The organism is Comamonas sp. wu1-DMT (assembly GCF_040187805.1).
In the GTDB taxonomy this organism is placed as follows: Bacteria; Pseudomonadota; Gammaproteobacteria; order Burkholderiales; family Burkholderiaceae_C; genus Comamonas; species Comamonas thiooxydans.
In genome coordinates this window covers 57103-172445 of sequence record NZ_JBANEM010000005.1, presented here as the reverse complement: position 1 = coordinate 172445, position 115343 = coordinate 57103, and the positions used below count along the sequence as shown (strand labels likewise).

99 protein-coding genes, 2 tRNA genes, 6 pseudogenes and 1 riboswitch (2 of these 108 only partly in view) are annotated in these 115343 nt (G+C 61.7%); of the genes and pseudogenes, 36 read left to right on the top strand and 71 right to left on the bottom strand.

Annotated features, from left to right (window positions below; genetic code table 11):
• Both V8Z78_RS09980 and V8Z78_RS09975 read left to right on the top strand, forming a co-directional pair.
• A protein-coding gene (locus V8Z78_RS09980) for a YhbY family RNA-binding protein (protein ID WP_003067342.1) crosses the window boundary here: on the top strand, window positions 1–148 show its 3' end. Its footprint begins 323 nt before the window's first position; 148 of the gene's 471 nt are visible here — the last part of the coding sequence; its start codon lies off the left edge, out of view; the stop codon is at window positions 146–148.
• A 62-nt stretch (window positions 149–210) separates the two neighbouring features.
• Window positions 211–969, top strand: coding sequence for a glycosyltransferase family protein (locus V8Z78_RS09975; RefSeq protein WP_012839116.1), 759 nt, complete (start codon window positions 211–213; stop codon window positions 967–969).
• Window positions 970–1053: 84 nt separating this feature from the next.
• Here the strand turns inward: V8Z78_RS09975 and kdoO are convergent, their stop codons facing one another.
• The 21 genes and pseudogenes from kdoO to rpsB form a co-directional block, all read right to left on the bottom strand.
• Window positions 1054–1938: a Kdo hydroxylase KdoO gene (kdoO, locus tag V8Z78_RS09970; RefSeq protein WP_003067346.1), complete on the bottom strand. Its 885-nt coding sequence runs from the start codon at window positions 1936–1938 to the stop codon at window positions 1054–1056.
• A gap of 46 nt (window positions 1939–1984) precedes the next feature.
• Window positions 1985–2404, bottom strand: coding sequence for a DUF4149 domain-containing protein (locus V8Z78_RS09965; RefSeq protein WP_046462537.1), 420 nt, complete (start codon window positions 2402–2404; stop codon window positions 1985–1987).
• A 128-nt stretch (window positions 2405–2532) separates the two neighbouring features.
• Window positions 2533–3009 (bottom strand): transcription elongation factor GreA, encoded by a 477-nt coding sequence (greA, locus tag V8Z78_RS09960; protein WP_003067350.1) that lies wholly within the window; start codon window positions 3007–3009, stop codon window positions 2533–2535.
• 220 nt (window positions 3010–3229) lie between these two features.
• A complete protein-coding gene (gene carB, locus V8Z78_RS09955; protein ID WP_349731304.1) occupies window positions 3230–6481 on the bottom strand; it encodes a carbamoyl-phosphate synthase large subunit in 3252 nt (1083 codons plus the stop codon).
• The gene (carA, locus tag V8Z78_RS09950; protein ID WP_057092722.1) at window positions 6474–7646 is read right to left on the bottom strand and encodes a glutamine-hydrolyzing carbamoyl-phosphate synthase small subunit; all 1173 of its coding nucleotides are present in this window, start codon (window positions 7644–7646) and stop codon (window positions 6474–6476) included. Before carA ends, carB begins: the two co-directional genes overlap by 8 nt.
• A 172-nt stretch (window positions 7647–7818) precedes the next feature.
• A complete protein-coding gene (locus V8Z78_RS09945) occupies window positions 7819–8610 on the bottom strand; it encodes a TrmH family RNA methyltransferase (protein ID WP_349731303.1) in 792 nt (263 codons plus the stop codon).
• 128 nt (window positions 8611–8738) lie between these two features.
• Window positions 8739–9470, bottom strand: coding sequence for a ribonuclease HII (rnhB, locus tag V8Z78_RS09940; protein ID WP_034362608.1), 732 nt, complete (start codon window positions 9468–9470; stop codon window positions 8739–8741).
• The gene (lpxB, locus tag V8Z78_RS09935) at window positions 9433–10629 is read right to left on the bottom strand and encodes a lipid-A-disaccharide synthase (protein WP_012839121.1); all 1197 of its coding nucleotides are present in this window, start codon (window positions 10627–10629) and stop codon (window positions 9433–9435) included. The genes rnhB and lpxB overlap by 38 nt, the downstream gene beginning before the upstream one ends.
• A 50-nt stretch (window positions 10630–10679) precedes the next feature.
• Window positions 10680–11468, bottom strand: coding sequence for an acyl-ACP--UDP-N-acetylglucosamine O-acyltransferase (gene lpxA, locus V8Z78_RS09930; protein ID WP_171832531.1), 789 nt, complete (start codon window positions 11466–11468; stop codon window positions 10680–10682).
• A 15-nt stretch (window positions 11469–11483) separates the two neighbouring features.
• Entirely contained in the window at window positions 11484–11924 is a 441-nt protein-coding gene (gene fabZ / locus V8Z78_RS09925; protein WP_003053425.1) for a 3-hydroxyacyl-ACP dehydratase FabZ, read from the bottom strand.
• Window positions 11924–12925, bottom strand: a complete 1002-nt coding sequence (gene lpxD, locus V8Z78_RS09920) for a UDP-3-O-(3-hydroxymyristoyl)glucosamine N-acyltransferase (RefSeq protein ID WP_034362610.1) — start codon at window positions 12923–12925, stop codon at window positions 11924–11926. The genes fabZ and lpxD overlap by 1 nt, the downstream gene beginning before the upstream one ends.
• Window positions 12926–12941: 16 nt before the next feature.
• Window positions 12942–13448 (bottom strand): OmpH/Skp family outer membrane protein, encoded by a 507-nt coding sequence (locus tag V8Z78_RS09915; protein WP_012839124.1) that lies wholly within the window; start codon window positions 13446–13448, stop codon window positions 12942–12944.
• The gene (gene bamA, locus V8Z78_RS09910; protein ID WP_349731302.1) at window positions 13448–15763 is read right to left on the bottom strand and encodes an outer membrane protein assembly factor BamA; all 2316 of its coding nucleotides are present in this window, start codon (window positions 15761–15763) and stop codon (window positions 13448–13450) included. Before bamA ends, V8Z78_RS09915 begins: the two co-directional genes overlap by 1 nt.
• Before the next feature lie 43 nt (window positions 15764–15806).
• The gene (gene rseP / locus V8Z78_RS09905) at window positions 15807–17177 is read right to left on the bottom strand and encodes an RIP metalloprotease RseP (RefSeq protein WP_349731301.1); all 1371 of its coding nucleotides are present in this window, start codon (window positions 17175–17177) and stop codon (window positions 15807–15809) included.
• Between the two features lie 91 nt (window positions 17178–17268).
• Window positions 17269–18447 (bottom strand): 1-deoxy-D-xylulose-5-phosphate reductoisomerase, encoded by a 1179-nt coding sequence (ispC, locus tag V8Z78_RS09900; RefSeq protein WP_349731300.1) that lies wholly within the window; start codon window positions 18445–18447, stop codon window positions 17269–17271.
• Window positions 18444–19301 (bottom strand): phosphatidate cytidylyltransferase, encoded by an 858-nt coding sequence (locus tag V8Z78_RS09895; RefSeq protein WP_349731299.1) that lies wholly within the window; start codon window positions 19299–19301, stop codon window positions 18444–18446. Before V8Z78_RS09895 ends, ispC begins: the two co-directional genes overlap by 4 nt.
• Window positions 19302–19315: 14 nt before the next feature.
• Window positions 19316–20006, bottom strand: a pseudogene (gene uppS, locus V8Z78_RS09890) (polyprenyl diphosphate synthase).
• A 71-nt stretch (window positions 20007–20077) separates the two neighbouring features.
• A complete protein-coding gene (gene frr / locus V8Z78_RS09885) occupies window positions 20078–20638 on the bottom strand; it encodes a ribosome recycling factor (protein ID WP_003067379.1) in 561 nt (186 codons plus the stop codon).
• A 37-nt stretch (window positions 20639–20675) separates the two neighbouring features.
• Window positions 20676–21398, bottom strand: coding sequence for a UMP kinase (gene pyrH / locus V8Z78_RS09880; RefSeq protein WP_003053409.1), 723 nt, complete (start codon window positions 21396–21398; stop codon window positions 20676–20678).
• A gap of 93 nt (window positions 21399–21491) precedes the next feature.
• On the bottom strand, window positions 21492–22385 hold the full coding sequence (tsf, locus tag V8Z78_RS09875; protein ID WP_012839129.1) for a translation elongation factor Ts: 894 nt from the start codon (window positions 22383–22385) through the stop codon (window positions 21492–21494).
• A 109-nt stretch (window positions 22386–22494) separates the two neighbouring features.
• On the bottom strand, window positions 22495–23247 hold the full coding sequence (gene rpsB, locus V8Z78_RS09870; RefSeq protein WP_003067383.1) for a 30S ribosomal protein S2: 753 nt from the start codon (window positions 23245–23247) through the stop codon (window positions 22495–22497).
• Window positions 23248–23473: 226 nt separating this feature from the next.
• Here rpsB and V8Z78_RS09865 point away from each other — a divergent pair, with 226 nt between their 5' ends.
• Both V8Z78_RS09865 and V8Z78_RS09860 read left to right on the top strand, forming a co-directional pair.
• Complete coding sequence (locus V8Z78_RS09865; RefSeq protein WP_349731298.1) at window positions 23474–24862, top strand: amidase; 1389 nt, start codon at window positions 23474–23476, stop codon at window positions 24860–24862.
• Window positions 24863–24959: 97 nt separating this feature from the next.
• Window positions 24960–26555 (top strand): NAD(P)H-hydrate dehydratase, encoded by a 1596-nt coding sequence (locus V8Z78_RS09860; RefSeq protein WP_349731297.1) that lies wholly within the window; start codon window positions 24960–24962, stop codon window positions 26553–26555.
• A 64-nt stretch (window positions 26556–26619) separates the two neighbouring features.
• Here V8Z78_RS09860 and rnr read toward each other — a convergent pair.
• Window positions 26620–29254, bottom strand: a pseudogene (gene rnr, locus V8Z78_RS09855) (ribonuclease R).
• A gap of 34 nt (window positions 29255–29288) precedes the next feature.
• Between rnr and V8Z78_RS09850 the strand changes: the two are divergent.
• Window positions 29289–29373 (top strand) — tRNA-Leu (locus tag V8Z78_RS09850).
• 145 nt (window positions 29374–29518) lie between these two features.
• Window positions 29519–29603 (top strand) — tRNA-Leu (locus V8Z78_RS09845).
• Window positions 29604–29749: 146 nt separating this feature from the next.
• Here the strand turns inward: V8Z78_RS09845 and V8Z78_RS09840 are convergent.
• Complete coding sequence (locus V8Z78_RS09840; RefSeq protein WP_349731296.1) at window positions 29750–32410, bottom strand: DUF349 domain-containing protein; 2661 nt, start codon at window positions 32408–32410, stop codon at window positions 29750–29752.
• A 215-nt stretch (window positions 32411–32625) separates the two neighbouring features.
• Window positions 32626–36524, bottom strand: a pseudogene (locus tag V8Z78_RS09835) (DUF748 domain-containing protein).
• An 870-nt stretch (window positions 36525–37394) separates the two neighbouring features.
• Between V8Z78_RS09835 and V8Z78_RS09830 the strand changes: the two are divergent.
• From V8Z78_RS09830 to nrdR, 3 genes are all read left to right on the top strand, one after another.
• On the top strand, window positions 37395–38228 hold the full coding sequence (locus tag V8Z78_RS09830) for a lytic transglycosylase domain-containing protein (RefSeq protein WP_039048810.1): 834 nt from the start codon (window positions 37395–37397) through the stop codon (window positions 38226–38228).
• A gap of 116 nt (window positions 38229–38344) precedes the next feature.
• Window positions 38345–38499, top strand: a riboswitch (ZMP/ZTP riboswitch).
• 35 nt (window positions 38500–38534) lie between these two features.
• The gene (gene glyA / locus V8Z78_RS09825) at window positions 38535–39782 is read left to right on the top strand and encodes a serine hydroxymethyltransferase (protein WP_003063740.1); all 1248 of its coding nucleotides are present in this window, start codon (window positions 38535–38537) and stop codon (window positions 39780–39782) included.
• A 21-nt stretch (window positions 39783–39803) separates the two neighbouring features.
• Window positions 39804–40280: a transcriptional regulator NrdR gene (gene nrdR, locus V8Z78_RS09820; RefSeq protein WP_003053388.1), complete on the top strand. Its 477-nt coding sequence runs from the start codon at window positions 39804–39806 to the stop codon at window positions 40278–40280.
• A gap of 139 nt (window positions 40281–40419) precedes the next feature.
• Here the strand turns inward: nrdR and V8Z78_RS09815 are convergent, their stop codons facing one another.
• Both V8Z78_RS09815 and aroC read right to left on the bottom strand, forming a co-directional pair.
• Entirely contained in the window at window positions 40420–42255 is a 1836-nt protein-coding gene (locus tag V8Z78_RS09815; protein WP_349731295.1) for a bifunctional metallophosphatase/5'-nucleotidase, read from the bottom strand.
• A gap of 50 nt (window positions 42256–42305) precedes the next feature.
• Window positions 42306–43403, bottom strand: coding sequence for a chorismate synthase (aroC, locus tag V8Z78_RS09810; RefSeq protein ID WP_003063745.1), 1098 nt, complete (start codon window positions 43401–43403; stop codon window positions 42306–42308).
• Window positions 43404–43470: 67 nt separating this feature from the next.
• Between aroC and V8Z78_RS09805 the strand changes: the two genes are divergently transcribed.
• Window positions 43471–43737 carry a hypothetical protein gene (locus tag V8Z78_RS09805; RefSeq protein WP_003063747.1) on the top strand — a complete coding sequence of 89 codons (267 nt, stop codon included), beginning with the start codon at window positions 43471–43473 and terminating at the stop codon, window positions 43735–43737.
• Between the two features lie 81 nt (window positions 43738–43818).
• Here the strand turns inward: V8Z78_RS09805 and V8Z78_RS09800 are convergent, their stop codons facing one another.
• Window positions 43819–44271 (bottom strand): CBS domain-containing protein, encoded by a 453-nt coding sequence (locus tag V8Z78_RS09800; RefSeq protein ID WP_003053381.1) that lies wholly within the window; start codon window positions 44269–44271, stop codon window positions 43819–43821.
• 253 nt (window positions 44272–44524) lie between these two features.
• Here V8Z78_RS09800 and V8Z78_RS09795 point away from each other — a divergent pair, with 253 nt between their 5' ends.
• The 6 genes and pseudogenes from V8Z78_RS09795 to V8Z78_RS09770 all read left to right on the top strand — a co-directional run.
• Window positions 44525–45823, top strand: coding sequence for an O-acetylhomoserine aminocarboxypropyltransferase (locus tag V8Z78_RS09795; protein ID WP_057092731.1), 1299 nt, complete (start codon window positions 44525–44527; stop codon window positions 45821–45823).
• A gap of 15 nt (window positions 45824–45838) precedes the next feature.
• Window positions 45839–47338, top strand: coding sequence for a DUF4303 domain-containing protein (locus V8Z78_RS09790; RefSeq protein WP_349731294.1), 1500 nt, complete (start codon window positions 45839–45841; stop codon window positions 47336–47338).
• 28 nt (window positions 47339–47366) lie between these two features.
• Window positions 47367–48176, top strand: coding sequence for an alpha/beta fold hydrolase (locus V8Z78_RS09785; RefSeq protein WP_179626568.1), 810 nt, complete (start codon window positions 47367–47369; stop codon window positions 48174–48176).
• Window positions 48177–48193: 17 nt separating this feature from the next.
• Complete coding sequence (locus V8Z78_RS09780; protein WP_349731293.1) at window positions 48194–48361, top strand: hypothetical protein; 168 nt, start codon at window positions 48194–48196, stop codon at window positions 48359–48361.
• Window positions 48300–48827: a hypothetical protein gene (locus V8Z78_RS09775; RefSeq protein WP_349731324.1), complete on the top strand. Its 528-nt coding sequence runs from the start codon at window positions 48300–48302 to the stop codon at window positions 48825–48827. The genes V8Z78_RS09780 and V8Z78_RS09775 overlap by 62 nt, the downstream gene beginning before the upstream one ends.
• Before the next feature lie 13 nt (window positions 48828–48840).
• Window positions 48841–48972 (top strand): annotated as a pseudogene (locus V8Z78_RS09770) (PoNe immunity protein domain-containing protein); the annotation flags it as partial.
• 95 nt (window positions 48973–49067) lie between these two features.
• Here the strand turns inward: V8Z78_RS09770 and V8Z78_RS09765 are convergent.
• Entirely contained in the window at window positions 49068–49880 is an 813-nt protein-coding gene (locus V8Z78_RS09765; RefSeq protein ID WP_057092735.1) for an alpha/beta fold hydrolase, read from the bottom strand.
• Between the two features lie 251 nt (window positions 49881–50131).
• On the opposite strand from V8Z78_RS09765, the gene V8Z78_RS09760 reads away from it, so the two are divergent.
• Window positions 50132–50488, top strand: coding sequence for an Mpo1-like protein (locus V8Z78_RS09760; RefSeq protein WP_046460350.1), 357 nt, complete (start codon window positions 50132–50134; stop codon window positions 50486–50488).
• Window positions 50489–50611: 123 nt separating this feature from the next.
• Here V8Z78_RS09760 and V8Z78_RS09755 read toward each other — a convergent pair whose 3' ends face one another.
• Complete coding sequence (locus V8Z78_RS09755; protein WP_223305608.1) at window positions 50612–51895, bottom strand: YihY family inner membrane protein; 1284 nt, start codon at window positions 51893–51895, stop codon at window positions 50612–50614.
• A gap of 551 nt (window positions 51896–52446) precedes the next feature.
• Here V8Z78_RS09755 and V8Z78_RS09750 point away from each other — a divergent pair.
• Window positions 52447–52962 (top strand): DUF2069 domain-containing protein, encoded by a 516-nt coding sequence (locus V8Z78_RS09750; RefSeq protein ID WP_003063757.1) that lies wholly within the window; start codon window positions 52447–52449, stop codon window positions 52960–52962.
• On the opposite strand, the gene V8Z78_RS09745 is transcribed toward V8Z78_RS09750, so the two are convergent.
• A complete protein-coding gene (locus V8Z78_RS09745; protein ID WP_349731292.1) occupies window positions 52949–53902 on the bottom strand; it encodes a LysR family transcriptional regulator in 954 nt (317 codons plus the stop codon). The two genes, V8Z78_RS09750 and V8Z78_RS09745, sit on opposite strands and share 14 nt — an antisense overlap.
• 143 nt (window positions 53903–54045) lie before the next feature.
• Between V8Z78_RS09745 and V8Z78_RS09740 the strand changes: the two genes are divergently transcribed.
• Window positions 54046–55476, top strand: coding sequence for an FAD-binding oxidoreductase (locus V8Z78_RS09740; RefSeq protein WP_003063759.1), 1431 nt, complete (start codon window positions 54046–54048; stop codon window positions 55474–55476).
• Between the two features lie 64 nt (window positions 55477–55540).
• Here the strand turns inward: V8Z78_RS09740 and V8Z78_RS09735 are convergent, their stop codons facing one another.
• Entirely contained in the window at window positions 55541–56167 is a 627-nt protein-coding gene (locus tag V8Z78_RS09735; RefSeq protein ID WP_349731291.1) for an Ivy family c-type lysozyme inhibitor, read from the bottom strand.
• Window positions 56168–56408: 241 nt separating this feature from the next.
• Here V8Z78_RS09735 and V8Z78_RS09730 point away from each other — a divergent pair, with 241 nt between their 5' ends.
• The 3 genes from V8Z78_RS09730 to V8Z78_RS09720 all read left to right on the top strand — a co-directional run bounded on the left by V8Z78_RS09730 (window position 56409) and on the right by V8Z78_RS09720 (window position 59142).
• On the top strand, window positions 56409–57239 hold the full coding sequence (locus tag V8Z78_RS09730; protein WP_349731290.1) for a thymidylate synthase: 831 nt from the start codon (window positions 56409–56411) through the stop codon (window positions 57237–57239).
• Window positions 57240–57362: 123 nt separating this feature from the next.
• Window positions 57363–57866, top strand: coding sequence for a dihydrofolate reductase (locus V8Z78_RS09725; RefSeq protein WP_034359311.1), 504 nt, complete (start codon window positions 57363–57365; stop codon window positions 57864–57866).
• Window positions 57867–58059: 193 nt separating this feature from the next.
• Window positions 58060–59142 carry a metallophosphoesterase gene (locus V8Z78_RS09720; protein ID WP_003063763.1) on the top strand — a complete coding sequence of 361 codons (1083 nt, stop codon included), beginning with the start codon at window positions 58060–58062 and terminating at the stop codon, window positions 59140–59142.
• Between the two features lie 95 nt (window positions 59143–59237).
• Here the strand turns inward: V8Z78_RS09720 and V8Z78_RS09715 are convergent, their stop codons facing one another.
• Together V8Z78_RS09715 and V8Z78_RS09710 are read right to left on the bottom strand one after the other, a co-directional pair.
• Window positions 59238–59444 (bottom strand): DUF333 domain-containing protein, encoded by a 207-nt coding sequence (locus V8Z78_RS09715; RefSeq protein WP_046460354.1) that lies wholly within the window; start codon window positions 59442–59444, stop codon window positions 59238–59240.
• 419 nt (window positions 59445–59863) lie between these two features.
• Window positions 59864–60850, bottom strand: coding sequence for a LysR family transcriptional regulator (locus V8Z78_RS09710; RefSeq protein ID WP_349731289.1), 987 nt, complete (start codon window positions 60848–60850; stop codon window positions 59864–59866).
• Window positions 60851–60957: 107 nt separating this feature from the next.
• Between V8Z78_RS09710 and V8Z78_RS09705 the strand changes: the two genes are divergently transcribed.
• The 4 genes and pseudogenes from V8Z78_RS09705 to xth all read left to right on the top strand — a co-directional run bounded on the left by V8Z78_RS09705 (window position 60958) and on the right by xth (window position 65797).
• Window positions 60958–61863, top strand: a complete 906-nt coding sequence (locus V8Z78_RS09705; RefSeq protein ID WP_080554119.1) for a Bug family tripartite tricarboxylate transporter substrate binding protein — start codon at window positions 60958–60960, stop codon at window positions 61861–61863.
• Window positions 61864–61873: 10 nt separating this feature from the next.
• Window positions 61874–63475 (top strand): sulfatase family protein, encoded by a 1602-nt coding sequence (locus V8Z78_RS09700; RefSeq protein WP_003063768.1) that lies wholly within the window; start codon window positions 61874–61876, stop codon window positions 63473–63475.
• A 42-nt stretch (window positions 63476–63517) separates the two neighbouring features.
• A pseudogene (locus V8Z78_RS09695) lies at window positions 63518–64613 on the top strand (porin).
• Between the two features lie 407 nt (window positions 64614–65020).
• Window positions 65021–65797 (top strand): exodeoxyribonuclease III, encoded by a 777-nt coding sequence (xth, locus tag V8Z78_RS09690; RefSeq protein ID WP_046460358.1) that lies wholly within the window; start codon window positions 65021–65023, stop codon window positions 65795–65797.
• Between the two features lie 13 nt (window positions 65798–65810).
• On the opposite strand, the gene V8Z78_RS09685 is transcribed toward xth, so the two are convergent.
• From V8Z78_RS09685 to surE, 32 genes are all read right to left on the bottom strand, one after another.
• Window positions 65811–66578: a hypothetical protein gene (locus V8Z78_RS09685; protein ID WP_223305606.1), complete on the bottom strand. Its 768-nt coding sequence runs from the start codon at window positions 66576–66578 to the stop codon at window positions 65811–65813.
• Window positions 66579–66778: 200 nt separating this feature from the next.
• Entirely contained in the window at window positions 66779–68329 is a 1551-nt protein-coding gene (gene ntrC / locus V8Z78_RS09680) for a nitrogen regulation protein NR(I) (protein WP_349731288.1), read from the bottom strand.
• A 46-nt stretch (window positions 68330–68375) separates the two neighbouring features.
• Complete coding sequence (gene glnL, locus V8Z78_RS09675) at window positions 68376–69485, bottom strand: nitrogen regulation protein NR(II) (protein WP_003063778.1); 1110 nt, start codon at window positions 69483–69485, stop codon at window positions 68376–68378.
• Window positions 69486–69521: 36 nt separating this feature from the next.
• Window positions 69522–70034 carry a hypothetical protein gene (locus V8Z78_RS09670; RefSeq protein ID WP_179626579.1) on the bottom strand — a complete coding sequence of 171 codons (513 nt, stop codon included), beginning with the start codon at window positions 70032–70034 and terminating at the stop codon, window positions 69522–69524.
• A 180-nt stretch (window positions 70035–70214) separates the two neighbouring features.
• Window positions 70215–71630, bottom strand: a complete 1416-nt coding sequence (glnA, locus tag V8Z78_RS09665) for a type I glutamate--ammonia ligase (protein WP_003063782.1) — start codon at window positions 71628–71630, stop codon at window positions 70215–70217.
• 322 nt (window positions 71631–71952) lie between these two features.
• Window positions 71953–72840, bottom strand: coding sequence for an EI24 domain-containing protein (locus V8Z78_RS09660; protein ID WP_003063784.1), 888 nt, complete (start codon window positions 72838–72840; stop codon window positions 71953–71955).
• A 14-nt stretch (window positions 72841–72854) separates the two neighbouring features.
• A complete protein-coding gene (locus V8Z78_RS09655) occupies window positions 72855–73835 on the bottom strand; it encodes a sterol desaturase family protein (RefSeq protein WP_012839165.1) in 981 nt (326 codons plus the stop codon).
• Between the two features lie 21 nt (window positions 73836–73856).
• Entirely contained in the window at window positions 73857–74684 is an 828-nt protein-coding gene (locus tag V8Z78_RS09650; RefSeq protein WP_080944375.1) for a polysaccharide deacetylase family protein, read from the bottom strand.
• 72 nt (window positions 74685–74756) lie between these two features.
• The gene (locus V8Z78_RS09645; RefSeq protein WP_003063790.1) at window positions 74757–75923 is read right to left on the bottom strand and encodes a YncE family protein; all 1167 of its coding nucleotides are present in this window, start codon (window positions 75921–75923) and stop codon (window positions 74757–74759) included.
• 279 nt (window positions 75924–76202) lie between these two features.
• A complete protein-coding gene (locus V8Z78_RS09640) occupies window positions 76203–76727 on the bottom strand; it encodes a phosphoribosyltransferase (RefSeq protein ID WP_003063794.1) in 525 nt (174 codons plus the stop codon).
• A gap of 40 nt (window positions 76728–76767) precedes the next feature.
• Entirely contained in the window at window positions 76768–78144 is a 1377-nt protein-coding gene (locus V8Z78_RS09635) for an adenylosuccinate synthase (RefSeq protein WP_003063796.1), read from the bottom strand.
• A gap of 37 nt (window positions 78145–78181) precedes the next feature.
• A complete protein-coding gene (locus tag V8Z78_RS09630; RefSeq protein WP_003063798.1) occupies window positions 78182–79330 on the bottom strand; it encodes an ATP phosphoribosyltransferase regulatory subunit in 1149 nt (382 codons plus the stop codon).
• Between the two features lie 93 nt (window positions 79331–79423).
• Window positions 79424–79612: a DUF2065 family protein gene (locus V8Z78_RS09625; RefSeq protein WP_046460363.1), complete on the bottom strand. Its 189-nt coding sequence runs from the start codon at window positions 79610–79612 to the stop codon at window positions 79424–79426.
• A gap of 147 nt (window positions 79613–79759) precedes the next feature.
• On the bottom strand, window positions 79760–80650 hold the full coding sequence (gene hflC / locus V8Z78_RS09620) for a protease modulator HflC (RefSeq protein ID WP_003063801.1): 891 nt from the start codon (window positions 80648–80650) through the stop codon (window positions 79760–79762).
• A gap of 11 nt (window positions 80651–80661) precedes the next feature.
• A complete protein-coding gene (gene hflK, locus V8Z78_RS09615) occupies window positions 80662–82053 on the bottom strand; it encodes an FtsH protease activity modulator HflK (RefSeq protein ID WP_003063802.1) in 1392 nt (463 codons plus the stop codon).
• A 71-nt stretch (window positions 82054–82124) separates the two neighbouring features.
• The gene (gene hflX / locus V8Z78_RS09610) at window positions 82125–83288 is read right to left on the bottom strand and encodes a GTPase HflX (RefSeq protein WP_003063804.1); all 1164 of its coding nucleotides are present in this window, start codon (window positions 83286–83288) and stop codon (window positions 82125–82127) included.
• Between the two features lie 101 nt (window positions 83289–83389).
• Entirely contained in the window at window positions 83390–83644 is a 255-nt protein-coding gene (hfq, locus tag V8Z78_RS09605) for an RNA chaperone Hfq (protein ID WP_012839170.1), read from the bottom strand.
• A gap of 104 nt (window positions 83645–83748) precedes the next feature.
• Complete coding sequence (der, locus tag V8Z78_RS09600) at window positions 83749–85089, bottom strand: ribosome biogenesis GTPase Der (RefSeq protein ID WP_003063809.1); 1341 nt, start codon at window positions 85087–85089, stop codon at window positions 83749–83751.
• A gap of 15 nt (window positions 85090–85104) precedes the next feature.
• Window positions 85105–86280: an outer membrane protein assembly factor BamB gene (gene bamB, locus V8Z78_RS09595; RefSeq protein WP_012839172.1), complete on the bottom strand. Its 1176-nt coding sequence runs from the start codon at window positions 86278–86280 to the stop codon at window positions 85105–85107.
• Between the two features lie 2 nt (window positions 86281–86282).
• On the bottom strand, window positions 86283–86960 hold the full coding sequence (locus tag V8Z78_RS09590; protein WP_003063813.1) for a YfgM family protein: 678 nt from the start codon (window positions 86958–86960) through the stop codon (window positions 86283–86285).
• A 49-nt stretch (window positions 86961–87009) separates the two neighbouring features.
• Window positions 87010–88326 (bottom strand): histidine--tRNA ligase, encoded by a 1317-nt coding sequence (gene hisS, locus V8Z78_RS09585; protein WP_012839174.1) that lies wholly within the window; start codon window positions 88324–88326, stop codon window positions 87010–87012.
• 199 nt (window positions 88327–88525) lie between these two features.
• Window positions 88526–89806, bottom strand: coding sequence for a flavodoxin-dependent (E)-4-hydroxy-3-methylbut-2-enyl-diphosphate synthase (gene ispG / locus V8Z78_RS09580; protein WP_012839175.1), 1281 nt, complete (start codon window positions 89804–89806; stop codon window positions 88526–88528).
• 19 nt (window positions 89807–89825) lie between these two features.
• Window positions 89826–90815 carry a RodZ domain-containing protein gene (locus V8Z78_RS09575; RefSeq protein ID WP_349731287.1) on the bottom strand — a complete coding sequence of 330 codons (990 nt, stop codon included), beginning with the start codon at window positions 90813–90815 and terminating at the stop codon, window positions 89826–89828.
• Complete coding sequence (gene pilW / locus V8Z78_RS09570; protein WP_223305607.1) at window positions 90808–91659, bottom strand: type IV pilus biogenesis/stability protein PilW; 852 nt, start codon at window positions 91657–91659, stop codon at window positions 90808–90810. Before pilW ends, V8Z78_RS09575 begins: the two co-directional genes overlap by 8 nt.
• 25 nt (window positions 91660–91684) lie before the next feature.
• Window positions 91685–92806, bottom strand: a complete 1122-nt coding sequence (gene rlmN / locus V8Z78_RS09565; RefSeq protein ID WP_034376389.1) for a dual-specificity RNA methyltransferase RlmN — start codon at window positions 92804–92806, stop codon at window positions 91685–91687.
• A 132-nt stretch (window positions 92807–92938) separates the two neighbouring features.
• The gene (ndk, locus tag V8Z78_RS09560; protein ID WP_003053316.1) at window positions 92939–93364 is read right to left on the bottom strand and encodes a nucleoside-diphosphate kinase; all 426 of its coding nucleotides are present in this window, start codon (window positions 93362–93364) and stop codon (window positions 92939–92941) included.
• Window positions 93365–93486: 122 nt separating this feature from the next.
• Window positions 93487–95082 carry a pseudouridine synthase gene (locus V8Z78_RS09555; RefSeq protein WP_349731286.1) on the bottom strand — a complete coding sequence of 532 codons (1596 nt, stop codon included), beginning with the start codon at window positions 95080–95082 and terminating at the stop codon, window positions 93487–93489.
• Window positions 95079–96251 carry an SMC-Scp complex subunit ScpB gene (scpB, locus tag V8Z78_RS09550; protein WP_349731285.1) on the bottom strand — a complete coding sequence of 391 codons (1173 nt, stop codon included), beginning with the start codon at window positions 96249–96251 and terminating at the stop codon, window positions 95079–95081. The genes V8Z78_RS09555 and scpB overlap by 4 nt, the downstream gene beginning before the upstream one ends.
• Window positions 96252–96350: 99 nt before the next feature.
• Window positions 96351–97409: an RluA family pseudouridine synthase gene (locus V8Z78_RS09545; RefSeq protein WP_039048788.1), complete on the bottom strand. Its 1059-nt coding sequence runs from the start codon at window positions 97407–97409 to the stop codon at window positions 96351–96353.
• A 2-nt stretch (window positions 97410–97411) separates the two neighbouring features.
• Complete coding sequence (locus tag V8Z78_RS09540) at window positions 97412–98272, bottom strand: peptidoglycan DD-metalloendopeptidase family protein (RefSeq protein ID WP_003063839.1); 861 nt, start codon at window positions 98270–98272, stop codon at window positions 97412–97414.
• Between the two features lie 13 nt (window positions 98273–98285).
• Complete coding sequence (locus V8Z78_RS09535) at window positions 98286–99071, bottom strand: protein-L-isoaspartate(D-aspartate) O-methyltransferase (protein WP_034361763.1); 786 nt, start codon at window positions 99069–99071, stop codon at window positions 98286–98288.
• Window positions 99068–99853 carry a 5'/3'-nucleotidase SurE gene (gene surE, locus V8Z78_RS09530; RefSeq protein ID WP_349731284.1) on the bottom strand — a complete coding sequence of 262 codons (786 nt, stop codon included), beginning with the start codon at window positions 99851–99853 and terminating at the stop codon, window positions 99068–99070. The genes V8Z78_RS09535 and surE overlap by 4 nt, the downstream gene beginning before the upstream one ends.
• Window positions 99854–99975: 122 nt before the next feature.
• Here surE and V8Z78_RS09525 point away from each other — a divergent pair, with 122 nt between their 5' ends.
• The 3 genes from V8Z78_RS09525 (at window position 99976) to V8Z78_RS09515 (ending at window position 104340) form a co-directional block, all read left to right on the top strand.
• The gene (locus V8Z78_RS09525; protein ID WP_280041133.1) at window positions 99976–100953 is read left to right on the top strand and encodes an NADPH:quinone oxidoreductase family protein; all 978 of its coding nucleotides are present in this window, start codon (window positions 99976–99978) and stop codon (window positions 100951–100953) included.
• A gap of 86 nt (window positions 100954–101039) precedes the next feature.
• Window positions 101040–102647, top strand: coding sequence for an alkaline phosphatase D family protein (locus tag V8Z78_RS09520; protein WP_046461977.1), 1608 nt, complete (start codon window positions 101040–101042; stop codon window positions 102645–102647).
• A gap of 22 nt (window positions 102648–102669) precedes the next feature.
• Window positions 102670–104340 carry a phospholipase D family protein gene (locus V8Z78_RS09515; RefSeq protein WP_046461978.1) on the top strand — a complete coding sequence of 557 codons (1671 nt, stop codon included), beginning with the start codon at window positions 102670–102672 and terminating at the stop codon, window positions 104338–104340.
• Window position 104341: 1 nt separating this feature from the next.
• On the opposite strand, the gene V8Z78_RS09510 is transcribed toward V8Z78_RS09515, so the two are convergent.
• Window positions 104342–105721 carry an NAD(P)/FAD-dependent oxidoreductase gene (locus tag V8Z78_RS09510; protein ID WP_349731283.1) on the bottom strand — a complete coding sequence of 460 codons (1380 nt, stop codon included), beginning with the start codon at window positions 105719–105721 and terminating at the stop codon, window positions 104342–104344.
• Between the two features lie 386 nt (window positions 105722–106107).
• Here V8Z78_RS09510 and V8Z78_RS09505 point away from each other — a divergent pair, with 386 nt between their 5' ends.
• From V8Z78_RS09505 to V8Z78_RS09495, 3 genes are all read left to right on the top strand, one after another.
• Window positions 106108–106371 carry a ParD-like family protein gene (locus tag V8Z78_RS09505; protein ID WP_349731282.1) on the top strand — a complete coding sequence of 88 codons (264 nt, stop codon included), beginning with the start codon at window positions 106108–106110 and terminating at the stop codon, window positions 106369–106371.
• Entirely contained in the window at window positions 106368–107174 is an 807-nt protein-coding gene (gene map / locus V8Z78_RS09500) for a type I methionyl aminopeptidase (RefSeq protein ID WP_349731281.1), read from the top strand. Before V8Z78_RS09505 ends, map begins: the two co-directional genes overlap by 4 nt.
• Window positions 107175–107314: 140 nt before the next feature.
• Window positions 107315–107647, top strand: a complete 333-nt coding sequence (locus tag V8Z78_RS09495; protein ID WP_003063858.1) for an SMR family transporter — start codon at window positions 107315–107317, stop codon at window positions 107645–107647.
• On the opposite strand, the gene V8Z78_RS09490 is transcribed toward V8Z78_RS09495, so the two are convergent.
• The 5 genes from V8Z78_RS09490 to V8Z78_RS09470 all read right to left on the bottom strand — a co-directional run bounded on the left by V8Z78_RS09490 (window position 107641) and on the right by V8Z78_RS09470 (window position 110781).
• Window positions 107641–108333, bottom strand: a complete 693-nt coding sequence (locus V8Z78_RS09490) for an alpha/beta hydrolase (RefSeq protein ID WP_012839187.1) — start codon at window positions 108331–108333, stop codon at window positions 107641–107643. The two genes, V8Z78_RS09495 and V8Z78_RS09490, sit on opposite strands and share 7 nt — an antisense overlap.
• Window positions 108334–108528: 195 nt before the next feature.
• Window positions 108529–108939, bottom strand: a complete 411-nt coding sequence (arfB, locus tag V8Z78_RS09485) for an alternative ribosome rescue aminoacyl-tRNA hydrolase ArfB (RefSeq protein WP_349731280.1) — start codon at window positions 108937–108939, stop codon at window positions 108529–108531.
• The gene (locus V8Z78_RS09480) at window positions 108936–109874 is read right to left on the bottom strand and encodes an alpha/beta fold hydrolase (RefSeq protein ID WP_349731279.1); all 939 of its coding nucleotides are present in this window, start codon (window positions 109872–109874) and stop codon (window positions 108936–108938) included. Before V8Z78_RS09480 ends, arfB begins: the two co-directional genes overlap by 4 nt.
• Window positions 109868–110311 (bottom strand): type II 3-dehydroquinate dehydratase, encoded by a 444-nt coding sequence (gene aroQ, locus V8Z78_RS09475; protein WP_003063863.1) that lies wholly within the window; start codon window positions 110309–110311, stop codon window positions 109868–109870. Before aroQ ends, V8Z78_RS09480 begins: the two co-directional genes overlap by 7 nt.
• Before the next feature lie 134 nt (window positions 110312–110445).
• Window positions 110446–110781, bottom strand: a complete 336-nt coding sequence (locus tag V8Z78_RS09470; RefSeq protein ID WP_057092766.1) for a hypothetical protein — start codon at window positions 110779–110781, stop codon at window positions 110446–110448.
• A gap of 226 nt (window positions 110782–111007) precedes the next feature.
• Here V8Z78_RS09470 and V8Z78_RS09465 point away from each other — a divergent pair.
• The 4 genes and pseudogenes from V8Z78_RS09465 to V8Z78_RS09450 all read left to right on the top strand — a co-directional run.
• A pseudogene (locus tag V8Z78_RS09465) lies at window positions 111008–112826 on the top strand (glutamine--tRNA ligase/YqeY domain fusion protein).
• 309 nt (window positions 112827–113135) lie between these two features.
• Window positions 113136–114557: a YdgA family protein gene (locus tag V8Z78_RS09460; RefSeq protein ID WP_349731278.1), complete on the top strand. Its 1422-nt coding sequence runs from the start codon at window positions 113136–113138 to the stop codon at window positions 114555–114557.
• A gap of 59 nt (window positions 114558–114616) precedes the next feature.
• Window positions 114617–114826, top strand: a complete 210-nt coding sequence (locus V8Z78_RS09455) for a hypothetical protein (RefSeq protein ID WP_280031705.1) — start codon at window positions 114617–114619, stop codon at window positions 114824–114826.
• A gap of 54 nt (window positions 114827–114880) precedes the next feature.
• Window positions 114881–115343, top strand: partial view of a DUF3300 domain-containing protein gene (locus V8Z78_RS09450; protein ID WP_349731277.1) — the start only. Its footprint extends 1661 nt past the window's final position; only the first 463 of its 2124 coding nucleotides appear in the window; it begins with the start codon at window positions 114881–114883; its stop codon lies beyond the right edge, outside the window.

The window sequence follows — 115343 nt, the reverse complement described above, 5'->3', positions numbered from 1 at the left end:
CGTCAAGGTGCTCAAGTTCGGCCGCGCCGGCCAGAAGCCCGAAGTCAAGCAGCTGCGCGTGCTCGGCAACCAGCGCCTGACCGCCGGCGGCACCATCAAGCGCGCCAAGCCCAAGCAGAAGTCGGTCAAGAAAGGCCGTCAGGACTGATCTGCCGATCCGCCCTGTCTGCCCGCCCCATTGCCTTATTTCCTCGCCGAGACCGCCAACCCATGGTTCAGACCACACAGCAGCAACGCCACATTCTTTGCATGAAATGGGGCACCAAATACGGCCCGGAGTACGTCAACCGACTCTATGCCATGGTGCGCCGCCATCTCAGCGGAGATTTTCGCTTTGTCTGCCTGACCGACAGCACAGAGGGGATTCGCTCCGAAGTGGAGTGCTTCCCCATCCCCGACCTGAACATCCATCTGGCGCCCGGCCAGCGTGACGGCGCCTGGAAGAAGCTCACCACCTTCGAGCGCGACCTGCATGGCCTCAAGGGTCAGGCGCTGTTCCTGGACCTGGACGTGGTGATTGTGGGCAGCCTCGACGAGTTCTTCACGCTGCCCGGCGACTTCCGCATCATTCACGACTATCCGCGTTTCTGGCGCTTTGGCGAACGCATTGTCGGCAACTCCTCGGTCTACCGCTTCGAGCTGGGTGCCCATGCCGATGTGCTGGAGCATTTCCGCGCGCACACCGAAGAGATGCGCGGCAAGTACCGCAACGAGCAGGAGTATCTGTCGCACTTTCTGCACAAGCAGGGCAAGCTGGACTACTGGCCTGCCGCCTGGTGCCCCAGCTTCAAGTACTACTGCATTCCGACCTGGCCCAGCAACTACTGGAAGGAGCCGGTGCCGCCGGCCGATGCGCGCATCGTGATCTTCCACGGCGAAGTGAACCCGCCCGACGCGCTGGAAGGCCGTCGCAACAAGCGCTTTCGCCATATCGAGCCCGCCAGGTGGATCGAGAAGGCCTGGGGCTGAAGGACGGCTGCAGTTGCAGCCTCAAAAACAAAAGGCGTTGACCGCGAGGTTCAACGCCTTTTTTGTGCTCGCCTGACCGATAGATCAGCGATATTTGGCATCGACCAGCGGATGCCCCTTCATGCGCGAGAGAATGGACAGCGGGCTGGCCGCCGGGTTGTATTCGCTGCCTGGCGGCAGGAACAAGGTCTGCTCCAGCATGTACTGCCCCGACATGACGGCATGCACTGCCTGATCGGAGAAACACACCCAGGTGGAACCTGCCGCGAAAGGCACGGTTTCCTGGGGAGCATTTTTCTGATAGTCGGGATCGCCCTTCATGCCGTCATGCAGCTGCAGCATCAAATGGTCGTATTCGCTGCGATAGGACTTGGTCACATGCAGCAGCTCCAGCGCCTTGGCCTGCCAGGCGCTGTAGGGCTTGGCACGCGGCACAAAACGCTTGGCCACATCGGTGAAGGGCTCGCCCACTCGCCAGACCCGGGGCTGGCCATCCGGGTTGACATTGGTGAAGACGCGCAGAATGCGCTCACCATAGTTGGGCCGCGAAGGAAAGGCATCCACATGCATGCGCTTGTCGTCGGCACGCCAGGACTGCGCCCGCGTTTCCACCTGCGAAGGTCGGTAGCTGGTGGGTGCCATGCGCACCACCGGCATATAGGCGGGAAACAGGCCGGCGATCAGCGCCGTGGCCTGGTCGCGAAAGCGCCTGACCATGCCCGCCACCTGGGCCTGCGTGGCCTCGTCGCCTGCCACACCCTTGATCGAACCATCCACATTGAGGCTGATATTGCGCGTCTTGGGATCGCGCACATCGGGGCGCAGCAGCGCTTTTTCCTGCTCGGTCAGCTGAAAGCTCAGTTGCGGAAAGTACAGCACCTTGCCGGCTTCGACGGCAGCAGTCCATTCATCGCGCCCCTGGACCTGGCTCCAGTCGGTCGCGTCGATTTTTACGATTTGAGATTCCATGGCTTCGGCAGTGTACTCCCCACAGCTGGCGCGGGCTTGCACTGGATCAAGCCGGCTTGCGCGTGCCCGCCACACGCCACAGCACGATGGCGGCGCACAGCCACTGCAGCGCATACATGCCGGTGCCTACGCTGTGCCAGAGCCTGAGGTTCTCGCGCGCCACGATCTTGGGCGACACGCCGTACTGCACCAGCAGCGCCAGCAACATGCCGGCGATAACAAAACCGATAGCTGCTTGCGCCCATTGCTCAATCTTTTCAGCATGTTTTCGCTTTGAAAACACCAGCAGAAGAGCGCAACATGCTATGGAAATCCAGGTCTGCGCGGCGAACAGCTTGGCCGCCATAAAGCCCGCCAGAGCCGGCGTGGGCAGATGGGCAAACAGCATCGGCACGGCCACAAAGCCAATGGAGCACAGACTGCCCCACCATAAAGCGGCCAGGAAAACAGGCAAACGCTCGTACATAGTCACGAATCCTTGAACGCGGCGCAGCGCCCAGGCCAGAAACATCAAGCAAGGGCAGCCCCGCAGCGAAGATGTTGCCCCCTCCGCGAGGCAGAGAGGGGGAAGGCGCGCAGCGCCTCAGGGGGTGCTTACACGTACTTTACGCCCACGATTTCATAGCGACGCTCGCCGCCCGGTGCCTGCACCACGGCAGTATCGCCCTCTTCCTTGCCGATCAGGGCACGGGCAATGGGGCTGGACACATTGATCAGGCCGTGCTTGAGATCGGCCTCGTCCTCGCCCACGATCTGGTAGGTCACGGGCGAGCCGCTGTCTTCATCTTCCAGGTCCACGGTCGCGCCGAACACCACGCGACCGCCGGCATCCAGCTCGGTCGGGTCGATGACCTGCGCGGCAGACAGCTTGCCCTCGACCTCGAGGATGCGGCCTTCGATGAAGCCCTGCTGCTCCTTCGCGGATTCATATTCGGCGTTTTCGCTCAGGTCACCCTGAGCACGGGCCTCTGCAATGGCTTGAATGACCGCGGGACGATCCACAGTCTTCAGGCGTTGCAGTTCCACTTTGAGCTTTTCTGCTCCGCGCTTGGTGATTGGGATGGTGGCCATGATCGAGTCTCCAAATTCAGCAAACGCCGCGCCAAGCGCGGCACCTCTCGCACAGTCCTGAGTGACAACGTCAAACAGGGGCCTGTGCCCCAAAAGCAAACCGCCGCACGATGCCGCGCGGCGGTTCAAATACATTACCGCAGATTATGCCGTGTTTGCCGCGGCACAAGTGCGGTAAAAACCCGGCAGCCCTTGCGGGCTGCTTCGGGCGTCAGGCTTTTCAGGCCTTGGTCAACATGGCATGCAGCTCTTGCACCGAGTGCACGTCCACATTGCCGCGCATGGCCTTCATGCCTTCCACGGCCGCTTCCGCGCCGAAGATGGTGGTGAAGGTGGTCACACGTGCCAGCAGCGCGCTGGTACGGATCTGGCGCGAGTCGGCGATGGCGTTGCGACGCTCTTCCACGGTGTTGATGACCAGGGCAATTTCGCCGTTCTTGATCATGTCCACGATGTGAGGACGGCCTTCAGTCACCTTGTTGACCGCCTGCACTTCCAGGCCAGCCTCAGCAATCGCTGCAGCTGTACCGCGTGTAGCGCACAGGCTGTAGCCCATGGCAACCAGTTCCTTGGCCACGGCCACGGCACGGGTCTTGTCGTTGTTCTTCACCGACAGGAAGACCTTGCCTTCGGCGGGCAGGTGCACGCCGGCACCCATCTGGCTCTTCACAAAGGCTTCGCCAAAGGTCTTGCCCACGCCCATGACTTCACCGGTGGACTTCATCTCGGGGCCGAGAATGGTGTCCACACCAGGGAACTTCACGAACGGGAACACGGCTTCCTTGACGCTGAAGTAAGGCGGTGTGACTTCCTTGGTGATGCCCTGCTCGGCCAGCGTGTCGCCGGCCATGCAGCGTGCAGCCACCTTGGCCAGTTGCACGCCGGTGGCCTTGGAGACGAAGGGCACGGTGCGCGAGGCACGAGGGTTCACTTCCAGCACGTAGATCACGTCCTGACCGTCCGCTTCCTTGATGGCGAACTGCACATTCATCAGGCCCACCACATGCAGGCCTTCGGCCATGGCTGCGGTCTGGCGCTTGATCTCAGCGACGGTTTCGGCCTTCAGGTAGTAAGGGGGCAGCGAGCAGGCGGAGTCACCGGAGTGAACGCCGGCTTGCTCGATGTGCTCCATCACGCCGCCGATGTACACGGCACCGGTCTTGTCGCGCACGCAGTCCACGTCGCACTCGATGGCGTTGGACAGGAAGTGGTCCAGCAGCACGGGAGAGTCGTTGGAGACCTTCACGGCTTCGCGCATGTAGCGCTCGAGGTCACGCTGCTCGTGCACGATTTCCATCGCACGGCCGCCCAGCACATAGGAAGGACGCACCACCAGGGGGTACCCCAGGCCGGCAGCCTTTTCCAGGGCTTCGGCTTCGGTACGTGCAGTGGCATTGGGAGGCTGACGCAGACCCAGTTCGTTGAGCAACTTCTGGAAGCGCTCGCGGTCCTCGGCGGCGTCGATCATGTCGGGCGTGGTGCCGATGATCTTCACGCCTTCGCGCTCCAGGCCCAGGGCCAGCTTCAGAGGCGTCTGGCCGCCGTACTGCACGATCACGCCTTCGGGCTGCTCCACGTCCACGATTTCCAGCACGTCTTCCAGCGTCAGGGGCTCGAAGTACAGGCGATCGGAAGTGTCGTAGTCGGTGGACACGGTCTCGGGGTTGCAGTTGACCATGATGGTTTCGTAACCATCTTCGCGCATGGCCATGGCGGCGTGCACGCAGCAATAGTCGAACTCGATGCCCTGGCCGATACGGTTCGGGCCACCGCCCAGCACCATGATCTTCTTCTTGTCCGTGGGAGCGGCTTCGCACTCTTCGTCATACGTGGAGTACATGTATGCGGTGTTGGAAGCGAACTCTGCCGCGCAGGTGTCCACGCGCTTGAACACGGGACGCACCTTCAGCGCCTTGCGCGCTTCGCGCACGGCCTTGTCGCTGGTGTGCAGCAGCTTGGCCAGACGGCGGTCGGAAAAGCCCTTTTGCTTGAGGGTGCGCAGAGTCTGGGCATCCAGAGCCGCCAGAGCGCCTTCACCCTTGGCTTCGTAGAGCTTGTCCAGGTCGAGTTCGATCTTGACGATCTCCTCGATCTGCACCAGGAACCACTTGTCGATCTTGGTGATGTTGTGCACCTCGTCCAGCGACCAGCCGGCAGCGAAAGCGTCACCCACATACCAGATGCGGTCGGGACCGGGCTCGCCCAGTTCCTTTTCCAGGATTTCGCGGTCCTGGGTCTTTTCGTTCATGCCGTCCACGCCCACTTCCAGGCCGCGCAAGGCCTTCTGGAAGGATTCCTGGAAGGTACGGCCGATGGCCATCACTTCGCCCACGGACTTCATCTGCGTGGTCAGGCGGTTGTCGGCAGCAGGGAACTTCTCGAAGGCGAAACGCGGGATCTTGGTGACTACGTAGTCGATCGAGGGCTCGAACGAAGCGGGGGTCTTGCCACCGGTGATTTCGTTCTTGAGCTCATCCAGCGTGAAGCCCACGGCCAGCTTGGCCGCGATCTTGGCGATGGGGAAGCCCGTGGCCTTGGAAGCCAGTGCCGAGGAACGCGAGACGCGGGGGTTCATCTCGATGACGATCATGCGACCGTCCTTGGGATTCACCGAGAACTGCACGTTGGAGCCGCCCGTGTCCACACCGATCTCGCGCAGAACGGCCAGAGATGCATTACGCATGATCTGGTATTCCTTGTCGGTCAGTGTCTGGGCCGGCGCCACGGTGATGGAGTCACCGGTGTGCACGCCCATGGGATCCAGGTTTTCGATGGAGCAGACGATGATGCAGTTGTCCGCGGTGTCGCGCACCACCTCCATCTCGTACTCTTTCCAGCCCAGCAGGGATTCTTCGATCAGCAGCTCGTTGGTGGGCGAAGCCTCCAGACCGCGCTTGCAGATGGTTTCGAATTCCTCGGGGTTGTAGGCAATGCCGCCGCCGGTGCCGCCCAGCGTGAAGCTGGGGCGGATGACGGTGGGGAAGCCCATCTGCTTTTGCACGGCCCAGGCTTCGTCCATGGAGTGGGCGATGCCGGAGCGCGCGGAGCCCAGACCGATCTTGGTCATGGCGTCCTTGAACTTCAGACGGTCTTCGGCCTTGTCGATGGCTTCGGGCTTGGCGCCGATCAGCTCGACCTTGTACTTGTCCAGCACGCCGTTCTTCCACAGGTCCAGCGCGCAGTTCAGCGCGGTCTGGCCGCCCATGGTTGGCAGGATGGCATCGGGGCGTTCCTTGGCGATGATCTTCTCGACCGTCTGCCAAGTGATGGGCTCGATGTAGGTGACGTCGGCGGTGGCCGGGTCGGTCATGATCGTGGCAGGGTTGCTGTTGATCAGGATGACCTTGTAACCCTCTTCACGCAGGGCCTTGCAGGCCTGCACGCCGGAGTAGTCGAACTCGCAGGCCTGACCGATCACGATGGGACCGGCGCCAATGATCAGAATGCTTTTTAGGTCGTTGCGCTTAGGCATTTTTGTGTTTCTCCATCAGCGCTGTGAAGCGGTCAAACAGATAGCCGATATCGTTGGGGCCGGGCGATGCTTCGGGGTGACCCTGGAAGCAGAAGGCAGGCACATCGGTGCGCTCCAGACCTTGCAGCGTGCCGTCAAACAGGCTGATGTGCGTGGCGCGGGCATTGGCGGGCAGCGACTCCAGCTCCACCGCAAAGCCGTGGTTCTGGCTGGTGATGCTGACGTGGCCGGTGTCCAGGTCCTTGACGGGGTGGTTGGCACCGTGATGGCTGTTCTGCATCTTGAAGGTCTTGGCACCGGAGGCCAGAGCCATGATCTGGTGGCCCAGGCAGATACCGAACACCGGCATCTTGGCTGCCATGATCTCTTGCACAGCGGCAATGGCGTAGTCGCAAGGCTCTGGGTCGCCGGGGCCGTTGGACAGGAACACGCCGTCGGGGTTCAGGGCCAACACATCCTTGGCTGGAGTCTGGGCGGGCACGACGGTCACGTCGCAACCGCGCTCGGCCAGCATGCGCAGAATGTTCTTCTTCACGCCGAAGTCATAGGCCACAACCTTGAACTTGGGCGATTCGAGCTTGCCGTAGCCTTCGCCCAGCGTCCACTCGGCCTCGGTCCATGGGTAGGACTTGTCGGTGGACACGACCTTGGCCAGATCCAGCCCCTTCATGCTGGGGGCAGCCTTGGCGGCGGCGATGGCCTCGTCGATCCTGGCCTGGGTGACTTCTTCACCAGCGGCCAGACCCACGATTGCGCCGTTCTGCGCGCCTTGGTCACGCAGCAGTCGCGTGAGCTTGCGGGTGTCGATGTTGGCGATGGCGACGGTCTTACCTTCGGTCAGGTACTCGGACAGCGTCTGGGTGCTTCGGAAGTTGCTGGCCAGCAGGGGCAGGTTCTTGATGATGAGACCTGCGGCATGGATCTTGTCAGCTTCGACGTCTTCAGGATTGACACCGTAGTTGCCGATGTGCGGATACGTGAGCGTCACGATCTGCTGGCAATAGCTGGGGTCGGTGAGGATTTCCTGGTAGCCGGTCAGCGAGGTGTTGAAAACGACTTCGCCAACAGTGGTGCCTTGCGCACCAATCGAGTTGCCAATAAAGACCGTGCCGTCTGCGAGCGCCAGAATGGCGGATGGGAAATTTCCCTTGAGAGACAAAAGCACTGGGTTCTCCGGTTTTTTAATTACGGTTACGCCCAACGAAGCCCCGGCGTGTGCGCTGGGACATTTGTGTCTGCAGGGAATGGCGAGGAAGCGTCGCTAGGCGTATGAAGGAATGCTTGAAAGCCGCCCATTATAGGCTCTGTCCGCTTCACCCCTTTGAAGCGCCCCGGGATTACCCTCTACGGCGTAGCATGCTTACGCTGCTCGCATGCAGGCAGATCGCGGCCGCAGCAGCCACATTGAGTGACTCCTCACCTCCGGGCTGCGCAATGCTGATGCGGTGCCGCGCCATCTCCATCAGCGCATCGCCCACACCCTGCCCTTCATGACCCATGGCCCAGGCACAGGGCCATGGCAGATCTGCCTCATGGATCAATGTCCCCTGATGGGAGCTGGTCACTACCAGGGGCACTTGCAGGCCTTGCACATCATCGACCGAGGCCGCCTCGACCAGATGCAGGCCGAAGTGAGCACCCATGCCGGCACGCAGCACCTTCTGACTCCACAGTGCGGCCGTGCCCTTGAGCGCCAGGATCTGGGTGAAGCCGAAGGCCGACGCGCTGCGCAGGATGCTGCCCACATTGCCGGCATCCTGGACGCGGTCCAGCACCACGGTGGCAACGCCCGGCTGCACCTGCACACCCGCATCCCAGTCCATCACATAGCCCATGCGGGCAGGAGATTCCAGAGCGCTGATCTCGTCGAACAAGGCATCTGCCAGCACCACGACCTTGCCGGCAGCCTGCACCCATTCCTCGGGCGCCTGAGGCCAGAAAGACTGCGCAAAAACGGCAAGCTTTGGTTTCAGGCCCCGCACCAGGGCCGCACGGCAAAGATGATCGCCTTCAAGCCAGACCTGCCCCTGTTTGCGATAGGCCGTGCTGTCCTGGGACAGACGGCGCAGTTCTTTGACGAAAGCGTTGTCGCGCGAATGAATGTCCGTGACCTGGGGGCGTGCAGCCATGTCGACCTCTGAGAAAAAACAAAAACCCGGCATGCAAGCGCCTGGCCGGGCTTGAAACAAGAAGATAGAACGCCCGAGGCGGCCCTGCGCCGCACTCGGGAATGCAGACAATGTCGATCAGGCGCGCATCAGACGTAGAGCGATGCCTGCGACATCAGCAGGCTGGACGTCACACCCGACAGCCCGGTCTCGCACAGCACAGGCTGCGCCATGCCGCCTGCACACACCTGGCCGGCTTGCAGCACCTGGGCCACGGGCGCAAAGGAGCGCCTGTGCTCTGCCGTCGCACCATGGGCGCGCAAGGCCTGCAGATGCGCGGCCGTGCCATAGCCCTTGTGTCCGGCAAAGCCGTACTGCGGGTACTGGGCATCCAGGCGTTCGCACCAGCGGTCACGAGTGACCTTGGCCAGGATCGAAGCTGCGGAAATGGCCTGCACCAGCGAGTCCCCCTTGACGATGGCCTCGGCCTGCACATCGATCTGCGGCAGCTGGTTGCCATCCACCAGCACCAGCACGGGCTTGAGACGCAGGCCCATCACCGCACGACGCATGGCCAGCAGCGTGGCCTTGAGGATGTTGATCTCGTCGATCTCCTGCACCGAAGCCTGAGCTATGCAAAAGCACAGCGCCTTGGCGCGGATCTCGTCGTAGAGCACCTCGCGGCGGTTGGCCGTGAGCTTCTTGGAGTCGTTAAGCCCGGCAATGGGCTTCAGATCGTCCAGGATGACGGCGGCAGCCACCACCGGACCGGCCAGCGGGCCGCGCCCTGCCTCATCCACCCCGGCAACCAGCCCGGGCGGATGCCAGGGCAGGCAGCCTTGCTCAAGCAGCGGGGGTGGCAATGATTTTTTGGATCGCATGGGCAGCCAGTTCGGCGGTATCGCGGCGCAGTTCGTGATGTAGCGCGGTGAAGCGCTCAACCAGCGCTTCAATGGTGGCAGGAGAATCCTGGCTGGCTCTGAGCCAGCCCAGTGCGGCCTGGGCCAGCGCCTCGGGTGTTGCCGCATCCTGCAGCAGCTCGGGCACGACAAAATCGCCGCACAGAATATTGGGCAGGCCCACCCAGGGCTGCAGCTGTTTGCGCTTCATCAGGCGCCAGCTCCAGGGATGCATGCTGTAGCTGATGACCATGGGGCGCTTGTAGAGCGCCGCCTCCAGCGTGGCGGTGCCGCTGGCAATCAGCGTGCAGTCGCAGGCTGCCAGCACATCGTGGGACTGGCCCTTGACGATGAGACATTTGCCCTGCATGCCGGCCTCGGCCGCAATGCGCTGCACCTCTTCGTACAGCGAAGGCACGGCCGGCACCACGATCCGGGTCTGAGGCAACGCCTTCTGGACCAGCGCCGCCGCCTTGAAAAAGCCTGAGGCAATGTAGCGCACCTCGGAGCGGCGGCTGCCGGGCAGCAAGGCCAGCACCAGACCCTCTTCGGCCAGGCCCAGGCGCGCACGCGCGGCCGCTCTATCGGGGTGCAGCGGAATCACCTGCGCCAGCGGATGACCGACGTAGGTGGCTTCGATGCCATGCTGGGCCAGCAGTTCGGGCTCGAACGGGAAGATGCACAGCACATGGTCGGCGGCGCGACGGATTTTCTCCACGCGATCGGCACGCCAGGCCCAGATCGACGGACAGACAAAGTGCACGGTCTTGATGCCGGCTTCACGCAAGCCGGTTTCCAGCCCCAGGTTGAAGTCGGGGGCATCCACACCGACGAAGACCGAGGGCGGATGCGCAATCAGGCGTTGACGCAGCTTTTTGCGAATACCGAGCAACTCGGCCACTCGCGCCAGCACTTCCCAGCTGTAACCGTGCACGGCCAGGCGCTCTGACTGCCACCAGGCGTCAAAGCCGCGCTCCTGCATTCTGTCGCCGCCTATGCCCATGGAGCTCGCATCGGGCCAGCGCTGACGCAGACCGTCGAGCAACAGCGAAGCCAGCAGATCGCCCGAGGCCTCGCCTGCCACCATGGCAATGCTGGGCGCTATGGAATCTGGAGCAGCTTGCGCCTGCTTATTAGTCATTTCAGAGCTATTCACGTCTCAAACTCAGATAGGGACAACGCGAGCCGCTATCAACGTGTAATGCCGTTGCTTGCTGATGCCAGAAAGGACTGCATGAAGTCCACGTCCTGCACGGCTTCAGGCGTTGCCGACTTGATCGCATCCATGGCCGCAATGGCATGTTCCAGCGTCAGCCCCTGGCGGTACAGCAGCTTGTGCATTTCACGCACGGCGGCAATGCGTGCATCCGAGAAGCCACGACGCTTGAGACCGATCAGATTCACGCTGCGAGCGGCCAGCGGATTGCCATCCACCGTCATGAAGGGCGGCACATCCTTGTTCACATGGGCCTGAAAGCCCACCATGGCATGTGCACCTATGCGCATGCGCTGCAGCACACCGGTCAGGCCACCAATCGTCACCCAGTCGCCGACATGCACATGGCCTGCCAGCGTGGTGTTGTTCGCCAGTGTGGTCTGGTTGCCAATGATGCAGTCATGCGCGATATGCACATAGGCCATGATCCAGTTGTCATTGCCGATGGTCGTCTCGCCACGATCCTGCGTGGTCCCCGTATTGAAGGTACAGAACTCGCGCACCGTGTTGCGATCGCCGATCACCAGACGTGTGGGCTCGCCCGCGTACTTCTTGTCCTGGGGCTGCGCACCCAGCGATGCAAACTGGAAGATGTGGTTGCCTTCACCAATGGTGGTGTCGCCTTCGATCACGCAATGCGCCCCCACCTTGCTGCCGGCGCCAATGCGCACCCTGGGGCCGATGACGGCATACGGCCCCACCGACACCGAGGTGTCAAGCTGGGCCGCTGGGTCCACCACGGCGGTGGGATGAATCAAGCTCACAGCCGCCATCAACGCTTATCCCACGTGACGCATGGTGCACATCAGCTGAGCTTCAGCGGCCACTTCGCCATCCACGCTGGCGACGGCGTTGAACTTCCAGATGCCGCCACGCACGCGGTCGATGGTGATCTCCAGGGCCAGCTGGTCTCCCGGCACCACGGGACGCTTGAAGCGTGCCGAGTCGATACCCACGAAGTAGTAGATATTGTTTTCATCGGGCACCTGGCCCATGGCATCGAAGGCCAGCAGGCCGGCAGCCTGGGCCAGGGCTTCAAGAATCAGCACGCCGGGCATGACCGGACGACCGGGGAAATGCCCGGTGAAGAACGGCTCGTTGAAGGTGACGTTCTTGATCGCCTTGATGCGCGTGTTGCGCTCAAGCTCCAGCACCCGGTCCACCAGAAGAAAGGGATAGCGGTGAGGCAGTTGCTTGAGAATTTCTTGAATATCCATCATCAATTTCCGTTGTTGCTTTGCCGGCCCTCAGCCAGCGCTTGTTCAAGCTTCTTGACCCGCTCCCGGAGCGTGTACAACTGCCTGAAGGTTGCAGCGTTCTTTTCCCATTGCTCGTTCTCTTGCAACGGAAAGATGCCTGTATAAAAACCTGCCTTGGGCAAGGAGCGAGTGACCATGGAGGTCGGCGAAATCACCGTGCCATCCGCAATCGTCAAATGCCCCAGAATATTGGCAGCTCCACCAATCTGGCAGCGCTTGCCGATGCGCGCACTGCCGGCAATACCGGTATTGCCGGCAATCACCGTATGCGCACCAATGTGCACATTGTGGGCAATCTGCACCAGATTATCGATCTTGACGCCATCTTCAATGACTGTGTCATCAAGTGCCCCACGATCCACGCAGGTGTTGGCGCCGATTTCCACATCGTTGCCGATGCGCACGGCCCCCAGCTGCTCTATCTTTTCCCATTGGCCCGCCGAAGGCGCGAAGCCGAAGCCGTCGGCACCGATGACCACACCGGGATGCAGAATGCAACGCTCGCCCAGCACACAGCCCTGGCTGATGGTGACACGGGATTTCAGCACCGTATCGGCACCGATGACCGCGCCGGCCTCCACCACACACTGCGGCCCCACATAAGCACTTTCATGCACCTGGGCCGTGGCATCCACCACTGCGCTGGCATGAATGCCGCGCGGCCTGCCGCCCTGCTGGTGCGCCTTCCACCACTGGGTGGCACGCGCGAAATAGGCATAAGGATCGGCCGTGACAATGCAGGCACCACGCTGCGCCGCTTCATCGCGCATCATCGGCGCCACAATGACACAGGCCGCCTGTGAGGCGGCCAGTTGCTGGCGATAGCGGGGATTGCTTAAAAAGCTCAGATCACCGTGGCCCGCAGAGTCCAGTGGAGCGATGCGCGAGATAGGCATCTCGCGCTCGCCACCTACCAGTTCTCCACCGAGCGCATCGAGAATCTGTCCCAATAGAACGCTCACAAAAGTATCCTTGGGATTACTTTGTGCCGTTCAGGGCCTTGATGACCTTGTCGGTGATATCAAACTTGGGGTTGATATACACGGCCTCTTGCAGGATGACGTCGTACTTTTCAGTCTCGGCCACTTGCTTGACAACCTTGTTAGCACGATCCAGCACGGTGGCCAGCTCTTCATTCTTGCGAGCGTTCAGGTCTTCCTGAAATTCACGGCGCTTGCGCTGGAATTCACGATCCTGATCCACCAGCTGACGCTGGCGCGAAGCACGCTGGCTCTCGGACATGGTGGTAGCTTCACGCTCGAACTTGTCCGAGGCGTTCTTCAAGGAATTGCCCTGATCGACCAAATCCTTTTCACGCTTAGAAAACTCCTGCTCAAGCTTGGCTTGGGCAGCCTTGGCAGCGGATGCCTCACGGAAGATGCGATCCGTGTTCACAAAGCCGGCCTTGAATTCCTGTGCATGCGCAGAGACGGCCATGGCGCCAAGCAGCACAGCCAAAGAAAGATGGCTAGAGAGAGATTTCATTAGAAAGATGTTCCGATTTGGAATTGCAGTTTCTGGATTCTATCGCCGGTTTCCTTACGGATTGGCTGAGCATACGCCAAACGCAGAGGGCCCAGCGGCGAAATCCAACTAATACCGATACCGGTGGAAGCACGCAAGGTTCCCAGATCCATGCTTTCACCTTCCGCCCACACATTACCCACGTCCACAAAGCCAAACAGACGCAGTGTTCTGTCATTACCGGCACCCGGGAACGGGACCATGAATTCGCCATTCAAGGTCAGCTTGCGCGTACCGCCCAAGGCCAGATTGGTGTTCACCGTGTCACGACGCCCCAGAGAGCCCTGCTCGAAGCCACGCACCGAACCCAGACCACCCGAGTAGAAATTCTTGAAGATGGGATAGGGATTGCCGCCCAGGCCCTTGCCCCAGCCCATCTCGCCGTTCAGGGCAATCGTGTACTTCTTGTTCAGCGGAATATATTGCTGAATCTGGTAGTTGGCCTTCGCATAGCGCATATCGCTCATGAACGAGGCCTCCAGATTCACACGCTGATAGCGGCCGGCATTGGGTGCCAGGGCACTGTCGCGGTTATCACGAGACCATCCCAGAGTCAGAGGGATACCGGTCTTGGAGCAGCCTATGTTCTGGCCAGGCAGACCACCGCAATACTCGTTGTAGACCGCCGGCATATAGGTGCCAGGCTTGATCTCATTGCCTTCAACACCGGCACCGAAGAAGATGGTGTCCACTTCGCTGAAGGGCACACCGAAGCGCACGCTGGCACCCTTGGTGATGATCTTGTAGGCGCCATCGTCATAGTAGGGACGGATGGTGCGGTAGTACAGGTCATAGGTGCGCGAGATACCGGTATCCGTGAAGTACGGATTGGTTGTCGACACCACCATGGTGCGGTTGTACTTGCTGGTGTTGACATCCAGACCCAGGTAGTTGCCCGAGCCGAACACGTTTTCCTGCTTGATACCAAAGGACAGCGAGACCTTTTCAGCGCTGGAAAAACCTGCGCCCAGCTGGATCGAGCCTGTGGGCTTCTCAACCACATTGATCATCAGATCGACCTGATCGGGAGAGCCGGGCACTTCCTGGGTTTCAATATCGACTTGGGTAAAGAAGCCCAGACGGTCCACACGGTCGCGCGACAGCTTGATCTTCTGGCCGTCATACCAGGAGGCCTCGAACTGGCGGAACTCGCGGCGAATCACTTCGTCGCGGGTCTTGTTGTTGCCGCTGACGCTGATGCGACGGATGTAGGCGCGACGCGAAGGCTGTGCTTGCAACACGATGGCCACGCGATTGTTGGCGCGATCGATCTCGGGCACGGCTTCCACCTTGGCGAAGGCAAAACCGAAATTGCTGTAATAGTCGGTAAAAGCCTTGACGGTCTCGGAAACCTGGTCGGCGTTATAGGGCTCACCGGGCTTGATCTTGACCAGCGACTTGAACTCGTCGTCACGATCCAGATAGTTGCCTTCGAGCTTCACGCCAGAGACCACATACTGATTGCCTTCGTGAATATTCACGGTCAGGCCGATATTTTGCTTGTCCGGAGAGATGGCGACCTGGGTGGACTCCACACGGAACTCCAGATAGCCGCGCTGCAGATAGTAGGAGCGCAGCGACTCCAGATCGGCATTGAGCTTGTTGCGAGCGTAGCGGTCGGACTTGGTGTACCAGCTCATCCAGTTGCCTGTGTCCTGGTCGAACAGGTCCTTGAGCGTCGATTCCTTGAAGGCCTTGTTGCCCACAATGTGGATTTCGTTGATCTTGGCCGGCTCACCTTCGGAGACGGTGAAGGTCAGGTTCACTCGGTTGCGCTCGATAGGCGTCACCGTGGTCACCACTTCAGCGCCATACAGACTGCGGTTGATGTACTGGCGCTTGAGCTCCTGCTCGGCGCGATCAGCCAACGCCTTGTCGAAAGGGCGGCCATCGGCCAGGCCCACGTCACGCATGGCCTTGAGCAGAGTGTCCTTGTCGAACTCCTTGGTGCCGGCAAAGTTCACCTCGGCAATGGTGGGGCGCTCTTCCACAACCACCACCAGCACATTGCCATTGGCTTCGAGACGCACGTCCTTGAACAGACCCAGAGCAAACAACGAACGAATGGCAGCCGCGCCCTTTTCGTCGTTGTAGTCATCGCCCACGCGCAAAGGCATGGAGGCGAACACCGTACCGGGCTCCACTCGCTGCAAACCCTCGACGCGGATATCTTGAACTTTGAAGGGCTCCAATGCCCATGCCGCTTGCGCAGCTAAAACCATAGCAGCCAGGGCAGTTGCAGAGCGCACGCCCAAGCGATTGAAATGTTTTTTCATGAGTGGAAATCGCCGCGAATGCGGCCTACCGTAGCGGTAAAAATTAGCCCCAGAGCCGGTTGATATCGTTGAAAAAGGCGACTGACATCATCAGCAATATGACTGCGACGCCTGCACGCTGCAGTCTTTCAGCCCAGACATCAGAGACACTGCGCCCCGTCAAACCTTCCCAAAGATAATACATCAGGTGCCCACCATCCAGAACGGGCAATGGTAGCAGGTTGAGAACGCCCAGGCTGATGCTGATCAGCGCGAGGAACGACAGGTATTGCACCAGCCCCATGCTGGCGGACTTGCCTGCATAGTCTGCGATCGTCAAAGGACCGCTGATATTCTTGAGCGAGGCCTGACCGATCAGCATGCGCCCCATCATGCGCAGCGTCATGGAGGACAGCTCCCAGGTCTTGTGCACACCGGCGCTCAAGCCATCCCAAAAGCCATGGCGCACCAGCACCATCTCGGGCTGGCTGCCAATAAAGGCGTTCACACGTGCAGTTGCTGCTTGTCCATCCTTGCCAGGTACTATTTCCGGCTGCACCCGCAGGTTCAGACGCCGGCCCGCACGCTCCACAGCCCAGGCCTGCGGCTCGACTCGACCGGATGCACCCGAGGCACGAATCGCGGCACGCGCCTGAGCACCATCCTGAGCTGCCTGGCCATCGATGCTGAGCAGCACATCGCCTTTTTGCAGACCCGCCTTTTCCGCCGGGCCACCTGCAACAACCTCTTCTATGACCGGACGACTCCAGGCACCCTGCAGCCCGACCTTGTCAAAGAAAGCTGCATCCGGTTCCTTTTGTTGCAAAGAAGCGAGATCGAGCGGCACGACACGCGCTGCGCCATGTTCTTGTACCGCCACCTCCAGCTGCAAGGTTTCACCTTCAATGGCAGCTGTCGTCACCAGCCAGCGCAAATCACCCAGGGCACGCACAGGCTGCCATTCCTTGCCACCCACAGAGGCACGCTGCACCCAGTCGCCGCTTTGAATACCGGCCTGATGCAGCAACGTGCCTTCCGGAGGAGCCGCAAGCCGGGCTGCAGGCTCGTTGGTGCCCACCCAGTTGACCACCGCCAGCAGCGCCACGGCCAGCAACAGATTGGCCGCAGGTCCCGCCGCAACAATCGCTGCACGTGAGCGCAGGGGCTGATTGTTGAAGGCCAGGTGTTTTTCCTCGGGTCTGACCTCGCCCTCGCGTTCGTCAAGCATGCGCACATAGCCGCCCAGAGGCAGCGCCGCGATCACATATTCGGTGCCCGACTTCTTGCCGACCCAGCGCAACAGCGGCTTGCCAAAGCCCACGGAGTAGCGCAGCACCTTGACGCCACAGGCCACGGCAACGCGATAGTGGCCCCACTCATGCACCGCAATCAGAACGCCGAGCGCCACGATGAAAGCCACAACCGTCAGCAACACCTGAAACTCCTTAATGCCAATCAATGCTTGGAGCGTGCAGCAGGCCGCAAGTTCAACCGCAAGCCCTCAAGCCACCAAACTCGGTGCCAGATCAGCGCGCCCACAGCCTGACTATGTCAGCCGCACGCTCGCGCGCTCGCTCATCGAGCGCCATCAACTCTTCCAGACTGCCCACGACACCGGGTTGCACGGATTCCAGCGTCTGCAGATTGACGGCATGAATGCGGTCAAACGACAGGCGACGCTCCAGAAATGCGGCGACAGCCACTTCGTTCGCTGCGTTGAGCACCGTGGTCGTACCCTCGGGCGCGCGCAGCGCCTGCCAGGACAGATGCAGGCCCGGAAAGCGACGCGCATCCGCCTCCTCGAAGGTCAGCGCCGCCAGCTTGGCGAAATCCAGCACAGGTGCGCCGCTCTCGATGCGCTCTGGCCAGGCCAGACCGCAGGCAATCGGCACACGCATATCGGGCGTTCCCAGCTGGGCGAGCACGGACGCATCCTTGAACTGCACCATGGAATGCACGATCTGCTGCGGATGGATCACCACCTTGATCTTCTCGGGCGCCATATCGAACAGCCAGCGCGCCTCGATCACCTCCAGCGCCTTGTTCATCATGGTGGCCGAGTCCACCGAGATCTTGCGCCCCATGGAAAAATTGGGATGCGAGCAAGCCTGCTCGGGCGTGATTTCGGACAGTGTCGCCGGGTCGCGTTGGCGGAACGGTCCGCCCGATGCCGTCAACAGCAAGGAGTCGACGCGATCAGCCCAGGTGCTGCTGTCTTCGGGCAAGCACTGGAAGATGGCCGAGTGCTCGCTGTCGATGGGCAGCAAGGTGGCACCATGGCGCTTGACCGTATCCATGAACAGCGCGCCGCCCACCACCAGGGCCTCCTTGTTGGCCAGCAGCAGACGCTTGCCGGCCCTGGCGGCTGCCAAACAGGGCGCCAGACCGGCCGCTCCGACAATCGCCCCCATGACCGCATCCACATCGGGATGCGACGCAATCACTTCAAGAGCATCCCGCTCCTGGAGAACCTGTGTCTGAAGCCCGTTTTGCTTGATTGCCTCAGCCAGTTGACGAGCATGAGGCGCACTGGCCATCACAGCGAACTGCGGCTTGAACTGCGCGCATTGCCTGAGCATCAGATCCACCTGCGTGGCTGCGCTCAGCGCGAAGATTTCGTATTGTTCAGGGTGGCGCACCACCACATCCAGGGTATTGGTTCCGATGGAACCGGTAGAACCCAGAACCGTGATTTTCTGCTTCATGGATGCACAAAGGATGAGAGCATCATCGCCAACGGCAGTGTGGGCAGGAGGGCATCAATGCGATCCAGGACACCACCATGGCCGGGCAGCAAGCCGCTGCTGTCCTTGACACCGACGCTGCGCTTGATGAGGGATTCGACCAGGTCGCCCACCACACTCATCGCAGCCATAAACACCGCAGCCAGCAGCAGGAACCAAAGTCCGCGCGACTGCAGCACCGAATAGAAACTGGGAACACCGGCGCCGTAGTGACGATCTGCCCAGCTCCAGACCAGAGCCAGCACAACCACCCCCAGCATGCCGCCCCAGACACCTTCCCAGCTCTTGCCGGGACTGATGGAAGGAGCCAGCTTGTTCCTGGTGAACTTCAGGCCGAAAGTGCGGCCTGCAAAATAGGCAAAGACATCAGCCACCCAGACCAGCACCAGCACCGACAGCAGGAAGTTGATGCCGATATTACGCGCCTGCACCACGGCCAGCCAGGCCAGCCACAATGCCAGCACGCCGCCGACCAGACGCACTGCTGCCGGAATATGCGGCCAGCCCGCCACGCCAGCGCGCAGCAGCAAAACGCCCCCCAGCACCCAGAGGGAACCTGCAATCAGCCACACCGTGGGCAGAGGCTGATCCACCCAACCGGCCCACCAGGAGCCGGCGCACAGCGCTGTACAAACAGCCCCCAGGCCCAGTGAGCCTGCCTGTCCAAAACCATTGAGTCGCCCCCACTCCCAGGCACCAGCCGCCATGAACAACAGCATCAGTGCGGCAAAGGGCACGGTGCTGGCCGTATAAAACAGTGCCGGCAGCAAAATGGCCAGCAAAATCAAGGCGGTAATGACGCGCTGCTTGAGCATGGCACCTCTTATGGTTAAGCCGTCAAGGTGACGGTGGATGATGGTTGAATCTGCTCGGAAGTCTGGCCGAAGCGGCGCTCACGGCCGCCAAACACGGCAATGGCCTCGTCAAGAGCCGCCTCGTCGAAATCAGGCCACAGGGCATTGCTGAAAAAAAAGCTCTGTATAAGCAGCCTGCCAGAGCAGGAAATTGCTGATGCGAGTTTCACCGCCGGTGCGGATCATGAGATCAGGATCCGGCACATGGGCCAAGGCCATGGCCCTGTCCAGATTCTCGGGAGTCAGCTCCAGCCCCTGGGCCACCAGCTTCTGTGCAGCCTGGGCTATATCCCAGCGGCCACCGTAGTTGAAGCAGACGTTGAGAACCAGACGTGTGTTGTGAGCGGTGATGCGCTCGGCCTCTGCCAGGCCCTCCCGAACCTTGTCGCTCAGCCCCTGGCGGTCGCCGACAAAGTACAGGCGCACGCCGTCGCGGCTGAGTTGAGCGACTTCCTTGGCCAAGGCATTGGCCAGCAGGCTCATGAGCCCCGAGACCTCTTCCTGAGGTCTGTTCCAGTTCTCGGAGGAAAACGCAAACACCGTGAGCACCTGCACACCACGCTCGACGCAGGCGCGAGCGCAGCGGCGCAGGGACTCCACTCCCTGCTTGTGACCGGCAAGACGTGGAAGCAGACGGCGCTTGGCCCACCGTCCGTTGCCGTCCATGATGACGGCGATATGGCGCGGAACCGCGCCGTTTTTCTTGGATGTCAAAAGTGCAAGTCCTTTGGAAAGACTCAGACCGCCATGATGTCCTGTTCCTTGGCCGCTACCAGCGTATCGACCTCGGCAATATGCTTGTCGGTGATCTTCTGGATTTCGGCTTCGGAGCGCTTCTGATCGTCTTCAGAGGCTTCCTTGTCCTTGACCAGCTTCTTCACGCCTTCATTGGCATCGCGACGCAGGTTGCGAACGGCAATCTTGGCGTTCTCGCCTTCGTTGCGCGCCAGCTTGGTCATTTCCTTGCGGCGCTCTTCGCTCATGGGAGGCATGGGCACGCGGATCAGGTCGCCCATGGAAGCGGGATTCAGACCCAGATCGCTCTCGCGAATGGCCTTTTCCACCTTGGCGGCCATGTTCTTTTCCCAGGGCTGCACGCTGATGGTGCGGGAATCCAGCAAAGACACATTGGCCACCTGGGACAGAGGCACCATGGAGCCGTAGTACTCGACATGGATGGCATCCAGCAGCGCGGGATTCGCCCGGCCGGTACGCACGCGAGCCAGGTTGTTCTTCAGAGCCTCGATGGACTGACCCATCTTGGTTTCGGTGTTCTTTTTGATTTCAGCGATCGTCATGTTCTTGTTCCTTTGCGGGCATGTGGCGGCAAAACGCTCAAGCGTACACCAGAGTGCCTTCGTCTTCACCCATGACCACGCGCTTGAGTGCGCCGGGCTTGACGATGGAGAACACGCGAATCGGCAGCTTCTGATCGCGGCACAGCGCGAAAGCGGTGGCATCCATGATGCCCAGATTGCGCGAGATGGCCTCATCGAAAGCCAGCTTGTCGTAACGCGTGGCCGAAGGATCCTTGACCGGGTCGGCCGTGTAGACGCCATCCACCTTGGTGGCCTTGAGCACGACTTCGGCGCCGATTTCAGCACCACGCAGCGCAGCGGCCGTGTCGGTGGTGAAGAAGGGATTGCCCGTACCGGCAGCGAACACCACGACCTTGCCCTCTTCCAGGTACTGCAGCGCCTTGGGACGCACATAGGGCTCGACCACCTGCTCGATACCGATAGCCGACATCACGCGCGCCGTCAGGCCCTGCTTGTCCATGGCATCTGCCAGAGCCAGGGCATTCATCACCGTGGCCAGCATGCCCATATAGTCGGCAGTCGCACGGTCCATGCCGACCGAGCCACCTGCCACGCCGCGGAAGATGTTGCCGCCGCCGATCACCACGGCAACCTGCACACCCACCTTGGTCACTTCCACGATCTCAGCCACCATGCGCTCGATGGTTGCACGGTTGATGCCGAACTGGTCATCTCCCATTAACGCCTCCCCCGACAGCTTGAGCAAGATGCGCTTGTGGGCTGGAATGGCGTTGGACATGGTGTTTCTCCGATGGAAGTTGAATGAGTATGAAAACGGGAGGGGAATAAATCAATCGCGGCTCTAGGCCGCGATTGTTGCTAAGGCTTAGGTTTAAGCACCAGCCTTGGCTGCTGCCACCTGGGCAGCCACTTCAGCGGCGAAGTCATCAGTCTTCTTCTCAATGCCTTCACCCACGACATACATCGTGAACGCCTTCACATTGGTGTTGGCAGCCTTGAGCATCTGAGCCACGGTTTGCTTGCCGTCAGCAGCCTTCACGAAGACCTGGTCAGCCAGGGACACTTCCTTCAGGTACTTCTGCACGGAGCCTTCCACCATCTTGGAGACGATGTCGGCGGGCTTGCCGGATTCGGCTGCCTTGCCTTCGGCCACAGCGCGCTCCTTGGCGATCAGGTCAGCAGGCACGTCAGCGGAAGTCAGAGCCACGGGCTTCATGGCGGCCACGTGCATTGCCACGTCCTTGGCAGCAGAAGCGTCGCCGTCGAACTCGACCACCACGCCAATGCGGGTGCCGTGCACGTAGGCAGCCAGGCCAGCGCCGCTGAAAGCCTTGAAGCGACGGAAGGACATGTTTTCGCCGATCTTGCCGATCAGACCCTTGCGCACGTCTTCCAGAGTGGGGCCGTAGCCGTCTTGTTCGTAGGCCAGAGCGCCCAGAGCGTCCAGGTCAGCGGGATTATGCTCGGCGACCAGCTTGGCAGCGGCATTGGCCATGGCCAGGAAGCTGTCGTTCTTGGACACGAAGTCGGTTTCGCTGTTCACTTCGATCAGGCCGCCCTTGCCGCCGTCGATGAAAGCAGCCACAACGCCTTCAGCAGTCACGCGGGAAGCGGCCTTGCCAGCCTTGGTACCCAGCTTGACGCGCAGCAGCTCTTCAGCCTTGGCCATATCGCCATCAGCTTCGGTCAGAGCCTTCTTGCATTCCATCATGGGGGCGTCGGTCTTGGCGCGCAGTTCGGCGACCATGCTTGCAGTAATTGCCATCGTATTTCTCCAGTATCAGTTCGATTCGTTACAGGATTCCGGCTAAAAAAAACGGGGCTACCTAGAGCCCCGCTTTTTCTCGCGATGCGGTCGCGCAGCCGGACTTCGCTTAGGCGGCGGATTCTTCCACTTCCACGAACTCGTCGCCGTTCTCACCGGCAGCAGCCTTCACCACGTCGTTCAGACGGGCTTCGCGGCCTTCCAGGATAGCGTCGGCGATGCCTTGGGCGTACAGCTGCACGGCCTTGGCGGAGTCATCGTTACCAGGGATCACGTAGTCGATGCCATCGGGATTGTGGTTGGTGTCAACCACGCCGATCAGAGGAATGCCCAGCTTCTTGGCTTCAGCGATAGCGATCTTGTGGAAGCCCACGTCGATCACGAAAATGGCGTCAGGCAGGCCGTTCATGTCCTGAATGCCGCCGATGTCCTTTTCCAGCTTTTCCAGTTCGCGAACGAACATCAGCTGTTCCTTCTTGGACATGGATTCCAGACCAGCTTCTTGCTGAGCCTTCATGTCCTTCAGACGCTTGATGGAGGTCTTGACGGTCTTGAAGTTGGTCAGCATGCCGCCCAGCCAGCGCTGGTCGACGAAGGGCACGCCAGCGCGCTTGGCTTCTTCGGCCACCAGCTCACGGGCTTGACGCTTTGTACCCACCATCAGGATGGTGCCGCCGTTAGCAGTCAGCTGCTTGGCGAACTTCTGGGCTTCCTGGAACATCGGCAGGGACTTTTCCAGGTTGATGATGTGGATCTTGTTACGGGCACCGAAGATGAACGGAGCCATCTTGGGATTCCAGAAACGAGTTTGGTGACCGAAGTGGACGCCGGCTTCCAGCATCTCGCGCATTGTTACTGCCATGTTAATTACCTCAAAGGTTGGGTCTAAAATCCGGCCCAACGATTGCAGCCGCCTTGAAAAAGCGATCGCAACACCTTGGATAGGCCGGTTTGCTATTTGCCTTGCCGACTTGAAAGCAGGTGCTGCAAGGTGCAAAAACGCCATCGCATCAACCACTTTCAGAGCTTTTCAAGTCAATCCTCACGGACTAACCCTTAGCAAAGCCGCAAAATTTTAGCACATCGCCATGCAACTCGACCTCAGTCACCTCACTCTTGAGATACGCGAAGGCCGCCAGAGCGCCGCAAACCTCATGCAAATGAGCATTGCTGCCGCGCAAAGTCCCTTGTGCGCCAACGTTTTCAGCCAGACTTTCTTTGACGAGGCACGCTGGGCCGCTGCAGAAACACCAACGACTGCCCCCCTGGCCGGCCTGGCCATCTCGGTCAAGGATCTGTTTGACACCCAAGGTGCGCGCAGTGCTGCCAGTTCCCTGGTGCTGCAAGATGCTCCCGTCGCGCAGGCAGACGCCACGGCCGTCGCCCGCCTGCGCGCGGCAGGTGCCGCCATCATCGGCCGCACCCATATGGTCGAGTTCGCTTTTTCCGGCGTGGGTGTGAACCCGCATTTCGGCACCCCTGCCGCGCTGGATGCCCGCCACCCCGCCAATCCTCAGCTGGCGCCCACATGGCCGGCCCGCATTCCCGGCGGCTCCTCGTCAGGAGCAGCCGTATCCGTTGCCAGCGGCGCCGCCTGGGCGGCTCTGGGCTCGGACACCGGGGGCTCCATCCGCATTCCCGCTGCGCTCAATGGACTGGTGGGCTTCAAAAGCACGGCCAGGCTGGTGCCCACCGAAGGAACCGTGCCACTCTCGCCCACACTGGACACCGCCTGCGCCATTACCCGAAGCGTGCGCGATGCCGTGCTGCTGCACGAGATTCTGGCCGAGCGCAAAGTCGTCAAGGACGAACGCAGCCTGAGCCAGTGGCGTCTGGCAGTGCCCCGTCCCCTGTTTTTCGAACAGATCGAACCCGCCGTGCGCAGCGCCTTCGAACGCAGCATCGCCAAGCTGCAAGCCGGCGGCGCGCAGATCGAATGGATTGACCTGCCAGAGCTGGAAGAGCTGGACGGCATCAACACCATCGGCGGCTTCTCCCCCACCGAAAGCTATGCCTGGCACCGGCGCCATCTGCAGGATCCCGCCAAAGCCGCGCTCTACGATCCCCGGGTGCGCTCGCGCATAGAGCGCGGCGCGAGCATGAGCGCTGCCGACTATCTGGATCTGCTGGCCGCGCGCAAGCGCTGGATTGCCAAGATGGAGAGCGCCATTGCTGGCTATGACGCCCTGCTCTCGCCCACCACGCCGATCACGGCACCCACGATTGCCTCCGTCGCTCCGGCCAACGGCTTCGATGCTGCAGCCGACCTCAGGCGTGACGAAGAATTTTTCCGCGTCAACGGCCTGCTGCTGCGCAATACCAGCGTGGTCAATATGCTGGACGGCTGCGCCCTGTCACTGCCGTGCCACAACCCGAACGAGCTCCCCATGGGCCTGATGATCTGGCATGCCGCCCTGCACGACGATGCCATCCTGAATATCAGCGCGGACATCGAAGCCATACTCAATCGCGACTGACTTCCATTTTTGTAGCTATAACCGCTTATGGTTATTGAATCACAAGGCAAAAATCATCAAAACCCACAAATGCGCAGCCGGAGGCTATCCTCGGACCATGCTGCGCATTTCTCCCTCCGACAACCCGCCCGCCTCCATTTCCGCTGGTCAAGGCTGGCCGCTGTTCAGCACCACTGCCACGCGTCAGATTGAGAAGGCTTGCGCCGAGCGCCTGCCGCCTCACAGGCTGATGGAACGCGCAGGCCTTGCCATCGCCAGGCTGGCAACGGCAATAGCCCCGCACGCGCAACGCATCTGGATTGCCTGCGGCCCGGGCAACAACGGCGGCGACGGCTTTGAGGCGGCAGCTCAGCTCCGGGCCATGCTGCCCCATGCGCGAATCATGGTCAGCGAAGTGCGCGCACCTGCCGAACTTCCGTCCGACGCGCAGACTTCCCGGGACAAGGCCTTGCAGGCTGGCGTGCAGTGGCTCGATGACGCCCCCGTCGATCTGGAACCACAAGACCTGTGCGTCGATGCACTGCTGGGCATAGGACTGAGCTCGCGCACTTCCGGCAAGACCTCGGCTGCCGATCAGCGCCTGCTGCAGTTGCTGGCCCAGGTTCAGCACTGCACCTGCAACGTACTCTGTGTAGACGTTGCTTCAGGCCTCGATGCCGATACCGGTCAATATCTGAGGGAGTTCGTGCCTGGCCATATCGCCACCGACCAACGACGCCACACGCTTGCCTTGCTGACCTTGCAGCCCGGCCTGTTCACCGGTCAGGGCCGCGATGCCTGCGGACAAATCTGGTGGGACGACCTGAGCTGCGGCATTGCCAGTGCTCCCGACGTACCGAGCTCGCCCACCCTAGCCGCTGTAGCACAGCCCACGGCACATCTGAGCAGCCCAGGCCTTGCCTCCTCAAGAGCACGCCCGCACGCCAGTCACAAAGGCAGCTTTGGCGATGTGGCCGTGCTCGGTGGCGAAGGCCTGGGCATGCGCGGCTTGTCGATGACGGGCGCTGCCTGGCTGGCGGCACTGGCGGCACTGCACGCAGGAGCCGGCCGCGTCATGCTGGCCTTGCTGGACGAGCAATCACCGCAAGGCATTGCGCCCTGGCCGGAAATCATGTTGCGCCGGCCCGCCGCGCAGGACTGGAGCCAGGCCACCGCGGTCTGCGGCTGCGGTGGCGGCGAAGCCGTGCAGGCCTGGTTGCCTCACATACTGGCACAAGCTCCGCAACTGGTGCTGGATGCAGACGCACTCAACGCCGTTGCGGCCAGCCCGGCACTGGCACAACAGCTGAGCCAGCGCGCCGCACGCCAGCAGACCACGGTCTTGACCCCCCACCCGCTGGAGGCCGCGCGCCTGCTGCAGACCAGCACTGCTCAAATACAAGCCAACCGCCTTCAATCCTGCCTGCAGCTTGCCAGCAAATTTCAGTGCACGGTGCTGCTCAAGGGCTCGGGCACGGTCGTTGCCAATCCACAGCAGCAAGTCTGGATCAATGCCAGCGGCAATGCCCGCCTGGCCACGGGCGGCACGGGCGATGTGCTGGCCGGATTGATAGCGGCGCTATGGGCACAGAGTCAAAGTGCCGATATGGCAGCGACTCAGGCAGCCTTCCGCCATGGCCACATTGCAGATTGCTGGCCAGCAGATCTCCCATTCAGCGCCAGTGCACTGGCTCTGCGTCTGGGCAATCGATAAACTGCAAAAAACAAAGGCCTTGCCATTATCGGGCAAGGCCTTTCAGCTCTTGATAGGAGAGCAATCAGCGCTCGGTCTTGCGCTTGCTGGTTTTGCTTGCCGGTGCAGCCTTGGTACCCGCCGCAGGCTTGGCAGCAGCCTTTACGGCTTTGGGAGCCGACTTCGCCACAGACTTCGTTGAGACCTTGGTTGCGGGCTTTGCGACCGACCTTGATTCAGGCTTGACCGCAGCCTTGACAACAGAGACGGCCGGAGCATCAGGCGCAAGCAGAGCTGCAACCTTTTTCCTGCCTGCCGCCTTGCGAGGCTTGGCTTGTTGCACCTCGATGACGGACTCCATCACAGGCTCAGGCTTGGGCGCGGCTTGCTCTTGTGCGTACTCTGCTTCCAGTGCGGCCAGATTCACGCTTTTCAGCATGGCTTTCTTGGCTGCCTTTCGCCCCTGCTTGGCGCGATCGGGCTCAGGTGCAGAAGCAGGGCCCGTAGCAGCATTGCGCTGCGCGCGATTGGCCTTGGCATCGCGACGACTCCACTTGTCGGCATAGCCGCCCGCACTGCGCTCGTCACGCGACTCGCGACGGCCACGCCCCTCATCCTTGGCTTGGCCACGACCGCTGCGTGGTGTTTGTACCAAGCCGTCCTCGCCATCGCGAACCAGGCGGAAGTCGATGCGACGTCCGTCCAGATCCACGCGACTGACCTGCACCCGCACTCGTGCGCCGATGCCATAGCGAACACCCGAGCGCTCGCCACGCAGCTCCTGCCGGGCTTCGTCGAAGCGGAAGTAGTCGCCGCCCAGCTCGGTGATATGCACCAGCCCTTCCACATACATGGCATCCAGCGTCACAAAGACTCCGAAGGTCGTGACCGAGGAAACCGTGCCCGCGAACTCCTCACCCAGATGCTCGCGCATGTATTTGCATTTGAGCCAGGCCTCCACATCGCGGCTGGCCTCGTCGGCACGGCGCTCGTTGGCACTGCAGTGCAGGCCGGCAGCCTCCCAGGCCTGGAATTCCTTGGCCGCCGAGCGCTTGCGCGGCTTTTGCCCCGGCTCGACCACACGCGAAGAGAGGCGCTTGGCCATCTTGGCTTCGGCTTCACCCGGCGTGGGCAGGCTGGGCAGCTTGTAGTGTGTGCCGTTCAGCTCAGCCTTGATCACGCGGTGCACCAGCAAGTCTGGATAACGACGAATCGGGCTGGTGAAATGGGTATAGGCCTCAAAGGCCAGACCGAAGTGCCCCGAGCCTTCCGGCGTATAGAAAGCCTGCATCATGGAGCGCAACAGCATGGTGTGAATCTGCTGCGAGTCAGGACGGTCCTTGGTGGCATTGGCAATCTGCTGAAACTCCTTGGTCGAAGGGTTTTCGCTGATGCTCATGCTCACACCCATGGCCTTGAGGTAATTGCGCAGAATTTCCTGCTTTTCCAGCGAAGGCTTGTCGTGCACGCGGAACAGGCCAAGCTGCCCGCTTTGGTCGATGAAGTCTGCGCTGCAGACATTCGCCGCCAGCATGGCTTCTTCAATCAACTTGTGCGCATCATTGCGAGTGCGCGGCACGATTTTTTTCGATGCGTCCGTTGTCGTCGCAGACGATTTGCGTCTCGGTCGTCTCAAAGTCCACGGCACCGCGCGCCTCACGAGCCTTGAGCAGGGACTGGAAGACGCCATACAGATTCAGCAAATCCTGCACGCGCTCCTTGCGCTTGGCTGCTTCAGGACCGCGCGTATTGGCCAGGATTGCAGCCACCTCGGTATAGGTGAAGCGCGCATGGCTATGCATTACCGCTGGGTAGAACTGATAGGCGTGAATCTCACCTTGCGCCGTGATCAGCATGTCGCAGACCATGCACAGCCGATCGACGTCGGGGTTCAAGGAGCACAGCCCGTTGCTGAGCTTTTCCGGCAGCATGGGAATCACTCGGCGCGGGAAGTACACGCTGGTGGCGCGGTCGTAAGCATCCACATCAATGGCGCTGCCTGTGGTCACATAGTGACTCACGTCGGCAATCGCAACAAGCAGGCGCCAGCCCTTGCTGCGCCCCACCTTGGCGGGCTCGCAATACACGGCATCGTCAAAGTCGCGCGCATCTTCGCCGTCAATGGTGACCAGAGGAATATCGGTCAGATCAATGCGGTGCTTGTAGTCTGCGGGTCGGACTTTTTCGGGCAGCGCCTTGGCTTGCTCGAGACAGGCGTCGGAGAAGATATGCGGCACGCCATACTTGCGCACCGCAATCTCGATTTCCATGCCTGGGTCATCCACCTCACCCAGCACTTCGGTGATGCGGCCCACAGGCTGGCCGAACAGCGCCGGCGCCTCGGTCAATTCGACCACCACCACCTGCCCCGGCTTGGCCGCACCTGTGGCGTTGGAAGGAATCAGAACATCCTGGCCGTAGCGCTTGTCTTCAGGGGCCACAAGCCACACACCGCTTTCTTGCAGAAAGCGACCAATGATGGGCTGGTCTGGACGCTCCACGATTTCCACCACACGGCCTTCGGGGCGACCGCGATGGTCATGACGGGCGATACGCACCTGGACCTTGTCCTTGTGCAGCACCGCTCGCATTTCATTGGGGGGAAGGTAGATGTCACGCTCACCATCGTCACGGACGACAAAGCCGTGTCCGTCGCGGTGGCCCTGCACAGTGCCCAAAATTTCTTCGTTCATATCGGCAACTTTTGCGCGAGGGTTCATTTTCTTGATATACAATCTATGTCTTTCCTGAGATGCCCAGGTGGCGGAATTGGTAGACGCACTAGTTTCAGGTACTAGCGGGTAACTCCGTGGAGGTTCGAGTCCTCTCCTGGGCACCAAGTTTAACGACAACCTGCAAGGGTTGAAACAAACTTGGGAAACATTCCTCAAGGGAATGTTCGCAAGCCAGACGGCATCTTAGAAAATTTGAAGATTCGGATTGAATGCAGAAAAAATGCATTACAATACGAAGATTCCCTGAAAGCCCAGGTGGCGGAATTGGTAGACGCACTAGTTTCAGGTACTAGCGGGTAACTCCGTGGAGGTTCGAGTCCTCTCCTGGGCACCAAACACGACAAGCCGTTGCATGCAAATGCAGCGGCTTTTTCGTTGGCGCCCCCGACTCCCTCTGACAGTACGCAGCACATACGAAAAAAGGGAGCCCAACGGCTCCCTTTTTCTTGAGCAACGCCTCCCATCGGGGCGATATGTCGCTTACTTGCGCAGCAATTGCTTGAGTGCGGTCTGCAGGCGACGGGCAGATGCCTCATCGCTGGCACTGCCCAGCACAGTGGCCACGTCCTGACCCCAGGTCTGCTGGGGCGAAGGATCGTTGCGGCGGGTCAGCATCTGCAGCTGCAACGCACGGCGTGCCGCCAGTTGATCGGCAGGAGTGTGCACATCGGCAGCCATTTCCAGGCGCAGCAGGGCCTCTGCAGCATTGCCCTTGGGCGCAGCAGCCACAGCACCGGACCAGGAAGAGCGCACAGGCGCCGTCACCTTGCTGCCCAGTTGCTGAGCCGATGGCAGCTGCGCAGCATCACGAGCCTGCCAGGCACCGAGTAGTTGAGTCAGCGCCTCGCCGTGCGCCTGGGCTGCCAGCTTGCGCAGAGCCTCCTGGGCATGCTCCACGGCATCACGCTGGGCACGGAAGGCTGGATCGGCCAGACGCGGTCCGCGCTCCTCGCGCGTGAACTCGCGACGGCCACGGCCGGCATCGCGGCTGTCGCGACCATCACGACCACCGCGCTCGCCACGCGCTGCATCGCGGCCACGGCCGCCATCCTTGCGATCGCCAGGACGACCACCTGCAGCAGTTGCCGCTTCCTTCCTCATTCCAGGGCGGTCATCGCCACGCACGGCCACCACGGGGCGTGCCGGCTTGGCCACTGCAGCGGCTTCGCTCGCTTGCGCCTCAACAGCTTCAGACGCTTGCTCTGTCTGGCCCTGGGGCTGGTTTTCATCAGCCTTGGCGGGCTGAGCCTTGATGGCTGCTTCGAGCTCGGCCAGCGCTGCATGGATCTTTTGCGCATCGCCGCTGGCATTGGCCGCCTCGACCGCCCTGGACGCATCCAGCACGCGGCGATCATGCTCGGACAACTCAACCGCCACCTGGCTGCGACCACCACGCTCCACGCTCTTGCGATTGAAGGCATCGTCCAGCGGCTTGCGGAATGCATCCCAGAGCTTTTGCTCGTGCTTGCGATCCAGCGGCACCACCTGGGCTTCGGCCTGCCAGCGCTGCTGCAGCGCCTTCACGGCGTCGATGCGCAGGCTGGGGGCTGCCCCCAGGGCCGTGGCTTCGTCGATCATGGCATGGCGACGCTCCAAGCTGGCCTTTTGTGCAGCCTGCAGGGGCGCTTCGGCAGCAGCCATGGCCTGCTTGAACAGGGGCTGCAGTTCGGCAAACAGCTTTTCGCCGATATGGCCGCTTTCACGCCAGCGCTCGCCGAACTGGCGCAGCGCGCGCAACATGTTCTTCCAGTCCTGGCTGGCCGCATTGCTTGCAGCCCAGGCCTTGATTTCTTCGATCAGCGCCAGACGCTGGGCCTTGGCCTGCGTGCTGTCCTGACGAATCTTGTCGTGCCAGGACTCGACCACCTTGTAGGCTGCGTTGCAGGCCTCGTCAAACTTCTTCCACAGCGCATGATTGGCCATGGCACCTTGGTCGGCCTGCTTCCATTGTTCGCGCAGGCTGCGCAGGGTTTCCTGGATCTTGCGACCACCCAGTGCCTGGCCTTCGGGACGGTTGAGCAAGGCTTCGGCCTTGGCCACCAGGTCTTCGCGCAGTTTCTCGGCCAGTTGACGCTGCCAACCCTCGGCCTCACCGGCGGCCAACAGGGCTTCATGCACTTCGCCCACCAGCGCTTCGTCCACAAAGCGTCCATGGGCCTTGATGGCTGCGCGCATGGCTTGCACGGCCTCGGAGCCGGCCTGGCTGTTGCCAGCTGCAGTTTCTGCCTTCAGCGCCTGCAGAGCCTGGCCCAGGCCAGCCTTGGCTGCTTCCACCTGCTCGGGCGTGGGCTTGCCACGGCCAGCGGCGGTTGCGCGCGGTGCGGCGGGCTTGGCCACTTCCACAGCAGCGGCTTCGGGAGGCAGACCACGGGCCACGCGGATTTCGTCGGCCCAGACGGGGACCGTGGGCAACGGCGCTGCCTCGTCGGCGGCAGCAGCCTCGGTCTGTGCCAGTGCAGACTGGAAAGCATCCCAAACCAGCGCCAGTTGTGCAGAGGCTGCTTCCAGCTGAGGCGGGAAACGGCCGTCCACGCTGCCCCAGCTGGCGTCACCGGTCAGCTCCTTGGCCTGCTCCTGCCAACGCGCAACATCGACTCCCAGGGCTTCCAGCACCGCCTTGGCATCCTTCCAGGACTTGGTGGACAGCACTTCGATGCGCTGCGCCAGCAGCAGCGCCACTTCGCGCTGCACCTGGGTGCGATGCTGCAGGTCCTCCACGGCCTTCACGCGCTCGCCCAATCGGGCCTTGAACTGCGACAGAGGCTCGCGCGACAGCGCGGCACCGGCCTTGGCGGCATCACGCTGCCAGGCAGCCGCAGCCGCCGCATCGAAGGGCTCTGCTGCCAGCAGTGCCTGAGCCTTCTCGGCCCATTCCACGGAGATTTTTTCCTGATTCGCGGTGCGACGGATCTCGTCAAGGCGTTCGCGCACGGCACGGGCAGCACTCTTGTCGCCCTTGCTCAGTTCCTTGTGAACGTCCTGGAGTTGCTCGACCGTGGGCTGAGTCGCCAACCAGTCGCGAATGCGCGCGGCGCGATCACCCGACGTCTCGGCGGAGAAAGCACCACCCGTCAATGCATCCAGCGGATGTTGCTCAGTATTCTTGGCAGAGGCCGGGTTCACTTCAGATGCATCAGACATGGTGCTGCTAGGAGAAATAGATGTCATGTAAGGGTCAGAAAATGCTTGGCAGCCAGCGCAGTCAACGCTGCAACCGGCCAGTGCCAGCCCACATGAGGGCAGACTTTCCAAGCGCAAGCCCAGGCACATGAGCACCTGGGCAAACCGGTATTTTCGCCTTTATTTAAAGGCAAGCCAAAAAATGCGAAATCGCAAGGTGTTTCGCAGCACTTTCCTCACTGCGCAGACAGGCTCAACTGGGCACGTGGCGTCCAGTCCTTGTCCTGCACATCCAGCTTGGGAGCGCCCAGGAACAGGCGTTCCAGCGGCAGCTGTTGCGTGGCCAAATAGTCCCTCACAGCCACACCGCGCGCCAGCGCCAGCTCGCGCATGGCATCGTCAGGCACCTTGATGCTGGCCACCAGCAGCGCCGTCATCTGGTCTGCAGGCAGATCCTTGGCCATTCCGACCATGTTGCGGGGCTTTTTGATGTCGGCACGACCGTAAACGGCCTTGAGCAGAGCCGGACGCTCGGCATCGCTGAACTCCATCACCTCGTCGCCACTCTTGCCTTCGCGAATCACGTTGCGGCGCTTTTGGGCCAGCAGCAGACGATCCAGCTCTTCAGTCTTCCAGGCCTCCTTGTCTTCGGCCTCACGCGACTCCCCCACCACCGTCATCTTGAGTGCGGGGCGGTCGTTGAGTGCCTTGACGATCTTGGTCAGTTGCTCCCTGGCCTTGCCGTCGAGCTTGGCGCTGCCCGGCGCAAAGTTGACTGCGCCCGACTCGTCGCCACCCGAGAACGCTCCCGACAACAGCGCAAACGGCGCGGTCACGGCCTTCATGATGATGTTGCCGATCACCTTGAAGATGATGGGCGCCAGACGGAACTGCGGGTCGTTGAGCGAGCCGCTCAGAGGCACATCGAGATCGATCACGCCGTTGCGGTCGGACAGCAGGGCCACCGCCAGCTTGACAGGCAGCGATGCGGGTGCGCCCTCCACCTTGTCGCCAAAGGTCAATTGGCGCAGCACCAGCTTGTTCGATGCCGTGAGCTGCCCATCAGGCTGCACCTTGTAGTTCACATCCATATAGAGCTTACCGCGCTCTATGCCATAGCCCGCGTACTTGATGGAATATGGCGACAGCGGCGACAGCTCCAGGTCATTCATCTGGGCACGCACATCCAGTGCCAGAGGCTTGGCCAGCGGGTTGACCTTGCCGCTGATATCGAGCTTCGCCGTACCCTGGGCCTTGCCCTTGATTTCAAGATCGGCCATTTGCGGCTCGACCTGGCCTGCAGGAGCCTGCGAAGAGAAGGCGCTCAGACGGCCGTTCAGCTCACTCAGATCGGCCGAGTAGTTGGGCTGAATGAAATAGTCGGAAAACTGCACCTTGCCGCCCGTCAGCACAATGGGCCCGACCTTGATGATGGGCGCGGGGCCGACATCTTCGGGCTTTGCGGGCTCAGCCACGGGTCTGCTGAGCTCGGGCTTCTCGCCAGCAGCCGCCTGGGCGTTCGCCTCTTCGTTCTGTGCGACGGACTGCTCGGACCTTTCGGTCTTCACGATGTCCTGCAGATTGATGCGGCCGTTGCGCTGCACGATGACGCGCGCAAAAAAAGTCGCTCAGCGCGGTTTCGCGCACACTCACCCGCAGCGGCTGAGCCGGTTGCATATTCAGGTCCAGGCCGCGCACCACCAGTGTTTTCCAGGCCAGCAAATCATCGCCAAGACCCAGGCCTGTGCGCGCAGCCAGTGCCTTGGCACGGTCTGCCGTGGAGTCATTGAGCACCGCCGTCAGCGCACCCTTGGCAGTACTGGGCTTGCCCACTTCCTCCTGCACAGGAGCCGCAAGCGTGGAGCGCACGCGCAGGTCGTTGAGCTCCACATCACCCGACACAGACAGCTGCGGCCCCTTGGCATGGGCCAGATAGTTAAGCTTGCCCCGGAAGTTGCCGTCGGCACGCACCAGATCCACATTGAGCTTGTGACCGAAATACGGCTCCAGCGCATGCAAGGGCACGGCACGGGCCTGCAACTGCCCCTGAGCCGAAACAGGGGTCAGACCCAGCTGCCCCTTGAACTGAATATGACCAGCCTGCACACGGCGACTGGCAGCTAGCTGAGCCGAGACCTCCAGCGGAGTCGGCGCTGCCTTGGCCGCCAGAGGCTCGAAAGCACCCATGCGTATGCGCAAGGCGCTCACATCCAGCTGCACGGGCCGTGCATTCCCGCCTTGCACAGGTGCTGCATCGCGAAACTGCAGCGCACCGCCATCCACGGCAATCGCTGCCAGCTTGACCGACCAGGGCTTGCCCGGCTCCGCCTTGCTGCCCTGCGTTGCCGGCTTGGCTGCAGGCGCTGCCACGGGCAACCAACGCTCGTACATCCAGTGCCCTTGTGCGTCACGCAGAGCCGCGAGCTGCGGCTTCTGCACGGCAATGGCCTCCACCTGCACCTGCCGGGCAGCAAGATCGACCTGAACGCCGCTGACCTTGATCTGTTCGATATTGACAGGGGCCTGCTTGTCCTGCAGCTGCAGCTTGTCGGCAGTCAGCTCGGCCACCTCTGCCACGACTCCGCCCTCACCCCAGGAAATCCGGGCATCGGTATTGAGCATGGCGCTGAGCTGCGGCTTGAAATGCGCTTGCATATAGGGCTGCACCCATTGCAGCGGCATCTGCTCGAGCTTGAGATTGAGATTGCCCGCCTTGTCCGTGGCTTCTCCATCCAAAGCCAGCCTGGCTGCCCCCTCCACCCGGGCCTGCTCAGCCGCTTGCAAACCTGCAGTGGCCGTCAGTTGCAAAGGCGCATTCATGGGCCAGGCCAGATTCTTGGCCTGCAGCACCAAAGGAGCCAGGGTCAGCGCCGCAGGCGCCGCGCCTGTTGCGGCATCCCGCCAATGCACGATGCCGCCTTCAATATCGAACTGCTGCACGCCGACGACCAGGGGCTTGCCAGGCTTTTCGGCCTTCGCATCTGCCTGGGCCGGAGTGCTGGCCTCGGCGGAGGCGGGCTCAGGCACGGCCTTCTCGAGCGGCGCTGCGGGGGCACCGGCCGGCGCATTCAAACCCAACCAGTTGATCACGCCCTGCGCATTGCGGCTGGCATGAACCTCGGGCTTGACCCAGCGCACCGATTCGAGCGCAACCTGGTTCTGCAGAGGCTGAACATTCTTGAGCTGCACCTCCAGCGCATCAAAGTTCAGCAGCGGCGCGCTCTGGCGGTCCTGCACCGCGACATTGCTCAAGGCCAGCTTGCCGCTGATGCTGACCACAGGCTGATCTTTTTGCTCGAAGCTGATCTGCAGATCCGTGTCCAGCACGCCAGACAGAGGCTGCACGGGAACGCTGGCAGGCACATAGCCCAGATAAGGGGCCAGATCGATGTGCTCCCATTTGAGTTGCATCGCCGTCTGGCGGGTGTCGGTGAACGGCGTGCTCTCGCCCGATGTGTCGAACTTGCTGCCGTTGAGATCGAAAGCCAGATGCGGCAGCACCTTGATCTCGCGCTTGGAGGCCAGATTGCTGATGAAAGGAATGCTCAGTTGCAAGTCCTTGAGCTCGTGCTTGCGCTGCACAAACTCGTCATTGAGCTCGATACGGCCGTCGCGCACTGCAATGTTGTAGAGCGCAAAGCTCAAGGGCTTGGACGGCTCTTCGTCCTCAGGCTCGGAGAGCCTGGCAATCACATCGTCGATATCGAGCTTGCCCAGTGAATGCTGGGTCAGTCGCACCACCGGCGCATCGACCTCGATCGCATCCAGCACAGGAGCGAGCCTGAACAAGGACTGCGCGCTGGCATTGATGAAGATGCGCTTGATCTGCAGCTGTGGCTCAGCGGCAGACTTCAGATATTTCTGAGCCGCCGAGCCCTCTGGATGCGCAGTTTCAGCTACTTTTTTTTATATCCTTATCGATCACCAGTTCGTGCAAGGTGATGGACATGGCCCAGGGCGCAAACTCGATCTTGCCCACATGGACGCCGCGCCCCAGCTTCTCGGCGGCCCGTTTTTCCAGCTGGCTTTTGGCCACCCAGGGCACTACCGCCCACAGCAACAGCCATAACAGCAAAAGAGCAAGAACAGACCAGATCAGCCGACGAAGCCAGCGATTCGATGTGAGCAAGGACATGGGCAATTGTTATTGATGCAGAGATTGAAAGCCTTCTAAGACTCTCAGGGGCGGGACCCGCCGCGCGCCCGGAACACCACTGTACCTTGAGCGCACCTGGTGTATCTAGATTGCGCTCTATATATAGATAGAGGCAAGAGGCGTTTCCAGGGAGAAGTTTGCGCCATAGGAATGCCGACCAGAGGCAGATGCGCGCGAAAAATGCAAACAATGCGCTACAGGAAAAAGACAACGCTGGAAATGACAAAGCCCGGAAGTGGCGAAACCGACTTCCGGGCTTTACGGCCGGTACCAGACCGGGCCGTTTTTCGCGGATCAAGGAGGGTGTGGTCCTTGCCGCTGGAAGCAACGATTGCTCCCTTTTGTGCCTCAAGCGAAGATAAAGAGCAAGTGCCAACAACCCATGGAATCAAAGGCCTCGGCGGAGTTTGCTTTTCCTTTCCTTTGGCAAGCACCTGCAACGTGCAGGCAGATTCACTATATCTGTGCTCGCGTAGGGCTACCAGGCTTTTTGCACTTTATTTCGCCTTGATGACAAATAAAACGATGTGAGCGTATACACCTCTTGAATCCGTGATTTTTTGCTGTAATTTTTTGAGCAAGCTGTACATTCATACAGTTTTTATATAATTTTAAAATCTAAAAAGTATTTTTGTTAGTGTTGACTGAATATTTAGAGCGCTTCTAGAATCCGCCAGCGCTCGAAATGAGCGTTTTTTTGTTTCCGCTGCCTCACGACTGAGCAGACCGATCGGCGCCCCAAGGGGCGCTTTTAATCGGCCCGCAGCAAACCTCATCGGCCAGTTGTCCTGGTTGCACTGCGAGATTGATCCGGTGCGACCTCGGGCGATAGCCAAGAAAGGACAAGCTATGCCAGCGTCAGGAAAATTAATCGCCTCTGCGCGAACGTTGGGCCATAAGACGGCCCACGGTTTTCTTGCTCTTACTCACAACGGTTTCGCCCTGCTGGGCTTGGCCGTGGCCATTTCGGCCCTGATTCTGATCTCTCGTCCGGACCTGCGTCTGGCCGGTGCAACCGAGCTGCGCGAGTGGCTCGACACACGCCTGCCCGCCAGCACCGTGGTGGCTACCGCCGAAGTGGAGGAAGCCCCTGCTTCCGCCAACATCGTCGTCGCCAGCGACCGCGCCACGGCCGTCAACCCCAAGAACCTGCCCAAGGAGCAGGCGGCTGTGGCCTACTGGCTCAGCAAAAAATACCGGGTGGCGCCCGAGCCGATTGCAGCCCTGGTCAGCGAAGCCTATGTCCAGGGCAAAGCCAACAAGCTGGATCCGACGCTGATTCTGGCCATCATGGCCATTGAATCGAGCTTCAACCCGTTTGCCCAAAGTTCGGTCGGTGCCCAGGGCCTGATGCAGGTGATGACTTCCGTGCACACCGACAAGTACGAAAGCTTTGGCGGCCAGCACGCGGCCTTCGACCCAGTGACCAATCTCAAGGTCGGCGTCAAGGTGCTCAAGGAATGCATTGCCCGCGCCGGCTCCATCGAGGGTGGCCTGCGCTACTACGTGGGTGCAGCCAATCTTCCTTCGGACGGCGGCTATGCTGCCAAGGTGCTTGCCGAACACCAGCGCCTGCGCCAGGGCGTGGGCCTGCAGGCCAGCCCGCTGATGACGGCCAAGTCCGACGAAGCCACCAAGGTCTCTCACGCTCAGCAAGTGGCACTGGCCAATTCCAACCTCTAAGCGACAGACCCCTGCATTTTTCAAGCTGGCTCCGGCCAGCTTTTTTTTATGCCCCGGCCAGGTCCTGCGGGAAAAACGGGCATAGGTTCTTCAGCCATGCCAGCTCAGCTACACTAGCGGGTGTACGCAACTGGCGATAGGCGCAGAATTTTCTGCCGCTGACGTGGAATCCGGCAGACTGCAAGGTCTGTGAACCACCGGGGAGCGTACCGCCCAGAGCCGCAGCGACTGCAGCCTGCAAGCGTTTCAGCCGTTCGCCTGGGCAGCCCTTGGCCTCAAGGGAATTTCTAAGTTCACAGGACTGCCATGTTTCAACGCACCGATACCGTCGCGAAAGTCGACCCCGAACTGTTTGCAGCTATTGAAGCTGAAAACCATCGCCAGCAAGAGCACATCGAGCTGATTGCCAGCGAGAACTACTGCTCGCCCGCCGTGATGGAAGCCCAGGGCTCCCAGCTGACCAACAAGTACGCCGAAGGCTACCCCGGCAAGCGCTACTACGGTGGCTGCGAGCATGTGGACGTGGTCGAGCAGCTGGCCATTGACCGCATCAAGCAGATCTTTGGCGCCGAAGCCGCCAATGTGCAACCCAATTCCGGCTCTCAGGCCAACCAGGCTGTGCTGATGGCTTTCGCCAAGCCAGGCGACACCATTCTGGGCATGAGCCTGGCCGAAGGCGGTCACCTGACCCACGGCATGGCGCTGAACATGTCCGGCAAATGGTTCAAGGCCGTCTCCTATGGCCTGAACGCCGACGAAGCCATCGACTACGACAAGCTCGAAGAGCTGGCCCGCGAGCACAAGCCCCGCATCATCGTGGCTGGTGCTTCCGCCTATGCCCTGCGCATCGACTTCGAGCGCTTCGCAAGAATTGCCAAGGAAGTCGGCGCCATCTTCTGGGTGGACATGGCCCACTATGCCGGCCTGATCGCCGCAGGCGTGTACCCCAACCCCGTGCCCCACGCCGACGTGGTCACCACCACCACCCACAAGAGCCTGCGCGGCCCCCGTGGCGGCGTGATCCTGATGAAGGCCGAGCACGAGAAGGCCATCAACAGCGCCATCTTCCCCGGCCTGCAAGGCGGCCCCCTGATGCATGTCATCGCAGGCAAGGCCGTGGCCTTCAAGGAAGCCCTGACTCCCGAGTTCAAGGCCTACCAGGAACAGGTCGTGAACAACGCCAAGGTGTTTGCCGAAACGCTGACCGAGCGCGGTCTGCGCATCGTCTCCGGCCGCACCGAAAGCCACGTGATGCTGGTGGACCTGCGCGCCAAGGGCATTACCGGCAAGGCTGCCGAAGCGGCCCTGGGTCTGGCTCACATCACCGTGAACAAGAACGCCATCCCCAACGACCCCGAGAAGCCTTTCGTGACCAGCGGCATCCGTATCGGCACGCCCGCCATGACCACCCGTGGTTTCGGCGAGGAAGAAGCCCGCATCACTGCCAATCTGGTGGCTGACGTGCTGGACAAGCCCGAAGACGAAGCCAATCTGGCCGCCGTGCGCGCCAAGGTGGCCGCGCTGACCGCCAAGTTCCCTGTCTACAGCAAGTAATTCCTGCTGCGCTGAGCTGTCATGAAGTGCCCCTTCTGCAACCATCCGGACACGCAAGTGGTTGAAACCCGCGAGTCCGAGGACGGGGGCTTCATTCGCCGCCGCCGCCGCTGCGGCGGCTGCGACAAGCGCTTCACGACCTACGAACGCCCCGAGGTCAGCTTTCCGACCGTGGTCAAGAGAGACGGCCGCCGTATCGAATACGAGCGCGCCAAGCTGCAAGGCTCTTTTCAGATCGCGCTGCGCAAGCGCCCCGTGAGCACCGAACTCATAGATGCCGCCATAGAGCGCATCGAGGACAGGTTGCTCAATCTGGGCCAGCGTGAAATCGATTCCAGCCGCCTCGGCGAGCTGGTGATGGATGAACTCAAGGGCCTGGACAAGGTCGGCTATATCCGCTTTGCCAGCGTCTACCGCAGCTTCGAGGATGTGGACGACTTCAAGAACATCATGGATGAGGTTCGCAGCCCCAAGGCCAAGGCCGCCAAAAAGCCCTAGGCCTGCCTGCCGTACCATGCCAAAAGCCACCCTCGGGTGGCTTTTGTTTTGCGCGCTTGACGGCAGGCGTTTGCTATGAACTCATGAGCATTTAGCGCAGTAATTCAAAAGAAATCAGATAGATTTTTATCTGATTTCCTTAATGAACGCGCGTAATTCGCTCCTTTAAAGGTAGCGCCATCGCGCCGCTGCGGCTTTGCTCGCGTACATGCTCGGCCAGGGCATCCAGATCCGGCATGCCGCCCACCACATCGATGCCTTGCGTGAAGGTGCTGAAATTGTCGCCGCCGCCGCCCAGATAGCTCTGCAGCCCCACGCGGTAGCGCCGCGACATCTCGAGCAGCCGACCGTTCAGGCGCAGCTCGCTCACGCGGCGGCCCGCAGGCTGGCGGCGGTCAAAGCGGTAGCTGAAGCCCTCGGACACCTGCAGAATGCGCGGCGCATTCACGGTGTTGCTGCCGCTGTCGAACTGCTGCTCCAGCGCCTGGCGAATCTGCTCGCCCGTCAGGCTCATCACCATCAAAGTATTGCCGAACGGCTGAACGCTGAACAACTGTCCATAGCTCACGCTGCCGTCGGCCGCAGGCAGCAGGTCGGCGCGCACACCGCCGGGGTTCACAAAGGCCAGTTGTGCCCCACCCGCTGAGGCATCGCGCGTGGCCGCGAGTATGGCGTCGGCCACGATGCGCCCCATCACGCTTTCGCCATTGGCTTGCGGCATGCGGCTGACAGGTCCGGCCAGCCGCCCTGCAACGGCCTCGGCCAGCGGCCGGGCCGCAGCCTTGTAACGAGCAACCAGCGCCGCCACTTCGGCATCGGCATCAAAGACTACAAACTCGGGCTGCAAGCTCACCATGCCGCCAACGCTGCGATAGCCCTCGCCCTGCACGATGGTCTGGTGCGCCGATTTGCGGCTCACGCGGCCGGTGCGCGCATCCACCGAGAGCCGGATTTCGGTCAGCAGCGTGCCGTACTGGCCGGCGCTGGTCAGCAAAAAGGGCTTGCGGGGATTCACCCTGGCGTAATCGCAGATATAGGAGCGATGGGTGTGACCGGAAATCACCACATCGATCTCGCTGGAGAGCTGCTCCAGAATCGGCACGATGGCACCGGACAGACCTTGGCAGCTATCGTCCTGCAGGCCCGAAGTGGTGGCCCCGCCCTCATGGATCAGCAGCACGATCACATCGGCGCCCTGCGCACGCAGCTGTGGAATCAGCGCATTGGCCGTCTGTGCCTCGTCGGCGAATGTCAGCCCCCTGACCCCGCTGGGCCGCACCATATGCGGCGTGTTCCTGAGCGTCATGCCGATGAAGCCCACGCCTATGCGCAGACCGTCCTGCTCGAAGAACTTCACCCCGGTCGCCGGGAACAGCGGCCGGCCGTCTTCACGTAGCGTATTGGCCGCGAGAAACGGGAACTCCGCCCCCTTGAAGGGCTGGCTGATCTGGCATGGCTGCTTGCTGGTGAACTTCTCGCAGCCACCGTTTTGCATGCGCAGCAGCTCGGCCACGCCCTGGTCGTATTCGTGATTGCCGGTGGCCGCGAAGTCCACCCTCATGAGGTTGAGCACCTCTATCGTCGGCTCATCGAGAAACAGCGCGGAGACCATGGGCGAGGCCCCGATCATGTCCCCGGCCGTGACCAGCGCCACATGGCGGCTGGCCTGGCGGCGCTGGGCGATGGCCCGGGCCATGTAGGCCACGCCGCCAGCGGGCACGGCAATGTTCTGTCCCTGCGCGTTCTGGGCCGTCACGGCCAGTCCGGGCGGCTCCAGATGGCCGTGCAGGTCATTGAAGCCCAGCACGGTGATCTCCATGCTGGCAGGCCTGAGCGCACCGCCACCGCAAGCACTCAAAACCAGCACGAACAGCCCAGCGTACATGGGGCGGAAGGCATTGCGAAAAGCACAACGCCAGCCTGGCGACAGGGCGCGAGACTGGCGTTGATCCGGTTTTTTGTCAGTTGCAACCATCAGACTCTCCTGAGTCAGAGGTTTTAACGCACAAAAAGGTCTAGGTGATGTCAGCTGGCCGAGGCCGGAATCGGAGCCAGGCCGGAATCCACATCGGCATTCTGCGCGCGGTGGCGCAGCGCATGGTCCATCACCACCAGCGCCAGCAGCGCCTCGGCGATCGGCGCGGCACGAATGCCCACGCAGGGGTCATGGCGCCCCTTGGTGATGACTTCGGTGCTCTGGCCGTGCACGTCTATGGACTCACGCGGCGTGATGATGGAGCTGGTGGGCTTGATGCCGATACGCACTTCCAGATCCTGGCCGGTGCTGATGCCGCCCACGATGCCGCCCGCGTTATTGCTGCGGAAACCCTCGGGGCTCAGCGAATCGCCGTGCGTGGTGCCGCGCTGGGCCACGCTGTCAAAGCCCGCGCCGATCTCCACGGCCTTGACGGCGTTCAGACCCATCATGGCGTAGGCGATGTCGGCGTCCAGGCGGTCATACAGGGGCTGGCCCAGGCCGACCGGCATATTGCTGGCGTTCACACGCAGCGCCGCGCCGCAGGAATCGCCGCTCTTGCGCAGCTGCTCCATGTATTCCTCGAAGCGGCTCACATCGGCCACGGGCGCGAAAAAGGGGTTGTTCGGCACATGCTCCCAGCTCTCGAAACCTATGGGCAGCTCGCCGATCTGGGTCATGCAGGCGCGGAACTCGGTGCCGAACTTTTCCTTGAGCCATTTCTTGGCCACGGCACCCGCAGCCACGGTGGGCGCCGTCAGGCGTGCCGAGGAGCGACCGCCGCCGCGCGGATCACGGATGCCGTACTTCTGGAAATAGGCATAGTCGGCATGACCGGGACGAAAGCTCTGCGCGATATTGGAGTAATCCTTGCTGCGCTGGTCGGTGTTGCGGATCAGCAGCGCAATCGGCGTGCCCGTGGTCTTGCCTTCGTAGACGCCGGAGAGAATCTCCACGGCATCGGGCTCGTTGCGCTGCGTGACGAACTTGCTGGTGCCGGGGCGGCGTCGATCCAGATCATGCTGGATGTCCGCCTCGCTCAAGGCCATGCCCGGAGGGCAGCCGTCAATCACACAGCCAATGGCCGGACCGTGGGACTCACCGAAATTGGTGACCGTGAAAATTGTGCCGAAGGTATTGCCGCTCATAGGCTGCCGATTATCGTTGAAGTGATGATTGACGGCTGCACACTGTCCTGCCTAAAGTCTTTTCACCATGCTCAAACTTGCGTTTATTCTGGCCTCGGCCCTGGTGTCCGTGGTGATCGGCGGCGTCGGCGGTCTGCTGTTCTTCGAATTTGCACCGTCGCGCTGCGCGGGCCAGTATGCCTGCGGCTACGGCAAGGCCGTGATCGGCATGATGGTGGGCCTGGGTGTCGCCTTGTTGTGCTTTGTGGGGCTTCTGCTCAAGGGTCTGCGCAAGGCAAAGCCGCCAACGACTGTATTGCAGAGCCCGCACAGCCCAGCCGACCGACAGCCATAAGGCAGCGCTGCGTCGCCTGCAGAGCACATCAGGCTGGACATGAAAAACCCCGCCTCGGCGGGGTCTGCAGCAAAGGCTGGCTTATTCGGCGCCCTGGCGCTCGCCTTCGGGCCAGTCGCGGATATAGGCCTTGAGCATGCGGTTCTCGAAGTTCTGGCTGTCCACCACGGCCTTGGCCACGTCATACAGCGAGATCACGCCCATCAGCATGCGCTTGTCCATCACGGGCATGTAGCGCGCATGGCGGTCCAGCATCATGCGGCGCACCTCGTCCATATCGGTTTCCATGGTGCAGGTCATGGGCGCGTCGTCCATGGCGCCACGCACGGAGATGTTCTCCACGCCGCCGGTCTTCACAAAACCCTGGATCACTTCGCGGAAGGTGAGCATGCCCACCACATCGCCGTGATCCATCACGACCAGCGAGCCAATGTCCTTCTCCGACATCACCTGCACCGCCGCGGCCAGGCTTTCGTCGGGCGACACCGTGTACAGGGTATTGCCTTTGACGCGCAGGATGTCACTAACTTTCATTGCTGTTCTCCGAATCTGTTTGGCACGCTGTGGCAGCTTTTGTCCTGCATGTGTCAGCACATGCGGCATCGCTTTGCACAGAATGCAGGTGCGTGCACAAATATAGCCCACAATGGCTTGCATTGAGAAAAACTAAATCAATGACGAAACATATGAATTCCCACATATTCATTCGTCTATCCGACCAAATCGATATTTGATTGCGTGCTCGATCACACATTGCGTCGATCAAAACCAGCCATGGAGACAAAACATGCCCGGCTACTCTGACCCCGGCTTTGACACCCTGAGCCTGCATGCAGGCGCCCAGCCCGACCCCGCCACCGGCGCACGTGCCGTACCCATCCACCTGACCACGTCCTTTGTCTTCGAATCCAGCGACCACGCGGCAAGCCTGTTCAATCTGGAGCGCCCCGGCCACGTCTACAGCCGCATCTCCAACCCCACCAATGCAGTGCTCGAGCAACGCGTCTCGGCCCTGGAAGGCGGCGTGGGCGCGATTGCCGTGGCCAGCGGCCAGGCGGCGCTGCACCTATCGATTGCCACGCTGATGGGCGCGGGCAGCCATATCGTGGCCAGCACGGCCCTGTATGGCGGCTCGCAGAACCTGCTGCACTACACGCTGGCGCGCTTCGGCATAGAGACCACCTTCGTCAAGCCCGGCGACATCGACGGCTGGAAGGCTGCCGTGCGCCCCAACACCAAACTGTTCTTCGGCGAAACCGTGGGCAACCCCGGCCTCGATGTGCTGGACATTCCCACCGTCAGCCAGATCGCCCACGAAGCCGGTGTGCCGCTGCTGGTGGACTCGACCCTGACTTCGCCCTGGCTGATCAAGCCTTTCGAGCATGGCGCGGACATCGTCTACCACTCGGCCACCAAGTTCCTGTCCGGCCACGGCACGGTGATCGGCGGCATCGTCGTCGATGGCGGCAGCTTCGACTGGGAAAAATCGGGGCGCTTTCCCGAGCTGACCCAGCCCTATGACGGCTTTCACAACATGGTGTTCAGCGAGGAGTCCACCACCGGCGCCTTCTTGCTGCGCGCCCGCCGCGAAGGCCTGCGTGACTTCGGCGCCTGCATGAGCCCGCACAGTGCCTGGCTGATCCTGCAGGGCATCGAAACCCTGCCGCTGCGCATGGAGCGCCATATGCGCAACACCGAAAAAGTGGTGCAGTTCCTCGCCAGCCACCCGCTGGTCAGCCGCGTGGGTCACCCCATGCTGGAGACCCACCCCTCGCACACTCTGGCCAGAAAACTGCTGCCGCGCGGCGCCGGCTCGGTGTTCAGCTTTGACATTGCCGGCAACCGCAACCAGGGCAAGAAGTTCATCGAAACGCTGAAGGTCTTCAGCCATCTGGCCAATGTGGGCGACTGCCGCTCGCTGGTGATCCACCCCGCCAGCACCACGCATTTCCGCATGAGCGACGAGGCTCTGGCCCAGGCCGGCATCGGCCAGGGAACGATCCGCCTGTCGATCGGCCTGGAAGACGCCGACGACCTGATCGACGACCTCAAGCGTGCGCTGAAGGCGGCCGAGAAAGCAGCCTGAAAGCCCTGAACAAACATGGTTGCCACAACTTCTGCATCGCTGGACTGGAAGCAGTTTGAACAGACTTTATTCAGCATCTACTGGCAAGATGCTCAGGCGTTCCTTGCCGCGAACCCTCAAGAACGCATCTACGCACTGGCACTGAACGGCCTGTACCGTGAGCAGGACGGCCCCATTTACCTGCCCACGCTGTCGGCCAATAGCGAGCAGGCCTATTCACAAATGGTGAATGCCCCCGGGCCGCAGGGTCGTTTGTCCGAATTCGACCTGAATACCGGCCAGTTGGGCAGTCTGCGCTGGAACCCGCCGGATTGGGAATGGGAAGAGCTGGATTCGACCTCGGACTCTCAGGAGTTGCTGCAACTGGAGCAAGCCTTGCTGGCCGAAGCCAATAAAAGCACGCCTGCCCACTGGTTGCGTACCGAGGCGCACCTGATCAAGGCGCTGACCCGCATCTGCAAGCAGCTGACCAAAGCCTGTCAAAAATCGCCCTGGGCCAGCCAGCTCACTCCAGAGTTTGCGGTGCTGATCCATGTGGAAGACACTCAGGAATGCGAAGCCCTGGCGCGCCAGAGCATGGGGGAGGCGCGCTTTGTTGCATTGTTTCCCTGCCATGACCAGGACGCGCAAAGACGCGCCAGAGTTGCTGCGCTCTCCGCCGCTCAACAGCTGCAATACCATCTGAGCTGCCTGGAAGGTATCGGGTGCCCGGAACTGGGACTGAGCCGCAAAGAGGCGCAATTGCTGGGCGAAGAGGCCGAGACTGCGCTGCTTGCCATGGATCACAGCCAGGTGGCTCATGCGCTGCTGCCCATGCTGACTCGGCTTGGCAAACAGTGGCGTGCGGCCATGTTGCTGGCCCAGATGGCTTACCGGGACGAACAGGTACTGACTGCACTGCGTCAGCAGGTACAAGCCCCCATCCACAGCCCCAGGGAAGAAAGCGAGCGAGGCTGGTGCGCCAGTGCCTTGGGGTCGTTAGGCGACCAGGAGTGGCTGCAGCAGCAAATAGGTACCACGGCCGTGCCTGTGGACAGGATCGCGCAAGGCATTGCCTACCCCTACCGCGCCTGGAACAGCAAGCCGGGAACCACGGCCCTGCACCTTGACTACGCGCCACTGGAGCGGGCGCTCGACCTCAAGCACCCGGCCTTGTCCCAGGCGCTGAATGAAGAGCTATCACCCGGAACCGGTTATTGCAGCCTTCGGGTTGAGGATTTGGAGCAAGCCCTCTTCGCTCTGCAGTCCGTTCACGCTCTGGTGCGCGTGCATGCTGCATGCATCATGGGAGAGCGAAGCCTTGGTGCTGCCGCTGGCAGGCGCATCACCCCTGTACTGGCACAAGCCCTGAGTCACGACAGCAACGAAGGCGTACGTTATCAGGCCATGCTGAGCCTGCGGTATTGGAAAAAAGCCGGCACAGCGCAGCGAGCTGTGATTGAGCATGCCGCCAAACACGATGCCAGTGACCACATACGCGAACTGGCTCAGCAATGGCTGAATGAACACTGCTGAGTCACAAAGAACAGAACCGGAGACAAACATGCAAATCAATGTGCAAGGCGCAGACATCTACGCCTACACCGGCGGCAAGGCTTTCGACGCGGCCAAGCCCACGGCCATTTTCATCCACGGCGTGCTCTGCGATCACAGCGTCTGGGCGCTGCAAAGCCGCTACATGGCCAATCACGGCTGGAACGTCCTGGCCATCGATTTGCCTGGCCATTGCAAAAGCGGCGGCCAAGCACCGGAATCCGTCGAGGAGGCTGCAGGCTTCATAGGTGCGCTGATGGATGCGGCAAACCTGCAGCAAGCTGCGCTGATCGGCCATAGCTGGGGCAGCCTGATTGCCATGGAGACTGCGGCCAGGCTAAATAACCGCATCAGCCATCTGGTACTGGTGGGTACGGCCTTTCCCATGAAGGTCTCGCCCGCGCTGCTGGAGTCGGCGCTGAATACGCCCGAGAAAGCCATCCAGATGGTCAACACCTTCTCGCGCGCCACGCTGGCACCGCCCAATGGTGCAGGCAGCTGGGTGTTTGGCGCCGGTATGGCTCTGGGCCGCCGCGTGCTGGCCAGCAATACGGGCACAAATCTGCTGCATGCAGGCTTCAAGGCCTGTGACAGCTATGCGGGTGGCGAAGCGGCCATGACGCAGGTCAGCTGCCCGCTTCTGTTTGTGCTGGGCGAGCAAGACCAGATGACCCCGCCCAAGGCAGCCAAGGGACTGATCGATGCGGCCAAAGGCGCGGGCAAAGCAGTGAAGGTGCAGGTGATTCCCAACGGCCACAACCAGATGACGGAGTCGCCCGACGCGACGCTGTTTGCGATTCGGGATTTTCTCGCTGCATGAGCCATTAAGCTTGGGCCATGAGCCAAACCTTCCAGCACCACGGCCAACTGGCTGCCGCCTGCGCCGAATGGGCCAAAATTTCACTGACCGGTTTGCAGCCCCGGCGCAATCTCAATCTGAGCGATAAAAAAAACCGACTGGAAGGAAGCACTGAGCGCGCTCAAGCGCTTTGCCAACAGCGATAGCTATAAAGCTCACCAGGATTTCCAGGCACATGCCGCGCTGGAGAACTACTGGAAATGGAAGGAAGTGGGCGAGCAGGCGCGCTGGCTGCTGATCTATGGCATCGATCTGGGCCTCTGCGGCGATGTGCTGCGCCCCATCTACCAGGAAGTCGTCGCACTGTGGATTGATGCCGCCTCGGTGGCCGAGCATGCGCGCGCCAGCATGGCGCAGGAGACTGGCGAGGACTATGGCGTAGGTGCGCCCATCAACACGCGCGCTGACGACTACGCTGTTGCCGTGACCCTGCTGTCGCTGGCCACGCTGCTGGATGCACAGGATGACGTACCGGCGATTGATGAGCATGTGCTGGCCTTCGATACGGACCAGTTGCTGGATTATCTGTGCGCAGGCGGTCTGCAGCTGCAGCAGGTCAGCGAGGAGCTTTTCCACAAACGCCCTTACGGCGCCATGAAGCCTTTTTTTTGAACAGCTCGAAGCCCTGCCTGACCCGCTGCTGCCCTATCTGCAAACCCAGTACCAGGAGTTTCTCAAGCTCTCGCCCAAGCAGCAGAAGAAAGGCAGTCCATGGCTGGGCACGGGCTACTGGGCGCTGGAGGTGGCCGCCCTGGCCGTGCTCTATGACTGGGATGACAGCGCTTTGCGCAGCAGCCCGCACTACCCGGCCGATCTGGTCGACTACGCCCGCGGGCGCTGGCTCAAACAGAGTCAGGCGATTTTTGACAGAAAACCGGCGATGCGGCTGCTGATGCGCTCGGGCAGCTCGCGGTGCGGCACATGGCCGCCGCCAGCAATGATTTCCGCTTCGCAAGGGCCCTGCGCCCAGGTGCAGATGTTCTCCGGATGCACGAGGGAGCCGAATTCATCGAGCTCGCCGTGAATCGCCAGCACCGGGCAATGCACCTGTCTCAAGGCCGCATCCAGCCGGTAATGCGCGAAATGCGGGCTCAGCCAGGTGTCCACCCAGGCTGACAGCACCCAGGCTGCCTTGTCGCCATGGTAGCGGGCAAGCCGCTCCAGTTGGCCGGGCTGGGCAAAGTTGTCTCGCGCCGCCCTGATGCCCTGCAAGGTGCGGTCTTCGACAAAGCTCTGGGCCGATTCGGTAATCAACGCCTGGCATTGCCGTCCATACGCAGCTGCCACCATGGCCGCCATGCCGCCGCCCACGCTGTGTCCCAGCATCACGAAATCGCCCAGGCCCAGCGCCTGATGCAGCGGCGTGAAGCCGGCCTCGACCTCGCTTTCCACAAAACTGGGTTGAAGCCGATGCGGATTGGGGTCCGAATGACCGAAGCCCAGGCGGTCATAGGCAATGACTTCACGCCCGGTGGCCGCGGCCAGCTGCGCGGGAAATTCGCGCCACAGATCGACACTGCCCAGCGAGTCGTGCATCAGCACCAGCGGCGCCTTGGCCGCCCCGCCCTGCGCTTGCCAGCGTTTGACATGGAGCTGCCCGTCGGGCGTCTGAACACGGGTTTCACTGGAGCTGATCACAACAGGCGGCATGGTGTCGTCAAACATGGGCAGGGTCTGGGTTGAAGGCGATGAGATGTGCTGCCACCTTAGCAAGAGAGCGCTCATGGCAGCTCGGCCAGAATCTGGAGTGGCCTCAAAGATGGCGAATCTGGCCGATTTTGAGCAGTCTTGCCGTATATAGCCTGTCGTTCAGGTGACGAAGACCTCCGACCGCAACCTGCCAGCACTCGCTAACCCGCTGGTCTGACCATGCTGTCGGCAGTATAAAAACAGCATCACCTTCACCGGGGGTTGCCATGTCACAGACCACGACCTCAGAGCCGGACGGCGCTGTCAAGGCCAGCGTGGATCCGCGCCAGTTCAAGAGCTTTGCCGAGTTCTATCCCTTCTACCTGGGCGAGCACAGCAACCTCACCTGCAGACGGCTGCACTTCATCGGCACCAGCCTGTCGCTGCTGTTCTTGCTGACGCTGTTTTTGACAGGCGACTGGTGGTACTTGCTCGCAGGCCTGATCTGCGGCTATGCCTTTGCCTGGGTCGGGCATTTCGGCTTTGAGAAAAACAAGCCCGCCAGCTTCAAGCGACCGCTCTACAGCTTTCTGGGCGACTGGATGATGTGGCGCGACATCTTGCTGGGTCGCATCAAGATGTAGCGCCGCGCACCTCCGCCGGCCTGCTTTCTGCGCAGCAAATCGCCGCCCATGGCCCCATGCGAGGCCTGCCATCGGCAGGCCCGGACTTCAGAGCAGATATTCATAGATATCCGCCTTCAGAGATCAAACTCTATGAATATTTCCGTCAGGAGCAGCAATCAGTTCGGCCACGGTCATGGCATCGAGCTGGGCACGCTGCCACAGCGGTCGCACCGCCTCGGACGGCTCAAGCAACAGGCTCTGCACCAGAGGCTCGACCCGCGTGGCCTGCGGATCGACCAGCAGCACATAGCGCGGCTCGGTGCTCTCAAGCGACACATAGGCATCGGGCGGCTGTACGGCCCCTACCCAGTCCAGCTTGGCCAGCGCCTGCAGCACGGGTTGAATCTGGGAGGCTTCCACACGCAGGCGCCGCGAAAGCTGGTGCACATACAGGCCCTTGTGCGGCAGCTCGCGCTCCTTGGCCAGGCATTGCAGCACCTCGACGGCCAGCTCGAACTGCCAGCCACGGTGTCCTGTCAGCCGTTCCACCCCGGCAAGCACCGTGGGCAGATAGGCCGTGACCAGAGCCCCCAGCAGCACAATGCTCCAGGCCACATACATCCAGATCAGCAAGATGGGCAGCGTGGCAAACGCGCCGTAGATCACCGAGTAGGTCGGCACGGACGACAGATACAGGCCCAGCACCTTCTTGGCCACTTCCATGAACACGGCCACAAACACGCCCCCCACCAAGGCATGGCGCCAGCGCACAGGCGTGTTGGGCACATAGTGGTAGAGCCCGGCCATGCCGGCGGCCAGCACCACGAACTCTATGGAATCAAAGACAAAGCGCAGGCTGCCGGGCAGCGCATTGACCATGCCCTTGGAGGCCGACATCACATAGGACGACAGCACCAGGCTCAGGCCCAGCAGCAGCGGCCCCAGCGTGATGGCGGCCCAGTAGATCAACACGCGCTGGCCCAGCGGCCTGAGCTGGCGCACGCGCCAGATGTTGTTGAGCGTGCGGTCTATGGTCAGGATCAGCGCAATGGCCGTGACCATCAGTATGGAAAAGCCGACCAGGCCCAGCTGGCTGGCCTTGGAGGCAAACTGCGTGAGATAGCCCAGCACCTGGCGCGCAATGGTCTCGGGAATCAAGCTGTCCATCAGCCAGCGCTCCAGCACCTTCTGCGCCTTGCCAAAGATCGGGAAAGCCGTGAACAAGGCCAGCGCCACGGTAAAAAATGGCACCAGCGCCAGCAGCGATGTAAAAGTAAGACTGCTGGCCGTCACGCCCAGGCGGTCTTCCTTGAAGCGCGCCAGCAGCACCTGGGCCGTGTTGTGCCAGGGGAAGGTACGCAGGCGCTGCTGCGCACGGCGGCTCCTGCGGCGCAAGGCAGTCTTGAGCTCCTGCTGGCTGGGCATCTGGGGCTTGGGGATACGCCCGGCCAGATCCTTGCAGCTAGCTGCCAGCGCCCTGGCCTTGTCGAGTTTGCGGCTGCGCGGGCTCTCGGCAACGCGCTCCGAGCCGCCGTCGGGACTGTCGATCACTCCTGAAACGCAAGCATGCACTGCTTTCTGGTCCTGGGCTGGCGTCGTATTCGGCGTGGAATAGCTGGTCCAGCCCTGAGCTGCCGTGCTGAATGCCGCCGCAGGCGTCGCGGCAGGAGCTGGCACGGGTTCGGGCCGAGCCAGGTCGTTGCCAAGATCGGGCATGGGTTCGAACACTGGCTCCAGCGGCAGGCCCGGACCATCGAGGCTGGGTTCCTGACGCTGCTCGACCTGTCTGGGCTCGGCGGCAACGTTCGCTGCATGCGCTGCAGCAGGTGCGGCTGTCGACGCCGGCGATACCACACGGTCCCGATCTTCCGTCACCGGCCTGGCTTGCTGCGTCTTGCCTTCCAACGCAGCCCAAAAGCCGGCACGCTCGTTTTTCTTCATGACGGCACTCCTTCACGAACGCAAAAGGAGGACGGGTGCTGCGCAACATCAAGCGCAGAACGCAAAACAAAACGACCGGATTCAAACAGAGCTGGCATGACCGATATGATGCCACTGCTATGACCGACGCCCTCTCGCCCCAAGCCGCCGAAAACACTTCTTCACCAATCCAGCAGCCCGGCTCCGATGTGGCCGCCACGCGCTGGCTGGCCGTGGGCAGCCTGCTGGCACTGATGCTGCTGTGCGTGGCCTGGGAGTTGTGGCTGGCACCGCTGCGCGAGGGCGGCACCTGGCTGTTTCTCAAGGCCCTGCCGCTGGCGTTCGCCGTGATCGGCCTGCTCAAGCGCCGCATGTACACCTATCGCTGGCTCAGTCTGCTGGTCTGGCTGTACTTCACCGAAGGCGTGGTGCGGGCCTGGAGCGATGCCGCGCCCAGCCGCTGGCTGGCGCTGGCAGAGGTGGCGCTGTGCGTGCTGCTCTTCATCGCCTGCGCAGCCCATGTGCGCCTGCGCCAACGTGCCGTCAAGGCGGCCCGGCTCAATCAGGCGTGATGCCTTCGAACTGCGCCAGCGTCCGCACCTGCGCCGCCAGCGCATCGAACAGCAGTTGCGCGGCCGGTGACAGCGCACGGCGCGGGCGCTGAATCAGCAGCGTGCGGCGCAGAATGCGCGGCTCGTCCAGCAGGCGAAAGCCCAGATCGCCCTGCAGACCCAGTGAAGGGTGGCGCGCCGTCAGCGCCGGAACGATGCTGACGCCCAGGCCCAGACTCACGGCCTCGAACAGCAATTGCGGATTGGACAGGCGCAGCGGTGTCTGCAGCAGGTTCTGCGGCATGCCCGGTGCCGAAGCCAGCAGTTGGCTGATGGCGGTATCGGTGGTCAGGCCCACAAAAGCCAGATGGGGCAGCCGGGCCAAATCGGCCGCCGTCAGCCGCCTGGCCTGCAGCAAGGGCTCATCGAGCCTGGCCACCAGCCCCATGGCATCGCTGATCAGCGGCTGGGTCAGCAAATCGCCGCCGGCCGGATGTGCCGCTCCCACGCCGAAATCCACGCTGCCGGCCTGCACGCGCTGGGCAATGCCTTCAGCGCTGTCCTCAATCAGATCCACCTCGATGCCCGGATGCCGGACCCTCAAGGCCGGCAGCACCGGCAGCAGCAGCACGGCCAGCACCGACGGAGCGGCAGCAATGCGCACCTTGCCGCGGCGCAGTGCGGCCAGATCGCCCAGGTTCTGAAAGCCCTGCTCCAGCATCTCGAAGGCCTGGCGCACATCGAGCAAAAAGGCCTGACCGGCGGCCGTCAACCCCACGGTTCGCGTGGTGCGGTCAAACAGTCGCAGGCCCAGGGCATCTTCTAGCTGGCGAATGGATTCGGACAGGGCCGACTGCGTCAGGCACAGCTCGCGGGCTGCCGGGGCAAACGCGCCCTGGCGCGCCACCTCGTCAAAGGCGCGCAACTGGCGCAGGCTGATATTGTTCGGAAAAACTGGCATAACCAAGCAATTTATTTCGATTGCCCCGTAGTCTGCCATGCTCTACGCTTGCGGCTTCATGGTTTTCCTGCAGCCGCCCTGTGCGTGGCTTAGGATTTCCGTCTGTCTCCCCTCTCTGCCGCCGCTGCTGCGGCCTGCTTGTCATGACTTCCACCGCTTTGCTTGAATCCCTGCGCCAGATTGTGGGCGCTCCCCATGTGCTGACCGATGGCGACCTCAGCGCCTACGAACAGGACTGGCGCAAGCGCGTGCACGGCAAGTCCCTGGCCGTGGTGCGCCCCGGAAACACGGCCGAAGTGGCCGGCGTGGTCAAGGCCTGCGCCGCAGCCGGCGTGCAGATCGTGCCCCAGGGCGGCAATACCGGGCTTTCCGTAGGCTCCACCCCCGACGACAGCGGCCGGCAGGTCGTGCTCAGCCTGACGCGCCTGAACGCCGTGCGCCATATCGACAAGGACAATCTGACCTTCACCGTCGAAGCCGGCTGCATTTTGCAGAACCTGCAGGAGCTGGCCGACCAGCAAGGCCTGCTGTTCCCCCTGTCGCTGGCCGCCGAAGGCAGCTGCACGATCGGCGGCAATCTGGGCACCAACGCGGGCGGCACACAGGTGGTGCGCTATGGCAACACCCGCGATCTGTGCCTGGGCCTGGAAGTGGTGACGCCCCAGGGCGAAATCTGGGACGGCCTCAAGGGCCTGCGCAAGGACAACACCGGCTATGACCTGCGCGATCTGTTCATCGGCAGCGAAGGCACGCTGGGCATCATCACCGCCGCCACCATGAAGCTGTTCCCGCAGCCGGCCGCCCAGCTCACGGCCTTTGCCGCCGTGCCCTCCATGGAGGCCGCCGTACGCCTGCTGGGCCTCGCGCACCAGCACCTGGGTGCGGGACTGACGGGATTTGAAGTCATGGGCCAGTTCGCACTGAGCCTGGTCGTCAAGCACATGCCGCAGCTGCGCGTGCCCTTTGCCGACATGGGCGACGAAGCCCCTTATTGCGTGCTGCTGGAGAACAGCGACAGCGAGTCCGAGCAGCATGCGCGCCTGCGCTTCGAGCACTTGCTGGAGCTGGCCTTTGAGGACGGCTGCGTGGTCAACGCCGTGGTGGCGGAGAGCCTGACCCAGGCCCATGACCTCTGGCATATCCGCGAGAGCATTCCTCTGGCCCAGGCCGAGGAAGGCCTCAACATCAAGCACGATATCTCGGTCGCAGCCTCGCGCATTCCGGCATTTGTCGAGCATGCCGACGCCGTGCTCAAGCGCGAGATTCCCGGCGTGCGTCTGGTCAACTTCGGCCATCTGGGCGACGGGAATCTGCACTACAACGTGCAGGTTCCCGAGGGCGAGGACGGCAAGGCCTTTCTGCGCGACAAGGAGGCCCTGGTCAACCACCTGGTCTACGAGGCCGTGGACGCCTTCGGCGGCTCGTTCTCGGCCGAACACGGCGTGGGCGCACTCAAGACGGACAAGCTCGAAAAATACCAGTCCCCCGTTGCGCTGCAGATGATGCGCGCCATCAAGAATGCGCTGGACCCCCAGGGCCTCATGAACCCCGGCGTGGTGCTGACGCGCGGCTGATCCTGGCATCGCCGACAAAAAAGCCCTGCATTGCTGTGCAGGGCTTTTTGCATTGACCGGGGCTTTAGCGAGAGGCAACGATATTGCGCAGCATGTTCTCAACCGCGCTGGGCCAGGGGATGTCTGCGCCATCCACATCGGTGAACACGGTCTGCCTGCCCTCGCTGAGCAACCAGACACGCAAGCCGTTGCGCACGGGATCAATCACCACGGCGGCCATTTCCTCGCCCCCTTGGTGCTGGCGATTTCCCATCACATAGAGCAGCCCTGCAGAGGGCTCCAGCGGGCCCAGGGCCTGCAGATTCTTGAGCAGCGTCTCGTACTGACTGCCGCCCATCAGCGTCTTCAGCCGCAGGGCCAGCACGCCGTCCTTCACATAGTCCACGCCGTCCCAGCGGTACTTGCCCTGCAGCGGCTTGAGGCTGTCCAGGCTTGGCTCGCCGTCCTTGGCCACATGGGGAACGCGCACTTCCTCGATGGAGAGCGTGGCCGCCTCCTCGATCTGCGCCGTGGCAGCGGGCTCTTGGGTCTGGGGCATGGCATCGGGCGGGGCGGCTGCAGCCGCAGCAGCCGCTGCCCGGGCATCCGCTGCAGCGGCGGTGGGAGATGGTGCCTTGGTCTTGTCGCAGGCAGCCATCAAGGCCGCAATCGCCAGCGCAACAGCCGCAGTGCTCACAAAATTGCGTGACATGAACTCACTCTCCTTGTTCGGCTCGGTTGTTTTCCATGACATTGTGAAGCCAGCTGCGGCAGATTTGAGACTGACAGGGCCGCAGGATGGGTCATTGACAGCGGGCAACTCGGCATGCTCCGGCCCGTGGCACACTTCGGCTATCGCGGCCCTCGGGGCCCACCCTCTTCAAGAGCTGCGGCACCTTGTGTACGCTGCCAGCACAGCCAGTCTTTGCCAGTCTTTGACCGCTTTTTGCACCATGAACTCCAGCACCTGCACCCTGCGCCCCGTGCGCTGCCAGTACGAAACCTTTATGCGCCATGTGTACGAGCACGGCGCGTCCAAGACCGACCGCACGGGCACGGGCACGCGCAGCGTTTTCGGCTATCAGATGCGCTTCAACCTCAATGAAGGCTTCCCCCTGGTCACCACCAAGAAGGTGCACCTGAAATCCATCATTCTGGAGCTGCTGTGGTTTCTGCGCGGCGACAGCAATGTGAAGTGGCTGCAGGAACGCGGCTGCACCATCTGGGACGAGTGGGCCGACAAGCAAACCGGCGACCTGGGCCCGGTGTATGGCGTGCAATGGCGCAGCTGGCCCAAGGCCGACGGCACGCATGTCGACCAGATTGCCGAAGTCGTCAAGCAGCTCAAGAGCAATCCCGACAGCCGCCGCATCATCGTCAGCGCCTGGAACGTGGCCGAGCTGGACCAGATGGCGCTCATGCCCTGCCACTCCTTCTTCCAGTTCTATGTGGCCGACGGCAAGCTCAGTTGCCAGCTCTACCAGCGCAGCGCCGACATCTTCCTGGGCGTGCCCTTCAACATCGCCAGCTATGCGCTGCTGACCCATATGCTGGCCCAGCAATGCGGCCTGGAAGTGGGCGACTTCATCTGGACCGGCGGCGATTGCCATATCTACAACAACCACTTCGAGCAGGTGCAGACCCAGCTGTCGCGCCAGCCCTTCGCCTATCCGACGCTGAACATCAAGCGCAAGCCCGTATCTATCTTCGACTACGAGTACGAAGACTTCGAAGTGCTGGACTATCAGCACCATGCCGGCATCAAGGCGCCTGTGGCGGTCTGAGCAGCACTCCTGCGGATCACTGTAAAAATCAAAGCTGCTTGCGCTTGCCATCCTGCGATTTCAAATACTTTCATATCTGAAGTCCATGAATAGCAAGCGCCAGCAGCTTCTTTATTGATAGCTATGGCCATTCAACTCATTTACGCCCGCGCAGCCAACGGCGTCATCGGCAAGGACAACACCATGCCCTGGCATCTGCCCGAAGACATGGCGCATTTCAAGGAACTGACCCGGGGCTGCGCCGTCATCATGGGCCGCAAGACCTGGGACTCGCTGCCGCCGCGCTTTCGTCCCCTGCCGGGCCGCAGCAATATCGTCGTCACCCGCCAGGCCGACTGGCAAGCCGAACCGGCGTCCGATCAGGTCCTGCGCGCCGCCAGCCTGCCAGAAGCGCTGGAACTGGGCCACAAGCTCTCGCAAGACGTCTGGGTCATCGGCGGCGCGCAGATCTATGCCCAGGCTCTGCCGCTGGCCGATGCCGTGGAAGTGACCGAAATCGGCCGCGACTTCGAAGGCGATGCCTTTGCCCCCGAACTGGGCGAGCAGTGGCAAGCCGTGAGCCGCAGCGAGCATGTCTCCGCCAATGGCCTTCCCTACTGCTTTGTGCGCTTCGAGCGCCGGGGCTGACCCTTGTCTCGTGCCGTGCGGGATCGTATCGGCACGGGGCGGCCAGCAGTCCGGCAAGAGACAAAACTCTCTTGCCTTAGCGGTGTTGCGTTGCAACAATTGTCAGCTTCATTGCATGACTGCCGTATGACAATGGCAAGGCAGCCTGCTGCAGCCTGAGCCCTCAAAACCCGCAAGCCTATCGCCCTTCATCATGAGCCTAGTCCAGCCCCTGCCTCCTGGCGCCCTCGATATCGTTGGCGATATCCACGGCGAATACGCCGCGCTGGTGCAATTGCTGGGCCATCTGGGCTACGACCTGCAGGGCAATCACCCCGAAGGACGGCGACTGGTGTTTGTCGGCGACTTCTGCGACCGCGGACCGGACAGCCCTTCCGTGCTCGCGCTGGTCGGCGCCATGCTGGCCTCGGGCACGGCCCATGCGGTGCTGGGCAACCACGAAATCAATCTGCTGCGCGAAGATGCCAAGGATGGCTCGGGCTGGTTCTTCGACAGCCGCATCGACTCCGACCAGCCCAAGTACGCGCCTTTTGCACGCATGCCGGCCGAGCAGACTCCCGCCATGCTCGAGCGGCTCGGCCAATTGCCGATCGCACTGGAGCGTGAGGATCTGCGCATTGTTCACGCCGCCTGGAGGCCCGAACAGATCGCCATGATTCGCCAGCTGCCCAGCGGCAGCGCACGCGCCGCCTACGACCACTTCGAGACAATTGCCGAAGAGCAGTCCGTTGCCCAGTGCGTGGCCGAACGCATGCGCCAGGAAGAACTGAGCTGGCCCTACAGCCTGGAAGACTATCGCCACGAGCCCCCCTTTTTGCAAGCGCACAGCGAAAACGAACTCAACAAGGCCATGGTCAATCCTTTGAAGGTGCTGACGGCCGGCGTGGAGCGCGAATGTCGCAACCCCTTTTACGCAGGCGGCAAATGGCGTTTTGTCGAACGCGTGGGCTGGTGGAATGAATATGAAGAAGCGCCCGCCGTCATCGTCGGCCACTACTGGCGCCGCCTGCGCCCGGCCGACGCACCGGCGCATGGCTCGCAGTTTGAAAACCTGTTTGGCGGCACGCCCCCGCTGTCATGGCACGGCCTGCGCGGCAATGTGTTCTGCGTGGACTATTCGGTGGGTGCCCGCTGGCTAGACCGCCTGCGCGGCGACAACCCCGTGCAGCGCAGCAAGCTTGCCGCCATGCGCTGGCCCGAGCGCGTACTGGTCTTTGACGACGGCACACAGGCCATATCGGAAAATTTCGAGCACTCCGTGGTGCTGCGCGATTGAAGCCATCTTCCACGCCTGCCAGCCCTCGCGGCATCAAGACAGCTCTGGCCTGAGCAGCGTCCTGCCACTGCCTGAAGCCAGGTCTGGGCCTCGACCTATTTCGCGGACGGCTGCCGCGCGTGCTGCACCCACTCCTCAAAAGCAGAGCCGTCAGGCAGCACGCAGGTATTTCGATCAGCATCCGCCCCCTTCTCGGTGCGCAGCACGCCGCCTTGCTTTTTGCAGTTGGCTTCCGAGGGGTTGCCAAAATTGACCGAGACCGACTGCGCGCAGCCACCGGCTGCCGCCACGACGATCATCATCCCTGCCAGGCTTGAAGCATGTTTCATGGGCTCAATGTAGCAAAGACCTGCACACCCGCTTGTGAGCAATTTGCTTTTCGAAGGCATCAAGAAAGACCATGTCCCTCCAGAAAGTCCAGCCTCTCGAAGCCCTGAATGGGATCGCTGCAGACAACCTTGTCTGCACCAGATCTTGATCTGCTGCCAGCCCACAGGCTGAACCAGATTTGGATCGTCAAAGCCCCCGTGGACAGCTGGCAGGCTCGCCTGTCGGGTGGTTGGAGAGGTGTCCAACTCGCGTGAGTTTCGCAGCGAGGAAACATGCCCGAACTCACCATTTGCGTGCACAGCATTGATGCGCCAGGTGCCTATTCTGGTGTACTCCCACTCCTGCATCTGCAGCCCTCGCTATCGACCAGGGCCCTTCTATCCTTAGTCTTTTAGCTGTGAAAGAACTGCTTGAGCCTTTCATAGAGGAAATCATTGAGCAACTTGATGCGCCGGGGGGTGTGTTCGCGCTGGGGAATGAAAACATGCACGTCCAGACGAGGGCCGCTGTAGCCGAGGGGGAGCTCTACCAGCGCTCCGCTGGCTATGAGAGGTCGCGCAAAGTAATCTGTCAGTTGGCCGATGCCTGCCCCCTGCAGCACGAGCTGCCGCTGTACGGCAGGGTCCTGCGTGATGAAGGAGAACGGCGGCTCCAGCATCGTCTGCCGGCGGGCCGATTGAAAGGTCCAGGGCCAGATGCGGTTGGTGCGTGGGTGCCTCAGGCCGATGCAGCAGTGCTGCAGCAGTTCCTGCGGGCTCTTGGGTGTCCCCTTGGCGGCCAGATAAGCAGGCGCGGCGCAGAGCATGTGAGTGAAGCGCCCGACTCTGCGCGCGACCAGCGATACGTTGAGCAGTGGTCCGCCGATCACACCGATGTCCATGCCCAGGTCCACCGTGTCGGGCCAGGGGTTCTGTGTCACGAGTTCGATGCGGATATCGGGATAGCTTTCATTGAACTGTGCCAGCAGTGGCGCCACCAGCAATTGCCCGAGACTCAGGCTTGAGGCCACCTTGATCGAGCCGGTGATGCCGCTTGCGCGGTCGCGCAATTCGCGCTCGCCCTGGTCGATCGACTGAAGACCGACGCGGCAACGCTCATAGAACACACGACCGTCTTCCGTCAATGCCATGCGGCGCGTGGAGCGGTGGAACAGGCGCACGCCCAACCACGATTCGAGCTGTGATATTTGCAGACTCACAGCCTGTGGCGTCAGGTGCAGCGATTGCGCGGCACGGCTGAAATTCTCTGCCTCAGCCACGTTCATGAATGTGGTGATGAGTCTAAGCCTGTCCATGGATTTACAAATTCTGCTTGAAGCTGTTTCAATCTTGCACCCACTGTGACAGCACGCGAGCGCTAAGTAAAGTTCGGCAAACATTCAAAATCGCCGGAGACACACAGATGCCCCACCTGCTTGGACAACTATTACTCCCCCTTTGCCTCGGCCTCGGCGGGGCAGCTTGGGGCGCGGCCGCGCAAACCGGCATGCCCACACATCCGGACAGGCCCATTACCTTGGTCGTCTCGTTCCCGCCAGGAGGGGCTCCCGACCAGATAGCACGCCTGTTGGCGCCCCAGCTTCAAGCGCGCTGGAAGAATCCCGTCATCGTGGTGAACAGGGCGGGAGCGTCGGGCAACCTGGGCAACGACTCCGTAGCCCGCGCCGAGGCCGACGGCCACACCCTGCTGGTGACACCGAATACCTTCACCATGGTCCCTCACGTGCTGCCGGCGGGCGGGCAGCATGCCGATGTCGTCAAGGACTACACTCCGATCGCTCTGCTCTCATCAGCCTCCATGCTGATGCTCGCCAACCCCAGACTCGGTGCAAAAACGGCGGGCGATGTGGCCCGGATGGCGAAGACACAGCCCGACCTGGGCTACGCCACCTCGGGCAATGGGTCTCCCATGCATATCGTGGGCGAGCTGTTCAACAAGGTAGCTCGCGTGCAATTGCGCCATGTGCCCTACAAAGGCACGACACCGGCGATCAACGACGTGCTGGGCAGCCACGTGATGCTGACCTTCCTCGGCATGCCTGTTGCCAAGCCCCTGATCGATGCGGGGCGCCTGGTACCGCTGGCCGTGGCAGACAAGGCCCGCAGCTCTTTTCTGCCCAGCTTGCCAACCATGCAGGAACAAGGCTTTGCAGGGGTGGAGGTCGACATTTCCTTCGGCGTCTATGGCCCCCGCAACATGGACCCCGCGCTGGCTGACGACATCAACAAGACCTTGCGCGAGATTCTGGCCAAACCCGAGGTCGCAGCCCAGTTCAAAAACCTGTACCAGAGCGTGGAAAACCAGTCACGCAGCGCTTTCGCCGAAAAGACCCGCGCCGACTACAAGCGCTACGGCAAGCTTGTGAAAGAACTTGGCATCACTGCCGACTGAAAGCCGGCCCATGACGAACAAGACTCCCAACGTGCTGCTGATCGTCACCGACCAGCAGCGTGCCGACCACCTGGGCTGCGCGGGCAACGCGCTGCTGCAGACACCAAACATTGACCGCCTGGCCCGCACCGGCGTACGCGCCAGTAACTTTCACGCTGCCAGCACCACCTGCATGTCCAATCGCGCCACGCTGATGACCGGACGGCTGCCGTCGCTGCATGGCGTGGTGCACAACGGCATCAGCCTCTCGCGCGATCACACTACCTTTGTGGAACTGCTGCGTGCAGGAGGCTATGCCACGGCACTCATAGGCAAGTCTCACCTGCAGTCTTTTGGCTATGACGGCCCGGCTCGCCGTCGCTGGAGCCATGCTGACCAAGGTGTCGCGCCGCCGCTCGAGCTACTGGACGCACGAAAGCGCCAGCGTGACGGCGACGGGTATTTGAACGAATGGACGCCCGATTGGCGCAGTGGCAAGCGCATGGCGGTGACCACCCCTTACTACGGCTTCGAACATGTGGAGCTGGCTACGTTCCACGGCGACCAGGTCGACGGTGACTATGCCCGCTGGCTGGCCCAACGCCACCCCGCACCCGACAGTCTGCGCGGCCGCGCCAACGCCCTGCCTTCGCCAGGCTACAGCGCGCCGCAGGCATGGCGCACGGCCATGCCCGAGGCACTGTACCCCTCGGCCTGGGTGGGGGAGCGCGGCTGCGATTGGCTCAGAAAGCATGTGCAGGGTTCACCCGGCAAGCCGTTCTTTCTCAACCTGTCCTTTCCCGATCCGCACCATCCGTTCACCCCTCCGGGACGGTTCTGGGATATGTACCAGCCTGAGGACATGCCATTGCCACCCAGCTTCGGCAAGCCCGGCAACTCTCAACTGCTGGTCGACGTTCATCGCTACACCAGAGAGGGAGGCTCCCGCGAGGGTTACGGCGCCTACGCCGTAACCAGCCGTGAATGCCAGGAAACGCTGGCCCTGACCTACGGCATGGTGAGCATGATCGACGAGCAGGTCGGGCAGTTACTCCATACTCTTCAGGAGTTGGGCATAGAGGACGACACCGTCATCATCTTCACCAGCGACCACGGCGACATGATGGGCGACCACGGCATCGTGCTCAAGGGTGCCATGCATTTCAGTGGGCTCACGCGCGTACCCTTCATCTGGAAGGACCCATGCAGCCGGGCCGCTCCTCCAGTCCTGGATCTGCCATCCGGAACCATCGACATTGCCAAGACCGTGCTGGCGCGCTGCGGGCTCGCCCCCTACAACGGGATTCAGGGACTCAATCTGCTGCCCTGGCTGGACGGGCAGTCGCAAACAGTCCCATCGCGCCCTGGTGTCATTGTCGAAAGCGAGCCCGTGGTGCTGCCGCACGGAAGAACGCACCGCTACCGCCTTCGCAGCCTCGTCAACGAAGAATGGCGCCTGACCTTGAGCAACTTGCCCGAGCTGTGCGAGCTCTACGACCTGCACGCCGATCCGCTCGAGCAACACAACCTGTGGCATGAGCGCGCTGCCGAGCGCGGACAGTTGTGTATGCAGCTGCTGATGGAGCTCAGCGAACAGGCTGATTGCTCGCCACTGCCGACGGCTATCGCCTGAGGTGCATGCGAACGTTGGACCGCAATGCTGGAGGAGACCCCGATGAACAAGCAATTTTTCTGTGCCGCTGCATTCCTGTGGGTGGGAGGCACCTGTCATGCCCAAGCAAGCATCACAATCTATGGGCTGCTCGACACCGCTGTCGAGCACATCAACCATGTGGGTGCCACTGGTTCTGGGCTCACGCGCATCCCCAGCAATGCGGGCAACATTCCATCCAGGCTGGGATTTCGTGGCCGTGAAGATTTGGGGGGAGGAATAAGTGCCCAGTTCGTTCTCGAAATGGGCATCGCACCTGATTCGGGCGTCTTGAACCAAGGTGGGCGCGGGTTTGGGCGACAGTCGTTTGTTGGCCTGAACGGCCCCTGGGGTCAGGTTGGCCTTGGCCGGCAGTACACGATGCTGTTTTGGTCGATGCATGACGCCGATGTCATCGGGCCGGGTATGCACAGCATTGCGAACTTCGACAGCTATTTTCCGAATGCACGCGCCGACAACGCCATCTCCTACAAGGGCACATTCTCAGGACTGACCGTTGGCATGACCTACAGCTTTGGGCGCGATACGGTCAATGCTGGCCCTAGCCCCGCCGGCACAAATTGTGCCGGCGAGAGTGGCACCGACAGGAATGCTTGCCGCGAATGGTCGATGTTGCTCAAGTACGACTCCGCCAGTTGGGGGACTGCGCTGGCTCATGACGTGCTCAAGGGGGGGCTCAGGTGCATTTGGTGGTCTAAGCCAAAGCAGCATGAGCGACAAGCGCACCATGCTCAACGGTTATGTGAAATTCAACGGAATCAAGATTGGAGCGGGATTTCTGCGCCGCGACAACGATGGCTACAAGGTCTCCCCCCGCAGCGACCTGTGGTTCGTCGGCCTTTCATATCCCGCAGGAGCATGGACTTTCGACACCCAGTACTACCGGCTCCAGTACAAGTCCAATAGCGACAAAGGCCAGTTCATGGTGCTGCGTGGCATCTACCACTTCTCCAAACGATCCGCCGCCTACGCGTCACTGGGACACATGAAGAACAGCGGCAATGCCACATTCAGCGCTAGCAGCGGCCAGGCTGGCAGCCTGCCGGTCGCCGGAATCAACCAGACAGGCTTCGGCGTCGGTATCCGTCATATGTTTTAGCCAATGGCACTCGCCCAAATACGAGCCTGACGGAGATGCCGAACCAGCCTTGTTGCTGTGACATGGCGCAATCACCTCTCTGGAGCAAGCCGTCAAGGCCCTGGAGCGTGTGCGTAGCCTGATCGCACTCTGGCTGTTACACCGGCACGGCACGTGCGTGTGCATGTGATGCCACATGTGCGACGGCTCAAAGGCATGTTCATCACTCATAGGCTTGCGACTGCAACTTGGCCGCCTTATTCCAAAACGCGCTCGCTCAGCGGGAACTATGTGGCTGATACGATAGAAGGAGCTGAAAGCACGACCATCTTTTGAACACCTTTTTTAGGTAGCTAGCTGGGTAGCTAGAGCTAGGAACCTGAAAATCAGATACGCAACCCATTGAAATCAAGTGGGCTTATATGACAATGAAAATTGCCACCTGGAATGTGAACTCCTTGTCCGTACGACTGCCGCAGGTGCTGGACTGGCTTGCCGCCAACCCCGTCGATGCACTGGGACTGCAGGAGCTCAAGCTCACCGACGACAAGTTCCCGCACATGGCGTTCGAGGAAGCTGGCTACAAGGCAGTCAGCCACGGCCAGAAGACCTATAACGGCGTGGCCTGGATCACGCGCGACACGGGGCGCGATGTGGTGCGCAACATTCCCGGGCTTGACGACGAACAGGCCCGCATCATTGCCACGACCATAGACTCGCCGAACGGCGAAATTCGTCTGATCAACGGCTACTTCGTCAATGGCCAGGAACCTGGCTCGGAAAAATTTGCCTACAAGATGCGCTGGCTGCAGGCGTTGCAAGACTGGGTCAAGGAGCAGATGGCCTTGCATTCGCGCCTGGTGCTGGTGGGGGACTTCAACGTGGCTCCCGAAGATCGCGACTCCTACGACCCCGTCGGCCTCAAGGACACGATCCACCACACGGTGGAGGAACGCGACCATTTCCAGCGCCTGCTGCAGCTGGGCTTGAGCGATGCCTTCCGCATGTTCGAGCAGCCGGAAAAAAGCTACTCCTGGTGGGATTACCGCATGCTGGGCTTTCAGAAGAATCGCGGCCTGCGCATCGACCATATTCTGGTCAGCGAGGCTCTCAAGAGCAAGGTCAGCGCCTGCAGCGTGGACCGCGCTCCACGCAAGAACAAACAGCCCAGCGACCACGCCCCCGTGGTTGTCACACTGGACTGAGGCGGGACGCGGATCAGGCGGCGCCATGGCTCAACCACTGCAAGGCCTGCAGCTGGCCACGCAACAGCATCACATGGCGTTTGAGCAGCTTGGCGACTTTGACCGGCAAATCCAGCTGAACAGTGTGCTCCGTGCGCTCCAGCCAGGTCTGCAAGCGCCGCAGCACATCCAGCCAGGTTTCGGCCGCCGTCTCCCCCAAGTAGTCAAGCCAGGTCTTGCGCACTCGCTCCAGCAGACCGCCCTCATCCAAGGCCATGGATAGCGGGGCGACCGGAACACCATCAAGCAGCTCCTCCAGTTCGGAAACCAGCTTGTGCGAATCCTGCGAGAAGCGGCGCAGGGCATCGACAGCCATGCTGGAGTCCGCAGTCGTCAAGAACAGTCTGGAGCTTTGCGCAAAACGCCGTCCTGCCTGTAATGCCAGAGCAAGACTGTTCTTCGCCATCTGGCCCAGTACAGCCTCCGCGCAAGGCTTGGACAGGGGTGGAACAATCGCACGGCGCCAGGCTGCCTTGACGGCAGCTCTGACCTGAGACCAGTCCAGCAGACTGCCCCCGCAATGCCGCGACCAATGCTGGCGCAACTCGGCCTCCAGGGATTCGAAACTCCTGCTCCTCCCCGAAGCCGTCTGCCGAGCCCGATATCTGCCGGCCTGCCAGCCCAGCAGATAGGCGGGGTAATACTGATCAAAGCTACGCCCCGGGACAAAGTAAGGCTCGCACATATAGCGCTCGTGCCAGAAGGCCTCCTCGGCCTCCGGCATCTGCAGCAATGGCGACAAGGCGTTCGCATCCCGCGGGAAAGACTCCGGTGCAGGCGGGAAAGAGATGGGTAAAGGCAAGGCAGACAACGCAAACAGTCCAATCAACAAGAGGCCTGTTGATTTTTATCCCTGCGCCATCTGCCTCATGTCGTCAACCGTGATTGCACCATGTAGGACGGATAAAACCCACCGCGAAAGCGAGTGACCACTGCACTGCTTCAGTCGAAATTCTCGTTTTCCAGCCCCAGCTCCTGCAGCTTCCGGGTGATGGTGTTGCGGCCAATCCCCAGCCGGCTGGCAGCCTCGACTCTGCGACCATGCGTGGCTGCCAGGGCCGTTCGCAGCAACTGAGCCTCGAACTGATGGGACAGCTGATCCCATACATCGTGGTGGCCTTGCGACAAAAGCTCCTCGGCCTGCTTACCCAACCCTTCCAGCCAGCCATCGGTCAATGCCGGAACTTCGGCCAAAGGCGTCGCCGCAGTGCCTGGCACGGACATGGCTGCCGCCTCAGGCAAGATTGCCTTGGACTGATCCAGGCCCACACCACTGCTCAATGCGCTGGCAAAGACTGCTGTACTCACCGGTGCAGAGCTGCCCAGCACTTCGGGCGGCAAGTCCTTGAGTGCAATCTGCTGGGCCGGAGCCATGACGGTCAACCAGTGGCAGATGTTTTCCAGCTGGCGCACATTGCCCGGGAAGTTGAAGGCCTGCAGGCGGCTCATGGCGGCCGTGCTCATGCGTTTGGGCTCAACCCCCAGCTGACGCGCGCTTTGCTGCAGGAAATGCTGGGTCAGCATGGGCACGTCTTCCTTGCGCTCGCGCAATGCAGGCAGGCGCAGACGGATCACATTCAGGCGATGGAACAAGTCCTCGCGGAAAGCTCCGTCCTTGACGCGCAGCTCCAGATCCTGGTGCGTCGCCGCAATCACACGCACATGGGCCTTGACGGCCTGATGTCCGCCAACCCGGTAGAAATGACCGTCGGAGAGCACCCGCAGCAGACGCGTCTGCAGCTCGAACGGCATGTCTCCGATTTCATCGAGAAACAGGGTACCGCCTTCGGCCTGCTCGAAACGCCCCCTGCGCTGGGTCTGCGCGCCGGTAAAGGCGCCGCGCTCGTGGCCGAACAGCTCGGACTCCAGCAGATCTTTCGGAATGGCTGCGGTATTGATGGCCACAAACGGTCCGCCGGCAACCGGAGAATGCTTGTGCAGCGCCCGTGCCACCAGCTCCTTGCCGGCACCGGACTCCCCGGTGATCAGCACCGTGACATGACTCTGACTCAGTCTGCCGATGGCGCGAAACACGTCCTGCATGGCAGGTGCCTGACCCAGCATTTCCGCCTGCACCGGAGCCTGCACATCGGCCACCTCCTCGCGCTGGCTTTCCTCGACGGCGCGCCGGATCAACTCCACGGCCTTGGGCACGTCGAAGGGCTTGGGCAGATACTCGAAGGCCCCACGCTGGAACGCCGAGACGGCACTGTCCAGATCGGAATAGGCCGTCATGATGATCATGGGCAGTCCGGGCTGCTGCGCCCTGACCTGCTCCAGCAGCTCAAGGCCCGAGCCGCCGGGCATGCGTATATCGCTGACCAGCACCTGTGGAGCCTGACGCTCGGGATCGCTGTTGTCCACATCAGCCAGGGCCTTGAGCACATCACGCGGCTGGGTAAAGCTGCGAATGGGCCAGCCTTCACGCCCTAATGCCTTTTCAAGCACAAAGCGGATGGAAGGGTCGTCGTCCACAATCCAGATTGGCTTCATTCGTGCAACATCCTTCCCTTCTTCTGCATATTGATAATGTCAGGCTTTATGGCAGCGGTATCAGGATTCGGAAATCCGTCCTCCCCGGCTGGCTCTCGCACTCGATCAGGCCATGGTGACGCTGCACAAAGGTCTGAGCCAGCGTCAGCCCCAGGCCGGATCCGCCGTCTCTGCCGGAGACCAAAGGATAGAAAATCCGCTCCTTGATGGCATCTGGCACGCCTGACCCGTTGTCGATTACATGCAATTCCAGTGCCAATCTGTAGCGCTCGCGCCCCAGAGTGACCTGTCTGGCCACACGCGTCTTCAGAATGATCTCGGCATCGCCCTCTGCAATGCGCCGCCCCAGCGCCTGTGCCGCGTTCTGAACGATATTGAGCAGAGCCTGTATCAGCTGTGCGCTGTCGCCTCTGAACTCGGGAATGGAAATGTCATAGTCGCGCGTGATCTTGAGCCCCTGAGGATGCTCGACCAGCACCAGTGAACGCACGCGCTCGCAGACCTCGTGGATGTTGACGTCGCCCACCTCATGCGGGTGGCGATGCGGAGCCAGCAATCTGTCCACCAGCGCCTGCAGGCGATCGGCCTCGTGAATGATGACCGTGGTGTATTCCAACAACTCGGGCGTGACCAGATCCATCTGCAGCAACTGGGCCGCGCCGCGAATGCCGCCCAGCGGATTCTTGATCTCGTGCGCCAGATTGCGGATCAGTTCCTTGTTCGCCAGCGCCTGCTCTCGGATGCGCTCCTCGCGATCCTGACGGGCCTGCTGCTCCAGCGGCCACATCTCCACCATGACATGACCGGCCTTCTCGGCCAGCGAAACCGCTGCGTGAATCGGCAAGGGCTCCTGCCCCAGGCGCAGCAGGCTGGCCTCGAAGCGCAGCGCAGCAAAGTCGTTGGAACGGGCGCCGCTGAGCGCCTTGTCCAGCAAGGCCGGCTCGGCAAAGCAGGTGGCGAAGTCACTGCCCACCATGATGCGGCGCGACTGGCCCAGGGCGTTTTCCAGCGCCGCGTTGACGAAGCGCACCATGCCGTACTCGTCAAGCACGGCAATCAGGGTGCAAAGCCAGTCCAGCGACTGGTAGCCGTGAGCATTGGCCTGATCCGGATCAGGCCTGGAGATATCGGGGAGCGGGGCTGCAGTGGAACTCATTCGATAGACCAAAAATGACCAGCCCCAGGGGCCGGATTAATTGACCGCAGGCAGCCGGTCCAGCTCTCGCCTGATGCCTGCGATATCACTTTCCTGGCGTGTGATATCGGCCTTGAGCTTGGCCACCCGCTCCGGGTAGCCCTGAGGATTGCGCAACTCCAGCGCCGTGCGCACGGGGTTGCCATCGTTGTACTCTGCCTTCAGCTCGGACAGTCTGGCCTGGGCCTTGTTCAGCTCGCCTTGCAGGATGGCTCGTGCATCGGAGTCACGCGCTTTCTGCGCGGCACTGTCGCTGCGAGCCGGGGCCGGCGCGCTCGATGCAGAGCTACTTGCCAGCTTGGGCTTGGCCGCAGCCGCAGCGGCATTGCCACCCGAGGGCCTGGTGCCGTGAATCACCGTCACGCCACTGCCATCGACCGGCTTGCACCCTTTGGCCTTGGCCTGCGAAACATTGTTGGTGTACTCATTGCCGCAGCGGTAGATCACATCCTGGGCAGAAACCAGCCCGGATGCAAGACACAGCAACGACAACACATAAAACTTCTTCATTCGGTCCTCTCAGGCAGACGGCGGCCGCAAGTCCGCAATACCCTGAGTATCGCTCCAAGCCCGCGGCTTTTATTGACTACTTGACCGCCACCAACCCGTTTGGTTCCTTTGCTGCCATGCCCGCCGCAGCGGGCGCTCAATAAAAAAGGCGGCTTGCGCCGCCTTTTTTTGACCTCTGCTTTACAGCGAGAAGTACATATCGTATTCGACAGGGTGCACCGACTGGCGATAGCGAGTCACTTCGCCCATCTTCAGCTCGATGTAGGCATCCAGCATGCTGTCGGAGAACACACCGCCCTTGGTCAGGAACGCACGATCGGCGTCCAGGGCTTCCAGAGCCTGATCCAGGCTGTGGCAGACGGTAGGCACCAGCTTGTCTTCCTCGGGAGGCAGGTGGTAGAGATCCTTGGTCGCGGCTTCGCCGGGATGGATCTTGTTTTCCACGCCGTCCAGGCCGGCCATCAGCAGAGCTGCGAAACCCAGGTAGGGGTTCATCAGAGGATCGGGGAAGCGGGCTTCCACGCGACGAGCCTTTGGATTGCTGACGTAAGGAATACGGATGGAGGCCGAGCGATTCTTGGCCGAGTAGGCCAGCTTCACGGGCGCTTCGAAGCCGGGAACCAGACGCTTGTAGCTGTTGGTGCCGGGGTTGGTGATGGCGTTCAGCGCACGAGCATGCTTGATGATGCCGCCGATGTAGTACAGGGCGAAGTCGGACAGGCCGGCATAGCCGTCGCCGGCAAACAGGTTCTTGCCATCCTTCCACACGGACTGGTGCACGTGCATGCCGGAGCCGTTATCGCCAGCGTAGGGCTTGGGCATGAAGGTTGCCGTCTTGCCGTAGGTGTTGGCCACGTTCCAGATGATGTACTTCTGCAGCTGTGTCCAGTCGGCACGCTCGACCAGGGTCGAGAAGCGTGTGCCGATTTCGTTCTGACCGGCGCCGGCCACTTCATGGTGGAACACTTCGACAGGGATGCCGACCGCTTCCAGCAGCAGCGACATCTCTGCACGCATGTCCTGAGTGCTGTCGACAGGAGGAACGGGGAAGTAGCCACCCTTGACGCGAGGACGGTGACCACGGTTACCGGTTTCGAACTTGGTGCCGGTGTTCCAGGGAGCCTCGTATTCTTCGATTTCGAAGAAGGGGTTGTGAGGCTCTGTCCCCCAGCGCACGCCGTCGAAGATGAAGAATTCGGGTTCGGGACCGAAGTAAGCGGTATCGCCCAGGCCGGAAGCCTTCAGATAGGCTTCGGCACGCTTGGCGATGGAGCGGGGATCGCGGTCGTAGGCCTTGCCATCACCGGGTTCGATCACATCGCACTGCAGAATCAGTGTGGTTTCTTCGAAGAAGGGATCGATATTGGCAGTGTTGGGATCGGGAACCAGCTGCATGTCCGAGGCTTCGATACCCTTCCAGCCGGCAACGGAAGAACCGTCGAAAGCATGGCCCGAGGCGAACTTGTCCTCGTCGAAGTGCGACACGGGCACGGTCACGTGCTGTTCCTTGCCGCGGGTATCGGTAAAGCGCAGGTCCACGAACTTGACCTCGTTATCCTGCACCATCTGCATCACGTCTGCAACGGTCTTCGCCATTAGATCTCTCCTGCCAACTTTGGCTGATCAAATAAAGAATGAATAGTATCTAGCAGTTTGCGTGCCAACTCGAACTCGGCGCCTCACAACAACATCTGCGCACCGAAACCGAGCCTTGGTGTAAAGATATTCGGCACAAGACATAGGCACTTACCAGAGCTGCATCTGCAAACTGCACCAAACAGACGCGCATTGTCTCACTGCCAGAGCACGCCTCACAATTGCACCATCTTGGTGAACATCATTGCACCAAAATGGTGCAATTTAGAAATAGGATTGTTTTTGGTGCATGACACCTGATTCGCCCTGCTGCAGACGCTTCTCAGCGAGCCACCGAAGCTGCACCATCCGAATCATCTGCACCAGGTGCAAACGGGACCTGCGGGTCGGCAGCACTTGGCATGGTCTGCGCCCTCATTTGCTCCAGCGCCGCCAGGCAGAAGTGAGCAAACCACAGTGCAGAGAAGGCAAACACCAGCGCATAAATCCAGATCGCAATCGGAACCAGAATCCAGAAAGCGGCCAGGAACAGCAGCCCGGAAATCCAGACCACACCAGGTGCTGCGCCCAGATAGCCGCAGATCACACCCATCAGAATGAGCGACATGCGGTGACGGGCAAACAAGGCCCGGCGCTCGTCCTTGCTGGCATGCTCGGACAAGGCGTCAAATGCCATGACCCTGTAGGTGAGCCATCCCCATATCAAAGGCGCCACTACCAGCATCAGCGGCGGGAACACCCATAGCGGCAGAGTGACAAACAAGGCCAGCAGCGCAATCAACGTGGAGCCGCCTGACCAGACCAGGCTGGCTACGGTGGAACCACCATGCTTTTTCTCGAGCCCGACAAAGCGTTTCTCGGCCACCAGCTGCGTCAGCACAGGCGCCATGAACAGGCCCACCAGCAGCAAAACCAGCACCACGAGTACCGGCATTGCGCCCAACACAACAAAAATGGAAGCCACCACCTCCGAGGCATACCCAAGGCCCAGCCCCTGCAGCCATAGCCATAAGGAATGCAGCCAGCCCACCCCGTCCAGCAGACTTTGCACCTTGAGGACCGCATCGGCCCAGAAGAAGTAACCCAGAAGCCAGGCCATCAAGGCCATGGCCAGCAGCGGCAAGAGTGACCAGACAATGACCCGCTTATGCAGGCAATACGCCATGGCACGCCAAAAAGAGTCGAGTAGCAAGCTCATGCTGGCAAGCATACTCAAGGATTGACTTATGCGCGACCCATCAATCGCAGGACAGCCAGCCACTGCTGCGCCCAGAAGCCACGGCCATAGTCGCGCAATTGACCTTTTGCATTCGCTTGCACCTGATCGCGAATACCCGTGGGGTCATAGCGCAGATCAAAGTTGGCCGTGCCAAACAATATGTCCCACCAAGGCAGCAATACGCCGAAATTGTTGCCATGCACCTTCTTGTTGCGCACGGGCGCCATGGGTTCGTGGCCGATACCGATGGCGTGGTGGCGGCGGTGAAAGCGTGGACTGATCCACAGGCGCTCGCCCAGCTGGCCAAACCAGATGCGCACGTTGGCATGCTGAAAGCTCTCGCTGAGCTGGGTCAGGGCCACGATGGCCACGAACTGCCCCGGAGCCACGCCAATCAGCTGTGCCACCAGCACGATGATGGCGTCATGGATCACGTCGTCTAGCAGGTGATTGCGGTTGTCGCTCCACACCGTCATCTGGCGCTGCGAGTGGTGCACGGCATGCAGCTTCCACCACCAGGTAAAACCGTGCTGGCCTCGATGAATCCAGTACTCGACCAAATCGAAGACGACCAGATACATCAACAGGCTGACCCAGGCATTGTCCGTCACGCCCGGCCAAAGGTCGTCAAGGTGAAAGCCCGGCAAGCCCCAGACATGAAGCTGGCCCATGAGCGAATTCCACAGCGGCTCCGTCGTGAAGAACAAGGCCAGCCTGAACAGTCCCAACCGATGAATCAGCGTATAGAGGATGTCCACACGAATCGCCTGACGGTCCACCACGGGCTCGACCGGCCTCCAGCGCTGCAGCGGCACGATCACCGCGACCATGACCGCTATCTGCAGCAAGCCCACCAGCAGCCAGCCTGTGGCCGTGTAGCCATCTTCGAGCAGGTTCGCCATGCCGAAATGGAACAGAAACGGCTGAACCACGCCTTCAAACAAGCGTTGCTGTGCCTCTCCAAACATCTGAACCAACCAATCCACAACTCACTCCTCTTGCAGCACTCAGCGGTGCTGCGCAATCCAGCCCTGGTACGCCGGATGCTCGGCCAGCGTACGAAAGCAAAAACCCTTATCCAGCAGACCGACGATCAGAGGCTCCAGCACCGCCGGGGCCCAGGGATCCTGGCGCGACCAGATGCCGAGGTGGGCCAGCAAGATATCGCCGCCGCCTATGTTTTTGAGTGCCTGGGCCAGCAAGCGTTCATTCGGATATTTGTCGCTGGGCAGCTCGTCGCCCAGAAAGCCTGCCGGCGCCCAGCCCACATGCTGAAAGCCACCCTGCTGCGCTGCGGCAATCAGCGCGGGCGATGTCTTGCCGCCCGGCGCACGATACAGCGGCAAGGTCTTGCGACCCGTGATCTGCGCCAGCCTCTGAGCGGAGCGGGCAATCTCCTGGCGGTATTCATCGGCAGATACCACAAAGCTCTGACCGGCTCTGGGCCCGGCCGAGGGCTTGACCTTGAAGTGCGTGACCTGACCCGAGGCCTTGTCGCGGATATCGGCCAGCCAGTACATATGGTCGAAGGTATGGGATGCGAGCTGGTGACCTTCATCGGCACGCGCCTTCCACCAGGGCGCCCAGAAGTCGCCCAGACTGCTGCTCCCCTCCTTCGTGGCCTCATTGGCCGCAAAGAATGTGACGGGAACCTTGTGCTTTTGCAGCACCTGGGCGACAAGCTGGGCTATGCCCATATGCCCGGTGTCGAAGGTCAGGTAGACCGCCTTGGAGCAAACGCCTGAAGCCATCTTCTTTGCAGCTTCGGCAGCAAAGGCTGGAACGGCAGACAGGCCGCCGACCAGCGAGCCGAGCATGAAACAACGTCTTTGCATCCACCCTCCTTGAGGTGGTCAACACGGAGACCAAGCCATCCCTGCCGTTTCGATGCAGCAGGGACAAGCACCTTAGCGCGCGGCGTGGGACAGCGTCCAGACACCGTGAGGCGACTTGCCCACATTGACCTGATTGACCACCTTCTTCTCCACCGTGTCGATCACCGACAGCTTGCGCGCCCAGCGCGAGGCCACGAAGATGTAGCGGCCGTCGGCCGAGACATCCATGCAGTCGGGGCCGCCAGGCGCCGGGTAATTGGCAACGACCTGGCTGCTGACCATATCGATCTTGCTGATGGTATTAGCCACGCGATTGCTCACGTACAGATGGCGGTCATCGCCAGCAGCGCGGAAGGCATGGGCGCCGGCTGCCGTCTTGATCTGACCCAGGCTGCGTGGTTCGGGACCGGTGATGTCGAAGACTTCGACACCATCGCCGCCCGTCAGGCCGACAAACAGCTTTTTGCCATCAGGGCTGCCATAGACGTCCGCAGGCATGGGGCCGGTGGGCACTCGGGCCTTGATGGTCTGGGTGGCGATATCGATGGCCACCAGGGCGTCGCTGTCCTGCATGGTGGAGTACAGCGTCTTGCTCTGCGCGTCGATGAACAAATGGCTGGGCGTCTTGCCGGTGGAGACGCGCTTGACCAGGGTCGGCGTCTGCGTGGCCGCATCCCAGCGGTAAAAATCGATGTGGTTGAGGCGGTTGGCTGCCGTGACGAACCACTTCATATCCGGCGAAAAGCGCAGGTGGTATGGGTCCACGATATCGCGGATCACGCGCTGCACGGCACCCGTGCGCGGATCCACCAGAGTCAGCGAATCGCCCAGCGCATTGGCCACCACCAGCGACTTCTCGTCTGGCGTCAGATACAGGTGATGAGGCTCCTTGCCCGTGGGAATGCGCGACTGCTCCTTCCAGGTCTGCGGATCGATCACGCTGATGGATGCATCCAGGGAATTGAGCACAAAGATGGGCGTTGGGCCTTGGACTGCACGCGCAGCCTGTGCGGGCTTGACAGCGGCGGGCGACACAGGTGCACCGGTTGCAACTGCCGCCGCGGGCGCGACCACAGGAGCGGCAGCGACCGCCGGAGCGGCTGCCTTGGCAGACTTGAAACCGGGCAAGGCCGAAGCCCCCAACCATGCCGCGGCGCCCACGCCCACGACCAATGCCACAGCAGCGCCAGTGCGCCCAATAGAAAGACGTCCCACAACCACCACCTTCTCAGAATCCATGCAGTGTAGCTGCGCCAATGCAGCCGCTGCCAACACAAGCCTTCTGGTTTACAAAGCTTGTTGAAATGCCGCGCCAAGCTTGCCCGATCGGCGCAGGCCGCATCATGACAACAATTCAAAACAGGAGCAGCTAGCTCCTGCTTTTATTACGGTACAGCTTTAAAAAAGCTTGAAACCGTTGGAATAAAGGCACATGACGCTCATCTATTGATGAACATCATTGCTCTATAAAAAAAGGAGCCCCAAAAGGGCTCCTTTGCCAACGTCGGTGACGGGTCCTCAGACCTTCCACTTCTCCGCCAGCTTTTCGGGATTCAGCGTGTCATAGCCTTCAAAAGGCTGGTGAATCCAGGGGTTGGTGGCCAGGAAGTCCACCGAGTAATCAGGCTCGAAGGTCGACACGCCCTTGGTCCAGATCACGGCGCTGCGCAGCTCCGTAATAGGTGCGTAGTTGGTCTTGAGCATGGCGATCACGGCCTTGAGCGTGGCGCCCGAGTCCGCCAGATCGTCCACCAGCAGCACGCGGCCGGAAATATCGCCCTTGGGCGTGGCGATGAAGCGGCCGATGTCCAGGTGGCCCTGCACCGTGCCGGCTTCGGCGCGGTAGGAGCTGGTGGACATGATGGCCAGGGGCTTGTCGAAAATGCGGCTCAGGATGTCGCCGGGACGCAGACCACCGCGTGCCAGGCACAGGATGGTGTCGAATTCCCAGCCGGACTGGTGGATCTTGATGGCGAGCTTTTCGATGAGACCGTGGTACTCGTCGTAGCTCACATACAGGTGCTTACCGTCTTCTGTCAGCATGGGCACAGTTCCTTTGAAAGTTCAGTAAAACCCGGCCCGATCAGGCGGCGCTGTACGGGTTGTGCATCAGGATGGTGTGGTCGCGGTCGGGGCTGGTGGACACCATGGCAATGGGCACACCGGTCACTTCGGCGATACGGTCCAGATAGCGGCGAGCGTTCACGGGCAGCTTGTCGTACTCGGTCACACCCACGGTGGAGTCTGTCCAGCCAGGGATGGATTCGTAGATGGGCTTGCAGCGCTCGATATCGTCCGCGCCCAGAGGCAGCAGGTCGATCTTCTCGCCGTCCAGCTCGTAGCCCACGCACAGTTGCAGCTCTTCGATGCCGTCCAGCACGTCCAGCTTGGTGATGCACAGACCGGACAGACCGTTGATCTGGGCCGAGCGCTTGAGCAGCGCAGCATCGAACCAGCCGCAGCGGCGCGAACGACCGGTGGTCACGCCCTTCTCAGCGCCCACGGTGGACATGACCCAGCCGGGAGTGCCTTCCTTTTCCCATTCCAGCTCGGTGGGGAAGGGACCGCCGCCCACGCGGGTGCAGTAAGCCTTGGTGATGCCCAGGATGTAGTGCAGCAGACCTGGGCCCACGCCAGCGCCTGCGGCGGCATTGCCGGCCACGCAGTTGGACGATGTGACATAGGGGTAGGTGCCGTGATCCACGTCCAGCAGCGTGCCTTGCGCGCCTTCGAACAGCAGGTTGCCGCCTTCGGCGTGAACGGCATTGAGCTCGCGCGAAACATCGGCAATCATGGGCTTGATCAGCTCGGCATGACGCATGGCTTCTTCGTACACGGCGTCGAACTGAACTTCGCCGTCCTTCATGTAGGGAGCCAGGCCGGCGCCGAAGTCGAAGTTCTTGGAACCCAGCACGTTCACCAGAATGTGGTTGTGCAGGCTCAGCAGCTCGCGCAGCTTGGTGGCGAAGCGCTCGGGGTGCTTCAGGTCCTGCACACGCAGGGCACGGCGGGCGATCTTGTCTTCGTAGGAGGGGCCGATGCCCTTGCCGGTGGTACCGATCTTCTGCACGCCACCCTTTTCACGGGCCGCTTCACGGGCCACGTCCAGAGCCTGGTGGAAAGGCAGGATCAGCGGGCAGGCTTCGGACACGCGCAGACGCTCACGCACTTGCACGCCGGCCTTTTCCAGACCTTCGATTTCTTCAAACAGCTTGCCCACGGAGAGCACCACACCGTTGCCGATGTAGCACTTCACGCCGGGACGCATGATGCCGCTGGGAATCAGGTGCAGAGCCGTCTTCACGCCGTTGATGACCAGTGTGTGACCGGCGTTGTGACCGCCCTGGAAACGCACGACGCCGTTGGCGCTTTCGGTCAGCCAGTCAACCAGCTTGCCCTTGCCCTCATCACCCCACTGGGTGCCGACGACGACCACATTGCGACCTTTGGATGTATTCATATTCCAATCCGATAAATCGAAGAATTAGTCAAATGCCTTAAATGGCTTGCACGACCCATTGCCCGCCGACATTGGCAAGCTCACGGTCGCAGTGGAACTCATCCACTTCGCTTTCATGCCCTGGCAGCACGCAGACCACCGTCTCGCCCTGCTGGCGCAATGCGGCAATGGCGGCAGCCACTTGCGCGTCATCACCCCAGGGGGCGCGAATGGCAGCCTTGAGCGGACGCTCGGGCACGACAGCCACCAGTTGTTTGATATCGAGACTGAAGCCGGCAGCGGGACGGTTGCGCCCGAACACTGCACCGACTTCGTCGTAACGGCCACCGCGCACCAGGGCATCGCTGCCGCCGGGCACATAGATCGCAAAGCGCGTGCCGCTGTAGTAGGAGTAGCCACGCAGATCGGCCAGGTCGAAGCTGACCTTGACGCCATCCAGATGCTGCACCAGCCAGCGCAAATGCGACAGCACATTGCGCACGCCGGCAGTGCGCTCCAGCAGCTTTTCAGCTTGATCAAGCACTTCCATGCCGCCGTACAACTGCAGCAACGCCATCAGGCCTTCACGCGAGGCTTCGGGGAAATCGCGGGTCAGCTGAGCCAGCTCGGTTGCATCCTTGGAGGCCAGGGCCGCATGCACGCCGCGCAGCACCTGCTCGTCCACCATCACGCCAGCCAGCAGGCTGCGCACGATGCGCACATCGGCCAGATCCACGATGACGTCCTTGACGCCCGCTCCCTTGAGGCAGTCGAGAGCCAGATGCAGGGCTTCGAGGTCGGCTTCCAGGCCTTCATGGCCGTAGATTTCAGCACCGAACTGGAACGGCTCACGCGTGGCACGCGGACGATCGGGGCGCGCATGAACGACAGGACCGCAGTAGCACAGACGGGTTACGCCCTTGCGATTGAGCAAATGTGCATCAATGCGTGCCACCTGCTGCGTCATGTCTGCACGCAGGCCCATGGTGCGACCGGAGAGCTGGTCAATCAGTTTGGAGGTTTGAAGGGCAAGAGCTTCGCCTGTACCCGTCAGCAAGGACTCCAGATACTCCAGCATGGGTGGCATGACAAGCTCATAGCCATAGCTGCGCGCAGTATCGAGCAATCCTCGACGCAATTCTTCGATGTGCCGTGCCTCGGAGGGCAAAACATCGGCAATGTGATCCGGCAGGACCCAAGCAGACATGGAGAAATGGGGAGGCTGTTAAAAATGCGATTCTACCGGCTTTGCCAGCCCTGCCCAATTTGACCGCTAAGGCCTAGCCAGTATCGGCAGTATTTAAAGCAGCACCAGCATGATGGCGCCTGCTGCGATACAGAGCAATCCGCAAAAGCGCAGCTGCCCATCCCTGAGTTGCAGCAACTGGGAAAACAGCTGGCGCCACAGCCTGGGCGCGAACAGGGGCAGCAGCCCCTCCAGCACCAGCAGCATGGCGATCGCCAGTCCCAGGATCTCCCACCAACCCATTGCCATCCCCCCAATAGACAATGGCCCTCAAGGGGCCATTGCTTGTATCGTTGTCAAGGCTTTCCGAACTTGCGCAAACAAGGATGCACAACAGGCATTTCTATCGGCAAAACACCATGCCTGATCCGAATTTGCGCAAGCCTAGGCCTATTTGCCAGCGGAGCCGCCACTGCGATAAGCCTTGAAGAAGTCGCTTTGCGAAGGATCTAGCACCAGTACATCGCTCTTCTTGGAGAAGCTCTCCTTGTAAGCATCCAGACTGCGATAGAACTGCGCAAACTGAGGATCCTTGCCAAAGGCTTCTGCATAGACCCGTGCCGCTTCAGCATCGCCCTCACCCTTGATCTTCTGTGCATCGCGGTAGGCATTGGCAATGGTGATGTCACGTTGACGGTCGGCCTCGGCGCGAATCTTTTCACCCTCAGCCGCGCCCGTGGAGCGCAGCTCGTTGGCCACGCGCTTGCGTTCGGCCTCCATACGGCGATAGACGGACTCGGTGATGGTCTCGGCATAGTCCACGCGAGTGATGCGCACATCGACGATGTCGACACCCCAGGGCTTGGAGCCGCGCACGGTTTCCAGCACTTCACGCTTGACGTCGGCCATCAGCGTTTCACGCTTGGAAGACAGCAGCTCACGCACGGTACGGCGGTTGATCTCTTCCTGAAAGGCATTGCGCACCACACGGTTGAGCTGCATGGCACCGGCAGACTCATCCAGACCCACGTTACGGATGTATTCCGAAGGCTCGGAGATACGCCAGCGCACATACCAGTCGATGACCACGCGCTGCTTTTCAGCCGTGAGCATGGGCTCGGTATCGGTGCTGTCGAGCGTCAGCAGACGCTTGTCGATGTAACGCACGTTCTGCAGCGGTGGCGGCAGCTTGAAGTTAAGCCCGGGCTCGGTGATCACTTCCTTGATCTGACCCAGCGCATAGACCACACCGAACTGACGCTGATCCACGACAAACAGGGTCGAGCTCAGCAAGGCCAGCACCACGAGAATGCTGGTGACAAAAAATCCGATTCGATTCACTGCATTCTCTCCTAGCGTGCGTCACGGTCACGGCTGCGCGCATCGCGGCTGCGGGCATCACCGGCGGGATTGGGTACTACACGTACGTTGGCTGGAGCCGAAGCTGCGCCGCCGGCAGCTGCATCACCCGACGCAGCGGGAGCGGCGGCGCTGCCACCCACGTTCTGCATGATCTTGTCCAGAGGCAGATACAGCAGATTGGAGCCCTGGCGCGACTCCACCAGAACCTTGGTCACGTTGGTGTAGACCTGCTGCATCGCATCGATGTAAAGACGGTCACGCGTGACCTGAGGGGCCTTCTGGTACTCGGAATACAGCGAACTGAAGCGTCCGGCATCACCCTGAGCCTGGGCCACGATCTTGGACTTGTAGGCAGCAGCCTCCTCACCCAGACGCGCCGCTGCACCCGCAGCACGGGGCACCACATCGTTGGCATAAGCCTGGGCCTCATTCTTGGCACGCTCACGCTCCTGACCAGCCTTGAGCACATCGTCAAACGAGGCCTGCACCTGCTCGGGCGGCCGCACGCCGCCTTGCTGCATATTGATGCCCACCACCTCAACGCCCACCTTGTAGCGATCCAGAATGGACTGCATCAGATCGCGTACTCGCGGCGCGATCTGGTCACGCTCCTCAGCCAGAGCCGCGTCCATCTTCATCTTGCCGACGACTTCGCGCACGGCGGACTCTGCCACCTGGATCACGGCCTCGGAAGGACTGCGGCTTTCGAACAGCCAGGCTCGCGCATCGCTCAGACGATACTGCACGGCAAACTTGATCTCGACGATGTTCTCGTCCTCGGTCAGCATTGCCGATTCACGCAGCCCCGTGCTGCGCACGATGTTGTCGCTCCCCACCTCCGCAGAGCGGATCTGCGAAACATAGACCAGCTCATGCTTTTGAACGGGATAAGGCAGGCGCCAGTTGAAGCCCGCTCCCACGGTGCTCTTGTACTTGCCAAACTGCGTGATGACGGCCTGCTGGCCTTCCTGCACGATGAAAAAGCCCGTACCCAGCCAGATCAGCACGGCCACGCCGGCAATCAGGAAAATTCCTTTGCCGGGGTTGAAAGGCTCGCCAGGCTGACCGCCGCTGCGGCTGGGTGGCACACCACGGCCGTTGCCGGAGCCACCACCGAACAGACCGGAAAGCTTGCGATTGAGATCACGCCACACCTCCTCCAGATCAGGCGGCTGGCCTTGCTGAGGAGAGGAAGGACGGGGTCGCTGCTCGGGTGCGGGCGGCATCGGAGGACGCTCCCCTTCGGGTGCCGAGCTGTCCGGCTTGGAGCCATCTTCGTTATTGTTGTCGCCACGACCCCAGCGCGGATCGTTCAAATTGAACATCCCGCGAATGCGTTGCGGCAGCACCGCCAGGCGATGGACGCGTTGTGAAAAATTCATGCGAGACGTCTCTGTGTTTTCAAAAAGACATGGACCATGGCAAGCATTGTGCCCAATAGGAACGCAAGCCCCTAGTATTGCGCGTCGTCATCAGGGGACATCCAGTACGTATCGTCCTGCCCCTCGACTTCTTCGCGTGCCGCCTCTTCACGTACCTGCAAAACCCGGTCAGCCAACATCTGCCGCAGCTGCGCCAGCCCCTGCCCCGAGCGAGCACTGACAAACACACGCGGCACCGGCGTGCCATCGAGCTCATACATATCCTGCAGCAGGGCAGGCTGACGCTCGGGCTCAATGGCATCCAGCTTGTTGAAAACCAGAATCTGGGGCACATCATCGGCCCCGATTTCACCCAGAACTTTTTGGACTTGTTGTATTTGTTCGGGGAATCCGGGGTTCGATGCATCCACGACATGCAGCAGCAGATCGGCGTCAATCGCCTCCTGCAAGGTGGCCTGGAAAGCATCCACCAGACCGTGCGGCAAGTCACGAATAAAACCGACGGTATCCGACAGGGAAACCGACTCCTCGGCCTCCGCCAGATACATCTGCCGGGTGGTGGTATCCAGCGTGGCAAACAGCTGATCTGCGGCATAGGCGCGAGCCTTCACCATGGCATTGAACAGCGTGGATTTGCCGGCATTGGTATAGCCAACCAGGGAAATATTGAAAACTTCGCGACGCGAGCGCTGACGCCTCTGCGTAGAGCGCTGCTTCTTGACCTTTTTCAGGCGCTCCTTGGTGCGCTTGATGGCATCGTCAATCATGCGGCGGTCAAGCTCGATCTGCTTTTCACCGGGGCCGCCACGGCCGCCGATACCGCCAGCCTGACGCTCCAGGTGACTCCAGCGGCGCACCAGGCGCGTGCTGATGTATTGCAGGCGAGCCAGCTCCACCTGCAGCTTGCCTTCATGGCTGCGTGCACGCTGGGCGAAGATTTCCAGAATCAGCATGGTCCGGTCGTTGACCGGCATCTGGATATGGCGCTCCAGATTGCGCTGCTGCGCCGGGCTCAGAGCCTGGTCGAACCAGACTTCCTTGGCGCCGTGCATCTGGGCCAGCATGCGGATCTCATCCGCCTTGCCACTGCCCACGAACAACGCGGGATCAGGAGCTTTGCGCTTGCAGGTCAAGCGCGCCACGGGTTGCAAGCCAGCGGTCTGTGCCAGCAGGCCCAGCTCTTCCAGCTCGTCATCGAAATGGGGAACACCAAAATCCACGCCCACCAGCAGCACTGGCGCAGACGCGGAACGTTCAAAGGATTCAGAACTCAAATACCTGTCCCGTAGGGTAAGAGCCGCGCCGGACTAGCCGGCGGGCGTTGACGCAAGAAAGCTTAGGCAGCAGCGGCGTCGTTGTCAGCCGGAGTAGCGGCCGAGAAGTTCACGGCGCGACCGGGAACGATGGTGGAGATGGCGTGCTTGTATACCATCTGGGTCACAGTGTTGCGCAGAAGCACCACATATTGGTCGAACGACTCGATTTGGCCCTGCAGCTTGATGCCGTTGACCAGATAGATGGAGACCGGCACATGTTCACGACGCAGTGCGTTCAGGAACGGATCTTGGAGGAGTTGACCTTTATTGCTCACGATATTCTCCGTGTTCGAAGAGTGTTGTTGTAAACCGACACATTACCACAGGGCCCGGGAAAAACAGCAAAAAGGGTTTTCCCGTAGGCACCAGCAGATAGCTATTAATCCTTGTCGGCGTAAGGATTATGGGAGGTTTTCAAGTCGATGCGCAACGGGGTGCCGACAAGATTGAACTCCTTGCGGAAACGACCTTCCAGAAAGCGCTTGTACGCATCGGTGACCAGTTCCAGCGAGTTGCCATGGATCACGATGATGGGCGGGTTCATGCCGCCCTGGTGGGCATAGCGCATCTTGGGACGATAGGCTCCCACCTTCTTGGGCGTCTGGAACTGGATCGACTCCATCAGGATGCGCGTCAGCACAGGAGTAGGCATCTTGCAGGTGGCTGCACGATGGGCCTGGATGATGGATTTCCACAGCGGCTCGAGACCCTGGCGCTTTTGTGCCGAGATGAAGTGCAGCGGCGCAAACTTCAGGAAGGACAGGCGCGTCTCGATGGAGCGCTCCAGCATCTGACGCTGGTAGTCATCCACGGCATCCCATTTGTTGATGCCCAGCACGACCGAGCGGCCGCTTTCCAGGATATAGCCCGCAATATGGGCGTCCTGGTCGGTCACGCCTTGCGTGGCATCGATCAGCAGCAGCACGACGTTGGCGCCTTCGATGGCCTGCAGCGTCTTGACCACCGAGAATTTCTCGATGGCTTCAAACACCTTGCCCTTGCGGCGCAGACCGGCTGTATCGATCAGCTCGAACTTCTGACCGTTGCGCTCGAAAGGCACGGTGATCGCATCGCGCGTGGTGCCGGGCATGTCAAAAGCCACCAGACGCTCTTCACCCAGCCAGGTATTGATCAGCGTGGACTTGCCGGCATTGGGACGACCTGCCACCGCCAGACGTACGGGCTTCTGGTCTTCCTCGCCAAAGACCTCTTCTTCAGGCTCGGGCAGATTCAACAGACCCAGGGCTGCATCGACCAGGCTGCGCACACCCTGACCGTGGGCGGCAGACACGGGCACGACCTCGCCAAGACCCAGCTCATAGAACTCGGACAGCTGCACGCCATCCTTCATGCCTTCGGCCTTGTTGGCCACCAGAATGGTAGGCTTGCCCAGACGGCGCAGGTAGTTGCCGATCTCGTGATCCTGACCGGACAGACCGGCACGCGCATCCAGCACGAAGATCACGACATCGGCTTCCGCCACGGCTTGCTGCGTCTGCTTGGCCATCTCCTTGAAGATGCCGCGCGATGCGTCCGGCTCGAAACCGCCCGTATCGATGACGATGTACTCATGCTTGCCCTGACGGCCCTGGCCGTAATGGCGATCACGCGTCAGCCCTGCAAAGTCGGCGACGATGGCATCCCTCGACTTCGTGAGTCGATTGAACAGCGTCGACTTGCCCACATTGGGGCGCCCTACCAGGGCAATAACTGGCTTCATTCCAAAAACAACCTATCAATCCGGCTTGAAGCCATACACAGTTCCGCTTCGGCTGACGATCACCAGAGTATTGGCGGCGACAACCGGGGAAGTGGCAACTCCTGCCTTGTCAGTTTCCAAACGGGCCAGTGCAGAGCCGTCTTCACGCGAGAGCATGTGCACTGTCCCCAAATCATCGGCCAGCACCACGGAGCGGCCCAGCACCAGAGGTGCCGTCAGCTTGCGGTACTGCAGCTTGTCGATGGACCACAGACGCTGACCGTCTGCACGATTCCAAGCCTGTACCGTGCCGTTGCTTTCGGCGCCAAACACGGCCTGCTCGTCGCCCGCCACGCCATCGCTACCCTTGGAGGTCTGCGTCCAGCGCACATTGGCCGTGCTCACATCCACGCACCCCACCGAGGCCTGGAACGCACGTGCGCAGACACTGCTGCCCACACGGCTGACGGGACCAACCAGATCCACCAGTCGCTCCACATCGTTGGTCCCGCGCGGTGCGGCCAGAGGAGCCATCCAGCGCACCGAGCCATTGTCAGGATCAACACCTGCCAGACGTCCGGACACGCCTACCACCAGATTATTACCAACGGCCTGCAAAACGCCTGGCTGGCGCAAAATAAGCGGTTCATTGCTGGGGCCTTCAACCGACCACAGCTCACGACCCGTATTGGCATCGAAGGCCGCCAGAGAACGGTCAGCCGCCATCACGAACACGCGGCCGCCAGCCACCAGAGGCGGCGTATAGACTGCGGCAGTCAGATTGTTCTTCCACAGCTGCTTGCCTTCGGCAAACACCATGAGCTGGTTGCTGCGTGTAACCACCGCTGTACGCTGTCCGTCGCTGCCCACGCCGGTGGTCAGCGGCTCGCCCGCACTGAACTTGCCCAACTGGCTGCCGGTATTGCCATCAAGCGTCGTAACGCTACCATCCTTGGTGACCACGGTGACGGTATTGCCCTGCACCAGCGCAGGCATGGCCAGAGGCACTTCGCTGCCCAGCTTGGCCGACCAAGCCTGATGCACCGCGATCTTGCCTGGATTGGGCCCCAGGTCCAGGGGCTTGGGCTTGTCCTTGCCGCCGAACATGGAACAAGCAGCCAGCGACGCGGCCACAGCAGTCAGCACCAGCACACGGGCTGCGGATTGCGCTGCGGGAGCAGCGAACTTCACTTGATGGGCAAAAGTCTTCAAGATTATTTCTCCGACGGCGTTGTCTTGACCAGGGTCGCGGCTTCAGGAGCCACGCCCAGCGCATTCAGCTTGAATTCCACCAGATGGCGGTAGTCCAGATCCTTGTCCAGCGCCTTGTAGGCAGCCTGGTACTGGGCAACCGCCTCAGCCTGCTTGCCCAGCGCCACATACAGATCGCCACGGCGATCAGCCTGCAGACCGGCATAGGACTCGGGCATGGCCGCCTCAAGCACCTTCAGACCTTCGTCATAGCTTTTTTGCTGCTCCAGCACGGAAGACAGACGAATGCGAGCGAGGGCCTTGAAGCTTTCATCGCCCTTTTCGGCCACCCAGCTCAGTTGAGCCTTGGCATCATCGAGCTTGCCGGCATCCACCGAGGCCTTGGCCATCAGCAAAGCCGTCTGAGCGGCCTGTGCCGTGCCCGCGTACTTGTCCCGCAACTCGCTGAAAGCCTGGTCGGCGCGCGCCGCATCCTTGGCCGTCAGCGCTTCGTCCACGGCGAACTCCAGGGCCGAGGCCTGGGTGGCCTGACGCTTTTGCCAGTACTGCCAGCCGTTCCAGCCGGCCAGTCCGAGAAAGACCACGACCAGCACGCTGGTGATCAGAGTTCCCCAGGAATTCCAGAAATGCTTGAGCTGCTCAATTTGCTCTTGTTCTTCAAGATCGAGATGGTTTGCCATGGCTACTTAGATTGAGTGGAACGCTGGTCGGAAAACGAGGTGCGGAAAATCAAACCGCCGATTTTAGGCTGCCGGCCCACAGGGCCACGTCCGCCAGAGCTTGCTGCACCTGCTGGCCCTCGCCGTCGCGCAGCGACTTCACAGTCACCTTGCCCTGGGCCAGTTCGTCGGAGCCGAAGATCAGGGCAAAGCGTGCACCCGAACCATCGGCCTTCTTGAACTGGGACTTCATCGAGCCCATGCCCTCGGCCGAGCCGCCGGCCGCTGCATGCATCTGAACCGCCACACCGGCTGCACGCAGCTGCTGCACGGTCTTGAAGACCTGAGGCAGCACCGAGGCGTCGGGAATGATGGCGTAGACATCGGCTGCGGGCTGGGGAATCTCTACCCCCACCTCCTTGAGCACTTCGAGCACGCGCTCCACACCCATGCCCCAGCCCACGGCCGGAGCGGGTTTGCCACCGATTTCCTCGATCAGATAGTCGTAACGACCGCCGCCGCAGATCGTGCTCTGCGAACCCAGCTTGTCGGTAATGAACTCGAACACCGTGAGGTTGTAGTAGTCCATGCCGCGCACCAGACGCGGGTTCAGGCTCCAGGCCACATCGTTGGCATCCAGAATGTCCTGCACAGCCTTCAGATGCGCCTTGGACGCATCGCCCAGATAGTCCATCAGCCTGGGAGCTGCGTTGACCATTTCCTGCATGGCAGGATTCTTGGTGTCCAGCACGCGCAGCGGATTGCTGTACATGCGGCGCTTGGCTTCCTCGTCCATCACCTCGGTGTGCTGCTCGAAGTAGGCAATCAACGCCTCGCGGTGGGTCTTGCGCTCCTCGGGCTGACCCAGGCTGTTGAGTTCCAGACGCACGCCTTCAATGCCCAGCTCTTTCCAAAGTTGAGCGGCCAGCAGAATCACTTCGGCATCCAGCTCGGGGCCGGCAAAACCCAGGGCCTCCACACCGACCTGGTGGAACTGGCGATAGCGACCGCGCTGGGGCTTTTCGCGCCGAAACATCTGCCCGATGTAGAACAGACGCTTGCCGCCTTCATACAGCAGATTGTTTTCCACCACCGAACGCACCACGCCGGCCGTACCTTCAGGACGCAGGGTCAGATGCTCGGCCTGGCCATGCTTATCCGCCCGGTCCTCAAAGGAGTACATCTCCTTTTCGACGATATCGGTCACCTCGCCCAGGCCGCGCACGAACAGGGCCGTGGGCTCGACGATGGGGGTGCGCATATTGCGATAGGCAAAGCGGCCCATCAGATCGCGCACCTTGGCTTCAAACCACTCCCAACGCGCCGAATCGGGTGGGAGAATGTCGTTCATGCCTTTGACGGCGGTCAGTTTTTCGTTCTTGGCCACGTGAAGTCTCACACTTGGGCTACTAGCAAAACAAGAGCATATTGCGCACAGCAATCATGCCCTTCAACTAGAAACCTAATTCAAATCCATACAGATAGCGCGCAAGCAGCTATCAATTCCAAAGTCTTGGCTCGCTGGCATTGTGCCAGCAAGCGCAATCACCACCCGCATGCCGGGCCGCTGCAAGCGCTCAAGTCGCTCAGGCCTTCAGGCCGTAGCGGCGCTGCACATATTCCAGCACCAGGGTCTGAAACTCCTCAGCGATATGTTCGCCGCGCAGCGTCAAGGCCTTCTCGCCGTCAATGAACACCGGCGCCGCAGGCGCTTCGCCATTGCCGGGCAGGCTGATGCCGATATCGGCATGTTTGCTCTCGCCGGGGCCGTTGACGATGCAACCCATCACAGCCACCTTCATGGCTTCCACGCCGGGGAACTGGGTGCGCCAGACCGGCATTTCACCACGCAGGAAATCGTCGATCTTCTTGGCCAGTTCCTGGAAAGTGGTACTGGTGGTGCGACCGCAGCCCGGGCAGGCGGTGACGCTGGGCACGAACACGCGCAGACCCAGGGCCTGCAGAATCTCGGAGGCCACCACAACCTCCTGCGTGCGCGCTTCACCGGGCTGGGGCGTGAGCGAGACGCGAATCGTGTCGCCAATGCCCTCCTGCAGCAGCACCGACAGTGCAGCAGTGGATGCCACCGTGCCCTTGGTGCCCATGCCGGCCTCGGTCAGACCCAGGTGCAGCGCATAGTCGCAGCGGCGCGCCAGCTCGCGATAGACCGAGATCAGATCCTGCACACCGCTGACCTTGCAGGACAGGATGATGTTGTCGGGGTTCAAGCCGATATTCCTGGCCAGCTCGGCCGAGCTGATGGCCGAAGTGATCAGCGCCTCATACATGACCTGGCGCGTTTCCCAGGGCTGCGCCCGCTTGCTGTTCTGGTCCATCAACTCGGCCATGATTTCCTGGTCGAGCGAGCCCCAGTTCACGCCGATGCGCACGGCCTTGTCGTACTTGGCAGCGATCTCGATCATCTGACCGAACTGCTTGTCCTTCTTGTCGCCCTTGCCCACATTGCCGGGGTTGATGCGGTACTTGGACAGCGCCTGGGCGCAATCGGGATAGTCGGTCAGCAGGCGATGGCCGTTGTAGTGGAAGTCGCCCACCAGCGGCACATACTCGCCCATGCGGTCGAGCTGCTCACGGATATAGGGCACGGCCGCCGCCGCCTCGGGCGTGTTCACCGTGATGCGCACCATCTCCGAGCCAGCCTGGGCCAGCTGTCGCACCTGGATGGCGGTTTCAACCGCATCCACGGTGTCGGTATTGGTCATGGACTGCACGCGCACGGGCGCATCGCCCCCGACGGTGACCACGTTGTTGCGCCACACCACCCGGGCCTGGCGCGATTTGCGCGGCAGCGGGCTGGCGATGGCTATCGCCTGGCTGAGCTGCTGCGAGCTTTGAGAATCTTGCACTCTTGTTTACCTCGAACGGTTACTTCACCTCGAAGCGAGCCACATTGTCGCGTGTGCTCGAGATATCGAAGGGTTCGCCACGTACCGTCACCTGCGTGCCCTTGGCATTGCCCACAATCACCGACAGGGGCAACTGGCCTTCGGCCGTCGCAGACTCATCCTTGGACAGGGTCTTTTCCAGCACCACCTTGCCGGCTCCGTCCTTGACCTTGACCCAGGACTGGCCGGTATTCACCTTCAGCACCAGCAGGCCGGCAGCGCCGGTCACAGGCACAGCCGCCTCGGCGGCCGGGGCTGCGGTTTGGGCAGCTGCCACAGATGCGGCGGGAGCGCTTGCTGCAGCACCATCGCCAGGCATGCCGGCCGCGGCAGCAACCGACACAGACTCTGTCACCGGCGCCGCGGGTGTGGCAGAACTGCCCTGTGCACCGCCCTCGGCCTGGGCAAGCGGTTCTGCAGCCGGCGCGCTCACCGCAGCCGTCTGGTCAGACTGGGCCTGAGCCGGCGCTGGCGCGCCTGCCCCATCGGCGCCGTCAACCATCTGATGGAATGGCACAAAGTACACGGCAGCGGCAGCTGCCAGCAGAATCAGCACGCCTGCCGCAATCTTGCGAGAGCTGCTGTTGCCAGAGTCCAGAGGTGTACCCGTGACCTTGAAGCTGCTGCGCACCTTGACGGTCTCGTTGATGCCTGGACCCGCATTGGCAAGGCTTTTGATCTCGCTGCGTGGCAGCTTGGACAGCACCGATTCGGCATCGATATGCAAGGTCCGGCACATTCCCATGGCCAGAGCACGCATGAACACATGATCGGGAAAGGCCGCATAGTCATCGGCCTCCAGCGCCTCCAGCTTGTGCTGCGGCACCTTCAATGTCGCAGCCATCACGGGCAACTGCATCCGGGCTGCTTCCCGTGCCTGACGCAACAAGACTCCGGCCGTGGCCTGACCCTGAGTTGGCACCTGCTCTTCGCTTTGCATAGTTTCCTCTTCCACCGCAGCCTCATTCATTGAAAGCTCCACGTTCATAGGCCAGCCACTGACGCGATTGAGGAAAACGCTCGCGCAGTTGATCGGCCTGTTGACGCACTCCAATATCGTCGTGCAGTGCCCTGTCTATTTTGATCCCCAGCCAGAGGCTTTCCGCACTGGCCTGATTGCTATTGTTATTCAAGCGCCGGATGTAGAACTGCGCCTTCTTCAGATCACCTTTGAGCCAAAGCACATTTGCCAGGTTGTAGCCTGCAGCGGGGTTGCCCACATCCATCTCGTAGGCACGAAACATGTTCTGGTAGGCCTGCTCCAACTGTCCTGCCTGCTGGTAGCACATGCCCTTGGCCAGCAGGGTCCTGGGCTGTTCACGGTAGCCCGGAGCCTGCAAGGCTCTATCAAACCACTGCTGGGCTACGTCGAAATGCTTTTGCTGGCATTGCATCCAGCCGTAATTGTGAATCTGGTTGCCGTCGCGCGGATTGAGATCCACGGCCTTGCGCATGGCGATCTCGGCCTGCGTCCAGTCCTGGTTCTGCATGAGGATCAGGCCCAGCAGGCCGTATGCATCGGCGTAATCGGGCTTGGCAGCCAAGGCCTGCCCTACCTCGTCCATGGCCACATCCAGGCGCCCGGCCTGAAAGTAATTGGCAGCCAATTCCAGGCGAATCTGGGCACGGCGATTGGCATCGGCGATCTGGGCCCCGCCCGTGCCAACCACGGAAGCCTGGGGTACCGACGTAGAGGAAGTGGTGGTGGTCGTTGTCGAAGTACAACCCACAAGTGCCGCGACCGCAACCGGTACCCCCCACCGGGCCAACAAGCCCCAATGTTGCCAAACCGGTCGCTGTACCACTGCCCTCATTGATTGTCCTTTATTCAAAACTCCGTCAAGACACCTGCTTGAGCGGGATAGTACGCTGCTTGGCCATACGCTCGGCAGCGCGAGTTCTGTCCTTCACGTCGCCCGCGAGCTGACCACAGGCCGCATCGATATCGTCACCGCGGGTCTTGCGCACTGTGGTCACGATGCCGGCATTGCTCAGCAACGTAGCGAACTCGGTCACACGGGCCGAGGGCGAGCGCAGCAGACCCGAAGCGGGGAAGGGATTGAACGGGATCAGATTGAACTTGCACCAGCTCTTGCCATCGCCGCGCGCGCGCACCAACTCTATCAGCTGGCGCGCATGCTCAGGCTGATCGTTAACGCCGTCGAGCATGCAATATTCAAAGGTGATGAAGTCACGCGGCGCGAACTCCAGATAGCGCTCGCAGGCGTCCAGCAGCTCGGCAATCGGGTACTTCTTGTTCAGCGGCACCAGGTTGTCACGCAGCGGATCATTGGGCGCGTGCAGCGACACCGCAAGCGCCACGGCGCAGTCCTGCGACAGACGATCCATCATGGGCACCACGCCCGAGGTGGACACCGTCACGCGACGACGCGACAGGCCGTAGCCATGGTCGTCCAGCATCACGCGCAAGGCAGGCACCAGCGCACTGTAGTTCTGCAAAGGCTCGCCCATGCCCATCATCACCACGTTGGAGATGATGCGATCTTCGGTGCCGAAGCGCTTGCGCAGCGAATGCTCGGCATACCAGAGCTGGGCAAGGATTTCGCCGGTATTGAGGTTGCGGCTGAAGCCCTGATGCCCCGTCGAGCAAAAGCGGCAGCCCACGGCGCAACCGGCCTGGGACGATACACACAGCGTGCCGCGGTCGTCCTCAGGAATGAAAACGGATTCAACGGCATTGCCGTCGCCCACATCGAACAGCCACTTCACGGTGCCATCGGCAGAGACATGCTCCGTCACCACAGGCAAAGCGGTAATGTGGGCCCGGCTTTTGAGCTTTTCGCGCAAAGACTTGGCCAGATCTGTCATCTGGTCGAAATCGGATGCGCCACGCTGGTGAATCCAGCGGAACAGCTGCGTCGCACGGAAACGCTTCTCCCCGAGCTGCTCGCAATAAGCGGTCAGCCCTTCGAGGTCAAAATCAAGCAAATTAGTAGTCATATCGGCATGTGGCGAGGCGTCTTGCGAACGGTGTTTGCCACGCCGTGGCCAGCATCTTCAAGTGCTGACACCCGCCTTGCACGAATGCAAAGCGCTGGCGTCAGCGAGAGCATGCTGTAAAGCTAGCGTGGATTAACGCGAGTACACGTTCATGCCGGGGAAGAAGAAGGCAACTTCCACAGCAGCAGTTTCAGCAGCGTCGGAGCCGTGCACGGCGTTGGCATCGATGCTGTCGGCGAAGTCGGCGCGGATGGTGCCCTTTTCGGCCTTCTTGGGGTCGGTGGCGCCCATCAGTTCACGGTTCTTCAGGATGGCGTTCTCGCCTTCCAGAGCTTGAATCATCACGGGGCCGGAGACCATGAAGTCCACCAGATCCTTGAAGAAAGGACGGGCAGCGTGCACAGCGTAGAACTGCTCGGCTTCGCCGCGCGACAGGTGCACCAGCTTGGCAGCCACGATCTTCAGGCCAGCAGCTTCGAAGCGGGCGTAGATTTGGCCGATCACGTTCTTGGCAACTGCGTCGGGCTTGATGATGGAGAGGGTACGTTCGATAGCCATGATGATTATTTCCTAATCAGGGTTACTATGGGTTTTTGCCGAAAAAGCAAAACAGTTGATTTTAGCGGTGCCGCCATAGACCTTGAAGTCCGGGCAGCACTCAAATCCTTACGGATGCCTTTTTAGCGACCGCCGCGGCGACCGCCACCACCGCCGCCACCAGGGCGACGCTTGGCGTTCTGACGGGCACGCGAGAGGCTGTCGCCGCCGATATAGCCCACCGAGGTGCGCATGGGATCGGGCTGACCGCCTCCCTGCGAGCGCCCCGAGCCACCGGAGCGACCGCCAGACTTGTTGCGCGGGTTGTCGCCCAGCATGCCGCTGGGTGCCGGACGATTGCCGTCCCACTCGCCACGGCGCTGGCCGCCGCCTTCACGACGCCCCTGGGGTGCGCGATCGGCACTCATGCCATTGCCACGGCCGCCGCTGCGGTTGTTGCGGCCGCCACGGTTGTTGGCGCCACGGGCGCCGCCGCTGTTGCGCTCGACGGGAGCACGTTCCTTGACTCCGGCTGCCGACATCAGCGCCTGGATATCGGCCTGATCGAGTTCCACCCAGGCGCCGCGCTTGAGGCCACGCGGCAGCATCATGGCGCCGTAGCGAATGCGGATCAGACGGCTGACGGCATGGCCCACGGCCTCGAACATGCGTCGCACTTCACGGTTGCGGCCTTCGGAGATGGTCACGCGGTACCAGCAGTTGGCACCTTCGCCACCGCCATCTTCCACGGCACCGAAGCTGGCTTCGCCGTCTTCGAGCTGCACGCCGTCCAGCAGGCGCTGCTTTTCTTCCTTGCTCAGCGCGCCCAGCACGCGGGCCGCGTATTCACGCTCCAGGCCGAAGCGGGGGTGCATCAGCGAGTTCGCCAGCTCGCCCGAGCTGGTGAACAGCAGCAGACCTTCGGTATTCAAGTCCAGACGACCCACCGACTGCCACTTGCCATGCTGCAGCTTGGGCAGCTTGCGGAACACCGTGGGGCGGTTTTGCGGATCGTCATGCGTCACCACTTCGCCCACGGGCTTGTGATAGGCAATCACGCGTGCGGGCGGCGGGTCGATACGGAAGCGGATGGGCTGGCCGTTGACCTTGACGATATCGCCGAACTGAATGCGCTGGCCGACGTGGGCAGGCTCGTTGTTGACCGAGATGCGCCCTTCCAGTATCAACTGCTCCATCTCCAGGCGCGAGCCCATGCCGGCCTGGGCCAGCACCTTGTGCAGCTTGGGAGAATCGACCTGGGGCGCAAGCACGCGCTTGGCGGGCATGGCGCTGCCGTTCTCTTCCTCGTCGTCGAAGTCGCCCGAGATCACATCGGCAAAGTCGATGTTCTGACCCTTGCGTCCCTTGGGCCCATGAGGAGCGGCAACGCTCTGCACAGGCACTTCGGCAACGACGGCATCCACTGCATCATGACCCTGGTCTTGGTCTTGGTCCTGGGACTGCAGCTCCTGCTCGGCCACGGGCTGAACCGGCTCCTCGACGGCCACGGCTTCTTCGGTACGCGGCTTGGTCACGCGCTTGCGCGCAGGCTTGGCCTCGCCAGCAGCGTCCTTCTTGACGCCGGCGCGCTTGCGCGGTGCGGCAGGCTTCTTGGCCTCGGCGGCATCCTTGGCCCCATCGGCCTTGGCTGCGCGGGGCTTGCGAGTCTTCTTGACCGGTTCGGCTTCGGGCGAAGCGGCTGCGGACTCGGGCATCGGGTTCGATGTCTCGTTGTTCATTCCAGTTTTCCTTCGGGGATGACGCCATCGTCACCCTCCACAATTCCTTGTTCTGCTGACCCGACGGCATCGTCGGCCCGCGCTTTCGCCTTTGTGTCCTCGGCCTCGTCGTCGTCGCTGCCGTAGTCATCCTCGAGAAACGCTTTCAGGCCCACCCACTCGGTACGTCCGGCTTTCTTGGCCGCCGGTTTGGGCTCCGGCTCTGCCGCCTTGGCAGTCCTGGCGGGCCTGGCCGCTTTGGGCTTGCTCACGGATGGCGGCTCCTCAGTCGGCCCTGGCTCCGAATCCGGTAGCTCAATCACTATCTCTTCAGTAGCATCTTGCTCAATATCACTCTGCGCCTGATCCGGATATGACTCCAACTCTGGCGCATCCACCTCGGGCTGAAGCTCCGACACAAGCTCTGCAGGCGCTTGCGCCACTGGGTCAACATCGGTATCCGGCAGCACCTCGGCGCCATCTTCCTCGTCCGGGGCACCCAGGATTTCACTCTCGGCAGCATCGGACTCTGTAGCGACATCCGCACCCTCTGCGACCTCGACCGGCTCTGAGGCTTCCACACCCTCCTGGGGCTGGGCATCCTCCGCATCGGCCTGCGGCACGGCGGTCTGGTCGCCCTCCTCCCCATCCAGCGCCTTGAACAGACTTTGCTGAGCCTGGGTTTCCTCCAGCATGGGCAGTTGATCCAGCGACTGCAGACCCAGATCATCGAGAAACTGGCGCGTGGTGGCAAACAGCGCAGGCCGCCCCACGGTTTCACGGTGGCCGATGACCTCGATCCAGCCTCGGTCTTCCAGCTGCTTGATAATCAGGCTGTTCACGGTCACGCCGCGAATATCCTCGATATCACCCCGCGTGACCGGCTGACGGTAGGCAATGATGGCCAGCGTCTCCAGCGTCGCCCGCGTGTACTTGGGCGGCTTCTCGGGGTGAAGCTTGTCCAGGTAGACGCGCATCTCGGGCCGACTCTGGAAACGCCAGCCAGAAGCCACCTGCACCAGTTCCACGCCCTTGAGGGCCCAGTCCTTTTGCAGGTCCAGCAGCAAATCCTTAACCGTGTCCGAGCCCAGCACATCATCAAAAAGTGAGCGCAATTCCCGCAGCGTTACAGGCTGCGGGGCACAAATCAATGCTGTTTCAAGAACCCGCTTGGCATCTACCGTATTCATGGGCGCAGCGTTTCGGGAGCGGCTGTCGCACCGACTGCGGTGGGACGCCTGATTCTAAGAAGAGAGGGAAGCGCCCCAAAGATGCCATGCGAGTGATGGTCAGAGGCTTTCCGGCAGATTGTAACGCAGACCCCATAAATCCAGTGCACCGGCCATGTCTTGTGGCAGCGGCGCATAGTGGACCAGCGGCTTTTTCGTCACAGGGTGCTCAAAGGCCAGCCTGAAGGCATGCAGTGCCTGGCGCTCCAGTCCGCCCTCGGGCTGGCCGCCATACAGCGTATCGGCTATCAGCGGATGACCGAGCGACGCCATGTGCACCCGGATCTGGTGCGTGCGGCCGGTGTGCAGCGTGCAGCGCACCAGGCTATGCGCTGCATCGCCATCGAGCAGATCGAAGTCGGTACGCGCCTGCTTGCCGGGGTGCAGATTCAGATCCACCACCGCCATGCGCAGGCGATTGCGCGGGTCACGGCCGATCGGCGCATCGACTTCGCGGCGCTTGCGGCTGCCCCATTGCTTGTGGGCAAGTGCCAGATACTGGCGACTCACCTCACGTGCAGCGATCATCTTGATGAGCGCATCCATGGTGCTTCGATTGCGCGCCACCACCATCAAACCGCTGGTGTCCTTGTCCAGCCGGTGAACAATGCCGGCGCGCGGCACCTGGCGCGCTTTTTCGTCACGCGCCAGCAGGCCGTTGAGCAGCGTGCCCGTCCAGTTGCCGGGCGCCGGATGCACCACCAGACCCGCAGGCTTGTTGATGACCAGCAGATCCTCGTCCTCATAGACCACCTGCAAATCCATGGTCTCGGGCTGGAAAGCCATGCTTTGCTGGGTGGGGCGCATTTCCACGCGCAGGCGGTCGCCCACGGCCACCTTGACCGAAGGCTTGAGCAGAACCTTGCCGTTGAGCGTGACTGCACCGTCGGCCAGCAACTGCTGCAGATAGCTGCGCGAGAACTCGGACACCCCCAGCGCCAGCACCTTGTCCACACGCTGACCATGATGCTCGGTGCCGACCATGAGCTCTCGGTTCTCGACCTCGGCCGAGGCAATGGCGTCTTCGGCTGCTTCGTCCCAGCTCTGCTCGACCGCGTCAGAAGGCACAAGCCCCTGCGGGGCAGGGGCTTGTGCGGCTTGCTTGCGTTGCGAGGCCATGCTCAACGCGAAGGCAGATAACGCGAAGGATCGACAGGCTTGCCCTGGCGACGCACCTCGAAGTGCAGCTTGACGCGATCGGCATCGGTGCTGCCCATCTCGGCAATCTTCTGCCCCTTCTTCACGGCCTGATCTTCCTTGACCAGCAGAGACTGGTTGTGGGCGTAGGCGGTCAGATAGGTGTTGTTGTGCTTGAGGATGATGAGATTGCCGTAGCCACGCAGGCCGGCACCGGCATACACCACACGGCCATCGGCCGCAGCCAGCACGGGATCGCCGGCCTTGCCGCTGATGTCGTAGCCCTTGTTGCGCTGCTCGTCGAAGCCGGCAATCAACGAGCCGCTGGCAGGCCAGATGAAGTTCACATCATCGGCGCCCTTGGCAGCAGGCGCCGGGCTTGTTGCAGGCGTGGATGGCACTGGCGTTGCGCTTGCAGCCGGGGGAGTCACGGGTGTGGTCGTCGTTGCGGCGCTGCCACCGCCCACAACCACGGGCGCGACACCGCGACCCGAACCGGACGAGGCGACAGGCGCCTCGCGTCCGGGCGGCACCACACGCACCACCTGACCGACTTCAATCACGTTGGGATTGTCCAGATTGCTCCAGCGAGCAATGTCCTTCCAGCTCTGGCCGTGCTCCAGACCAATCCTGATCAGAGTGTCGCCAGGCTTGATGGTGTAGTAACCCGGCTTGCCGGCATTTTCAGCGCCGGGCAGCGACTTGACGTCCACAGTTGAAGACGAGGAGGCCGACTGTCCGCGATCCTCCACAGGAGCCCTGTTTGCCTGGGCAGCACAACCGGCCAGGATGACACCTGCCAGCACGGCCGTTCCCCATGCACCAAGACTTCGCGATACCAACATAAGCTATTCCCTTCTAGGCGATCCCCGATTTTAGAGGGACAAAGTTGACTGCTTCCAAAACTGTCTGCGTAAAACCGTGTGAACTCTTGTCAATCACCAGCAGTGCCTGCTTACCCGCACCCACCACGACCGGAGCCACCAGACGCCCGCCCACCGCCAGTTGATCACACCACTCTTGCGGCACCACATCACCTCCGGCAGCGGAGATGATGCCCGCATAGGGCGCGCCACTGGCAAAACCCACCATGCCGTCACCGAGGATCAGATGCACATTGGACAGGCGCATGGGGCGCAGATGACCGCGCGCCTTCTCGTGCAGGCCACGCAGCCGCTCTATCGAATAAACCTCTTTGGTGAGCATGGACAGCACGGCCGCCTGGTAGCCGCAACCGGTGCCGATCTCCAGCACGCGCCCTTGCCCGTTTCGGGCCGCATCGGAGTCGAGCAGCAGCTCGATCATGCGGGCCACGATGCTGGGTTTGGAGATGGTCTGGCCGAGGCCGATAGGCAGGCTGGTGTCTTCGTAGGCCTGATTGACCAGAGCACTGTCGACAAAGCGGTGACGCTCCACCGTGGCCATGGCCTGCAGCACGGCAGGGTTGCTGACGCCGGCCGCACCGATGCGCTGGGCCATGCGGGCACGCACCGTGGATGAGTCCAGCCCCACGCCCACCGGCGAGGCGGCCACACGCAAGGGATTGATGGGCTTGGGAGCAACGGGCGGCCGTGCCGCGCCGGTGCCCGTCTGCACCGAGCGTGCAATCCAGCCCGGGACCTGAGGCGGACGACGCTCGCTCACGATGCGGCCGCCGATGTGTTGGATGGCCCCGCCAGCCTGCTGGCCGTCTGCGCCCAATAGCCAAGGTTTTCATGATCGGTCAGATCCACCTTGAGCGGCGTCATGGAGACATGGCCGTGGGCCGTGGCATGGAAGTCCGTGCCTTCGGAGTCGTCCTTTGCGGCGCCGGCACTGCCGATCCAGTACATGGTCTCGCCACGCGGACTTTGCTGCTGAATGGCCTGTTCGGCCGCATGACGGCGCCCCAGGCGACACAGCTTGACACTTTTGAGTGCATGCAGCGGCATATTGGGAATATTCACGTTCAGCAGCCAGGGAGCTTTACCGATCAGCTGCTGGGCCTGCATCTCCTGAACCATCTGACGGGCTGTGGCAGCCGCCGCTTCCAGCTCGGCCCAGCCCTTGTCCACCTGCGAGAAGGCAATCGAGGGAATGCCGAACAGATAGCCTTCCATGGCCGCGCCCACGGTGCCCGAGTAAATCGTGTCGTCGCCCATGTTGGCGCCGTTGTTGATGCCCGAGACCACCAGATCGGGCCGGTAGCCAAGCAGGCCGGTCAACGCGATATGCACGCAGTCTGCAGGCGTGCCGTTCACATAGCGAAAGCCGTTATAGGCCTGGTGCACATACAGCGGTGCATTCAGCGTCAAGGCATTGGACTTGGCGCTGTTGTTGTGCTCGGGCGCCACCACTTCGACGTCTGCCACGGTGCGCAGCGCATCGTGCAGGGCCACGATGCCTGGGGCCTGGAAGCCATCGTCATTGCAAATAAGAATCTTCATGGATGAGGCGGATTGTAGGCGGCTCCAAGGTCACGACAGAGACACGCGGCATTCGCACCACACTTCTATCATCTGCGAGCCGATTCCCCCAATCTCACCTCAAGAAGATCAGGAGACAAGATATGCACGCATGGCTTTGCACCACACCCACCGGCGTCGAGACTCTGAAGTGGACCGAGCAGCCCACGCCACAGCCCGGCCCCGGCCAGGTGCTGCTGGAAGTCAAGGCCGCCAGCCTGAACTTTCCCGATCTGCTGATCGTGCAGAACAAATACCAGATCAAGCCTCCCCTGCCCTTTGTGCCGGGCTCGGAATATGCCGGCGTGGTGCAGGCCGTGGGCGAAGGGGTCAAACATCTCAAGCCAGGCCAGCATGTGGCCTGTCTTTCGGGCACGGGCGGGTTCGCCACGCATGCGCTGGCACCCGCTTCCATGTGCATGCCGCTGCCGGCCGACTTCCCCTTTGTCGATGCCGCAGCCTTCATCATGACCTATGCCACCTCCCACCATGCGCTCATGGACCGAGGTCAGCTCAAGGCCGGCGAGACCGTACTCGTGCTGGGCGCGGCGGGCGGCGTGGGCACGGCAGCCATACAGATTGCCAAGGCGGCCGGTGCCCGGGTGATTGCCGCTGCCTCCACCGACGAGAAATGTGCGCTGTGCAAGGCCCAGGGCGCAGACCTCACCATCAACTACAGCCAGGGCGATCTGCGTGAAGCCATCAAGGCAGCGACAGACGGCAAGGGACCCGACGTGATCTACGATCCCGTAGGCGGCGATTTTGCCGAACCTGCCTTCCGCTCCATTGCCTGGCGCGGCCGCTATCTGATCATCGGATTTGCCTCCGGACCCATCCCCTCGCTGCCGCTGAACCTGCCTCTGCTCAAGGGCGCTTCCCTGGTCGGCGTGTTCTGGGGCGATTTCGCCAAGCGCGAGCCTCAGAACAATGCCGCCATGATGCAGGAGCTGTCTCAATGGTGGGCCCAAGGCAGGATCAAGCCCGTAATCGACCGCACCATGCCCATGAGCGAGCTCTTCGCCGCCTATGAGCGCATGGGCTCGCGCCAGGTACAGGGCAAGCTGGTGCTGGTCAACGCGTAAAGCTGCGGTAAACCGCGGCGATGCCTGTGGGGTCGGGGAGATACTTCCAGCCACGGGCTACAAAACCCCAACACCGCAGCATCGCCATGTTTTCTCCTCTTCACGCGCCTGCGCCGGATCGCCGTCGCTTTCTGATTGCCTCCAGCCTTGCCACGGCCGTGGGCGCCCTGCCCGCCTGGGTCCGTGCCACGGAATCACTGGCCCACAACCCGTTCACCCTGGGAGTGGCCAGCGGCGACCCGGAGCCCGACAACATCCTGATCTGGACGCGGCTGACAGCGCCTCTGGCCTATCTGGGCACAGCGGTCGCGCCAGACCTGGCAGCACAGACCGTGCATTGGGAAGTGGCGCACGATGCCCAGTTCCGCCAGGCCGTGGCCCATGGGCAGACCCAGGCCAGGGCTGAATGGGGCCATGCCGTCCATGTGCAGGTCAACGGCCTGAGTCCGGACCGCTGGTATTTCTACCGCTTCCGCTGTGGCGACGCCTTCAGCACCACCGCACGCTGCCGTACCGCCCCGGCGCCCGGAGCCGATGTGCGCAAGCTGCGCCTGGCCGTAGCCTCCTGCCAGCGCTGGGAACACGGCTTCTACAGTGCCTGGGCCGACGCCGCGCAGGCCTCGCCCGATCTGGTGCTGTTTCTCGGCGACTACATCTATGAATATGCGCAGCCGGCCAAGCCCGATGGACTGGCGCGTGCGCAGCCGCTGCGTACCGCCCAGACCTTGCAGGACTACCGCGACCGCTATGCGCTGCACAAAAGCGATGCTCATCTGCAGGCCGCCCATGCCGCGTGCAACTGGTCCGTCATCTGGGACGATCATGAGGTTGAAAACGACTATGTAGCCCAGTACGGGCGAGGGGACAGTGCTCACTTTCTGGCAAGACGCATGGCGGCCTGGCAGGCTTTCTACGAAAACATGCCGCTGCGTGACAGTGCATTGCAGCGCAACTTTCAAGGCCTGGCGCTGTACCGCTGCCTGCAGTGGGGCAAGCTCGCCAGACTGCATCTGCTGGACGGCCGCCAGTACCGCGATCTGCAGGCCTGCCGCCCGGAGGGCAAGGCCAGCACCGGCACCGTGGACCCGGCCGAATGTCCCGCCCTGCAAGATCCGGCGCGCAGCTTTCTGGGCTGGGATCAGGAGCGCTGGCTGGCCCGGCAGTTGCAGGACGATGCACGCGAGAGGGTCGACGCCACCCGCTGGAGCACCGTGGTGCAGACCACCTTGTTCTCGGCCCGCAAGCATCCCAATGGCAGGCAGTCGACCGACAGCTGGGACGGCTACCCTCAGGCCCGCCAGCGCCTGGTACGCCAGATTGCAGAAAGCCAGCCGCGCAACAGCGTGCTGCTCGGCGGGGACATTCACCAGAACTATGTCTGCGCCATTGCGGCCCAGGCCGATCAGGCTCCGGACAGAGTCAATCCGGTGATTGCCAGCGAGTTCTGCGGCACCTCCATCAGCTCGCACAGCGGCACCACACAAGCCAGGGTCGATGCCATCGTGGCCCACAACCCTCAGGTGCTTTTCGCGCGCTGCGAGGAGCGCGGCTACAGCCTCGTGGATATCACGCCGCAGTCCATGACCACGGAGCTGCGCGCCGTGAGCAACCCGCTCCACGCCGACAGCAGCCTCTATACGCTGGCACGCTTTGTGGTCGAGGACCGCCGCCCCGGTCCTGTGAAGATCGCCTGATGCGCTGCGGCATACTCGGGTCATGCAAAACACACAGGCCTCGAGACCCGAACTTCCCCTGTGGCGCGGTACGGCGGCCGCCCTTCTGATCGCGGGGCTGCTCACAGGCTGCGGCCTGCCTCCCCTGCCGGATCGCATGGCCAGCGAGGCCCTGAGCGCCGAGCAGGCCCTGCAAACCCGGCTCGGCCAGGCGCTGGCGCCGCTGCAGCAGGCACATCCTGGGCAGAGCGGCATCCATATGCTGGCCGATGCCCATGACGCCTATGCCGCCCGCGCCCTGCTGGCCCGAGCCGCGCAGCGCACGCTCGATGTGCAGTACTACATCTGGCGCAACGACACCACCGGCCATTTGCTGCTCGATGAGCTGCTGCTTGCGGCAGACCGCGGCGTGCGCGTGCGCCTGCTCTTGGACGATGGCGGCACCGGCGGCATGGACGCCACCCTGGCCGCCCTGGACCAGCACCCTCTAATCGAGGTGCGGCTATTCAACCCCTTCGCCCTGCGCACGCCCAAGGCGATTGGCTATGTGACGGACTTCGCACGCACCCAGCGGCGCATGCACAACAAGAGCTACACGGCCGACTCCTCCGCCACCATCGTGGGCGGGCGCAATATCGGCGACGAGTACTTTGCCGCATCCGACGGCGTGCTGTTCGCCGACCTCGATGTGGTGGCCACAGGCTCGGTGGTGGGCGAGGTGGCAGCGGAATTCGACCGTTACTGGAACAGTCCCTCCGCCTACCCTGCAGCCAGCCTGCTGCCCGCCATGCCACAGCAGGCCGTGGACAAGGTCTATGCAGGCCTGCACGCCGATGTGAATCGCCCCGAATCACAGGCCTATGCGCAGGCCGTCAGCCGCAGCCGCTTCAGCACCGATTTGCTGGCAGGTCAACTGCCGCTGCAATGGGCCGAGACCACCCTGGTCAGCGACGACCCGGCCAAGGTCCTGCGCGAAGCCGCGCCCGAGGACTTGCTGCTGTCCCAGCTCCAGCCTGTGATTGGCCAGCCACAGCAGTTGCTGGAAGTGGTGTCGCCCTATTTCGTGCCCACCCAGGCTGGAGTCGACGCCTTTGGCCATCTGCGCCAGCAAGGTGTGCGGGTGCGCATTCTGACCAATAGCCTGGAAGCGACCGATGTGGCCGTGGTGCATGCCGGCTACGAGAAATACCGCAAGCCGCTGCTGAAAATGGGCGTGGAACTCTACGAGATGCGCCGCCAGATCGATCTGCGCAACCAGCCCGCAGCCAACGAGCCGGACAAGACACCAAGGAGCGAGCCTGCCGAAAAGACTCCCAAGCGCGAAGCCCCCTCACCTGCAGCGCTGAGCGGCAGCTCCGCCACCACGGGCAGTTCGGGCGCCAGCCTGCATGCCAAGACCTTCGCGGTCGACGGCAAGCAGCTCTTTGTCGGCTCCTTCAACTTCGATCCGCGCTCGGCCATGCTCAACACCGAAATGGGCGTGGTCATCAAAGACCCGGCCTTGAGCCAGCAGGTCAGCACCTCGCTGGATCAACATCTGCCGTACATGGCCTACAAGGTGCAACTGGACGCGCAGGGCGGGCTGAGCTGGACGGGCCAGAGTCCGCAGCCGCCCCATGAAGCCCAGACCTTCAGTGCCGACCCCGGCACCAGTTGGTGGCAGCGCTTCATGGTGCGGGTGCTGAGCTGGCTGCCCATCGAAGGATTTTTGTAACTCAGTCCAGGCGGATGGAGGGCCTCAGCCGCGCGTTCATCAGGTCGATCAGCCACAGCAGGCCGCCGCGCCAGAAGCCGTAAAGCCGCGCCTGGTGCGAGCGGTACAGCATGATGTGGCTGAGCATGGCCATGCGGCCGCGGATCACGCCGCCGTTAAACAGGCCGAACTTGCCCAGCGAGCCATAGGCGTCGTAATGCGCAAGCGACACCAGGGCTCCAAAGTCACGATAGGCAAAGCCTACGGGTTTGGCACCGGGACGCTCCAGCACATGAGGCAGAGTCTCGATCAGATAGCGGGCTTGCTGGTGGGCAACCTGGGCCGTGGGAGGCAAAGCCTCCTGCTTGCCCGGCAAGGTATAGCTGGCGCAGTCGCCCAGGGCATAGATATCGGGGTCGCTGGTCTGCATCTCGTCATTGACCAGCAGTTGATTGCTGCGCGTGGTCTGCAAACCCAGCTGCATCAAGAATTCCGGGGCCTTTACCCCCGCAGCCCAGACACGCAGGCTGGCAGGAATCAGCTCGCCATTGGCCAGCTCGAAGCCTTGCTCGGTCGCACGGCTGACGCGGCCGCCGACGATCACGGAAACGCCCAGGGCCTGCAGCCGCACACGCGTAGCTTCGGAGATCTCCTCGGGAAAACTGGGCAGCAGGCGCGAGCCGGCCTCGATCAGCACGATGCGGAACTTGGCGGCCTCGCCCAAGGCGCCGTAGGCCGTGGCACTCTCTGCAAGCTGAACCAGCTCCGCCGCAAGCTCTACCCCGGTGGCGCCGCCGCCCACGATGGCGACCTGCAACTGCTCGCCACTGGTCATGCAGCGCACCATGCGCAGCCGGATTTCCTGGTTGAAGGCATCGGCCTTGCGGCGCGAATCGATCATGAAGCAATGCTCATGCACGCCGGGCGTGCCGAAGTCGTTGGCACCGCTGCCCACCGCAATCACCAGCTTGTCATAGGCAAGACGCCGCCCCGCCACCAGCTCGCGACCATCGGGGGCATAAATAGGGGCCAGCAGAATCTCGCGTGCCTCACGGTCCAGGCCGCACATCTCGCCGGGCTGGTAGGCAAAGTCGGCATCGGTAGCCTGGGCGAGATAAGTGGTCTGCTGCTGGGCCAGGTCACGGGTGCCGGCAGCAATCGTGTGCAGCATGGGCTTCCAGACATGGGCGGAGTCGCTGTCCACCAGCGTCACCGTGTCAATGCTCTCGCTCTTGAGCTTGCCCAGGGCTGTGGCCACCTCCAGCCCCGCCACGCCACCGCCCACGACCACGATGCGGGCCGCATGCCCATCACGTGGATGCGGTGGCTTGCGGGCTTGCTGCCCCTGAGACTCGATGATGGGCCGCTCGCCCTGCTCTGCTTGACTGACTGCGTTTTCCATGAACGACCCTGACTCTGCGTCTGTTGTGACCGAACGCCAGAACATCCCAAGATGTCTGGCACGCATTGATTGTTCTTCAATTTTTATAGCAGGAAACTCAATATGGACAAGGCAAATACTGATGATATATATCTTTTATAAGACTTGAACGGCACGAATACCAGGCTTGCCTCAAAAGCTTTCAGTTTTCTGAATGACCCTGGCTGCAAGCAATGCCAATCAAGCGTAGCGCGCTATCAACTTCTTGAGCGCCATGTCGTACGACATGGCCTTAAAACCCCATTCGACGAACAGCGCTTGTCAAGCAGCGGCAAAACCGCGGCTTCAACCATGCAATTTGCGTTTGTCAATATACGAAACGTATACAGACCTTATGATGCTCGGCCATGGGAATCGTCAAAATTTCAGACCAGTTGCACGACCAGATTCGTGTCTCCAGCGCGGCCCTCGGCCGCTCCATCAATGCCCAGGCCGAGCACTGGCTGCGTGTAGGCCAGCTGGCCGAGCATCACCCCCAGCTCAATTACGAAGGCATCTGCGCCCTGCTGCTGCAACAAGCCGAGCGTGAGCTGCAGCCTGCCAGCGCCCATGACGCCGACACAGTCGTGCGCCGCCCCCGTCCTGTGCGCCTGGTAGGAGGCATGCAATGAAGCGCGGCAAACAGAAAGTCGTACCCATTCATGACGCCACCGACATCTACCTCTCGCGCAAGGCCGGCGGCCTGGCCGCCAAGGTGCTGGCCATGCTCACCCCTCATGTGCAGCCCGGCGTAAGCACAGAGGAACTGGACAAGATCTGCCACGACTACATCGTCAACGAGCTGAAATGCACTCCCACCAATGTGGGCTACTATGGTTTTCCCAAAACCGTGTGCACCTCCGTCAACCATGTGGTCTGCCACGGCATCCCCGATAGCAAGCAGGTCCTCAAGGATGGCGACATCATCAATGTCGACGTCGCAGTAACCACGCCCGAGGGCTGGATCGGCGACACCAGCCGCATGTACTACGTGGGCCAGCCCAGCAATCTGGCCAGGCGCCTGGTCAACACCACCTATGAAGCGCTGGTGGCCGGCATCCGCGCCGTCAAGCCCGGGGCCACGCTGGGCGATGTAGGCCATGCCATCCAGACCGTGGCCCAGCGCGAACGCTTTTCCATCGTGCGCGAGTACTGCGGTCACGGAATCGGCAAGGTCTATCACGACGAGCCCCAGGTGCTGCACTACGGCACGCCCGGTCAGGGCCTGACGCTGCAGCCCGGCATGATCTTCACCATCGAGCCCATGCTCAACGCCGGCAAGGCCGCCACGCGCGAACTGGCGGACGGTTGGACCGTGATCACCAATGACAAATCGCTCTCCGCCCAGTGGGAGCATATGGTGCTGGTGACGGAGACCGGATTTGAGGTGCTGACCCCCTGGCCCGAAGGCACAGGCGACTACCCTGCCATCTGATCAAGCGCGGCGAACCGCGCGTATTGCCCTGGGCGAGGTGCGCACAGCCGCTGGATTTTGGCAATAACGGCCAGAAGCGGTCCGGGGTCTTGGAACCAGGCTGGAAACAGCCCGGCCCCAGCCGCACTAAAGTGCCCGGCATGACAAATTACCTGTATCTGGGCCTGGCCATCATCTGCGAGGTGATTGCCACCTCCTTCCTCGCCAGGTCGGAGGGCTTCTCCAGGCTCGGCCCCACCGCTGTTGCCCTGGTCGGCTATGCGATTTCTTTCTATCTGCTGTCGCTGACGCTGCGTACCGTGCCCACGGGCGTGGCCTATGCAATCTGGTCCGGCGTGGGCATCGTGCTGGTCTCGGCCGTCGCCTATTTCTGGCAGGGCCAGAAGCTCGATGCCCCCGCTCTGGCCGGCATGGCCATGATTGTCGGCGGCGTGCTGGTAATCAATCTGTTTTCAAAGACCGCCGGTCACTGATCGCCATCGCTGCTGAAGTCATCTGCTGACTGCGTCAGATCCTGCAGCCACTGCATGCTGGCGCGCAGTTCCTCGGGCCGGATCTCATGGGCGCCCGGATATTCGTGATAGCTCAGTTGCAAGGGCAAGGAGGCCAGACGGTCACGCACGGCATGGGCGCTGGTCAGCGGAATCACATTGTCATAAGTCCCGTGGCTGACCCAGGCCGACTTGCCCTCGAATGCGGCAGCGGGCGCGTGCAGCGACGCGATCTCGGGCAATAGACGGCTGTGCCAGACCAGTGCGGCACGCAAGGTCTGGGGCTGGGTCAGCAACTGGCTCAGGCTCATGATGCCGCCCTGGCTGAAGCCTCCCAGCACCACCCGCTCGGGCGGAATGTCCAGCTGCTGCGCGGCCTGCTCCACCGTCTGCTGTAGCAAGATACGCGCCTGCTGCTCCTGCGGCACATTGATATGGCGCGTACCATCGGCATCCACAGTGAACTGAAACCAGGCATAAGCCCCCATGCCCATGGCAAAGGGCGCACGCAGACTGAGCACATGAAATTGCGGCGGCACATAGGGCACCAGGCCGAACAGGTCCTGCTCATTGCTGCCCACGCCATGCATGAGCACCAGCAGCCAGGCAGGCCGGCCGGCGTCAAGCTGCGCGGGCCGCTCCAGATAAGTCAAAGGCAATGTGCTCATGGACAACTCCCGAAGGCAGCACGGAATTTGATGGGAAACAGGCTGTAGCGCTTTTGCATTCTGCGACTGCAGCTATCAAAACAATATAGCGCAGACCCGCAGCCGGCTGACCGATCCGCACCCGGCCCGACAGGGTACGCGCATGCCTTTTGATACAGTTGACTGGCCTAAGCGTGGCGTTGCCGCTACACAAGCTCAGTCATGCACCCGCTCGCGCAATGCCTTGATGCCGGAGCGCAGGCTTTTGCCCTGCAGGCGTCTTTGCTGCGAGCCCCAGGTCGGCTTGGTGGGCTTGCGCGGGCGTGGCGGCCTGGCAACCGTGGCCACCAACGCATTGAGGCGCTGCAGCCCATCCCACAGGTTGTGCTCCTGAGTGCGGTATTTTTGCGCCTTGATGACCACCACTCCATCGGTGGTGATGCGCGAGTCGCCCAAAGCCAGCAAGCGCTGCTGCACATCGACCGGCAGACGCGATGCCCGAATATCAAAGCGCAGATGCACGGCGCTGGCCACCTTGTTCACATTCTGGCCACCCGGGCCTTGAGCGCGCACGGCGCTCCATTGCACATCGGCTTCGGTCAGCTCGAAGGCGGCCGCATTGCTCACGATAGAGCCTCCTGCAGCGTAGCGCAGAAGGTGGCCGGATCCTCGTGCTGTACCCAATGGCCGACGTTCCGCATCACCTGCCAGTCCAGCGCCCCCAGGCACTGCCGCTGCATCAGCAGTTGCAGCTCGGCCAGGCAACCCGCATACAGAGGGTCATGCTCACCATAGATCGCCGCCACCGGCACTTTGATACGGGTCAGAGCTCGGGCCAGCACATCGGTGCGCGACAGCCGTCTGCGCGGCAGCCGGTCACGCGCCACATTGCGCGCATGCAGCGCCAGCGTTTCCTCATCGATCAGCGCCGCATCATGCAGCATGAGGGCCGCGATATTGTGGCGATGGGCCTGCATCTGGGCCTCCAGCCCCTGCAGGTGGCGCCAGCCCAGCAGGCGCACGCTGCGTCCTTCGGTCATTCCCATGCCGGGAGCGCCGACCACCACCAGCCTCCGGGCCAGTTCCGGATGCTCGGCGGCCAGCAGACCGGCAGTCATGCCGCCAAAGGAAAAACCGACCAGATCGCAGACCGGATCCGAATCGGCATTGCCCAGCAGTTGCCGGATGCCATAGGCCAGGGGCTCCAGCATGGTGTCCACATCCATGCCCCCGGGCACGCCATCGGATTCGCCAAAACCCGGCAGATCGGCCAGCCACAGGCTGTAGCCCGCCTCGGTCAGCGGCTGAATCACGCGCAACCAATGCGTCCAGCTACCGCTGCCGCCATGCAGCAGCACCAGCGGCAGGCCGCGCTGCGCCACCCCGGCCGGGGGCTGCCAGCCATGCCAGATCATCGCGCCGCTGTCGGCAGCTTCTCCAAGCCGGGTCTGCACGCGCTGCGCCGTGGCCTGCAACCGGGCAATCGCCGGTGGCACGTCGACACCCTGCTCCTGCGAGACCTGCTCCAGCGAACAGGCTGCTTCAACCGCCGATGTCACCACTGCGCCACCGCATCGATGGCCAGACCGTAGCCTGCCACGCCGAAGCCGCACATCACGGCGCGCGCCGTGGCCGACAGATAGGAATGATGGCGAAAGCTCTCACGCGCATGGACATTGCTGATGTGCAACTCCACCAGCGGCACGGCCGTGCCCTTGACGGCATCGAGAATTGCCACACTGGTATGGGTGTAGGCCGCTGCATTCATGATCAGCGCCTGCAACTCCCCCTTGGCGTGCAACCGGCCTGCCTCGTGAATCCAGTCCACCAGCTCGCCCTCATGGTTGCTCTGGCGGAACTCCAGCTTCAGGCCATGGCGCAGGCAAGCTTCCTCGCAGAGCTTCTGGACATCGGCCAACGTGGCCGATCCATAGATGCCGGGTTCGCGCATGCCCAGCAGATTGAGATTGGGGCCATTGAGGACGTAGACGGTTTTCACGGAAGCACTCTCCTGATTTTTGAGGACTGCCCGGATTATGCGAGCGCTGCAACCGACCCGCAGGCATAAAAAAAACGGCTGCCTGGGCAGCCGTCCGTGGTGCAGAGTCTTTCAGGGCTCTGTCATCGATGTCATCAACGATAGTGATGATGATGGCGATGACCACGCCAGCGCGGGCCGCCACCGTAATAGACCGGGCCGGGCACGACCATCACGGGTGCGGGACGATACACGGGCGGCGGCGGCGCGTAGTAGACCGGTGCCGGAGGCGCATAGTAGACAGGGCGCGGCGGCATATAGACCGGGGCCGGCGCCATATAGGGTGTGGCGTAAACGGGAGCGCCGACGCCCACGGCCACGCCGGGCACGCCGATGCCGACCGACAGGCTGACGCCGCCATGCGCCTGGGCGCCTGCTGCAGCCATCAGGCCGGCCACAACGATAGAGCCAGCGGCAAGCAGCTTGGCCATGCGGGGGGAAGTTGTTCTGGACATCACAATCTCTCCTCTGTTTATGAGTCACCGAGGGCAAGCCTGCAGATCTGTGCAGCGCCTTCGGCCCTTGGGGATATAACGTTTCAGAGTCCCGTCAGGATGGCACGGTTCCTCAAAAACATTGTGTCCAAATGCACACGAGGCAAAGCTGCAGTGTCCGCAGATCGACATGAGGTCATGGCAGCCGGCCTAAAATGGTGCAATGAGCTCTGCTGACGCCTCCAAATCCAACAACTCCGCCCCTGAAGCGGTCAAGCCCACCAACTTCCTGCGCCAGATTATCGAATCGGATCTGGACAAGGGCACTTATGCCACCCGTCACTGGGGCGGCGCGCCCGGCGATGCCCAGCATCACCAGAGCGGCCAGGTCGACGAAGCGAAGATCCGCACCCGCTTTCCGCCAGAGCCCAACGGCTATCTGCACGTGGGTCATGCCAAGTCCATCTGCCTGAACTTCGGTCTGGCCCGCGACTTCGGCGGCGTCTGCCATCTGCGCTTCGACGACACCAATCCCGAAAAGGAAGACCAGGAATATGTGGACGGCATCATCGATGCCGTGCGCTGGCTGGGCTTTGACTGGAAGGATGTCGACGGACACGAGAACCTCTACTTCGCCAGCAATTACTTCGACTTCATGTACCGCTGCGCGGTCTACCTGATCGAGCAAGGCCTGGCCTACGTGGACGAGCAGTCGGCCGACGAGATGAAGGCCAACCGCGGCGACTTCACCCGCCCCGGCGTGAACAGCCCTTTCCGCGACCGCTCCGCGGCCGAAAACCTGCAGCGCTTTGCCGACATGAAGGACGGCAAGCTGGCCGATGGCGCCGCCGTGCTGCGCGCCAAGATCGACATGGCCGCGCCCAATATCAATCTGCGCGACCCGGCCATCTATCGCGTGCGCCATGCCGAACACCACAACACCGGCAACCAGTGGTGCATCTACCCGATGTATACCTTTGCGCACCCCATCGAGGATGCCTACGAGCACATCACCCACTCCATATGCACACTGGAGTTCGAGGATCAGCGCCCCTTCTATGACTGGCTGCTGAACCATCTGCGCGAAGGCGGTCTGATCGACGCCCCCCCAGCCCCGCCAGTACGAGTTCTCGCGCCTGAACCTGACCTATGTGATCACCAGCAAGCGCAAGCTCAAGCATCTGGTGGACAACCAGTTCGTCACCGGCTGGGACGACCCGCGCATGCCCACCGTGGTCGGCCTGCGCCGCCGCGGCTACACGCCTGAGTCCATCCGCAACTTCTGCGAACGCATCGGCGTGACCAAGGACTACGCCTGGATCGACTACGGCACGCTGGACGGCTGCCTGCGTGAAGATCTGGAAAACAAGGCACACCGCGCCATGGTCGTGCTGGACCCGGTCAAGCTCGAACTCAGCAACTGGGCCGAGGTGTTTGGCAGCGCCGAACATCTGGAGGACTGCCACCTGCCCGCCCTACCCCACGCGGCAGAGGGTGAAGCTGTGCCAGAGCGCCGTTTCACCCTTGGCCGCGAAGTCTGGATCGAGCGCGAAGACTTTGCCGAAGTGCCGCCCAAGGGCTACAAGCGCCTGTTCCCCGGCAACAAGGTCCGCCTCAAGGGTGGCTATGTGATCGAATGCACGGGCGCCGAAAAGAACGTCGATGGCAATGTGACCAAGGTGCTGGCCACCGTGGTGCCCGACACCAAGAGCGGCACACCCGGAGCCGACAGCGTCAAGGTCAAGGCCGCCATCACCTGGGTGGGCGTGGCCGACGGCCTGCAGGCCGAAGTGCGCATGTACGACCGTCTGTTCACCGACCCGCAGCCCGATGCAGGCGGCAAGGACTTCCTGGCCCTGCTGAACCCCGACAGCCTGAAGGTCGTCACCGCCTATGTGGAGCCTTCGCTCAAGGCGGCCCTGGCTGACGACAAGTTCCAGTTCGAGCGTTTTGGCTATTTTGTGGCCGACCGCAAGGATCACCGCAGCGACAAGCCCGTGTTCAACAAGATCACCGGACTCAAGGACAGCTGGGGCAAGTAAACGCTCCAGCCAGTTTCAGCAAGGCTGCCAGGATTCACTGGCAGCCTTTTTTATTGCGCAAACCGCTGCGGCATTTATCCCGAGAACAGCCATTCGGGTCTCCGATCGAGAAATGGATGGCGCCCCTAAATCATTGTTACATATTGAAATAAATACCGCCGGTATTGATTTTCAATACTTGATAAGCATTTACACAAAATGTTCTGAAATTCAGAGCATTCCATTATTTTCTTTCTAGAATCCTGCTCACCACAACATTACCAATCCGCAATTCATTCGCGGATTTTTTATTTTCATCAAAGGTCAAGAATGAACAAAAAAGCAGGGGCAGGCATTGCAGCGGCCATCGCCGTGATCGTGGCGGGAACACTGGGCACCAGCTATTACATGGGCGGCAAGTTGCAGCAGAGCTTTACCGAAGGCCTGGACAAGTGGAACGAGCATGGCGTGAAGATTCAGGTCACCAGCTATGACCGCGGTGCTTTTTCTTCCACCTCCAAAACAGTCTGGACGCTGGACAGCGGCGACGAGCCCGTCCAGTTCACCGCCGAGCACAAGATCAGCCACGGACCGCTCCCCCTGGGCCATGCCGCCGAGATTCACACCAGCTTCAATCTGCCCGAAGACGCGGACCCGGCGCTGAAGACCGCGCTCAACGGCCGCTCTCCGCTGGAAGTCGACACCAAGGTCGGCTGGGGCCGCAGCAGCTCCAACGTCATGACATCGCCGGCCGTGAGCAGCAAGATCAAGGACAGCGAAATGAACTGGGGCGGCATGAAGATCGTCTGGGACATGCCCGCCGACATGAAGGCCGCCAAGGGCACGGGCAGCTTCGCCGGCCTGCAGTTCAAGGACGAGGAAGGCAGCGTGACGCTGGACAAGGCCGATATGCGCTTCGACATGAAGCAGCCCGCGGGCCAGCAGTTCTGGACCGGCCCGTTTGCCATGACGATTGCCAAGATTGCCGCCACCAAGCAGGAAGATGAAGGCAAGAGTTCTGCCAGCCACTTCGAAGGCATCACCATGGATTCGGACACCGTCCTCAAGGGCGAGGTGGTGGAAATGACGCTCAAGACCGGTATCAAGACCGCCAAACTCGAAGACAAACAGGCTGACGATCTGGTGCTGGACATGGCGTTCAACAATGTCGATGCCAACTGGATCAACCAGGTCGTGGAAATGAGCAAGCGCAAGAACCCGCTGCTCGGTGCCGCTGGCGAAGCCGGGGACGATGAAGACGCTGAAGAACAGCAAAGCGGCGATCTGCGCGAGAAAATGCTCAAGTCGCTGACACAGGCGCTGGCACGCCAGCCCGTGATCGAACTCAAACGTCTGTCCATGCGCACCCCCGACGGCGTAAGCGAGTTCGCGGCTGCCATTCAATATCTGGGCGATGGCGAGAAGATGGGCACTCTGCTGCAGGACCTGAAGGTCAGCCTCAAGGCCGATATGCCCAAGGCCTTCATGGAAAACATGATGCTCTCGCGCAGGCGCTCCAGCCTGCTGGCCGTGTTTGAAGGCGAGAGCGAGTACAAGCCCGAAGATATCGAGGAAGCCGCCAAAGCCCAGACTCAGGCCAGCCTGGACATGCTCAAGGAGCAAGGCATCTTCGAAGACAAGGACGGCAAGATGCGCACTGAGATCGTCTATGCCAAGGGGGAATTCCAGGTCAACGGCAAACCGCTGGATGCCATGGGCACGAGCACACTCATGGGCACCATGACCGAATGATGTGACCGGCGTGCTGCTTCGCGGATAGCTCCAGGGCCTGCCTCGCGCAGGCCTTTTTCATGGAAAAAATCACCCCGGGCGTGGAGATACAGGCGAGCAAGCGCTCTCTGCATGCTCCGCCCAAAATTCTGAGTTTTTTAGCCTCTAAACCTTACCTACTCTACGAAAGAAACTATCAGAATTTATATTCTCTCGCCGACCATGGCCTGCAGCCACAGGCTTTATTTGCTTACAACACTCTGTCAACAACGGCTCAACACTGGCGTTAAAACAGCATCCGCCAAAGCACCGTGATTTGCACGGCGCGGCGCAAGGAGCGTCAGATGTCGCATTTCCCCCGGACCCGGCCTGAGCAGCCGGAACTGCAGCCAAACACGGTCGCCCGCCACTGGCATCTGGGCATGATCGCCCTGACCGCCGCCATGGCGTTGAGCGCCTGCAACGACAAGAATTCGCCGATCAAGGCGGACAGTGCGCAGCCGGCCTCGGCACCTGCCGCCACGAGCGATGTCGCCCAACATCAGCCTGCAGCCTATGTGCCACCCGGTGCAGACGCGCTCTACCGGATGGTTGCGCCGATTGCGCTGTACCCGGACAAGCTGGTGGCCCAGATCCTGGCCGGTGCCACCTATCCAGACCAGATCAGCACCGCCGAGACCTGGCTGGGGCAAAACCCCGGCCTGCAGAAGACAGCGCTGAGCAATGCCGTCAATGCCCAGAACTGGGACCCGTCCGTCAAGTCATTGACCCAGTTTCCCAACGTGCTGGAACAACTAGCCTCCAACC

Bases quoted from the DNA above. Each gene is read 5' to 3' on its own strand.
- V8Z78_RS09975 (WP_012839116.1), top strand. From the start codon at position 211: ATGGTTCAGACCACACAGCAGCAACGCCACATTCTTTGCATGAAATGG.
- kdoO (WP_003067346.1), bottom strand. From the start codon at position 1,938: ATGGAATCTCAAATCGTAAAAATCGACGCGACCGACTGGAGCCAGGTC.
- V8Z78_RS09965 (WP_046462537.1), bottom strand. From the start codon at position 2,404: ATGTACGAGCGTTTGCCTGTTTTCCTGGCCGCTTTATGGTGGGGCAGT.
- greA (WP_003067350.1), bottom strand. From the start codon at position 3,009: ATGGCCACCATCCCAATCACCAAGCGCGGAGCAGAAAAGCTCAAAGTG.
- carB (WP_349731304.1), bottom strand. From the start codon at position 6,481: ATGCCTAAGCGCAACGACCTAAAAAGCATTCTGATCATTGGCGCCGGT.
- V8Z78_RS09945 (WP_349731303.1), bottom strand. From the start codon at position 8,610: ATGGCTGCACGCCCCCAGGTCACGGACATTCATTCGCGCGACAACGCT.
- rnhB (WP_034362608.1), bottom strand. From the start codon at position 9,470: ATGCGATCCAAAAAATCATTGCCACCCCCGCTGCTTGAGCAAGGCTGC.
- lpxB (WP_012839121.1), bottom strand. From the start codon at position 10,629: ATGACTAATAAGCAGGCGCAAGCTGCTCCAGATTCCATAGCGCCCAGC.
- fabZ (WP_003053425.1), bottom strand. From the start codon at position 11,924: ATGATGGATATTCAAGAAATTCTCAAGCAACTGCCTCACCGCTATCCC.
- V8Z78_RS09915 (WP_012839124.1), bottom strand. From the start codon at position 13,448: ATGAAATCTCTCTCTAGCCATCTTTCTTTGGCTGTGCTGCTTGGCGCC.
- bamA (WP_349731302.1), bottom strand. From the start codon at position 15,763: ATGAAAAAACATTTCAATCGCTTGGGCGTGCGCTCTGCAACTGCCCTG.
- ispC (WP_349731300.1), bottom strand. From the start codon at position 18,447: ATGAAGCAGAAAATCACGGTTCTGGGTTCTACCGGTTCCATCGGAACC.
- V8Z78_RS09895 (WP_349731299.1), bottom strand. From the start codon at position 19,301: ATGCTCAAGCAGCGCGTCATTACCGCCTTGATTTTGCTGGCCATTTTG.
- frr (WP_003067379.1), bottom strand. From the start codon at position 20,638: ATGACGATCGCTGAAATCAAAAAGAACACCGAAACCAAGATGGGTCAG.
- pyrH (WP_003053409.1), bottom strand. From the start codon at position 21,398: ATGTCCAACGCCATTCCAGCCCACAAGCGCATCTTGCTCAAGCTGTCG.
- tsf (WP_012839129.1), bottom strand. From the start codon at position 22,385: ATGGCAATTACTGCAAGCATGGTCGCCGAACTGCGCGCCAAGACCGAC.
- rpsB (WP_003067383.1), bottom strand. From the start codon at position 23,247: ATGGCAGTAACAATGCGCGAGATGCTGGAAGCCGGCGTCCACTTCGGT.
- V8Z78_RS09865 (WP_349731298.1), top strand. From the start codon at position 23,474: ATGCAACTCGACCTCAGTCACCTCACTCTTGAGATACGCGAAGGCCGC.
- V8Z78_RS09860 (WP_349731297.1), top strand. From the start codon at position 24,960: ATGCTGCGCATTTCTCCCTCCGACAACCCGCCCGCCTCCATTTCCGCT.
- V8Z78_RS09840 (WP_349731296.1), bottom strand. From the start codon at position 32,410: ATGTCTGATGCATCTGAAGTGAACCCGGCCTCTGCCAAGAATACTGAG.
- V8Z78_RS09830 (WP_039048810.1), top strand. From the start codon at position 37,395: ATGCCAGCGTCAGGAAAATTAATCGCCTCTGCGCGAACGTTGGGCCAT.
- glyA (WP_003063740.1), top strand. From the start codon at position 38,535: ATGTTTCAACGCACCGATACCGTCGCGAAAGTCGACCCCGAACTGTTT.
- nrdR (WP_003053388.1), top strand. From the start codon at position 39,804: ATGAAGTGCCCCTTCTGCAACCATCCGGACACGCAAGTGGTTGAAACC.
- V8Z78_RS09815 (WP_349731295.1), bottom strand. From the start codon at position 42,255: ATGGTTGCAACTGACAAAAAACCGGATCAACGCCAGTCTCGCGCCCTG.
- aroC (WP_003063745.1), bottom strand. From the start codon at position 43,403: ATGAGCGGCAATACCTTCGGCACAATTTTCACGGTCACCAATTTCGGT.
- V8Z78_RS09805 (WP_003063747.1), top strand. From the start codon at position 43,471: ATGCTCAAACTTGCGTTTATTCTGGCCTCGGCCCTGGTGTCCGTGGTG.
- V8Z78_RS09800 (WP_003053381.1), bottom strand. From the start codon at position 44,271: ATGAAAGTTAGTGACATCCTGCGCGTCAAAGGCAATACCCTGTACACG.
- V8Z78_RS09795 (WP_057092731.1), top strand. From the start codon at position 44,525: ATGCCCGGCTACTCTGACCCCGGCTTTGACACCCTGAGCCTGCATGCA.
- V8Z78_RS09790 (WP_349731294.1), top strand. From the start codon at position 45,839: ATGGTTGCCACAACTTCTGCATCGCTGGACTGGAAGCAGTTTGAACAG.
- V8Z78_RS09785 (WP_179626568.1), top strand. From the start codon at position 47,367: ATGCAAATCAATGTGCAAGGCGCAGACATCTACGCCTACACCGGCGGC.
- V8Z78_RS09780 (WP_349731293.1), top strand. From the start codon at position 48,194: ATGAGCCAAACCTTCCAGCACCACGGCCAACTGGCTGCCGCCTGCGCC.
- V8Z78_RS09765 (WP_057092735.1), bottom strand. From the start codon at position 49,880: ATGTTTGACGACACCATGCCGCCTGTTGTGATCAGCTCCAGTGAAACC.
- V8Z78_RS09760 (WP_046460350.1), top strand. From the start codon at position 50,132: ATGTCACAGACCACGACCTCAGAGCCGGACGGCGCTGTCAAGGCCAGC.
- V8Z78_RS09755 (WP_223305608.1), bottom strand. From the start codon at position 51,895: ATGCCCAGCCAGCAGGAGCTCAAGACTGCCTTGCGCCGCAGGAGCCGC.
- V8Z78_RS09745 (WP_349731292.1), bottom strand. From the start codon at position 53,902: ATGCCAGTTTTTCCGAACAATATCAGCCTGCGCCAGTTGCGCGCCTTT.
- V8Z78_RS09740 (WP_003063759.1), top strand. From the start codon at position 54,046: ATGACTTCCACCGCTTTGCTTGAATCCCTGCGCCAGATTGTGGGCGCT.
- V8Z78_RS09735 (WP_349731291.1), bottom strand. From the start codon at position 56,167: ATGTCACGCAATTTTGTGAGCACTGCGGCTGTTGCGCTGGCGATTGCG.
- V8Z78_RS09730 (WP_349731290.1), top strand. From the start codon at position 56,409: ATGAACTCCAGCACCTGCACCCTGCGCCCCGTGCGCTGCCAGTACGAA.
- V8Z78_RS09725 (WP_034359311.1), top strand. From the start codon at position 57,363: ATGGCCATTCAACTCATTTACGCCCGCGCAGCCAACGGCGTCATCGGC.
- V8Z78_RS09720 (WP_003063763.1), top strand. From the start codon at position 58,060: ATGAGCCTAGTCCAGCCCCTGCCTCCTGGCGCCCTCGATATCGTTGGC.
- V8Z78_RS09715 (WP_046460354.1), bottom strand. From the start codon at position 59,444: ATGATGATCGTCGTGGCGGCAGCCGGTGGCTGCGCGCAGTCGGTCTCG.
- V8Z78_RS09710 (WP_349731289.1), bottom strand. From the start codon at position 60,850: ATGTTTGCCGAACTTTACTTAGCGCTCGCGTGCTGTCACAGTGGGTGC.
- V8Z78_RS09705 (WP_080554119.1), top strand. From the start codon at position 60,958: ATGCCCACACATCCGGACAGGCCCATTACCTTGGTCGTCTCGTTCCCG.
- V8Z78_RS09700 (WP_003063768.1), top strand. From the start codon at position 61,874: ATGACGAACAAGACTCCCAACGTGCTGCTGATCGTCACCGACCAGCAG.
- xth (WP_046460358.1), top strand. From the start codon at position 65,021: ATGAAAATTGCCACCTGGAATGTGAACTCCTTGTCCGTACGACTGCCG.
- ntrC (WP_349731288.1), bottom strand. From the start codon at position 68,329: ATGAAGCCAATCTGGATTGTGGACGACGACCCTTCCATCCGCTTTGTG.
- glnL (WP_003063778.1), bottom strand. From the start codon at position 69,485: ATGAGTTCCACTGCAGCCCCGCTCCCCGATATCTCCAGGCCTGATCCG.
- V8Z78_RS09670 (WP_179626579.1), bottom strand. From the start codon at position 70,034: ATGAAGAAGTTTTATGTGTTGTCGTTGCTGTGTCTTGCATCCGGGCTG.
- glnA (WP_003063782.1), bottom strand. From the start codon at position 71,630: ATGGCGAAGACCGTTGCAGACGTGATGCAGATGGTGCAGGATAACGAG.
- V8Z78_RS09660 (WP_003063784.1), bottom strand. From the start codon at position 72,840: ATGCTTGCCAGCATGAGCTTGCTACTCGACTCTTTTTGGCGTGCCATG.
- V8Z78_RS09650 (WP_080944375.1), bottom strand. From the start codon at position 74,684: ATGCAAAGACGTTGTTTCATGCTCGGCTCGCTGGTCGGCGGCCTGTCT.
- V8Z78_RS09645 (WP_003063790.1), bottom strand. From the start codon at position 75,923: ATGGATTCTGAGAAGGTGGTGGTTGTGGGACGTCTTTCTATTGGGCGC.
- V8Z78_RS09640 (WP_003063794.1), bottom strand. From the start codon at position 76,727: ATGCTGACAGAAGACGGTAAGCACCTGTATGTGAGCTACGACGAGTAC.
- V8Z78_RS09635 (WP_003063796.1), bottom strand. From the start codon at position 78,144: ATGAATACATCCAAAGGTCGCAATGTGGTCGTCGTCGGCACCCAGTGG.
- V8Z78_RS09630 (WP_003063798.1), bottom strand. From the start codon at position 79,330: ATGTCTGCTTGGGTCCTGCCGGATCACATTGCCGATGTTTTGCCCTCC.
- V8Z78_RS09625 (WP_046460363.1), bottom strand. From the start codon at position 79,612: ATGGGTTGGTGGGAGATCCTGGGACTGGCGATCGCCATGCTGCTGGTG.
- hflK (WP_003063802.1), bottom strand. From the start codon at position 82,053: ATGAATTTTTCACAACGCGTCCATCGCCTGGCGGTGCTGCCGCAACGC.
- der (WP_003063809.1), bottom strand. From the start codon at position 85,089: ATGAAGCCAGTTATTGCCCTGGTAGGGCGCCCCAATGTGGGCAAGTCG.
- V8Z78_RS09590 (WP_003063813.1), bottom strand. From the start codon at position 86,960: ATGGCAAACCATCTCGATCTTGAAGAACAAGAGCAAATTGAGCAGCTC.
- V8Z78_RS09575 (WP_349731287.1), bottom strand. From the start codon at position 90,815: ATGAATGAGGCTGCGGTGGAAGAGGAAACTATGCAAAGCGAAGAGCAG.
- pilW (WP_223305607.1), bottom strand. From the start codon at position 91,659: ATGAGGGCAGTGGTACAGCGACCGGTTTGGCAACATTGGGGCTTGTTG.
- rlmN (WP_034376389.1), bottom strand. From the start codon at position 92,806: ATGACTACTAATTTGCTTGATTTTGACCTCGAAGGGCTGACCGCTTAT.
- ndk (WP_003053316.1), bottom strand. From the start codon at position 93,364: ATGGCTATCGAACGTACCCTCTCCATCATCAAGCCCGACGCAGTTGCC.
- V8Z78_RS09555 (WP_349731286.1), bottom strand. From the start codon at position 95,082: ATGAACAACGAGACATCGAACCCGATGCCCGAGTCCGCAGCCGCTTCG.
- scpB (WP_349731285.1), bottom strand. From the start codon at position 96,251: ATGAATACGGTAGATGCCAAGCGGGTTCTTGAAACAGCATTGATTTGT.
- V8Z78_RS09545 (WP_039048788.1), bottom strand. From the start codon at position 97,409: ATGGCCTCGCAACGCAAGCAAGCCGCACAAGCCCCTGCCCCGCAGGGG.
- V8Z78_RS09540 (WP_003063839.1), bottom strand. From the start codon at position 98,272: ATGTTGGTATCGCGAAGTCTTGGTGCATGGGGAACGGCCGTGCTGGCA.
- surE (WP_349731284.1), bottom strand. From the start codon at position 99,853: ATGAAGATTCTTATTTGCAATGACGATGGCTTCCAGGCCCCAGGCATC.
- V8Z78_RS09525 (WP_280041133.1), top strand. From the start codon at position 99,976: ATGCACGCATGGCTTTGCACCACACCCACCGGCGTCGAGACTCTGAAG.
- V8Z78_RS09520 (WP_046461977.1), top strand. From the start codon at position 101,040: ATGTTTTCTCCTCTTCACGCGCCTGCGCCGGATCGCCGTCGCTTTCTG.
- V8Z78_RS09515 (WP_046461978.1), top strand. From the start codon at position 102,670: ATGCAAAACACACAGGCCTCGAGACCCGAACTTCCCCTGTGGCGCGGT.
- V8Z78_RS09510 (WP_349731283.1), bottom strand. From the start codon at position 105,721: ATGGAAAACGCAGTCAGTCAAGCAGAGCAGGGCGAGCGGCCCATCATC.
- V8Z78_RS09505 (WP_349731282.1), top strand. From the start codon at position 106,108: ATGGGAATCGTCAAAATTTCAGACCAGTTGCACGACCAGATTCGTGTC.
- map (WP_349731281.1), top strand. From the start codon at position 106,368: ATGAAGCGCGGCAAACAGAAAGTCGTACCCATTCATGACGCCACCGAC.
- V8Z78_RS09495 (WP_003063858.1), top strand. From the start codon at position 107,315: ATGACAAATTACCTGTATCTGGGCCTGGCCATCATCTGCGAGGTGATT.
- V8Z78_RS09490 (WP_012839187.1), bottom strand. From the start codon at position 108,333: ATGAGCACATTGCCTTTGACTTATCTGGAGCGGCCCGCGCAGCTTGAC.
- V8Z78_RS09470 (WP_057092766.1), bottom strand. From the start codon at position 110,781: ATGGCCAAGCTGCTTGCCGCTGGCTCTATCGTTGTGGCCGGCCTGATG.
- V8Z78_RS09460 (WP_349731278.1), top strand. From the start codon at position 113,136: ATGAACAAAAAAGCAGGGGCAGGCATTGCAGCGGCCATCGCCGTGATC.
- V8Z78_RS09455 (WP_280031705.1), top strand. From the start codon at position 114,617: ATGGAAAAAATCACCCCGGGCGTGGAGATACAGGCGAGCAAGCGCTCT.